Below are 111249 nucleotides of genomic sequence, written 5' to 3'. Positions count from 1 at the left end.
CTCACTCCGGCTCCATCTACGATCTGACAACTGCAATCAAAATTCACGTTGATCCGCTGGGCCCGTCAAGTACCGTCCCATCAGACTCGCGCAAACGATCTGATTTTTATCAGGTGATAAAGATTTGGTCGAATTCACCTCTCTCCGGCATCCACCTTTCGGACAAAGACTTGGGAAACTTGTCTGCGTTCCTCTCTTCTCTGGAGTTCGAGAGCGATGCTCCCGTGAAAGTCGATGATTGATATTACGCATTCTTCGCTTTTAGGTAGTCTCGATAAGACATTTTTTTACGTAGTTGCCCCATTGCCCGCCGGAACACGCAGCGCAATCACAAGCCATTCTTGAAAATGGCCCGCTGTCAGACGCAACAGGAGGATGCCATGGGGAAGAGATCCAGGCCGGAAGACGGAATCCGGTACGTCACCGATCATTTGAGAATTGCCCGTTTCGTCGCCGACCAGCAGGGCCTCGATTTCCTCGTCTATCTCATTGAGATGGCGATAATCGAAGGGAAATCGCACCTGCCGGAAGCCGCATTGGGCAACACACCGCCAGCCACTACAGCAGCCGCGCGGCTTGCCGCCAACCGCTCGTAGAAGTCTGTGCTTTGACGACGGCAGGCCGCGTTCCTAAACTCGGATCCCAGTTTCAAGAGTCGCATTTCAGGATTCGATATGAAGGCATTGTTTGCAGCAGTGTGTGCCGTGGCGGTGTCACCTCAGGCGCTTGCCGCCGATATCCGCGTGATCGATGGTGATACGATCGAGCTCAACGGCATCACCTATCGCCTTCACGGGATCGACGCGCCGGAGGTCGGCCAGTCCTGCAAGACGTCGCGCGGCAGCAACTGGGCTTGCGGCAAGGCGGCGGTCGAGGTGATGGAAGATCTCGTCCTTGGCGCATCGGTCATCTGCGAGCCCCGCGAGGAAGACGGTTATGGCCGAACCCTAGCGGTCTGCAATGCCGATGGTACGGACATCAATGCCGAGATGGTGCGGCGGGGCTATGCCTGGGCGTTCCGTCGCTATGTGATGGACTATGCCGCCCTGGAAGACCAGACCCGAGCCGCGCGGCTTGGCGTGTGGGAGGCGGAGAGCCAAACACCCTGGGACTACCGGGCCCAGAAGTGGAGCGTGGCCGAACAGCAGGCACCGGACGGCTGCCCGATCAAGGGCAACATCTCCAGCAATGGCAGGATCTATCACGCCCCCTGGTCGCCTTGGTACAGCCGCACCAAGATCACCGTCTCCAAAGGCGAGCGCTGGTTCTGCAACGAAGCGGAAGCTCTCCAAGCCGGATGGCGTGCTCCTTTTTGGGGACGCTGAGACCGCTTACGGAATACCGGAGATCTCGCGCAGGCGAATGCGACTTTCGCTTCTGTGACGCTCAGGCGAGATCAAAACAATTCAGATAATAAATGAAATAAATCAAAGCCATATAGCCGATGTAATTTGCGTGCATCCTCTAGTTATATTGCCATTTTTTATATAGTTTTGATTTACATCAGAAAATATTCTGATTAACGGAGGGGTGGATGGGACTATTAAATCTTACCGACAGCGAAAAGCGTGCCATCGCGGCGATCAACAGCGGCGAGCTTGATGAATTGATTGACAGCGCTATTCGTTTTGAGCGCTTTGGAGAACTCTCTCGCCTGCCGCTTCGCAACTGCGGAGAGTTCGTATCTGGAAGGCTCCGATACTTTGAAGAGGCCCTGGCAGCGTACCGAATTGCGAAGTCAGTCAAAAATAGAGAGGCCAAGCTGTACTCCGCGCGCAAGGCGGGTAGCGATCTCAGTTTCGCGGTTGATCAGATGAAGCAGAGGCTGGAAGTTGAAGAGCGCGAAAATCATCTATTTTATGTCTTTGATCCAGTATTCACTCCATTCAATCTGAGCGAAAACATGCATGTTCGTGTCAGTTATCGCTGGCGTCGACGGACCGAAGATGAATGGACATCCGGATCAATCCTCTTCAAATACAATGCTCGACCCCGTATCGACAATTATTGGCGCGATAAATCCAGACGAAAGCCAAGCGCGAAGAAGTTGGCGGACGACCGTGAGACTGATCTGCGTCACCAGTGGGAGCACCTTGTCCAGTTAGCCCATTGGTCGGTGCGCGACTATTTTCGTGAAGGTAAAGACGGCTTCGGTATCCCGGATATGTTCGAGATTAAAGTCAAAGAGGGCGGACATCTGAACAACTTTAGCGCGAATTTCTGGCAGCGTAAGCCTGACTTTTGAGTAAAATAAGGCTATATGAATTTTGGGTGAACCACGAAAAGCTGCGCACCAAAACCATGAAGTGCTTCATCATTGATTTCTCATAGTATTCGTTCTTCTGGTGAAGCCCTCGCAAGCTACCCAAATCACCAACGTTGGTGTGCCGGGAGGGATGCAACGGGAGGCGCGCAGCGGGCCTCCCTTGCCAAGATGCGTGTATGCCACGCACATCTTGCGTAACACGGAATAGGGGTTTCGCAGACCTGAGATCACCCGTGTAACGGATGTCGCCAGTGGGTCACGCAAGGCGCATATTCGGGTCGTCGTGCGTTAGTCGTCGAGGCTGGCTCGTTTTCATAAGTTTCCGGCATGGCGTTCATCGTGACGAAGCAGCTTGCAGGGACTGCTTGAGCCAAGCGCGTTCAGCGCCTTACCTGAAAAGGCTGAACTGCCCGACGCGTTCGATGTAGGGTGAGCATTCATTCAGCATCGCATCGATTTCCGATTCAAGGCTCTTTTGCCAGTCCGGATCGGTGAAATCACGCAGGAACCCAACTGCAGGATAGATCGTTTCAAAGAGAGTTAGAATTTGGCCGAGTGGGATCATAATAGCGTTCAAAAATTCCTCGCCTGTTCTCTCCTCATCCCAAATTCTCTTTGCACCTGTAATGGCTACCGAAAACCGCAACATCGGTGAAGGATAGCCGGGAGCTTTCACGTCTCGCAGGCGTGCTGCTTCTTCAAGTGCAAGGGTAAAGACTGTGAACCCGAAGAGGCCGAACAGCATGTTGTCTCGTCTGGAGCCGTTCGCCCAACGTGACAAAGGTGGGGCTGAACTCGTTGCAGCTTCTGCCAGAAGCTGGGAGCCGACATGATCTGCCTCATATTCGAAAAATAGCGGCGGGACGTCACCGCGCTGTGGCTGGCTGAGCGTCAGGATATGAAGCTCGTCAATTGACGCAACGTTATTCGAGATGGATTTGAGATAATTTATGTGACCAGAAACAATATGCGCTACCTCGTGCTGAAATACGGCGAGAAGCATCCCACCAAACACGTACTCGCAATATGCTTTCTGATTGTCTGGGAAAAGCTGCGCAGCCGCTTCGATGCGGTCTTCAATTTGCTTTCGGCTAAGATACTGATAATTACTGAAATCGAGGTTCAGTGCGGAACTTTCATCAGGGTCTCTGTCGACATGTGCAGCAACGATTGCCGCGACCTCAAAAGCCCAGACGCAAAGTCCCAGGGTCAAGATAATGTCGTAGCAACTGTCTTCAAAATTCCATCGCACAAAGGCAGTCGCTTCTGCAGTCTCATCTACCCGAACGCAAATTTGCGCATCGATGCCATATGCCGGATTACTCGACAAGCCGGCGGCATGGGTCTGAAGCTCTCGCTCTGCCGTCTTCAGAAAGGTTTCAAACAGTCGGGAGCGGGTCATTCGAAGACATGTTTGGCAGCAGCGCGCGGTGTGTCCCCCGAGTGGTCCACTATCTGGATATCGGCGAAAAACAGCCGCCGCTCGACGGTTTTCTGCGAGCAATAGAAATTTACTATGTCCTGAAGCACAAGCGTATCAAGGGCGGTATCCTGACGCGTTGCCCGAACGACAAACTCCGGCACGACCTGCCTGCACTGCATGACAACAAATCTATAGCTGTTCACCGCTTCATCTTCGCGCATGAACGATGGCCGGCCGCTCGGCTGGAGGCCGGGGACATGAATGGTCCCAGCGTCGCCGACGATGGTTGCGGGACATGGGAACCAGACGTTATCGAGGCGGTAGAAAGCGGCGATGTTTTCGCCGAGAAAGGCAGTCGCAAATTCGAGGCGAAAATCGCGACTACGTGGCACTTTGAAATGCGGTTTCGGTGAAGGCTGCTGATTGAAGCGGATAGCTCCAAGCGTTGCATCGTCTGCGACAATCAGCCGAGTGGCTTGCTCGTTGCCTTCCTCGTCGATCAGGTCATTCAGATTTTTCCATTTGCGAGTTTTAAGCGCCAGATCGAGCCGTTCGGTCGGTCCTAGGATCAAAGCGTGAAGCTGCGCCGAACCGTACACGTCGGGTAAGCTCTTTTCGAACAGCTCCTCAAATTTCTTCTGGTGTTTCAATGGGACGTGATTGCGTCTCTGCCTCCCGTTCTCGAATCCCCACCCAATTACGGTCTTGCCGCGCACGTTGCCGAAAAAAGAGCCAAGCGCGTTCCAGTCGGGAAAAAGCCCGTGTTTGATCAGTAGATTCAACTTCCCGTAGAGATCGGGAATTTCGCCAAACTCCCCCAACGGTCACTCCCTTGCCACCGGTTGCCTCGTGTACGGACGAGATCTGACTCTCATCCGTACCACTGTCGTTGAACTTCCTGCCATCTCCGAAGGCGGACTGCCGCACGCTCATACTCTTAGCAATTGACCCCGAGCGAGCAAGCGGCAGCCGGACATCGTAGCTTGAAATGGGGAGCTCCATGAACGAGGCACAACAGACGAACGATTGCATCCGCCGCGAGCCGGGAACTGGATTTTCCTTCGCCAATATGATGCTGCTCCTGGCGTGCATCCTTTCCGGCGGCATGGTCAGCCTGGCTCTGCCACACCTGATCACTGGGTCCGGCGTGATGGTCACCGTGAAGTCGGCACTGTTGGCGACGAGCGGTGTCATCATCTCCTATGCGGTCAACCGCTTCGCGGTGGAGCGGGGCGCTCCGCTCACGGACAAGGGCTATCGGTTGGCCGGCGTCGTGTCGGTTCTCTCGATTGCGACGGTGGGTCTTGGACTGTTCTCGGCGACCTATGCCGGGCTGGTGTTCAAGGATGTCGAGCAGCTCAGCATCGAAGCGCATGGCGAGGCGTTGAGCGGGTTCGTGAGCGACCGCTCGGCGGCGGCCGCGCGATCTGCCGGTGTCGTGCCGGCCATGAACACGATCGTCTCGGACCTTGCAGACAAGTACGAGTGCGAAGTCGCTGCCTCCTGCATTTCCGGGAGGGGGAGCGGGGGCAACGGGCCGGTTGCGCGGGTTCTCAGCGAAAAACTCGGCAAGGCGGAAGCGCTGGCGCAACAGGTCGAGCGCGGCGAGGCCCTGCGCCGGCAGCAGATCGAGCGGATTGCCGCGCTGCATGGCGAATACCAGAAGAGCGCGTCGGACGATCTGCCGATGGACGACAAGCGCCAGGCACTGCGGGGGATCGATCTCAATATCCGTCAGGCGCTGGCCGATCTTGATACGGCCATTCCCGTCGCCTTGCTCGCCGCCTATGCCGAAGAGCTGAAGGGCGGCGCCGAGATCAAGGGGCGCCCGGATGCCGCCCGCAAGGTCAGCGGTATTTTGCGCCAGCACGGGCAGGCGATCACGGACATCGTCCGCAAGCTCCCCGAACAGGGCTCCTCGGCACCTGCGTTCCCGAAGCAGACGGGCGTGTCCGATACCTTCGCCCATATGGGTCACTTCCTGCCCATCGTCCTGATCACTGCCGCCGTGGAACTGGTGCTGCCGATCAGCCTCTGGATCTACACGCTCATTGCGCTGCGGTGGGCGTCCTATCGCCAGGCACCACCCGTTCCGCGCCGGCCTCACCCCGAGGACGAGGCCCTGCGCCAGTTGCTCTGGGGATCGGCAGAAACGACGGACCGCAATCAGGCGCTGCCGCATTCCGACCAGCGGCTCGAAGAACGTGGCCATCAGCGCTCGCTGCCCTCGACCTTTGGGCATCGGCCGCGCGGCCGGCGCTAACGCGCAACTCCAGGATCACAGGAGGCAAGAATGTTCGGAGAAAACGGAAGTTTGCCGATCACCGGCGGCGCGTTGCTCGCGGTGCTGCTCTACGGGGCGACGAGCCTGTTCGTCACCGGCCCGCTTGTCGGCGAGCGCATGATGGAAAAGCTCGAGTGGGGTGCACAATGCGCCCGTCACCTGCGGGCCGAGGTCGGGGCGGCGGAGCCGCCCGCTCGTACCATGCCCCAGCTCGGTTGCAACGAGATGTTGGGCTTCATGTTTGGTGGAGAAGGCGCCCGGTTCTGTGCGCGCCACGGCAACATGTTCACCAACAACCCGATTAACCGGATGCTCGACGCCACCGACCGGACGGCGCGCGAAGCACAGCAAAAGCGGATGAACCATGCCGCGTCGAAGGCCGGCTCGCGCTGCGAGTGCGCCGTCACCACCACGCTCGAGGCCCGCAGGGTTCCGTTCGCGATCCATGCGGGCTCGGCGCGCCTGATTACCCCGTCTTCCGTCCGGCTGCTGGAGAGCGAGCTTGTCTCCTCTCTGAACACGCCGGCCTGCGCGATGAAGGGATGAGAGCGATGATGATCGGTTTCGTGCAGATCGACGAGGAGCACGGTGCGGTCAGCACGCACCGCGATTCCTATCTCCTCGACAACATCACCGTGGTTTCCGTGCGGCGGCCTTTTCTCGCCGGAGGTTTGATGGTGGGTACGGGCTTCGGCGGCTTCGCGCTGGGGTTCTCGGACCTTCTCTATCCGCACGAGATCGCGGTAACGCTGGCCCTTGCGGGAACGGCGCTCCTGGGCGGCCTGCAGGCCGGGCAGCTCAAGCTGCTCTCGCGCGACTTGCGTGGCTCGGAACTGGCCGACGTCATCTGGGGGCGCTACGCGCACCTGAACGCGGTGCGGCTGCGGATCGCGCGGGCGATGGCCGGCCGCCGGGCGGGAGGGCGCTGACCATGGTGCCCATTCCTTCGACCTTCGGCGCAACTGTCGCGATCAACGCCAAGCTCCTGATGGCTTGCGGGTTTGGCTATGCGGCCTGGAGCCTATGGCCCACCTCTCCCCAGTGGTGGGGACTTGGCGTGACCTCGATCCTGCTGGGGCTCGGCGCCTTCGGCCTTGTCCTCAACGCGGTCCAGTTGATGGCGCGCGTCTATGCCCGCGAACGGGCGCTTCGCGAGTATCTGAAGCTGGGTCCTCCGCCGAAGGACGCGAAAATGGCGTCCCCGGACCAGCTTGACCAGGCGGGGATGCGCTGATGGCCCAGATCGTCCACCGCATCCTCGGCATCGGGTTCGATGGCAAGCCCATCTATGCGCCCAAGCGTGCGCACTTGCTCCTGCTTGCCGCCGCCGGCGGCGGCAAAACGACCTGCGGAGCCGTCCCCACGACGACTGTCGCTCGGTTGCGTGCCGTTGTGCCCGACAACGGCGCGCAAGCCTTGATCGAAGAATTTCCGAACGGTCAACGCAACCTGTATTGGAGACTTGAGCCACGAGCGCTGATTGGATCTGCCCTCGCCAATATCGGGTGCAACCAGGGCACAACTCCCAATAGCTTCAAAAAAGCGGGGATGCGCTGATGGCCCAGATCGTCCGCCGCATCCTCGGCATCGGCTTCGATGGCAAGCCCATCTATGCGCCCAAGCATGCGCACTCGCTCCTGCTCGCCGCCGCTGGCGGCGGCAAGACCACTTGCGGAGCCGTCCCCTGGCTTCAGTCGATGATTGCGGACCATTCCCGCGCCATTGTTGTCACCGACTCCAAGGAGGGGGAGATTGCCGCGCAATGTGCCGCCATGTGCGCCCACTATGGGCGCAAGGTCGCGATTGTCGACGACTTCGGTGTCCTCGATCGCATCTTCGGCCCGAGCAATCCCTATAAGATCTCGCTCAATCGCCTGGGCGCGGTGGTGTCCTCCTACATCAAGGACAAGGGCGAGCTGATTTTTTCGGCTGAGAACGCCAATCACGCCCTGATCGAAGAGCCGCCGCGAGATCAACGCAACGCGTTCTGGCGCAACGAACCGCGCACGCTGATCGAGTTTGCCGGCTGCACGCTGCTGGTGCGCAATACCAAGCTGGCGACGCCCGGCGGCATCTGGTCGATCCTGTCCGACCCGAGCCTTTTGCGGAAAGTCGCGGAAGTCGAGGCCGAGGAAAGCGACGAATATCTGCGTTCGCTCGCCCTGCATGTGCTGGGAATGATGGAGAATGAGGAGCACTTCTCCCAGCACCGCGCGGCCGCGCTGACGGCATTGCGCATCTATGCCGCGAGCTCCGTCCTGCACCGTGCGGGCGTGAACGCCACCCACACCCATGCGGAGCTGATCCGCGACAAGTACGTGATCTTTCTTGTCGGTCCCGTGCGCCACATGGAGCGCCTCGGCGCGGACTATGCGCTGTTGCTGCAATCCTTCATGGAGGTCGTCCTGGGCGGCAACGCCGTTCCCGTGTCCTTCATCCTGGATGAATTTACAAACGCCCCGCTCAAGGCGCTGATCTCACAACTGACCACCATGCGTGGATATGGTGGCACCTGCCACATGATCGCGCAGTCGCGTTCCGAGATTCAGCGCAAGTACGGCGACAAGGAAACCGCGACCATCGAGGAGAACGCGGTCGTCAAACAGTGGTTCGGCTTTTCCTCGTTCGAGGAGGCCGAACGTGTGTCGCGCGCCATCGGCGAAGTGCGCAACGTCTCGCACGCTATCGGCCTGCAGGCCAATGAGTTCGGCATCTCGCGCAACCTCTCCAGCGGCAAGGACCGCCGCTTCACGGCGGACGAACTGATGCGGCTGCCGCCGGACGAACAGATCATCCACGTCAAGGATATCGGCTTCATCCATTGCCGGAAGGTCCGGCAAAACGAGATCGCTCCCTATTGCCATGATCTGGCGCCGAACCCCTTGGAGGGCGGCGTCCTTGCCCCCGATCCCAAGATCACGGTGCCGACAAACGCAAGGAGCACGCCATGAAGAAGGTTCGTTTCTTTCGTGCCGGCTATTTCGTCTGGGTGCTCGCACCGCTCGCCCTGTTTGCCTCCGGCGGGCTCGGCGACCCCCATGTGATCTGGTCGTATGAGTGGCGTGCGCTTGGGACGAATGCTCGCCAGGACTGGTCGCAGCGGTACTACACGCGCTGCACCTATATCGGACGCAGCGGCACCCTCACCGAGTACCCCGACAACGGCAAGTGCGGCTGGATCCGCTTTGCCCCGGCGCGCGGAGCGGCACGATGAGGGCGGCATCACTCCCGCGAGGACACCACGCGCAGCACCGGGCGAACCGTCACCGGACGCCGCTTGAGATTGTGGCGCCGTGCCAGTGCGTATTCGGCCAGTCCCTTGAGGAAATCCATAATCTCCGCGCGATCCTCGCCGGCGGCGATATCCGCATCGCACTGCGCGCGGGTGTAGGGCAGCACCAGGCACCATGGCTTTATCTCCCGCCAGAACTGCTCGTAGTTCATCGGGGCAAGCCATTCCTCCACATCGTCTCGTGTCTCGAACATCTGCATGCAGAAAGTGTCTCAAATTCCGGGCACGCAATGCAAATTCCAGATCCCGGAGGTCGCCATGACCGGTGACCTCGGCAAGGACATCCGGACGCTATTCGCCAAGAGCGTTCTGGAACACGAGGCGGCGCGGCATCTGAACGCCGACGAGCGCACGGCCTATCGCAAGATCAAGGACGATCACGCGGCGATGGTGCGTTTCGAAGAGCGCCAGTTCGAGCTGGAATTCCAGACCCGTTTCGAGGTCGCCCGCAAGGAGATCATCGACCAGCGGGCGGCCAAGGACCGGACCTTCGCGCCGCGCTGGTTCGGCAGGGACACGTTCGATCAGGGCGCCATCGACCGCCAGGCGGTTCGCCTCGTCCATCAGCAGCATGCCCAGCAGCTCGCGCGTCTTGGCGAGGAGCGGGATGAGCGTGTGAACGCCTTGTTGTCCGCCGTCGGCGAACGACAGGACGCGGGCACCGAACTCCGGCGGCAGTTCAAGCAATCAGCGGATCGTCGCTCCGGCCGGGAACGCAGGAGGTCAAGATGATCTGCATTACGCAAAATAAAACGAAAGAATATGTCCGCGCTTTTTCTTGCCGTTGATAGGAATTACATCCTATATATGTTCTCATTTTGTTCTATACACGAAAGGAGCACGTAGAACCATGAGCAACGAAAACACGACCAACAAAACCACGACCCGCAAGACCCAGGGCGAGGCAGCAGCTCGCGAGAGCTTTTCGGGCCGCCTGCTGACCGATCGCCAGTTCGATGACGTCTTGGCGATCACCGGCATTATCGAGCGGGAAATCAGGTCCTCCGGCGCGTTCAAGGACAAGCTGGGCGATTATTCCTATGCTTTTGCCCGCTCGGAAAAGTTCGATGCGATGAAGGCGGAGACCATCCTGCGCGATATCTTCAAGGAGCGCACGGGCCGGACGATGAACCAGTACCGCGAGGACCTGGCAAAGCGCGAAGAGACCCTCACCGATGATCATCGCGCGCTCGCCTATGCGCGGGCCTGCGATATCGGCGACATGATGGAGAAGGGCGTGAAGATGTCCTTCCACCGGGCATAGGCGCATCAGGCGCAGCAGCTCGCCGAGGAGATCGGCATCACCGATGCCTGCGCCAAGCGTCTGATGCGCGAGGAATTCTCCGCCGCCGAGAATGCCGACCTGACGGCCTGGGGCAAGGAGCTCGACGAGCAATATTACCGGCCTCAGATCGAGGCGGAGAAAGCGGAACGAAGCCGGGAGGAGCCTTCGCGCACGTCGTCCCGCAGCGCCGTGCAGCGTCCCCGCCAGCCGTTCCGCTCGCGCTCCGGCCCTCAGTAACGGGAGGTAGCAGTGGCTGTAACAGACGACTTCGAAAGCACCGCCACGCGGTCCGGCGATCTCGCCGGACCGGTTCCCTCGCGCGCCAGACCGCCGGTTCTGACGCTGGATGTGGCCTTGTACGAGGATTGCTTCGAGAACAGCGAGCTGACCGATGAGCAGAAGCGGGAGTTTCTTGAAGCGCTCTGGGTGATCATCGTCGGCTTTGTCGATCTCGGCTTCGACATCCATCCCGTCCAGCAGGCATGGCAGGCCGATGGCTGTGAGCAAATCGACGAAAACACCGGAATCCGGCTCTCGACCCTGTTATCATTCGAGGAAGAACAAGAAAAAGAGGGCGATAATCCCCTCGGAGAGGAGGAAGTATGAATGAGTTCTACAAGCGCAACCACGAAACCACGGACGGTGAGCCGTTAAAGGCGATAATTTACTGCCGCGTGTCCAGTGTTGCGCAAACCAAGAAGGGCGACGGCCTTCAAAGCCAGGAGACGCGCTGCCGCGAGTATGCCGGCTTCAAGGGCTACCCGGTGATCAAGGTCGTCTATGATCGGGCGGTGTCGGGCAAGCTGCTCGACCGTCCCGGCATCAAGGAAGTGCTGCAGTTCCTCAAGCGCGAGAAAAATGCCGACCAGTACGTCGTTGTGTTCGACGACATCAGCCGCCTCGCGCGCGATATCCGCACGCATATGGATCTGCGCGATGCGATCTATGCGACCGGTGCGCAGATGGATTGCCCGACCATGGAGTTCCGCCAGGATTCCGACGGGCTGTATTTCGAGGGCATGCAGGCGCTCAACGCGCAGCACTATCGCCTCAAGAATGCCGAACAGACCAAGGCCCGCATGCGCGCCCGTGCGATGGGCGGCTATTGGCCGTTTCGAAGGCCGCCCGGCTACAAGGTCGTCAAAGTTGCCGGACATGGCAACCTTCTCGTGCGCGACGAGCCGATGGCGTCGGTCATTCAGGAGGCACTGGAAGGCTTCGCCAACGGTTCTCTTGCATCTCAAGCCGAAGTGAAGCGGTTTCTGGAATCGCGTCCGGAGTTCATGGCCAAACGCAAGCGCCGCGAGCTGCGCTACGAAGACGTGATCCGCTTCCTGACGCGCCCGCACTATGCCGGCTATATCGAAGTCCCCGAATGGGGCGTGACGCTTCGCAAGGGGCATCACGAGGGGCTGATCACCCTCGAGCAATACGAGCGCATCCAGCAGCGCATCAACGGCAACGCGCGCGTGATGGCGCGCAAGAACAGCGGCACGGATTTCATCCTGCGCGGCGCTCTGGCCTGCGGCGAGTGCGGGAACGCGATGACTGCCTGCTGGTCGACCAGCAAATCCGGCAAGAAGCACCCGTATTATTTCTGCTTCAGCAAGGGCTGCGCGGCCTATCGCAAATCGATTCCCCGCGACAAGGTCGAAGCCGAGTTCGAGACGCTGCTCCGGCACATGACGCCCAGCGAAAACACCTTCGTGATCGCGCGCGCGATGTTCAAGCATGCCTGGGAAACAAGGTTGGCACAGGCCACGGAAATGATCGCCGCGCTGAAGTCCGAGGTCGTGCGTCTCGATCGCCAGATCGAACAGCTTCTCGACCTGGTGGTGAACTCATCCAGTGCGACGACCGTCAGTGCATATGAGCGCAGGATCGCGCGGCTGGAGAAGGAGAAGCTGATCGCCGCTGAGAGGCTCGCTCAAAAGCCCGGTCCGAAGCGCACCTTCGAGGAGATGTTCGAACACGCCTGCAATTTCCTCGCAAGCCCTTTGAATATCTGGAAAAATCCAAGCCCGGCCGCCCGAAAGCTTGTCCTGAAACTGGCCTTTGCGGAGCGTCTGCAATATCGCCGCGATACAGGATTTCGAACACCGAAAACCACCTTGCCGTTCAAGGTGTTAGGCGATTTTTTGTCCGATGAAAGAAGGATGGCGGAGAGAGAGGGATTCGAACCCTCGGAACGCTTGCGCGCTCAACGGTTTTCGAGACCGCCCCGTTCAACCACTCCGGCACCTCTCCGCATTGACGAGATGTCGTGGTCTCAAAGTGCGACGGTACATATCGAAGTGCGGCGCGCCGCACAAGGGGCGGTTTGCGATTTTCCTCGCCGATTTTGCAATGCCCGCCGGGCCTTGCACGGACCCGGACGCGACCAACGGGTGCGGCCTGCCCGCGAACCGTCCCGGACAGAGGCAGAAAAGCGCCGGGAACGGCGCGCGCAAGCGTTGACTTTGCCATCCCGATCCGTATATTCGCGCTGCTTCGCAAAGGGACTGAAAGTGTCCCTCCCCGTTGCCCGAGGCATTCCGCCGATCCCCGCAACCGCAACAGCCGTCCCGACAAGGGCACGCGTCCGGTTTCGAATTCGGCAGGCCGCCGGGTTTCCCGATCCAGGGATCCCGCCGGTTTCTCAAAGTTCCCATTGGGCCCGTTCAGGGCTCGCAAGGGACGCCACAGGGTGCGGCTGCAAGCCGTCCGAACCACGCCGGTCCGGGTCGTGTCAAAAACGAAAAGAAGGACGTGCGAGACATGTTCGCAGTGATCAAGACGGGCGGCAAGCAGTACCGCGTCGCCCAGGACGATCTGCTCAAGATCGAGAAGCTGACGGCCGAGCCGGGCGAGACCGTGACCTTTGACGAGGTTCTGATGGTCGGCGGCGAGACCGCGACCGCGATCGGGTCCCCGGTCGTCGACGGCGCCAGCGTCGTTGCCGAGGTCGTGGACCAGGGCCGCCACCGCAAGATCATCATTTTCAAGAAGCGCCGCCGGCAGAACTCGCGCCGTCGCAACGGCCACCGCCAGAGCTTCACCCTCGTCAAGATCACCGATATCCTGACGGGTGGCGCCAAGGCCGCGCCGAAGAAGAAGGCCGCCGCGCCGAAGGCCGAGAAGGCCGCTACGCCGAAGGCAGAGGAAGCTGGCGCCGAAGGCGAGCTGCCGGTGCTGTTCACCGCTCCGGAAGGACCGGCCGACGATCTGAAGAAGATCTCCGGCGTCGGCCCCGTGCTGGAGAAGAAGCTGAACGCGCTGGGCATCACGACCTACGCACAGGTCGCGGCCTTCACCGCGGAAGACATCGCCCGCGTCGACGACGCCCTTTCCTTCAAGGGCCGTATCGACCGCGACAACTGGGTTCAGCAGGCAAGCGAGCTGGCCGGCAACTAAGCCGCCGTTCAACGCTAGCGTTTCGACGAGGAGTTTCGTCATGGCACATAAAAAGGCAGGTGGCTCGTCCCGTAACGGCCGCGATTCCGCGGGCCGACGTCTGGGCATCAAGAAGTTCGGCGGCGAGGCAGTCGTTCCGGGCAATATCATCGCGCGCCAGCGCGGTACGAAGTGGCATCCGGGCACGGGTGTTGGCATGGGCAAGGATCACACGATCTTCGCCATGGTCGAGGGCACGGTGACCTTCGAGAACAAGGCCAACAAACGCACGTTTATTACCGTAACGCCACTCGTAGACGCAGCAGAGTAACGCCGACGTGTTTGGTTCCAACCGCCGGCGTCCCATCGACCCGGCGGTTTGAGAAAACCGGCATGATCGCGACAGATCAGGGGAGATGGGCCGCCATCTCCCCTTTTTCTTTGTCGCAACGCCGGAGGACACCATGGTTGCGGATCTGGAAGACAGCCTGGAAGAGGAAAGTCTGGGCGCGGCCGCCCGGCCGCAGGATAGCGAAAGGCTCAGGCTCGATGCCCTGCGCCAGGACGATCTCACCGATATCGTCTTTCTCGCCAACAACCGGCGCATCGCGACGATGGTCGCCTCGATGCCGCATCCCTTCACCGTCGCCGACGGGCGCAACCTGATCGCCGCGGCCGCGACGCGCACGGTGAACCGCGCCAAGTTCGCGATCCGCATGCGCTCCACCGGGCGTTTCATCGGCGAGATCGGCTACGGCACGCTCGACGAGGACGGCCCGATGCATCTGGGCTACTGGATCGGCGAGCCGTTCTGGGGTCAGGGATACGCCACCGAGGCGGCGCAGGCGATGATCGACCACGTCTTCTCCACGACGCGGATCGAGCGGCTGACGGGCGCGGCCCGCGTCACCAACCCGGCTTCGCGCCGGGTTCTGGTGAAGTGCGGCTTCCAGTTCGTCGACCAGGGCATGATCGTCTCGCGCGGCGCCGGCGGACCGGTCTCCGTCGACCGCTTCGCGCTCGAGCGCAGCACATGGTGCGCCCTCAAGCGCTGGGGGCAGATGTCATGTCTCGTCAGCGCCTGATCGACCGCCTCGCCACCCGGCGCCTGGTGCTGCGTCCGCTTCAGCGGGCGGACGCGGATGCGATCGAGACCCTGTGCGTCCGCGACTTCGAGGTCTTGCGGTGGATGACAAGCCTGCCCTGGCCGCCCGAGGACGGGGCAACGGAAGGCTTCATCGCGGCGGTGGCGGACCAGGACCCGGTGAGCGGTGAAGCGGCCTTCGCGGTGACGCTCGGCGGCATTGTGATCGGGCTTGTCAGCATCACGGCACCGGGGGACCTCGCCGAGCATCCGGACTGCCCGACGCTCGGTTACTGGATCGGCCGGCCCTTCCAGGGCTTCGGTTATGCCGGCGAGGCGGCGGCGGCCGCACTCGACTGGGCGTTCGCCGCACATGGCTGCCAGGCCGTGGCGGCGCGCGCCTTCGCCGACAATGCCGCCTCGCGCAAGGTGCTGGCGCGGCTCGGCTTTCGCGAGACCGGGCGGACGATGCGCCGGTCCAGGGCGCTTCAGCACGAGGTCGAGAATGTCGTCCTGCGGCTGGAGCGGGGCGAGCGCCAACAAACGGAGGCGGCACAATGACGCCGGTCCTGCGGACGCCGCGCCTGACCCTGCGCCGGCCCACCGGTTCCGATATCGACCGGCTGCTGCAGCTTGCAAGCGACTTCGAGGTCGCCCGCATGCTGGAGCGCATGCCGCACCCCTACACGTTGTCGGACGGCGAGGCGTGGCTTGCCGGGATCGGCAGCGATCCGCGGCGGACGGACTTCGCCATCGACGACGGCAGCGGACTGATCGGCGGCATCTCGCTTCGCGGATTGGACGAAACGCCGGTGATCGGCTATTGGCTTGGCCGGCCCTACTGGGGCCGGGGCTACATGCGCGAGGCGGCGGGTGCGGTGCTTGGCGGTCTGTTCGACAGCCGCGACGTGGCACAGGTCGAGGCGCGCGCCATGACGGAGAACACGGCTTCGCTGAAGGTTTTGGCGAAGCTCGGCTTTGAGGATGTCGGTCCGGCCGAATGCACATCGACCGCCTGCGGGCAGACCCGCCCGGCGCGGCGCTGCCTGCTTGACCGGGCGACGTTTCACCGCCTTATGACAGGGGCCTGACCGGCATTCCGGCAGGTCCAATGGAAAGACAGGACAGATGAAGTTTCTCGACCAGGCCAAGATCTATGTCCGTTCCGGCGACGGCGGTGCCGGCGCGGTTTCGTTCCGCCGCGAGAAATACATCGAGTTCGGCGGGCCGGACGGCGGCGACGGCGGGCGCGGCGGCGACGTCTATGTCGAATGCGTCGACGGCCTCAACACGCTGATCGACTTCCGTTTCCACCAGCATTTCAAGGCCAAGACCGGCATGCACGGCATGGGCCGCAACCGCACCGGCGCCAAGGGCGACGACGTGGTGCTGCGCGTGCCGGTGGGCACCGAGATCCTGGAAGACGACAACGACACGGTGCTTGCCGACATGACGACGGTCGGCGAGCGCCTGCTGCTCATGAAGGGCGGCAATGGCGGCTTCGGCAACGCCCATTTCAAGTCCTCCACCAACCAGGCACCGCGCCATGCCAATCCGGGTCTGCCCGGCGAGGAGAAATGGATCTGGCTGCGGCTGAAGTTGATCGCCGATGCCGGCCTTGTCGGCCTGCCCAATGCCGGCAAATCGACCTTCCTCGCCGCCGTTTCGGCCGCCCGGCCGAAGATCGCCGACTATCCCTTCACCACGCTGCATCCCAATCTCGGCGTGGTCGAGATCGACGGGCGCGGTTTCGTCATCGCCGACATTCCCGGCCTGATCGAGGGCGCCCATGACGGGGTCGGCCTCGGCGACCGCTTCCTCGGCCATGTGGAGCGCACCCGCACGTTGCTGCATCTGGTCGACGGAACCCAGGAAGATCCTGGCGAAGCGTACCGGGTGATCCGCGGCGAGCTTGCCGCCTATGGCAACGGGCTCGACGAGAAGCGCGAAGTGGTGGCGCTGTCCAAGGTCGACGCGCTCGATCCGGAGACGCGCGAGGCGCGCGCAGCCGAACTGGAAAAGGCCAGCGGCCAGAAGCCCGTGCTGCTGTCCTCGGCCAGCGGCGAGAATGTCGAGCGGACCCTGCGCATGATCCAGAGGGCGATCGACGGCGACCGCGAGGAAGAGGCGAACATGGTGCCGCATCTTCCCAGCGAACCCTGGCGACCATGACGGTGCCGCCGGGGTCAGACCCCATGCCGCCCCTTTCGTCATCGCGCCCGCACCGGGCAGGAAGCTCACGGACCCAGACGCACCATGTCCACCGGCAAAGAGACCGCCCGAACGGGTAAGGGCGGCTCGGGAACCTCCCTCACGAACACATTCCCCGCAGGCAAGCGCCTCACCGGCTACCGCCGCGTCGTCGTCAAGATCGGCTCGGCCCTTCTGGTCGAGGACGGCCGGCTGAAACGCGACTGGCTCGACGCGCTCGCCGACGACCTTGCCATGCTGGCCCGCGCCGGCTGCGAGCTGATCGTCGTCTCGTCGGGCGCCATCGCGCTCGGGCGCGGCGTGCTGAAACTGCCGCGCGGCCCCTTGAAGCTCGAACAGGCGCAGGCGGCCGCCTCCGTCGGCCAGGTGGCGCTGGCGCAGGCCTATGCGGAGGCGCTCGGCGCACGCCAGCTGACAGCCGGCCAGGTGCTTCTGACACTCGGCGACACCGAAGAGCGGCGGCGCTATCTCAACGCCCGCGAAACGCTCAACATGCTGCTGAAGCTCGGCGCCGTACCGATCGTCAACGAGAACGACACGGTGGCGACCTCCGAGATCCGCTATGGCGACAATGACCGCCTGGCGGCGCGTGTCGCGACGATGGCGAGCGCCGATTGCCTGGTGCTTCTGTCCGATGTCGACGGGCTCTATACCGCGCCGCCGGCGACCAATCCGGACGCGGTGTTCCTGCCGCAAGTGCCGGCGATCACGGCCGAGATCGAGGCAATGGCGGGCGCGGCCGGGTCGGAGCTCTCCCGCGGCGGCATGCGCACCAAGATCGACGCGGCGAAGATCGCCACCTCCGCGGGAACGACGATGGCGATCGCCAGCGGCAAGCGGCTCAACCCGCTGGCCTATCTGGAAGGCGGCGGACGGGCGACCTGGTTCCTTGCCCGCTCCACCCCGGCGAGCGCGCGCAAGGCGTGGATCGGCGGCCATCTGGAACCGCGCGGGGCGCTGGCGCTCGATGCCGGCGCGATCCAGGCAGTGATCGCCGGTCGCAGCCTGCTGCCGGCCGGCGTCCGCCAGGTGGACGGCACGTTCAGCCGGGGCGATGCGGTGCGCATCGTCGGGCCGGACGGGCGCGACATCGGCCGCGGCATCGTCGCCTACGATCACCCCGAGGCGCAGTTGATCATGGGGCGCAACAGCCGCGAGATCGAGGCGATCCTGGGATATGCCGGGCGGGCCGAGATGGTGCATCGCGACGATCTCGTGCTAAGCGGGCAAATGGACGAAACGGGACAGGCCGCGCACGACGGCACGGCAAGGGGAGTGCGGGACGATGCTTGAACGGGCAACGACCGGAAGCGGTGACATCGCAGCGCTGATGCTCGACATGGGCGCGAGGGCACGCAAGGCCGCACGCCGGCTGGCGACGCTCGACGCAGGCGCCAAGAACCGCGCGCTCGCCGCGATGGCAGCCAAGGTACGTGCGGCCAAGGCCGAAATCCTCGCCGCGAACGCCGAGGACATCGCGTCGATGACGGCGAACGGCCAGACAGCCGCCTATCTTGACCGCGGCACCTTGAACGAGGAGCGCATCGAGGCGATCGCCGCCGGCATCGAGGCCGTGGCGGTGCTCGACGATCCCGTCGGCAGCGTGATCGCCGCGTGGGAGCGGCCCAACGGGCTCAGGATCGAACGGGTGCGCACGCCGCTCGGCGTCATCGGCGTCATCTACGAAAGCCGCCCGAACGTGACCGCCGATGCCGGAGCGCTATGCCTCAAGGCCGGCAATGCGGTGATCCTGCGCGGCGGCTCGGACACGATCCGCTCCAACCGCGCAATCCATGCAGCGCTCGCCGCCGGTCTCACTGAAGCCGGCCTGCCGGAAGACGCCATCCAGGTGGTGCCGGTGACCGACCGGGCGGCCGTCGGCGAAATGCTGAAGGGCCTTGGCGGTGCGCTCGACGTGATCGTGCCGCGCGGCGGCAAGAGCCTGGTCGCACGCGTCCAGGACGAGGCGCGGGTGCCCGTCTTCGCCCATCTGGAAGGCCTCTGCCACATCGTCATCGACAGGAAGGCGGATCTCGACATGGCGGTCGCGATCGCCGCCAATGCCAAGATGCGGCGCACCGGCATCTGCGGCGCGATGGAGACACTGCTCGTCGACCGCGCGGTGAAGGACACCCATCTGGCGCCCATCTGCAAGGCGCTGGTCGCGGCCGGTTGCGAGCTGCGCGGCGATGCCGAGGTCTGCGCGGCCATCCCCGAGGCCGTTCCGGCCAGCGAGGAGGACTGGCGCACGGAATATCTCGACAGCATCCTCTCGGTGCGCGTGGTCGACGGTCTCGACGCGGCGATCGGGCATATCGAAACCTACGGCTCGCATCATACCGACGGCATCGTCACCGACGATCCGGAGGCGGCCGCGAAGTTCTTCGCCGAGGTGGATTCGGCCATTCTCACGCATAATGCCTCGACCCAGTTCGCCGATGGCGGCGAGTTCGGCATGGGCGGCGAGATCGGCATCGCGACGGGACGCATGCATGCGCGCGGACCGGTCGGCGTCGAGCAGCTGACGAGCTTCAAGTACCGCGTCCACGGTACGGGTCAGGTGCGCCCCTGAATGCGCGCCACCGCGACCGCTCCGCGCGACGATCCGCGGACGGCGATTCCGCATGCGGAACCCGGCAATGTCATCGGCCTGTTCGGCGGGTCGTTCAACCCGCCGCATTCGGGCCACCGGCTCGTCGCGGACGTCGCCCTGTCGCGGCTCGGGCTCGACCAGCTCTGGTGGCTGGTGACCCCGGGCAATCCGCTGAAGGATCACTCGCAGCTCGCCCCGCTGGGCGAGCGCCTCGATGCGGTGGCGGCCCTCGCCCGCCATCCGCGCATGCGGGTGACCGCGCTGGAGGCGCGGCTCGGCACCAGCTACAGTGCCCGCACGGTGGACCTGCTGCGGCAGAAGCGGCCGCGTTTGCGGTTCGTCTGGATCATGGGAGCCGACAATCTCGCCGGCTTCCACCGCTGGCAGGACTGGCGCGGGCTGATGGAAAGCGTCCCCGTCGCCGTGATCGACCGCCCGGGCGCCACGCTTTCGGCGCTCTGGTCGCCGGCCGCGCAGACATTTTCCGGACGGCGGGTCGACGAGCAGGACGCGGGCCTTGTGGCCAGGCAGCAGGCTCCGGCCTGGACCTTTCTGCACGGTCCCCGGGACCCGTCCTCCTCGACACGGATCCGGGCCGGGCAGGCCGGCGCGCGGATGTCTTGAAAACGCCACCAAGCAGGGCCACTCTATCCCCAGCGTCAGAAGAGTCGCTTTAGGCGAAGTTCTGGCGTAGAAGGCCGGGTACAGAACACCCGCCGGCCGGCAGGTCCTGTGCCCAATCGGCGCGATCCGCGGATCGACCGACGACGAGGCCCGCCCCGACAGGGCCGGAAACGTCGCGGCGAGGCGGTCGGCAGGACTGACCGGCAACTGCCCTCGCGGCAAGGCCGGGCGAACCGGATGAAAGGCTATCCGTCTGAGCATGATCTTTGAACCCGAGGCGACGGCGGCAGCCGCTCCTCATCCCGCAGCAGGCGGCACGCATGGGCGTGCGAGCCTGCTCGACACCGTCCTCGCCTCCCTTTCGGATTCCAAGGCCGAGGACATCGTCACCATCGACATCACCGGCAAATCGCCGATGGCCGACCAGGTCATCGTCGCATCGGGACGTTCGCACAGGCATGTCGGCGCCATCGCCGATCACCTGCAGAGCGACCTCAAGGATGCCGGTCATGGCAATGCCAAGATCGAGGGAGCACCCCAGTGCGACTGGGTGCTCATCGATGCAGGCGACGTGATCGTTCACGTGTTCCGCCCCGAGGTCCGCGACTTCTACAATATCGAGAAGCTGTGGTCGGCGGATGTGAGCGCACCGGTGCATTACGCCGGCTGAGCCGAGGCGGCAGCCGAGCACACCGAAAAGGGACCCGCCGCATACCCGGCGGCGGGGATGGAGTTTCTGCGCTCCTCCCCGGCAAGGCACGGATACCGGATGCGCCTGCATATCGCCTGTATCGGACGGCTGAAGTCGGGACCCGAACGCGAATTGTTCGACCGCTACGAAGGACGCGTGGCCAAGGCCGGACGTGCCGTTTCGCTGGGTCCGCTGGCGGTTACAGAACTTCCCGAATCACGCAGTCCCCGCGCGGAGGACCGCAAGAGCGAGGAGGCGCGCGCGCTGCTGGCAGCAATCCCGGCGGGAGCTGTGATTTTCGCCCTCGACGAGACCGGAAAGACGCTGACCAGCGAGGCATTCGCCGAACAGCTCGCGGACCTGCGCGATGCCGGCACCGGCGATCTCGCGCTCGCGATCGGCGGTCCGGACGGACATGGCGAGACCGTGCGGCAGGCGGCGCGCCTGACGCTGGCCTTCGGGCCGATGACCTGGCCGCATCAGATCGTGCGCGCGCTCGCGGCCGAGCAACTCTACCGCGCGGTGACGATCCTGTCGGGGCATCCCTATCACCGGAGCTGAAAAACCGGACTGTCGAGGGGCAATGCTGCCCGTATTCCGCCCTATTTCTCGTCTAGGGCTGTTAACGAAGGCAGGATTGAACGGTTTACCATTCGTTAGGGTTGACGTTTCGTTAACGTCCCTGGGGCAAGCTGATCACTCGATTTTCAGCCCGTCCCGCGGGCCTTGCGCATGACGGAGGACAATCCGCCGCGCGAGGTCGCCGCGACAGACGCGGGCGGAGTGGTGGATGCGCGACAAACTGCCTAGTGGAGCCATGCGGACAGCCCTGGTGCTGGTTTCCCTTGCCCTCGCTGCCGGTCCGGCGGCGCATGTCCTGCAGCTGGCGCCGGCCACGGCCATGGCCAGCGAGGAGATGGCAGGCGAGGAACAGGATACAGGCGAGGCGGCAAGCGGGACCGACGGGACCCGGGAGCCGCTTGCCGAACGCAAGGCCCGGCGCGAGGAAGAGCTGTCGTCGCTGACCCGCGACCTGTCACTGTCATCCGACAGGCAGGCGGCGCTGGCCCGGGAGATTCGGGCCATCGAGCGCGACCGGCAGGCCCTGAATGCCGATCTCCTGCGCACGGCGCAGCGGGTGACGCGCCTGGAGGAGCAACTGGCGGCGACCGAAGACCGGTTGCGCCGCCTGGGAGAGAACGAGGACGCAGTGCGCGCTTCCCTTGTCGAACGGCAGGACGTGCTGGCCGAGGTGCTCTCGGCCCTGCAGCGCATCGGCCGGCATCCGCCGCCGCCGCTTGCCGTGCGGCCGAAGGATGCACTCGGCGCGGTGCGCAGCGCGCTGCTGCTGAATGCGGTGATGCCCGAGCTGAGCCTCGAGGCCCAGGCGCTGGCAAGCGATTTGGCCTCACTGCGGCAGCTCAAGGTTTCCAGTGCCGCCGAACGCGACCGGCTCGTGGCCGATGCCCGCCGGCTGGCGGAAGAACGCACCCGGGTCGAGCTTCTGGTCTCGTCGAAAAAGCGCGAGCGCGAAACGAGCGAGGCGGAACTCGCGCAGGAAAAGGCGCGCTCCGAACAGCTCGCCCAGGACGCAAGCTCGCTGAAGGACCTGATCGCGACACTCGAGACAGACATCACCAGCGCCCGCGAGGCGGCAGAGGCCGCAAGGCGGGCAACCGAAGAGCGGAAGACGCGAACGGCCTCCGCCGATCCCTCCCGCGACCCGGGCCGGCTGGCACCGGCCTTCGCCTTCACCGAGGCGAAGGGACGGATCAACAACCCGGTCACCGGAGCGGTGCTGCGCGACTACGGCATGGATGACGGGTTCGGCGGCCGCACGCAGGGACGCTCGATCGCGGCGCGGACGGGGGCCCAGGTCGTGGCCCCGGCGGATGGCTGGGTCGTCTATGCCGGGCCGTTCCGCTCCTACGGGCAGGTCTTGATCCTGAACGCCGGCGACGGATATCATATTCTCCTGGCCGGCATGGACAGGACGAATGTGGAGCAGGGACAGTTCGTGCTGGCGGGAGAACCCGTCGCAACCATGGGCGAGACGCGCGTCGCCAGCGCCGCCACGCTCGACCTCGCGGCACCGCAACCGGTGCTCTATGTTGAATTTAGGAAAGACGGCGTTTCGATCGACCCCACCCCCTGGTGGGCTCGGCCCGAAGAAGAAAAGGCTCGCGGATGATTCGGAAAGCTTCCCTGTTGCTGGTCGGCGCGCTCATTGGCGGCGCGACCATCACCGCCCTCTCGCAGATGCCGGTGCGCGTCAGTGGCGTGGCCAATGCCGCGGCCTCCGACACCTATCGGCAGCTCAACCTGTTTGGCGACGTGTTCGAGCGGGTCCGGTCCGACTATGTCGAGGTGCCCGATGACGCGGCACTGATCGAATCCGCGATCAACGGCATGCTGAGTTCGCTCGACCCGCATTCGAGCTATCTCTCGCCGAAGCACTTCCGCGACATGCAGGTTCAGACCCGCGGCGAGTTTGGCGGCCTCGGCATCGAGGTCACCATGGAAGACGGTCTCGTCAAGGTGGTGACGCCGATCGACGACACGCCCGCCTACAAGGCCGGCGTGCTGGCCGGCGACCTGATCACCCATCTCGACGGCGAACAGATCCAGGGCCTGACCCTTTCCGAGGCCGTCGAGAAGATGCGCGGCCCGGTCAACACAGGGATCGACCTGACCATCCGCCGCGAGGGTGCCGCAGAGCCGATCAAGCTGACGATCACCCGCGACGTGATCCGCATCCGTTCCGTGCGCCACCGCGAGGAAGGCTCCGTCGGATACGTCCGCGTCACCCAGTTCAACGAGCAGACCTATGACGGCCTGAAGGACAGCATCGACGAGCTGGCCAAGACGATCGGCCCGGACAAGCTGAAGGGCTATGTGCTCGACCTGCGCAACAATCCCGGCGGCCTGCTCGACCAGGCGATCGCGGTTTCCGACGCGTTCCTGCAGCGGGGCGAGATCGTCTCGACGCGCGGGCGCAACAATGACGAGACGCAGCGCTACAATGCCCGGTCCGGCGACCTCACCGAGGGCCTGCCGGTCATCGTCCTGGTCAATGGCGGCTCGGCGTCGGCCTCGGAGATCGTCGCAGGGGCGCTGCAGGACCATCGCCGCGCGACGGTGCTGGGAACGCGCTCCTTCGGCAAGGGGTCGGTGCAGACCATCGTGCCGCTGGGCGCCAATGGCGCCATCCGCCTGACGACGGCACGCTATTACACGCCGTCCGGCGTCTCCATCCAGGCAAAGGGCATCACTCCGGACATCGAGGTGCTCCAGGAGCTTCCCGATGAGCTCAAGGGCAATGTCGAGACCAAGGGCGAGGCGGGCCTGCGCGGCCACCTGCAGGGCGAAGGCGAGGGCGAGGAAAGCTCCGGCAGCCAGGCCTACGTGCCGCCGGATCCCAAGGACGACGCCCAGCTCAAGCTGGCGCTCGACCTGCTCAACGGCGTTCAGGTGAACAGCGCCTTCCCGCCGGTCGGCGACCAGAAGGCCGGTATCCCGAACTGATCCCGCGAAACTGACCGGATGCGGCGGCCCAAGGGAGGGACCGCCGCATCCGCCCGTCACAACCAAGATGAGGCATCATGGCGGGGAATGACCTGTCGACCCCGCTGGGGCTCGGCAAGAAAAAATATCTGAACCTCCCTCTCGGCCTGATCGGCGCCGGCGTCATCACCGTGCTGCTGACCACGGCGATGGTCTGGGTCGGTGTCGTCAACGATCCGCTCGGAGGCGAACCGACCGCGTCGGTGCCGCTCGAACGCTCCCTCGACGGCCTCTCCGCCCGCGACTTTGGTGTCGTCGAGATCCGGCCCTCCCTGCCCGATCAGGGACAGGAGGCCGGCACGGGAGCCGGCCAGCGTGCCGAAACGCTTGGCCCGCGCTTTGAACCCAAACCCGTAAGCGAACAGAATTCCGGACCGCATCCGAGCGAGGCCGCGATGGTGTCGACGGCATCCCTGTCGGTGCGGCCGGATGCGCGCGTCATCGAGGCCGGGCCGCACGGAGCGATGCCCGTCGTCTCGGAAAGCGGCCTGCGACCGCTCGACGTCTATGCAAGGCCGGCAAGCCAATCGTTCTCCTCCGTTCCCAAGATCGCGATCATCGTTGGCGGACTGGGCCTGTCCCAGACGGGCACGCAGGCCGCGATCGACCGCCTGCCACCCGACATCACGCTCGCCTTTGCGCCCTACGGCGCCAGCATCGACCGCTGGATGCAGCAGGCGCGGCGCGACGGGCACGAGTTGCTGCTGCAACTGCCGATGGAGCCGTTCGACTATCCCGACAACGATCCGGGTCCGCATACGCTGCTGGTCAGCAACTCGACCGGCGAATTGCGCGACCGGCTTGCCTGGCTGCTCAGCCGGATGGGCAACTATGTCGGGGTGATGAACTACATGGGCGCGCGCTTCACCTCGGCGGAATCCTCGCTGGAAATGCTGCTTGGCGAGATCACCAAACGCGGGCTGATGTATGTGGATGACGGTTCTTCCTCGCGCAGCAAGGCAACCGCCACCGCAAGCGGCATGCGCACCCCCTTCTCCCATGCCGACCTCGTCATAGACGACGTGCCGCGGCCAAAGGAAATCACCGCCCGGCTGCTGCAGCTGGAAGGCACCGCACGGGCGCAGGGCATCGCCGTGGGCGTTGCCAGCGCCCTGCCCGTGACCATCGACGAGCTTGCGAAATGGTCGCGCGACCTGGAAGAACGCGGCCTGCAACTGGTGCCGATCTCCGCGTCGATCGACCGGGGAGGCCGCTAGCCGGAGACTGTCCGACAGGACCGCTCCGACAGCATCCGCTTTTCCGTTCCCGCAAAACCGGAAGGCAGTCCGGCTCAATCCGCTCTTGAGTTCCCGGTCCGTTTCGTCCGACATTCCCCCGGCCCGTCGACGACGCGCCGTGCGAAACACCATGTCCGGAGATCCGCCTTGCTCAGCCCCACCGCCCTGCCCCGGTACCGCCCCTGTGTCGGCATCGTGCTTCTCAACCGCGACGGGCTCGTGTGGACCGGAAAACGCGCTGCCGAGGGCGGTGCCGACCCGGACCATTGCTGGCAGATGCCGCAAGGCGGCATCGACGCCGGCGAGGACCCGCTGCCGGCGGCCAGGCGCGAGCTCTACGAGGAGACCTCGATCCGCAGCGTCACGTTGCTCGCCGAGGCGCCGCAATGGTTCTCGTACGACTATCCGCCGGAACTGGTCTCCACCAAGCAGACGGCCCGCTACAAGGGGCAGACGCAGAAATGGTATGCGTTCCGCTTCGAGGGCGAGGAGGCCGAGATCGACATCCTGACACCGCCGGGCGGCCACAAGGCGGAGTTCTGCGACTGGCGCTGGAGGCCTGCGGCCGAGCTTCCGGATCTCGTCATTCCGTTCAAGCGCGACGTCTACACGCAGGTGCTGCGCGCATTTTCCACGCTGACCCGGTAGCCGCCAGGCGAGGCGTTCCAAAAACAACGACAGGGGGACCCATGACCTTCAAAGCCGATCTTGCCGGCCGGAAGATACTGATCACCGGCGCATCGAGCGGACTGGGTGCCCATTTCGCCCGGGTTGCCGCCCGGAACGGGGGCTCGGTCGCGGTCGCCGCCCGCCGCACGGACCGTCTTGAGGAACTCGTCGCGGAGCTGGGCGAACTGGGAGCGCCGCAGGCGGTGGCCATCGGCCTGGATGTCGGCGACGGGGCTTCCATCCATGCCTGCGTCGCCGACGTGGTGGCGCAACTCGGCGGGCTCGACATTCTCGTCAATAATGCCGGCATCGCCCGCAGCGGCCTTGCCATAGACCAGACGGCCGAGGATTTCGACGCGGTGATGTCGGTGAACCTGCGCGGTGTCTGGCTGATGGCGATCGCCACCTCCCGCCACTGGCGCGACACGGGCACGCCCGGCAACATCATCAACATCGCCTCGATCCTGGGCGAACGGGTCAGTCTCGGCACCGCCTCCTACTGCGTTTCAAAGGCCGGCGTCGTGCAGATGACCAAGGCGCTGGCGCTGGAGTTCGCCCGCAACAACATTCGCGTCAACGCGATCGAACCGGGATATTTCGAAACGGAGATCAACGAGGGCTATTTCGAGACGGATGCGGGCAAGGCGACGATCCGCCAGATCCCCATGCGCCGCATCGGCCGGTTCGAGGACCTGGACGGTCCGTTCCTGCTCCTGGCGAGCGACGCCTCCCGCTTCATGACCGGGGCGGCCGTCCCGGTCGATGGCGGCCACCTGCTTGCATGAGGAATGAAGCCATGGATTTCAGCATCGATCCCCGTCACGCCGAGCTGCGCGATCGGGTGCGCACTTTCGTTGCCGAACATATCAGACCGCTGGAGGACGACCGGGCGAACTACAACGAATTCGAGAACCTGCGCATGGAGCTGCGCGACCAGGTGCGCGAGAAGGCGAAGGCGGCCGGGCTGTGGGCACCGCAGATGCCGGAGGCACGCGGCGGGCTCGGGCTTTCCATGGTCGGGCAAAGCATCTTCTACACCGAGGCCAACCGGTCGATCTTCGGCCCGGCCTGCTTCAACTGCGCGGCACCCGACGACGGCAACATGCGCGTCATCGAGGCGGTCGGCACGCCGGCGCAAAAGGACTGGTGGCTGCAGCCGGTGGTCGAGGGCAAGGTCAACTCGTCCTTCGCCATGACCGAGCCGCATCCCGGCGGCGGTTCGGATCCCGGCATGATCCGGACCCGCGCAGAACGCCATGGCGACACCTGGCGGATCCACGGCCGCAAGTGGTTCATCTCCGGCGCGGCGGTCGCGAAGCATTTCATCCTGATAGCCCGCACCGACCCGAGCCAGGACGAGAAGCGGCGTCACCTGACCGGCTTCCTCTTCCATGCCGACCAGCCCGGCTGGCGGATCGTCCGGCGCATCGGCAACATGGGACCGGACGAGCACGGCGGCGTCTGCGAGCTGGAATTCGACGGGCTGGAGATTGCCGACGAGAACCGGCTGATGGAGATCGGCGACGGCCTGCGACTGACCCAGATCCGTCTCGGCCCGGCACGCCTCACCCATTGCATGCGCTGGCTCGGCCTTGCCCAGCGCTGCATGGAAATCGCCCAGGACTATGTCGACGGGCGCGAGGGGTTCGGCTCGCGGCTTGGCGAGCGCGAATCGGTGCAGCTTGCGCTTGGCGAGCTCGCCCACAACATCCAGATCGGCCGGCTGCTTGTCTTCAACGCCGCCTGGCAGCTCGACCGGGGCGACAAGGCACGCGCCGAGGTCTCCTCGGCCAAGATCCATGTCGCCGACACGCTGCACCAGGCGGCCGATACCGCGATCCAGCTCAACGGCGCGCGCGGCTACTCGACCGACACGATCCTGGAATGGATCTACCGCTACGCCCGCGCCGCGCGCCTGGTGGACGGCGCCTCCGAAGTGCACAAGATGGTGCTGGCGCGGCTCTACAAGCAGGCCGGCAACGACTACTGGCGGTAGGGCGCCGCGACACGGCGGCGGGCCGCCGTCCACTCGGCCAGGACATCGTCATCCGGCTCTCCGGGCTCATGTGCCTCCGCAAGATGCTCGAAGGCCTGCCCTTCCAGCAGTCGCGACAGCGCCCACACGGCGGCCCCGCGCACCAGCGGGCTGCCGTCGGCCAGCAGCGGCCGGACGGTAGCGGCAAGGGCCGCGTCGGCCGCGTTTCCCGCGGCGATCAGCACGTTGCGCAGGAAGCGGTCGCGCCCGATGCGCTTGACCGGCGAACCCGAAAACAGCGCCCGGAAGGCGGCATCGTCCAGCTGCAAGAGGTCGGCGAGCGGCGGGGCGACAAGGTCGGCGCGCGCCGCCAGCTTCGCCTCGCGTGCCGTTTGCGCGAACTTGTTCCAGGGACAGGCGGCAAGGCAATCGTCGCAGCCATAGATGCGGTTGCCCATGGCGGCGCGGAACTCCTCCGGCACCGGCCCGGCATGCTCGATCGTCAGGTAGGAGATGCAACGCCTGGCATCGAGGCGGTAGGGCGCGGGAAAGGCATCCGTCGGGCAGGCATCGAGGCAGGCCCGGCAGGAGCCGCAATGATCGCGCTCGGGCACATCCACCGGCAGGTCGATATCGGTGAAGATCTCGCCGAGAAAGAACCAGGACCCGAGGTCGCGGGAGACGAGGTTCGTATGCTTGCCCTGCCAGCCGAGGCCGGCGGCTTCCGCCAGCGGCTTCTCCATCACCGGCGCGGTGTCGACGAAGACCTTGACCTCTCCCTCGATCCCCATGCGCCGGGCCTGGGCCAGCAGATGCTGCGCCAGCTCCTTCAGCCGTCCCTTGATGACATCGTGATAGTCGCGGTTGCGGGCGTAGACGGAAATGTTCGCGCGGTCGCCCCGCGACAGGGTGGCAAGGGGATCCCCGTCCGGCGCGTAGGACAGCGCCAGCGTGACGATGCGCCGCGCACCCGGCCATAGCGCCGAGGGGGCCGCACGGCGCTCCTCGGTGTCCGCCATCCACTGCATCGTGCCGTGATGACCGTCGGCGATGAATGCTCGCAACCGGGAGGGGGTTTGCGGAACGGCGCCCGCATCGGCAACGCGGGTCGCGTCGAAACCGAGTGCCGCGGCCTTTTCCAGCAAGCTCGTCTTGAGACGTCCGGCCTGGCTCGTGCTCAGAAGTCGAGATCCGCGTAGGCCGGCGCCGGGGGCATGCCCAGCATCTTTTCCGCCAGCAGCGGACGGAAGCTCGGGCGCGACTTGATGCGCGCGTACCAGGCCTTCACGTTCTCCTCCTCCGCCCATGGCACCTCACCCAGGTAGTCCGCGCAGGAAAGCTCGGCGGCGACGGCGAAGTCCGCGAAGGTCAGCCGCTCGCCGGCAAGCCAGTTGCGTGAGGCCGCAAGATATCCGAAATAGCGCAGATGGTGGCCGATATTGGACCGCGCCGCGCGCAAGACGGCCGAATCCGGCGAACCGCCGCCTTGCGATCCCCGCATTTCCTGCTTGTAGACACGCTCGCGCACGAAAGGACCGACCACATCGGCGTCCAGCTTGTTGACGGCCCAGTCGACCAGCCGGCGTGTCTCCGCGCGCGCGTCCGGATGATCCGGCATCAGCCGACGATCGCCGACGGCATAGCCGCGCGTCTCGTCGAGATATTCCATGATCGCGAAGGCGCCGCATACGGGGGGGCCGTCATTTTCCTGCAGCACCGGCACGGAACCCGCCGGATTGAGCATCAGGAAGCCCCGCCGCCGCTCCCACGGACGTTCGGTGACAAGCTCCACCTTGGCGCCGTATTCGGACAGCACAAGCTGGACGAACCGCGACACGGGCGAAAAAGGGTGGCGATACAATGTCAGCATAACAGGATCGTAACCGGTTACGGTTAATCAAACGGTGCAAAACAGGGCCGCACCGGCAGGCGACCCGTATACGCCGCGCGCTGCCATCGTACAACGCGGCAATCATCCAGCACGAGGCGCGCCGTGGTTTTCCCCCGGGTGCCACACAGGCGCGGCACACGCGAGAGAGAATACCGGAGACCTTTCCCATGCAAGCGGACACCTTGGTCGGAGCGCTCGTTCTCGGTCTCGTCGAGGGACTGACGGAATTCATCCCCGTCTCGTCCACCGGCCACATATTGCTGCTTGGACATTTCATCGGATTCGAGAGCACCGGCAAGACTTTCGAGGTGCTGATCCAGCTCGGCGCGATCCTTGCCATTCTCACGGTCTATTTCCAGCGTCTTCTCTCCATCGCCCTTGCCCTGCCGCATCAGGCCTCCGCACGGCGTTTCGTCGCCGGCATCCTGCTTGCTTTCCTGCCCGCCGCCGTCATCGGCGTCATGGCGCACGGTTTCATCAAGGCGGTGCTGTTCGAGTCGCCCGCGCTGATCTGCACCACGCTCATCCTGGGCGGCATAATCCTGCTTGTTGTCGACAAGATGACCCTGCGCGTGCGCCATACCAACGCGATGGACTATCCGCTGTGGCTGTGCCTTGCGATCGGCTTCTTCCAGACGCTCGCCATGGTGCCCGGCGTGTCGCGCTCCGGCGCGACCATTGCCGGTGCGTTGCTGCTGGGCACCGACAAGCGTTCGGCGGCCGAGTTCTCCTTCTTCCTGGCCATGCCGACCATGGCCGGCGCCTTCGCCTACGATCTCTACAAGAACCGCGACATCCTCTCCCTTGACGATGCGACCGTGATCGGCATCGGCTTCATCGCCGCCTTCATCACCGCCGTGTTCGTCGTTCGCCGCCTGCTCGACTTCGTCAGCCGGCACGGTTTCGCGCCGTTTGCCTGGTGGCGCATCGCCGTCGGGCTTGCGGGCTTTGCCGGCCTATATCTCGTCGGCTGAGGCATAGGCAGCGCGCATCCCGGCAAGCTCCTCGACAAGGCGCGCGCGCAGGCCCTGCGGTGCGACCAGCTCCGCGCCGGGGCCGAGCCAGCGGACGAGCGGCAGGATCACGGCCGGGTCGACATTGGGAATGCGGATCTCGACGCGATCGCCCTGCGGTGCGCGAAACAGCGCGTGGCGATAGTACCAGTCGCGCCGCAGCAGCCCCGCCTGCGTCGCACTGACCCGCAACACGCTGACCTCGCCTTCCTGCTCCCAGCGCCGCATGGCGCGCGACAGCCACGCCCGGCCGATCTGGCTCTGCACGGAAAGGGCCGCGCGCGGGCGGAACGCCATTCCGCTGACCTCGATCTCGCGCACCCGGTCGGCGCGCAGGAGCCTGTCGGAGCCAAGATCGACATCCTGGCCGAAGAGATACCAGCGGTCGCGGTCGAACAGGATGCCGTGCGGTTCGATGTCGTAATCCACGACGCGCGCGCGATAGGGATTTTCATGGGTGATACGCACCCGCCGGGAGGCCAGAACCCCATGCATGAAGCCGTCGACCGCGCGCTGCATGTCGCCAGGCCCGGCTGTCTCCGGCTCGGTGTGAAAGATGTCGGCGGGCGGGCGTTCGATCCCCACGATGCGCTCGCCTTGCGAGAAAAGCTCGCGGGCGGCGCGCGGCAGGGAGGCAAGCAGCTTCGCCTCGGCGCTGTCGAGTTCGGCCACCAGCGGCGTTGCCTTCAACCCGCGCACCAGGGCCTGGGCGACCAGCAGCGCCGCCGTCTCGCCGCGCGTCAGCGCCACCGGCGGCTGGATATAATCGCGTGCCAGCCGGTAGCCGCCTTCGGCGCCGCGTTCGGCCTCGACGGGAATGCCCAGCGCCAGCAGGCGGTCGACGTCACGGTAGATGGTGCGCACGGATACGTCGAAGCGACGGGCAAGGTCGACGGCGCTGCGCTGACCGCCGGTCAGGAGCAGCAGAATGCCAAGCGCACGCTCGATCGCGTTCATCGTTTTCCCCTCGCCGTCACAAAAAAATCGCCTGCCGCCATTTGAGCAAAACAATCCTGACGCGCTGGTGTCAGGTTTGATCCGCCATCCTGCGTTTCATAGCCGGTTTCCACAACGCAGATGCCTTGAGGACCGGCCGCAGCGACAGGAGAGAGCAATGACCGATATCCGGGTGAACCAGAATGGCGCGATCAGGACAGAGCCGGTGCGGGTGACGTTCCCGTACCCCGCCGTCCGCCGCCTCTCAGCGACCGCATGGCTGTCGCGGCATGCGAAGCGGCTGATCGTGGCCTGGCGCATGTGGCGGGCGGCCGCGCGAACCCGCCGGGCGCTCGAGGGCCTCGACGAGGCCGCGTTGCACGACATCGGCCTGTCGCGCGGCTATTTCGGCTATGAGCCCACGGGCAGCATGAACCGCAAGGCAAAGCGGGTCGGCTCGGACATCGGCCTGTGGCGCTGACGCCGGGACATGGCCGGCATCAAGCGCGCGCGCCAAGCCGGTGCGTGCGCTTCGCCATCCGGTCCGGCTTTCCGGTTCAGCTTTCGGGTGCGGCGCGGTTGGCGTCGTACTGGCCGTGCTCGCGGAACCGCTCGAGATAGGTCGGCAGGATCGTGGCCATGGTGCGGGCCTCGATGCCGAGCCCTTCCAGCGTGCGCCCCTCGGCGCGCGCCGCCTCTGACACCACATTGTCGCTCTTCAAGAGTTCGACCTGGTCAACGGTGAGCAGCGGCCTGGGCAGCAATTGCAGGACCCGCGCCTGGATCCGCGCCAGGCCGAAGGGGATCGGCGCCAGGATGCGGTTGCGGCGAATGACCTTCAGCATCAGCTCAAGGCAAGCCTTGAAGGAGCGCACTTCCGGTCCGCCGAGCTCGTAGACGGCGCCGGCCTTCAGTTCGCCGTCGACCGCGCGGGCCACGACCTCGGCGACATCGCCGACGAAGACGGGCTGGAACTTCGTCTCGCCGCCGCCGACCAGCGGCAGCACCGGGGACATGCGCGCCATGCCGGCGAAACGGTTGAAGAACCCGTCCTCGGGGCCGAAGACGATGGAGGGACGCAGGATCACCGCGCCCGGCACGGTTTCCAGGACGCCGGCCTCGCCGGCCGCCTTGGAGCGGGCATAGGCGGAAGCCGATGCCGGATCGGCGCCGATGGCGGAGACATGCACCACGCGCGAAATGCCGGCGGCGCGGGCCGCCTCGGCAACGGCACGTGCCCCGAAATCCTGCACCGCGTCGAAGGTCTGGGCGCCAGCCTCATAGAGCACGCCGACAAGGTTGACGACGGCATCGGAGCCTTCCACGGCGCGGTCGACCGACCAGCGATGACGCAGGTTCGCCTGCACCGGCATGATCTGGCCGACGGCGCCGAGCGGCTGCACGTGCTCGGCGAGATCGGGACGGCGGACGGCGACGCGCACCCTGTAGCCGCGCCGCGCCAGCGCCCGCACCACATGGCGGCCGAGAAAGCCGGATCCGCCGAAGACGGTGACGAGCTTGCCGTTCAAGGCCTTCGAACCAGATGCCGCGGACATGGCTGTCGCTCCCTGCCGGTGGCCCGGCGCCCTGCCCTGGCAGATGCGCCGTGTCGCCACGTTGATGTTGCCCGCGCGCAGCGGGCGTGATCCGATTGACGGCCGGGCACGCCGCCCGAAGGGCGGAGCACGGCCGATCTCCTCGCGTCTCTTAGCCCTTGCGCCGGCTCCTGTGAAGGGCGGTTGTGCATGATCGGCATTTGGTCGCAAAAGCCCCGTTGACAAGGCCGCGAGCGTTCCTTACAAGCGCCCCTCACGTGCCCAGGTGGCGGAATTGGTAGACGCACTAGCTTCAGGTGCTAGCGCTCGAAAGGGCGTGGAGGTTCGAGTCCTCTCCTGGGCACCAACATTTTCGGCAGACCGCCCAATTCGGTCGCGCCGCACGAAAAAAGGTCCGGATCGCCGGGCCTTTTTTCGTTTGCGGCGGACGCTTTGCCTGCCCTAGTCGTCCAGGCGGTCCTCGTGAGGCGCGCAGCCGGTCCTGCGCACGCGCAGCCACAGCTGGTCGTCGAAGGCGTGCCCCTCCAGATACGCGACCTCAAGCCCCCGCTGCCGGCAAGCCTTGTCGATCCATTCGGTGCTGTGACGCACGATGCCGGCCCGGGTCGACTCGTGGCTGGTCCCCACCCAGGTCTCCCCGAGATAGTCTTCCTCCGGATTTGCGGCGGGCAGGTAGGAGGCCAGGAACGTCCCGTCCCGTTCGGTGTTTTCCAGAAAACCGTCCAGCATGGTCTCGATATGAGCCTTGCTGGCATGGGTCCAGATCGAACCTGCAAGGAAGAAATCGAACTTGCCGGAAAACACGGAGGTATCGAAACGCGCGTTGTGGTCGAAGCGCGGCGCCTTCTCGCGCAGCATCTCGCCGGAAAACAGCGCCTCCTGCCCCCAGACGACGCGATCGCGGAACGGCTCGATCCCGCAATAGCGCTCCGGCTCCAGGAACCGGATGAGCCAATAGGCCGTGCGCAGGCATCCGCAACCGATCTCGCATATGCGCGATTCGGGCGCCAGCCCCTCGCGCAGCAGCGAAACGAACTGTCGCCGCCCGCCCTCGTCGAATGTCCGCGTCGGCACTCCGAGGAACCCGTGAGCATCGGCCATCCGCTCACCAAGCTCCTGTACTTTCGACATTCACGCTCTCCCGGTTTTCCGTAAGCTTGCGAAAGGCGCCGCTCCTTTGCGCCCGGCCTGCGAGCGGATCCGGGGGCTGCGCAGGCGCCGGTTTTGTCTTGCCCGGTCACTTTGCCACAAATATACCTGTGACTGACAACCCCGCCAGCGGCAGAAAGTGGCACTCTTCCGGTCTCAACGTTTGGCGACGGATACAAGATGACCAAATTGATGACGCGGCCATCAATTTTTCGGAAGAAAAACCGTATCCGGGCTTCATTTTGCCACGTATTAAACAGCCGAAAATGGGACAAAGGCATGTCGAAAAGTCTGACCGCTCGTTTTCCGGACGTTCTTTTCTACAATCAGAACCTGACAGAAGTGCAGGATAACGTTGTCATCGGGCACGGGTCACGCGTCGGGTCCATGACCCTTATTCACGCGGATGCCCGCATCGGCTCCGGCACGACAATCGGTTCCCACTGCAACATCTGCGCGTGCAGCATCGGCGACAATGTCTCCATCCAGACCGGTTGTCACATCACCCGCGGCGTCGTGATCGAGGACGACGTCTTCGTCGGCCCCGGCGTCGTGACGCTGAACGACAAGCTCAAGGGGAACCCGATGATCTTTCCCCATATCGAGAAGGGTGCGAAGATCGGCGGCGGCAGCCGAATCCTGCCGGGCGTGCGTGTCGGCGCCGGCGCGATCGTGGGTGCGGGCAGCGTGGTCACCAGGGACGTTCCGGCCGGGGCGGTCGTGATGGGGAACCCGGCCAGGGTCAGGAAAACCCCGGCAGACAAGGCGGACTGAGCACGCGCCATGACGGGACTGATCCTCAATCTCGCTCCGACGGGCATGATACCGACGCGGGACATGTCTCCCCATGTTCCCATCACCACAGACGAGATCATATCCGATTGCCGCAAATGCGCGGACCTGGGCGCAACCATCCTGCATCTTCACGCCCGCGATGACGAGGGCGCACCGACCTATCGCAAGGATGTCTACGCGCGCATCATTGCAGGCATCCGGGAAACCCATCCGCAGGTCGTCATCTGTGTTTCGCTGAGCGGCCGCAACTTTCCCGGCTTCGCGGAACGCAGCGATCCGCTTTTCCTGAGCGGCGACCTGAAGCCGGACATGGCCAGCCTGACGCTGTCCTCGATGAATTTCGCCAGGACGGAGAGCGTCAATTCGCCCGAGATGGTGCGCCGGCTCGCGGAGACGATGGCGGAGCGCGGCATACGTCCGGAGCTCGAAGTGTTCGACACGGGCATGATCAACTACGCGCATTATCTCGCCGACAAGGGCATCATCGCCGCGCCGCACTGTTTCAACATCCTGCTCGGCAATGTCGCGACCGCCCAGGCGACGCCGCTGCACCTGGGCGTCATGACCAGCGCATTGCCCGCCGGATCACTGTGGTGCGCCGGCGGCATCGGCGCCAGCCAGATGGCGGCGAACAGCCTGGGCCTGCTCTTTGGAAACGGCGTCCGGGTGGGGCTTGAGGATTACCTGTGGCTGGATGCGGCGCGCACCCGCCCCGCCACCAACAGCCAGATGGTCACGCGCGTCCGGGAGCTGGCCGGGATGCTCGACCGCTCTTTCGCCGACTGCTCAAAGGTCCGGAGCATGCTGGGACTGCGCCCGCATGGATAGCGCCCGTCGCCCGCTTCGGATCCTGATGACGAACAACACGCTGGCCAGCCGCGCCGGCTCCGAACTCTATCTGCGCGACCTGGCGGTGGCGCTGATGAGACGCGGGCATCTCCCGGTTGCCTACAGCCCGGTCCTTGGCGAGGTGGCCGACGAGTTGCGCGGGCTCACCGTTCCGGTGATCGACGATCTTCGCCACATGGAGACCGCGCCCGACGTCATCCACGGGCAGCACCACCATGAAACGATGACAGCGGTCCTTCGCTATCCCGGGACACCCGCCGTCTATACCTGTCACGGCTGGGCGCCCTGGGAGGAGTTCCCCCCGGTCTTTCCCGGCATCATGAAATATGTCGCGGTCGATGATTTGTGCCGCGAGCGTCTCCTGACGACGGCCGGCATCCCGCCGGGGCAGGTCTCCACGCTCTACAATTTCGCGGACCTTGAGCGCTTCCATCTTGTTCGGGATCTGCCGGAGGCGCCCAGGTCGGCGCTGGTTTTCAGCAATTACGCGGAACAGGTTTCGGACGCGATCCGGACCGCCTGCGCCAATTGCGGGATCGAACAGGTCGATATCGCCGGGATCCGCTCGGGAACGACGATCCCGCGGCCCGAGGACGTCCTGTCGAACTACGACATCGTGTTTGCGAAAGCCCGCGCCGCCATCGAGGCGATGGCGTCCGGCTGCGCCGTGGTCGTGACGGACTATGCCGGCCTCGCCGGCATGGTGACCCGCGACAAGGTGGAAACGCTGCGGGCGCTCAATTTCGGTGCCCGCTCCATGCAGGCGGCGAGGATGACCCGCGAAAACATCGAACGCGAGATCAGACGGTTCGATGCGCGGGACGCGCGCGCCGTCACGGACTGGATCCGCACCGATGCCGACATGGCCCCCGCGGTCGAGCGCTGGATCGCGCTCTATAACGATGCCATCGACGCCTGGAACCGGGAGGGCGTCAGGATTTCCGACGCGGCGAAACTGAAAGCCGCCTCGGAGTATCAGCGGTTTCTTTCGCCGCGGGTCAAGTTCGCGTTCCACAACGAGCACCTGCGACACAAGGCCGAGCATGAGCGCACGGCCCTTGCCGAGGAGCTGGAAGATCTTCGCGCAGGGCATGAAGGCGTTGCCGGGCAACTGGCTGCCAGCAGGGAACAGGTCAAGCGGCTGGAAATCGAAATCACGGAATGTCTTGCGGTGCGGGCGCAGCTGGCAACGGAACTCGCAGACTGCCGCAGCGAGCTTTCCCTGCTGAAATCCCCTCCCCCGGGCGGGGTCGGCCGTCTTTACCGAAGGTGCCGGCAGTGGTTCGCGAAGAAATGAGCGGCGTGCGTGCACCGCGCAGGAAGGCTGTTGTCGTTGGCTTTGGGAAAATGGGCCAGCTTCACCTGTCCACATTGACCGCCATGTCCTCGGTCGACGTCATCGGCATCGTCGACATCGATCCCGCGCGACGCCCCCTGGCGGAGCGCGCCGGGCTCGCTTTTGCCGCGCAGCCCCGGGACCTGCCGACATCGGCGGACATCGCGGTTGTCGCGACGCCCCCTGAAACCCATCGCGACGTGGTCGTCCCCCTGCTCGAGGCCGGCGTTCACTGCCTGGTCGAGAAACCCCTTGCGCTCAAGCTGGATGACATCGAGGCGATGAGTGCCGCGGCGACCGCGACCGGAGCCGTCCTTGCCATCGGCCAGACCGAGCGGTTCAACGTCAATATCGAGCATTGCGCCCGGATGCTGGAGAACGGCCCGGGAACGGTCACCGCCAGCCGGATCTCGCCATTGATGCCCGGTTCAACCAGGCCGGACGTGATCGCCGATCTCCTGATTCACGACCTCGACTGGATCGTCAGGGTCGAGGGACACGCAGATTGCCAGATACGGGTGCTCGAGGCGAAGGTGCGGGACGGGATGCTTGGGAGCCTTCGATGCCATCTCGACTACGGGCAGCGGCAATACGATCTGGAGGCCTGCCATTCCGGAGCCGGACGGAGCCGGACCGTTCATGTGGCGATACCCGGGCGGGAAACGAAACGCTTCGACCTCACCGCCCTGCCTCCGGCACCGGGCGCGGATCCGCTGTCGCGCCAAGCGCAGTCCTTCCTCGACCTGTGCGAGGGGAAAGCGGCCTTGATCGCGGTCGCAAGGGACGCGCGCCGTGTCTTCCGTCTGAGCGAGCGCATTCGCGGGCTCTGCGCCATTCCGGCCCCGGCGACGGAGGACTGACCGGAATGGAACCGATCCCCTTCGTCGACCTGACCTCGGAATGGGCGGCGCTCAAGCTCGAGACCCTTGCGCGCGTGGAAGCCGTTTTCGACCACGGCCGTTTCGTCATGGGACCGGAAATCGAGGAACTGGAAGGGCGCCTCGCCGAGATGGTCGGCGTGCGGCATGCAATCGCCTGCGCGTCGGGAACCACCGCCCTTCTGATGGCCATGATGGCGCTTGAGATCGGCCCCGGCGACGAGGTCGTCGTCCCGGCCTACACTTTCGCAGCGCCAGCCGAATGCGCCCTGCTCCTGGGGGCATCGCCCGTGTTCGTCGACGTGGCGACCCCTTCGGGTCTTGTCGATGTCGACAGGCTGAAAGAGGCGCTGACGCCGAGGACGCGGGCGATCGTGGCCGTCTCGCTTTACGGCGCGCCTCCCGATTTCAGCGCGATCAACGCCCTGGCGGACGCTCACGGGATCGCGGTCATCGAAGACGCCGCCCAGAGTTTCGGAGGCTGCCGGGAAGGCCGGCAAAGCGGGTCTCTGGCGCGTCTTGGATGCACCAGTTTCTTTCCCACAAAGGTCCTCGGGGGCGCGGGAGACGGCGGCGCCGTCTTCACGGATGACGACGCGCTGGCCGGCTTTCTGGCCGAGATCCGCGATCACGGGCAAAGCGGCAAGTATCGCCATGTCCGCACCGGAGTGAACGGCCGGATGAGTTCGATCGCCGCCGCCGCCCTTCTCGTTCGCTTGAAGACGTTGAAGGCGGCAATTGGCAACCGGCGCGCGGTCGCCGATACCTATGACGCCCTGCTGTCGGATGCACGACGCGCCGGACGACTGGATTTCGCCGTCCCCGACCCGTGCGTTGCAAGCGCGAGGTCGCAATACGCACTCCTCGTCGAGAACCGCGACCGTGTCGCCACCGATCTGCGGGAAGCCGGCATTCAAACAGCCGTCCACTATCCCGAACCACTGCACCTTCAGCCGGCCTTTTCACATGCCCGCAGGTCCGGACCGCTGAGCGGCGCGTCCAGAATGGCCGAAAAGGTTCTCTGCCTTCCGATCTATCCGGGCCTGGCCGCCAGCCAGGTCGCACGTGTGGCGGAGGCGGTGCTCCGCTCGCTCAAGTAGGCCCGCAACGCCGCCCCGCCAATATGGACGCAAGGCCCAAAGGCCGATATCAAGAGCGTCACGTTTCGACACAAGGACCCTCCATGACCATCCGCCTGCATCGTGGCGACCTGCCTGACCTTTCCTCTCCCGATCTTGCCGCCTATGCGGCGGCGGACGCGATCGCCATCGACACCGAAACACTCGGCCTCAAGCCGCATCGCGACCGGCTCTGCGTCGTGCAGCTTTCGCCGGGCGACGGCAGCGCGGACGTGGTGCAGATCGCCGCCGGGCAGACAAGTGCCCCCAACCTGGCCAGGCTCCTGGGCGACCGGTCGAAGACCAAGCTTTTTCACTTCGCCCGTTTCGACGTCGCGGTCCTCTCCAACGGCCTCGGCATCGACTGCGCGCCCGTCTGGTGCACCAAGATCGCCTCGCGGCTGGTGCGCACCTATACCGACCGGCACGGCTTGAAGGATCTCGCCCGGGAGATGATCGGCGTCGAGATCTCCAAGCAGCAGCAAAGCTCCGACTGGGCGGCGGAGACCCTGAGCGATGCACAACTGGCCTATGCCGCCTCGGACGTGCTCTATCTGCACGCGATACGAGAACAGCTGGCCGCGCGGCTTGCACGCGAGAACCGCACGGTGATCGCGCAGGCCTGTTTCGAGTTCCTGCCCACGCGCGCGCGGCTCGATCTCGCCGGCTGGGACGACACCGACATCTTCGCCCACAGCTGAGGCTCGCCGCGACAAGCGGGCAACGGCAACCTATATGTATTGCAGCATCGACGGATCGGCGGCGCGGCGGTCGAGCCGCGTGCCGCCGTGACCGGACTGGACGGACAAGAGTTGGACCAGGAGGCCCATCAGCTGCGCCCCGCGTTTGACGGGCATGACGGTGCACCGCGCGCCAGCGAGGACGCGCGGCAGGCGGCGACGCGTGCCCTCGCCCGGACCGCGGCCCAGCGCCACAGCAAGCGGGTGCGCCGTCTTCGGCTGGCGGTGCCCGGCATCGGCCTTGTGCTGATGCTCGGCATCTTCGCCATGATCGGCGTCAGCAGCTACCTGAGCAGCCTTGGCCTGGGCAACATCACGCTGACCACGGACGGGCTGGTGATGGACAGTCCGGAACTCTCCGGCCATGACGGCGAGCGCTCCTACAGGGTCTCGGCGCGGCGGGCGATCCAGCGCATCAGCGATCCGCGCATCATCGACCTGGAGGCGATCACCGCGGAGCTGCGGATGTCCGCCGACCAGCACGTGCGGATCGTGGCGACACGCGGCACCTACAACAGCGCCGAGGAGACACTGTCGCTCTCCGACGGCATCGACGTCACCACCAACGAGGGCCAGACGGCCCGCTTCGGCTCGCTCGACATCGCCCTGAAAACCGGCCGGCTTGCCAGCCAGGAGGAAACGGTCTTCACCTCGTCCTTCGGATCCCTGAAGGCGGGGCGGATGCGTTTCGACCAGGACGCGGCTACACTGACCTTCACCGACGGCATCTCCATGACGGTGATGCCGCCGAACGCGGAGAAAGCTCCATGACCCAGTTCCGGCGCCGTCTTGTCGGCTCCCTTGCCCTTGTCGCGATGGCCTTCGCGCCCGGCCTTGCGGGCGCCCAGACCTTTTCCGACGCTTTTGCCGGTTTCGGCTCGAACGAGCGCGAGCCGATCCAGATCGAGGCGAAGGAGCTGAAGGTCCAGGACAAGGACCAGAGCGCGGTCTTCAGCGGCGATGTCGTCGTCACCCAGGGCGACGCGGTGCTGAAGACGCAGCGGCTCATCGTGCGCTATGACGGATCCGCCGCCGGCGGCGTCAACCAGCGCATCTCGCGGCTGGAGGCGAGCGGCCGGGTCTATATCTCGTCCAAGGACCAGACGGCGACGGGCGAAAAGGCGACTTTCGACATGGGCCGCCAGCTGATGGTGATGACCGGGCGCGAGGTTGTGCTGTCGCAAGGACCCAACGTCGTTGTCGGCAACAAGCTGACGGTGAACCTGAAGACTGGGCAGGCCGATCTGGAGGCGCCGAAGAGCGGCCGGGTGAAGGTTCTCATCCAGCCGAACAGCCTGCAGAACAGCACGCCGCAGAACTGATGCCCGTATCTGCCATCGCCAACCGGCGACGGCAGGCAATTGAATGCCATACCAGTTTCATGCCATCAGGCGCTGACGCAATACGGCGCGCTGGCCGCACAAATCCGGACACGACGTGAAGATCCTCTCCTTCCTTTCTTCGGGCAAGCAAGGCCCAGCGGCGGATGCCCTGCCCTACGACCCGTCCGCGGAAGACGGGCTGCTGATCGTCGACGGCATCGGCAAGAGCTACAAGCGCCGGCAGGTGGTGCGTCATGTCAGCCTGATGGTCCAGCGCGGCGAGGCGGTCGGATTGCTGGGCCCCAACGGCGCCGGCAAGACCACATGTTTCTACATGATCACCGGCCTGATCCAGCCCGATCACGGCACCATCCGCCTCGACGGCTTCGACATCACCCGATTGCCGATGTATCGCCGCGCCAGGCTTGGTATCGGCTACCTGCCGCAGGAAGCCTCGATCTTTCGCGGCCTCTCGGTGCAGGACAATATCCGCGCCGTGCTGGAAGTGGTCGAACCGGACAGGAAACGGCGCGAGCACGACCTGGAATCGCTGCTGGAGGAGTTCGGCGTCACGCATCTGCGCGAATCGCCGGCGATCGCCCTTTCGGGCGGCGAACGGCGTCGCGTCGAGATCGCCCGGGCGCTGGCCAGCCGGCCGACCTTCATGCTGCTCGACGAGCCCTTCGCCGGCATCGATCCGATCGCCGTCGGCGATATCCAGCAACTTGTCCGGCATCTCACGCAGCGCGGCATCGGCGTCCTGATCACCGATCACAACGTGCGCGAGACGCTCGGCCTGATCGACCGCGCCTATATCATCGCGGCCGGCGAAGTGCTGACGGAAGGCTCCCCCTTCGAGATCGTCGCCAACCCGGATGTCCGCCGGCTCTATCTCGGCGAGCAGTTTACGCTTTGATGCGAAACTTTCCTTAGGGTACAAAGCAAGAAGCGGACCAACCGGAGCGGGGCAAGGGCTCCGGTCGCCAGCGCACGGGCGCGCCGACGGTGCGCCGCTTGCCGGCAACGGGTCCGGGCGACGGCGGACAGGGGCATGTCCGTCGCCTGCGCCTGTCCGGGCCGATGCCGGGCGGGCGTCTCCTCACGTGACGAGCCCTGAAATCTGGGAGCCTGCATGGCGCTGTCGCCAAAGCTTGAGATCCGCCAGGGCCAGACCCTGATCATGACGCCGCAGCTGATGCAGGCGATCAAGCTGCTGCAGATGTCGTCGCTTGACCTGACGAGCTATGTCGAAGCCGAAATGGAGCGCAACCCGCTGCTGGAGCGGGTCGACAGCGACACCGGTCCGGCCGAGGGCGGCGAGGCCGCCGATGCGGATACGGGCAGCACCCCGCGCGAGGCGGAAGGGGACGGAGAGTGGCTCAGCGCGGAGCTTTCCGACAGCTCTCGCGACATCGCCTCGCGGCTCGATACCGATCTCGGCAACATCTATCCCGACGATCCCGGCACCGGGCGCGAACAGCCTGCAGGCGGCGCCGAAACGCAGCAGCGCGACCAGTGGCAGACCGGGCTTGGCGGTCGGACGGGCGGCGGAGGCGCCAGCGAAGACTACAATCTGGAGGCCTTCGTCGCCTCCGACGTCTCGCTGCAGCAGCATTTGCGCGAGCAGATGGTGCTGGCGATCGCCGATCCCGTGGACCGGATGATCGCCCAGGTGATGATCGACAATCTCGACGATGCCGGCTATCTGCGCCTCGATCTCGACGAGACGGGGGAGCGCATGGGTGTCGAGCGGGCGCGCCTCGACCGGATCCTGTCCCTGCTGCAGACGCTCGAACCGACGGGCGTGTTCGCGACCTCGCTGGCCGAATGCCTGAAGCTGCAGTTGCAGGAAAAGAACCGCTACGACCCGGCGATGGCCGCCCTGATCGAGAATATCGACCTTCTGGCCCGCCATGACTATGCCGCCCTGAAGGCGGCCTGCGGCGTGGACGATGAAGACCTCAGGGAGATGATCGCGGAGCTGCGGGCGCTCGATCCCAAGCCCGGGAGCTTCTTCGGCGAGACCCTGATCCAGCCGGTCGTACCCGATGTCGTCGTGCGGGCGGCACGCGATGGCGGCTGGTCTGTGGAGCTGAACAGCGACACGCTTCCCAAGGTGCTGGTCAACCAGACCTATTACGCCCTGATCAGCAAGAAGGCGCGAGACGAGACGGAGAAGACCTTCCTTACCGATTGCCTGCAGACCGCCAACTGGCTGTCGAAAAGCCTCGACCAGCGCGCCCGGACGATCCTGAAGGTGGCGAGCGAGATCGTGCGTCAGCAGGATGCGTTCCTGGCCGAGGGCGTCCAGCACCTGCGACCGCTGAACCTGCGCACCATCGCGGAAGCGATCTCGATGCATGAATCCACAGTCAGCCGGGTGACCTCCAACAAGTATATCGCGACGCCGCGCGGCATCTTCGAGCTGAAATATTTCTTCTCCGCCTCGATCCCTTCGGCCGGCGGGGGCGATGCCCATTCGGCCGAAGCGGTGCGCCACCGCATCAGGGCGCTGATCGACGCCGAGAGCCCCTCCGACGTGCTGTCCGACGACACCCTCGTCAAAGTGTTGAAGGCGGAGGGGATCGACATTGCCCGCCGAACGGTTGCAAAATACCGGGAGTCCTTGCGCCTGCCTTCCTCCGTCCAGCGACGTCGGGAGAAACAGGCTCGCCGGGATTGACGCGAACTCCCCGGGGACGGTTTTCCCTTCGGGACGCGGCAACAAAAGGCACGGCATGTGGGGCGATGAAATCTTCGCATCTTCAAGCACTTGTACTGGCAGTTGCGAGCCCGGCGACCATCCGGCGCGCAACACCGGCCGGTAGTGCATTTGACTTCGTCGGGCCGGGCGCTTATAGAGCCGCGCTCGGACGTGCCGGAAACGGCACGCATGGTCTCAGGACGCCCGCACGGCAGGAAACCGCCGGCGGAGCGCATGAACCGGCCCGTGGACGGCGGACAGTGTGCCGCCGCAACGAAGGTGTAACCCAGGACCGGGACGCAATTAGGCGGGTTGCGGATATCAATCCGCCTCCCGGTCTGCAAGAGTGGGTTGGCTGGCGATGACATGTGCGGGAATCGCGTCATATTCATCGCCGGGTCGGATTGACCAGAACAAGAAGAGGTTCCCATGACACTGCGGATATCGGGAAAGAATGTCGATGTCGGTGAGGCCCTGCGGACGCATATCGAGGGTCGCGTCGCCGAAGGTATCTCGAAATATTTCGATGGAGGCTACACCGGCCACGTGACCATCGGACGCGAGGGTTCCGGCTTCCGTTCCGAATGCCTGCTGCATCTCGACACCGGTATCGACCTGCAGGTTTCCGCCGACAGTCAGGATCCGCGCCAGAGCTTCGATGCCGCCGCGGAGCGGATCGAGAAGCGCCTGCGCCGCTACAAGCGCAAGCTCAAGGACCACCACGGCAACGCGTCCAACGGACGCGACGTGTTCGACGCCACCTCCTATGTGCTCGCCTCCGTCGAGGACGAGGAGGAGGTTCCCGCCGATTTCACGCCGCTGATCGTGGCGGAGACATCCGCCAAGGTGAAGACCCTGACGGTCGGCATGGCGGTCATGCAACTCGATCTCGCGGAAGCGCCCGTCGTGGTGTTCCGCAATGCCGGAAGCGGGGCGGTGAACGTCGTCTATCGCCGTCCGGACGGAAATTACGGGTGGATCGACCCGGAAAACGCAACCAGGTAGTCAGGCATCAGCCGGCAACGCCGTACCTCCGATCGGGGGTGCGGCGGTTTGCCGATCGCCTCTCATTGCCCCAACGACGAGTCGCCTTATGGATCTCAACGATCTCCTCACGTCGAAAGCGATCGTTCCGAGCCTGAAAGCGAACAGCAAGAAGCAAGCGCTTCAGGAACTGGCCGCCAAGGCCGCCGCTGTCACGGGCCTGCCGGAACGCGACGTGTTCGACACGCTGCTGCAGCGCGAACGCCTCGGATCGACAGGTGTCGGCAACGGCATCGCAATTCCGCACGGAAAGCTTGTCCGCCTCGACAAGCTCGTCGGCCTTTTCGCCCGGCTGGAGCGGCCGATCGACTTCGATGCGCTCGACGACCAGCCGGTCGATCTCGTCTTCGTCCTGCTGGCGCCCGAAGGGGCCGGAGCGGATCACCTGAAGGCACTGGCCCGCATCGCCCGCCGGATGCGCGATCCCGGCACCGTCGCCAAGCTCCGGGCGAGCGGCGACGCCGATGCGCTCTACACCATCCTGACGCAACCGGCCGCCTCTAACGCGGCCTGAGGCTTCCCGGCGCGGTCCGGCCGCAGCCAGGCATCACGAAAACGCCCCGGTTCATGCGGATGAACCGGGGCGTCCTGGTTTTGCGTCGAAGCCGGCGGGGACCGCCCGCCGTCAGTGCAGGCCGACCGTGTACAGCTCATGCTCCGCCGCGTTGGCGAGCGCCGCCTCGCGGCTGTCGGTCAGCATGATGGGCGTCCCGTCCGCATTGAGCAGCACCCACAGGTTCAGGCCAGGCTCCATGTGCGGGGCTTGCGGGAAAAGCGTCGAGACATCGTCCGAAGTCATGCGCTTCACATAGGCGATCTGCCCGGCGCCGAGAGCCTTGAACTCGCCCGGCTGCATTTCGAAATGTTCTTCGTCACGCGTCATGGCACTACTCCTTTCCGGCGAGCGGACCTGCCGCGCCGCCCTTCCCGGATGACCGGACAACCGACATGCGGGATCAGTCCCGCGCGTCGATCTCGATCCGGCGCACGATGCGCTCGGGCTGCGGGCGGACAAGGTCGATTGAAAGCAGGCCGTCCTTCAGTTCGGCACCAAGGATCTCGATCCCTTCCGCCAGAACGAAGGCCCTTTGAAACTGCCGCGCCGCGATACCCCGATGCAGGAAGTGACGGGACTTGTCGTCCTCCTGCCGGCCGCGGATCACCAATTGGCTCTCCTCGACGCTGACATCGAGCTGATCGCGGGTAAACCCGGCAACCGCAAGCGTGATGCGGATGATCTCTCCATGCGTCTCGGTCTTGGGAAGGCGCTCGATATTGTACGGCGGATAGCCGTCGTTGGCGCCCTTGCTTACCCGGTCGAGCATCCGCTCGAGATCCTCGAAGCCGAGGAGCAACGGAGAGGAAAACGCTGACATGCGCGTCATATGCATCAAGCCCTTTTTCAAAGCGGCCCATTTTACAAACGACCGATCCGCGCCGCCGTGAACCCGAACGCGACCGGGACGTTCAAATCGCCGGACCCGATAGGCATCCGGCAGGGACAACGAGCCCCGTTGTTTTCTATATGGCGGCATGCGGCGCCGGATTCAAGAAACGCACGGGGCAGGATGCGCACCCATGCCACTGGCGGCGGCAAACCTGACTGACGCAGCGTCAGAATTTGCCCGAAAAATTGCACATCAAAAGAATGCTTGCAGAAAATACGAATCAGCACCCCCGCAGAAATGCGTAACTCCTGCGGTATATTCCAATAAGTTATTGATTTCATTCATGTGAATTTTTCTCATCGCATTTTAAAGGTGGCATTAACCAGCGTGGACGAAGTGTGAAGTGATTATTTTTCAGACAGGAGCCAGACATGCGACGCATCGCCGGTACTCTCATTCTGTCGATCCTCGCCCTGACCGGGCCGGCGGCGGCGGAGCCGCCCGCACCCGATGTCACCGCCCTGATCGACAATGCCTTCATCGCCCAGACGCGCGAGTGGCTGGCCAATCCGATCGTCCCGCTGTCGATCAAGGCGCAGAACAGCCTGCGCGGCGATCTCGACCAGGCCGCGATCGATGCCCTCGACCAGCAGTGGGTGGCGGAGCGCAAGAGTGACGACAAGCCGCTGATCGCCGCGACGCTGTCGGCGCCCCTGTCGATCTACCTGCTGCGAATCCAGGCCCAGACGCTCGGCCTCTACACCGAGATCTTCGTGATGGACGGGAACGGGCTGAACGTCGGCCAGAGCGCGATCACCGGCGACTACTGGCAAGGCGACGAGGCCAAGTTCCAGAAGACCTTCCCGGCCGGAGCCGACGCGGTCTTCATCGACGAGGCCGAATGGGACGAGGATCTGAAGATCTGGCGCGCCCAGCTGAACCTCACCCTGGCCGATCCCGAGACCGCCCAGCCGATCGGCGCCGCCACGGTCGAGGTCAACCTCACCGAGTTGCAGCGCCGCAATTCGCCCGCCAGCTAAATCAGGAACAACGTCATGTTCGCCAACATTTCGGTTTCCACCAAGGGCGCAATCGCCTTCTCGTGCCTCGCGCTGATCGGCGCCGTCGGCGGCGCCATCACCTATACGAAAACCGTCACCGCCTCCGATGCGGTACAGCAGGCGGAAACCGTCACCTCGATCTCGCGCGAGGCCGACCTGTTGCAGCGGGCCGTGCTTCAGCAGGGGCTGTGGGTCAAGAACTTCCTGCTGACCGGCAATCGCGACTGGGTGGGCAAGGTCGAGGACCAGTCGGTCGAGATCACGACCCGCATCGACGGGCTGGAGTCGCGGCTTTCCGGCCTGGACCAAAGCCTGGCGGGACGGGCCGAGACCGTCCGCACGGCGTGGCGGTCCTGGGTCGACAGTTTCGCCAATGAGCAGATCCGGTTGATGCGGGTTCCCGAGACGGTCGACCTGGCGCGGGCGATGGAACTGACGACGACCGGCGCGAACCTTCTCGCTTCGACCTTCGATGGTGTCGCGGAGCTGCAGAAAACGCTGCAGGAGCGCGAGAGCGCGCTGCTCGGGACCCAGAGAGCGGAACTTGCCGCCGCGCAGATGGTGGCACTCGGCAGCGGCCTGCTGATCACGCTCTTTGCCGGACTGCTCGGATACCTGAATTTCGCGATGGTGTCGCGCCCCCTCGGCCAGCTCGCCGGCGTGGTCCGCAAGCTCGCCGACGGCAACACCGACGAGGAAGTCGACTTCGGCAAACGCTCCGACGAGATCGGGCAGATGGGCGCGGCGCTCGGCGTCTTCCGGGCCAACCTGATCCGCACCCGCGAACTGGAAGCAGACACCGAACGCCAGCGGCTCGACGCGGCCGAGCGGCGCCGCACCGAAATGGAAGCGGTGGCAAGCAGCTTCGAGGAGACCGTCCTGACCATCACCCGCGAGATGATCAGCGGGCTGGAGGCGCTCAACGGGTCCGCCGGATCGCTTGCCGACATCGCCCACGGGACGACGGACCAGGCCCTGTCGGTTTCCTCCGCCTCGCAGCAGGCAACGGAGAACGTCAACACGGTGGCGAGCGCGACGGAGGAACTCTCCGCCTCGATCGCCGAGATCAACGAGCAGGTGCATGCCTCCTCGAAGGTGGTGACGGAAGCTTCCAGCGAGGTCGAGCGCTCCAACAATGCGGTCGGGAAGTTGCAGCAGGTGGTGGCCAAGATCGGCGACGTGACCCGGCTGATCACCGACATCGCCGAGCAGACCAACCTGTTGGCGCTGAATGCCACGATCGAGGCGGCCCGTGCCGGAGATGCCGGACGCGGCTTCGCGGTCGTCGCCTCCGAGGTCAAGGCACTGGCCGAACAGACGGCCAAGGCGACCGAGGAGATCGACACGCAGATCTCGGAAATGCGCCAGGCCGCGGACGATTCCATCGTGGCAACGGCCTCCGTCGCCGAGATGGTGAAGACCATCCACCAGCGGACCTCCGCCATGGCGGCGGCGACGGAAGAGCAGAACGCGGCGACCAACGAGATCGCCCGCAACGTGGCCGAGGCCGCACGCGGCACGCTGAGCGTCAGCAGTTCGATCGTCGAGGTGTCCAATCAGGCGAACCAGACCGGCGACCTGAGCGCGGAGATGCGGGAGTCAATCCGAGACCTGCACGACCGCTCGAACCGCATGCAGTCGGCAATGAACGAGTTCCTGTCGACGATCCGCGCCGCCTGAACCGGCGTCCGCCTCCCTGCTTCGTTTGCCTTGAAACGGCCCGCGGCCCCCGCCGCGGGCCGTTTTTTGTCCCCGCCCCGCCGCCACGGCGGATCACGGCGCCCGAAACCCCTCGGGCGAAGCCGGCCCGCGTCCCGTGGCCAGGGGCAAGGGCGAACGGGCGGAAGGGTGGGCGGAAGGGTCGACGTGCAGAACGCCCCGGGCCGACAACCGGATCAGGAGACGTCCACGGGTCCAGGCACAATTCCCTGCTCAGTCGTTCCGCTGCAGATGTTCACAACAACATGACGCTGTGCGTGTCCGCGGCGCTTGATCCTAGCCGAACTGCTGCCACTGACCCCAGATGACCTTTGTATAGGAATCGTCATCGGCCTCGTTGAGAATGCTCTTGACCATGTTCGTCAGGTCGCCGGCCTCGTGAACCGCCATAAGGCGGCCGTGAAGCTCTTCGTTCACACCCTCGATTTCGACTTCAAACTTGACCTTGACCGTCTTTCCAGAAGATTCACTCATCAGAATTTCCTTCTCAGATGTAAGGCTGTGGATCTCTCAAATAGGATAACGTCTCGCAGCCGAGTTTATACAACGCTTTACAGTGAGCACTTGGATGATCGTGGGAGTCGTCCGCATCATCGTATCGTGATCCGGGATGCCCGCCACCGCACAACGCAGCGACCTGGCAGTTCCGGCAGCCGCTCGGCAGCCGATCGCCGCCAACGTCCGATACGAATGCCTTGATCAACGTCTCGGCGCGATCGAACGTGAAATCGTCGTCGTTTACATTGAGACCGGTGCTGTAGCCCCCAGAGATCCGGAAGCGCTCCAACTGGCTGTATTCGGTATCCATGCAGAGGGAGCCGTCCGTTTCGACAACAGCCAGGGAACTCATGTCCGCACCGCCGGTTCCAAGGAACGTGGTGCGGCGACCGAGTGCTTGCAGGATCATCGAGGAAAAAAGCCGGATGCGCATCGACGGGTCATCGCCCCTCACCCATTCGCGAAAGGCGTCGACCAGAAAGTCGGGCAAGTCTTCCAGGTCGATTGCAGTGTCAGCGTTCTTCTGCCTTGCATTGTTCGTCATCGGCAAAAGAATGTCGGCGCTCGAAACACCGAGCGCCCGCAGCGACGAGATCGCATGCCGGCCGTCGGCCGCACCGGCGGCGACGCTCAGAACGCCCGTTCCGATCCCCGCCTGGCGGAGCCTCATCAGCGCAGCCACGGTCTCGGCGTAGGTTCCTTCGCCTTTGGGCGTCACCCTGTTGGCGTCATGGGACACCTGGTCCGTGTCGATGCTCACGCCGATGCCGATATCGTAGCGGCGCAGAAAATCGATCCAGGCATCATCGATCAACAGCGCGTTGGTTTGCAGCCTGTTGTGAATGAACGGAGCCAGACCGGTCTCTTGCTGCAAGTCCATGATCCTGGCGAAGCGCGCATGACCCAGCATGAGTGGCTCGCCGCCATGCCAGACGATCGCTCCCTGCCGACCCTGCGCCGAGAGGTAATCACGGTAACGTTCGTACAAGGCCGTGACCGTCTCGACAGACATCGACGATCCATAGTCACGAGTATCGTCGTTGATATAATAACAGTACTTGCAGCGGAGGTTGCACGCCCGAACGACTTTCACCACCAGAATATGGAGGTAGTCGGTTGAGTGCCCTGGACGCATTGAATTGCTCCTCTTGCAAGAAACAACTGTAGCGTGTCGTCGCGCTGCGTTCAAAGGCGAAAATATCCCTACGGAGCTGACGTCCTGATGCTCGTGGCAGCTGGACGATCGATGCTCGCAATCAGGAGACGATAACGGGAAACACACCCGGCGCGGTGGTCATGGCTCGTCAGCGACGATCGACGAACGTCGCGATGGCATCACGGATTGCGGTACGGCACTGATCGTTGACGGGGAGAGGTGCACGAACACAAGGCCGCGTTGAGCGAAAAGGCCGCGTCGACCGGAAAGCTGCAGGCGTGGTTCGCGGAAACGTATCGAACCGCCTTCGCCTTCATCGCAAACCCTTGCAATCTCCGGCATTCGCCCCGTCCGGAGGACCGCCGCGCCGTGCTGCGACTGGTCTTCGCGGGGCATCGCGCCTGCCAGCGCGGCAGCGGCTGACGAACCGCCCGGCCGCTTTGACATTCAAGTTTTCAGGAGACAAAACATGTGAGGAAGACTGGTGGAGCCAAGGGGAATCGAACCCCTGACCTCTTGAATGCCATTCAAGCGCTCTCCCAACTGAGCTATGGCCCCGTCTTCCAGGTCTTCTCCGAAAGCCCTTCAAGCACTCCTTGGAAGAGGCTGTCATGCTTTCAGAAAATCGCGGCGCAGCGTTTGGGACTGCCGTGCCGATGCGGGCGGAAAATACGTCTTCCGCCCTTCAAGTCAAGCGGAATAATCCGCCCGTTCAAACATCTCTCGCCGAAGGCGGCGAAGACTGTGGACAATCGCCGACGCAGCGACGCGCGGCGGCGGTACCTCAGCGATCCGTGTCCTCGTCGTCCCGCTCGACCACGATGCCGGGAACGTCGTCGTCTTCCTCGTCCTCATCGTCGATGAAGACGTCGTCGACCGAATCATCGTCTTCGAGTTCCTCCTCCTCGTCGTCGGTGTCGACCGAAACCGCGGCATCGCCTTCGGTTTCAGCGTCGGCTTCCTCGAGGCTGACCAGCTCCGCGCCGTCATCCTCGGGCTCGACGTCGTCGTCCTCGTCTTCCTCGATCGCAGCCGCCTTTGCAGCAGCCTTCACGCGCATCGCCTGGGACAGGACGAACACGGTGCCGCATTTCGGGCATGTGATCGGGTCGCGATTGAGGTCGTAGTATTTCGCGCCGCAGCCGCCGCACAGCCGCTTGGTGCCAAGTTCGGGTTTCGCCACGGTTCCAACCCTTGTCTTTTTCGATAATCGGCCGTTCGCATATAGGCTGCCCGACGTCATGTCAAAGCCTAATCCGGCCTGCTTCGTCAAACGCTTTGTTACCTTTTCCCAAAAGCTCGCCGGGAGCCGGTCCGACAGCGGCGTCCGGCCGGGAAACCGCCACGGTGACGTATCGGTTCCAGCATGATACGAGATGCAACGCAACACTGGCCTGCAAGACTTGGCCTGCAAGCTCCGGATCGCAACATGTCCCATCCCACTTCTGTCGCGCCGATGGTGGCGCGTTCAGGCAGCGCGCTGAAAGGCCGGGTTACCGTGCCCGGCGACAAGTCCATTTCGCACCGCTCGCTGATGCTGGGCGCCCTGGCGGTCGGCCGCACCACCGTGACCGGCCTGCTGGAATCGGAAGATGTCCTGAACACCGCGGCCGCTATGCGTGCATTCGGGGCGCGGATCGACCGGAACCCGCTCGGCGTGTGGACGGTCGATGGCGCCGGGCTCGGCAGTCTTGTCGAGCCCGAGACCGTGATCGACTACGGAAACGCCGGCACCGGCGTCCGGCTTGCGCTCGGCCTTGCCGGAACCCATCCGATCGCGACCACCTTCACGGGCGATGCATCGCTGTCGCGCCGGCCGATGGGCCGCGTCCTCGAACCGCTGCGCCAGATGGGCGCCCGCATCATCGCGCGGTCCGGCGACCGGCTGCCGCTGTCCGTGCGCGGTCCCGGCACCGCGGCGCCGATCACCTACCGGGTGCCGGTGCCCTCTGCCCAGGTAAAGTCGGCGGTCCTTCTGGCCGGCCTCAACGCGCCCGGACAGACGACGGTGATCGAGCCGATCCCCACGCGCGACCATACCGAACGCATGCTGCTGGGCTTCGGCGCGGCGATCAGCGTCGAGGCCGACGGCTCGGGCGGCCGCATCATCACCGTCACGGGACAGGGTGAATTGCAACCGCAGGACATCACGGTGCCGGCAGACCCCTCTTCCGCCGCGTTCCCGATCGTCGCCGCGCTGATCACACCGGGTTCCGACGTGACGGTCGCCGACGTGCTTCTCAACGAGCACCGGACCGGCCTGCTGACCACCCTGCAGGAAATGGGAGCCGACCTCGTCATCGACAACATCCGCGAGACGGGCGGGGAGAAACTCGGCGACATCCGCGTCCGCCATTCGGCGCTGAAGGGCATCACCGTGCCGGCGGAACGCGCGCCCTCGATGATCGACGAATATCCTGTCCTGGCCGTTGCCGCCGCCTTCGCGGAAGGGGCAACGACGATGCTCGGGCTGGAGGAACTGCGCGTGAAGGAGTCCGATCGCCTGGCCGCCGTCGCGGCCGGGCTGCGGGCCAACCGCATCGAATGCGAGGAAGGCGAGACGAGCCTCGTCGTGCACGGGCGGCGCGGCGCGATCGGCGGGGGCACGGTCGCCACCCATCTCGATCACCGCATCGCCATGAGTTTCCTTGTTCTCGGCCTCGCGGCCGACGCACCGGTGACCGTTGACGACGGCGCGGTGATCGCCACCAGCTTCCCGACCTTCCAGCAACTGATCCGCGAACTTGGCGGCGACCTCTCCCCGGCCGGGGAGAAGGCGGCATGATCATCGCCATCGACGGGCCGGCCGCGTCCGGCAAGGGGACCCTTGCCCGCCGGCTGGCGGCGCATTACGGGCTGCATCATCTCGACACCGGTCTGACCTACCGGGCGGTGGCCGCCGCCCTGCTGGCGCGCGGCCTGCCGCTTGGCGACGAGGCGGTGGCGGTGGCGACGGCCCGCAACCTGGATCTTTCCCGGCTCGATCGCGACGTGCTCTCGGCCCACGAGATCGGCGAGGCGGCCTCGCGCATCGCCGTCCTTCCGGGCCTTCGCGAGGAGCTCGTCCAGCTGCAGCGCCGCTTCGCGATGGAGCCCCCCGGCGCCGTTCTCGACGGCCGCGACATCGGCACCGTCGTGTGTCCCGATGCCGATGTGAAACTGTTCGCCACGGCGAGCGCCCGGGAACGCGCAAAACGTCGGACCACGGAGCTCGAGGCAAAAGGCAAGCCGGCCGATTTCGACAAGGTCCTTGCCGATCTGGAGCGCCGGGACCAGCGCGATGCCAACCGGACCGTCGCCCCGTTGAAGGCCGCCGACGATGCGCACTTGCTCGACACATCGGAAATGGATATAGAAACGGCGTTCAAGGCGGCTGTGGATATCGTCGATAGCGTGTACGCGGAGTAGCGGACACGATTTCGGCGTTTTTTTCCGTGGCCGATAACGGCTTCCCGCTTCCGAGCGGCGGCCGGGACGATCGCAGGCGCGGCCCGGTCCCTAACCGGACGCCCGACGACCTTGGCAACTATTTCGAGAGTGCGGTTTCACCGTTCGCCTCGCCGGCCCGCCGGACGCCTCGACTTTCCGCAAGATGCGGACACGGGGAGCCATGCGGATGCATCGTCCAGAGCGACGGTGCCGGAAGGGGAAATCGCCAGGAGCAACACAAACCCGCCGGCGACGAGCCATGTTTGGCTGCCAGGAGTTTCGATGAACAGTTTGAATCCCACACGCGACGAGTTCGCCGCCCTTCTCGAGCAGAGCTTCGAGGAGCAGGAGCACTATGAAGGCTCCGTGATCACCGGCACCGTCATCGCCATCGAGAAGGATCTCGCGGTGATCGACGTCGGCCTCAAGGTCGAAGGCCGCGTCGCGCTCAAGGAATTCGGCGTCAAGGGCCGCGACGGCGACGATGCCGGCGTGTCCGTCGGCGACAAGGTCGAGGTCTATCTGGAGCGCGTCGAGAACGCGCTCGGCGAGGCCGTGCTGTCGCGCGACAAGGCGCGCCGCGAAGAAAGCTGGATCCGTCTGGAAGTCGCCTTCGAGGCGAACGAGAAGGTCACGGGCCAGATCTTCAACCAGGTCAAGGGCGGCTTCACGGTCGATCTCGACGGCGCCGTGGCGTTCCTGCCGCGCTCGCAGGTCGACATCCGCCCGGTGCGCGATGTCGCCCCGCTGATGCACACCCCGCAGCCGTTCCAGATCCTGAAGATGGACAAGCGCCGCGGCAACATCGTCGTGTCGCGCCGTGTCGTGCTCGAGGAAACCCGCGCCGAACAGCGTTCGGAGCTGGTCCAGAGCCTCGAGGAAGGCCAGGTCATGGAAGGCGTGGTCAAGAACATCACCGACTACGGTGCGTTCGTCGACCTCGGCGGCATCGATGGCCTGCTGCACGTCACCGACATCGCGTGGCGCCGCATCAACCATCCGAGCGAGGTCCTGTCGATCGGCCAGACCGTCAAGGTGCAGATCATCCGGGTCAACCAGGACACGCACCGCATCTCGCTGGGCATGAAGCAGCTCGAAGCCGATCCGTGGGACGGCATCGAGGCCAAGTACCCGGTCGACGCCAAGTTCACCGGCCGCGTGACCAACATCACCGACTACGGCGCGTTCGTGGAACTGGAGCCGGGCATCGAAGGCCTGATCCACGTTTCCGAGATGTCCTGGACCAAGAAGAACGTCCATCCGGGCAAGATCGTCGCAACCTCGCAAGAGGTTGAGGTGATGATCCTGGAAGTCGATCCGGTCAAGCGCCGCATCTCGCTCGGCCTGAAGCAGACGCTTCAGAACCCGTGGGAGGCCTTCGCCGACAAGTTCCCGGTCAACACCGAGGTCGAGGGCGAGGTCAAGAACAAGACCGAGTTCGGCCTGTTCATCGGTCTCGACGGCGACGTCGACGGCATGGTCCACCTTTCCGACCTCGACTGGAACCGTCCGGGCGAGCAGGTCATCGAAGAGTACAAGAAGGGCGACATGGTTCGCGCCATCGTGCTCGACGTCGACATGGACAAGGAGCGGATTTCGCTCGGCATCAAGCAGCTCGGCGGCGATCCGTTCGACACTGCGGCCGCCGGCGAATTGCGCAAGGGTGCCATCATCACCTGCGAAGTGACCGAGGTGAAGGACGGTGGCCTGGAGGCGAAGATCATCGACTCCGACATCACCACCTTCGTCCGTCGTGCCGACCTGTCGCGCGATCGCGCCGAACAGCGCCCCGAGCGCTTCTCGGTCGGCGAGAAGTTCGACGCCCGCATCACGCAGTTCGACAAGAAGACCCGTCGCGTTTCGGTCTCCATCAAGGCGCTGGAAATCGCCGAGGAGAAGGAAGCTGTCGCGCAGTACGGTTCGTCGGACTCCGGCGCGTCGCTTGGCGACATTCTCGGCGCAGCCCTCAAGGCCCGCGACACCGACGACTGATCAGGCCATTTGCCGGTGCTGAAAACGAGACCCCGGCCGCAAGGCCGGGGTCTTTTCGTTTGACGGGTCGCCTTGGTGTCACGGCGGCTCTTTCCGCCTCTGCCCCCGCCCCGTGTCAGGCAGGGTCAAACGCGCGCCGGAACCGGTGTCATTCGATGTCGGCCCCGCGCTCGGCAAGCAGCGCCCGCAGGACCGAGCGATGACAGCGGTTCTCGTCCTCGCAATAGCAGCCCAGTGAAAAATTCGCCGAGCGGGACATGAGCGCCAGCATGTCCAGCAGGCGCGCCGGGGTCGCTGCCGTCATTTCCCTGCGGAACGCCTTGACGAAGGCCTGCCAGTCGGCGTCCGTGCCGGCGGCCCTGGCGGCAGCCACAAGGTCGGGGCTCGGGGACAGTTCCGGCAGCCAGCTGTCGTACCAGTCGCCTGTGGCATGGTCCTGCTTGCGAACCCCGCGCGGCGGGCGGCGCACCGTCCCGATACGCGGCCCCTCACCGGCCTTGCGGCCACTCCCCAGTTGCACGATCCTGACGCTCATCGTCCGACCTCCCTGACCCGCCGGCGAGCATGACACGACAAGGTCCGGCGTTGAAGGGACCGGCAACGGCGCGCGGGGGCGCGAAAGAACCAGCGTCAGGCGCCGTAGCAATGCTCCGGCGCCGGATAGACACCACTCCGCACCTCCTCGGCGAAGGCGCGGAAGGCATCCGCGATACAGCCGCGCCCGGCAAGATAGTCCTTCACGAAACGCGCCTTCCGGCCACTCGTGACGCCGAGCATGTCATGCATGACCAGGACCTGTGCATCGGTTGCCGGACCCGCGCCAATCCCGATCACGGGCACACGGGCGGCCTGCGTTACCGCTTCGCCAAGGCCGCTCGGCACGCATTCGAGCAGAAGAAGGCGGGCGCCGGCTTCTTCCAACAGCGCCGCGTCCGCGCGGATGCGCGCCGCCGCTGCCTCATCACGCCCCTGGAGCCTATATCCGCCGAGCATGTCCGCGCTCTGGGGCGTCAGCCCGAGATGGGCGCAAACCGGTATGCCACGCTCGCTCAGATGGCGCACGGTCTCCGCGAGCCACGCTCCGCCCTCGATCTTGATCGCGTTCGCCCCGGCCTGCATCAGCCGAGCGGCATTCGCGGCCGCATCGACAGGCGTATTGGCGGCCGCGAAGGGAAGGTCCGCGACCAGAAGGGGGTGTTGCTCACAGCTTTCGATGCCCCGTGCGACGCAGGCCGTATGGTAAACCATGTCGGCCATCGTCACGGGAAGCGTGGATCCGTGCCCCTGCGCAACCATGCCGAGGCTGTCGCCGACCAGAAGCGTCTCGATCCCCGACCGGGCCGCAACCTGGGCGAACGACGCATCATAGGCGGTCAGCATGGCAAAGCGGCGTCCCTCCGCCTTCGCCCCGTCGAGTGTGGAAAGCGTGAACTGCGACATCCTGGCGCCACCTCCGTCTTGCGTTTTCCCGTCCGCCCCCCGCGGTCGATGGAGAGTAAGTCGCAGATGCCGCTACGGCAGGCAACGCACACGGGGTTCACCCAAACGCATTTCGGTGGAAAGTCGGGCTTTTCATTCCTGTCCCGCCAATGTAGCGATAGGCACCCGAGCGACGAGACGGAAAGGCTTTGTCCATGTCCTTCGATGCGGATGCGATAGTTGACCGACGGCGACTGCGCCGAAAGGTCGTGTTCTGGCGCATCGCCGCCTTCCTTGTGGCCGCGATCGCGATCGTCGGCGGCATTGCCTGGGCTGGCGGTTTCGGACCCCTGTCGAAACGATCGGTGCACATCGCCCGGGTTGGCGTCAGCGGCGTCATCATCGACGACCGCGCCAGGCTGAAGATGATCCGGCAGTTGGCCAAGAACGACCGCGTCGCGGCGGTGATCGTCGACATCAACTCGCCCGGCGGCTCCACGGTCGGTGGCGAGGCGCTCTACCAGGCCTTGCGGGAGCTTGCCGAGAAGAAGCCCGTGGTTGCCCAGATCGGCACGCTCGGCGCCTCGGCCGGCTACATGACGGCCATTGCCGCCGACCATATCGTCGCGCGCCACACCTCGCTCACCGGTTCGATCGGCGTCTATATCCAGTACGGGAATATCGGCGGCCTTCTCGACACGATCGGCGTGAAGGTCGATGTCGTGCGCTCCGGCCCGCTGAAAGCCGAGCCGAACTTCCATTCCGAACCGCCCCAGGCCGTGCGCGACAACTTGCAGGCGGTGATCGACGACAGCTATGAATGGTTCGTCGCGCTTGTGGCGGAACGCCGCAAGATGGACGACCAGGCTGTTCGCGGCGTGGCCCAGGGCGGCATCTATTCGGGCGAGGCGGCCCGGCGGCTCGGACTTGTGGACGCGCTCGGCGGCGAGGAGGCAAGCATCGCCTGGCTCGAAAAGGAACGGGACATAAGCCCCGACCTGCCGGTCGTCAACTGGTCGAGCAACGGGGAGCTGGACGGCCTGCCCTTCCCCGCGCGGATCGCCAAATGGATCGGCAGCGGCCTCGCCGACGGTATCATCGATACCGTCAAGGGCGCCAATAGCTTTGTGCCCGAAGGGGTTGCGCTTGACGGTGCCGTATCCGTTTGGCACGCTCAAAACGCGACGGAAGGTCTCGACCGGACAGGGAGACACGAATGATCAAGTCGGAACTGGTGCAGCGGATTGCCGAACAAAATCCGCATCTCTACCAGCGTGACGTCGAAAACATCGTCAATGCCATTCTCGACGAGGTCACCGATGCCCTGAGAAGCGGCAACCGTGTCGAGTTGCGCGGCTTCGGCGCGTTTTCGGTCAAGAACCGTCCTGCACGAACCGGGCGCAATCCCCGGACCGGGCAGAAGGTCGATGTTGACGAGAAATACGTGCCCTTCTTCAAGACGGGGAAGGAGATGCGCGAGCGGCTCAACGACGGCGACGGATCCGAGGACTGACACAAGAAGCTCGGCGCGGACCTGCCGCGCCGGCACGGCGAGACCGTAACAACACCGGTTGACCGGCGGAAAGGTGGCGCGCGATGCCGGCTTCCTGACGCCCGGACGGGAGACTTCCTTTGACACGCTTTCTAAAGAACCTTGTCTTGTTGCCGATCGCACTGGTTCTGATCGCACTGGCGGTGGCCAACAGGCATGACGTGCGTCTGTCGCTCGATCCGTTCTCGTCCGCCGAGCCGGCCGTCAGCCTCCAGGCACCGATGTTCTGGTTCCTGTTCGCCGCCGTTGCCTTCGGCGTCTTTGTCGGAGGCGTCGCGTCCTGGGCAGCCCAGGGCAAGTGGCGCAAGGAAGCCCGGGTCAAGCGCCGCGAAGCCAATCGCTGGCACCAGGAAGCCGACAAGCTGAAGTCGCAGCAGCAACCCAGGAAGACCGGAACCGCGCTCGCCGCTCCCGGTCAACGGTCGGCCGCCTGACGACAGGCCGTACCGGGCTCCAGGCAAACCGGTGCATTCGCGGTCCCTGCCGGGCAGGACGTTGCAGGATCGGAAGACCGGCATCAATGTCGCCCGTGCCCCGGCTTCCCGGAACAGCGCCCTTCGGGTCACCGACCGGGCATCAGCCTTCCGACGGACGATAGGGCGGCAGGCACCACCCCCACATGATCGCTCCCCCGCGCAGCAGCAGGGCCGCACAGACCCCGCCCAGTGCCGCCGGCCATGCGGGCGTTCCCAGTGCCCAGAGGGCCACATAGACCCCGGCCCCGGCAAAGGCGGATGTCAGGTAGATTTCCGGCTTGAGCAGCGCCGACGGCTGCCCGGCGATGGTATCGCGTATGATACCGCCGAAGGTCGCCGTGGCGACGCCCATGAGAACCGCGACAATCGATGGATGACCAAGGCTCAACGTCTTGGCTGCCCCCATCACGGAATAGGCTGCAAGACCGAGGGCATCAGCCCAGCGCAGCGGCTTGCTCAGCTTTTCCACGAAAGGTGTCAGGAACCACATCGCCCCTCCGATGGCGATGCAGACGACCAGATAGACCTGGTTCTCGACCCAGAAGACCGGAGCATCCAGCAGGAGGTCGCGCAACGTTCCCCCGCCGACGCCGGTGAAAACGGAAAAGAACACGAAGGCCAGGATGTCGAGGCGAAGCCGGGAGGCGACGATCGCCCCTGTTATCGCGAAGACCGCCACGCCGAGAAAATCCAGAATCTGGAGCATCATGATCATAACCGGATGCCAATCCTAGCGGCGGTGTGACGGATGAGTTCCATGGGCGTTACGGACCTCGCGCACGACAAGCAGGCATGCGCAGGACCTTTCCTGCAAGCAAAAACGCCGGCCAGAGGCCGGCGCTTGCGTTCGGTTCCGACCAGAACCGTCGTCAGGCGGTCCGGTCGACGGTCGAGCCGGGTTCGGGCGCCGCACCTGGCGCGTCTTCCGCACGACGCTCCTTGGGGCCGCCCTTTGAAACACCAACCAGGGCCGGTCGCAGAACCCTTTCGCCGATCACGTAGCCGGCCTGCATGACCTGCACGACCGTGTTGTTCGGCACCTCGGTGTTCGGGACCTCGAACATCGCCTGGTGGAAGTTCGGGTCGAACTTCTCTCCAGCCGGATCGATCCGCTTGACGCCGTTCTTCTCGAGCTGGTTGAGCATCTCCCGCTCGGTCATCTCGACGCCCTCGATCAGAGACCGCATGGCATCGTCGGCGGCCGCCCGCGTCTCCTCGGATACGGCCTCAAGGGCGCGGCGCAGGTTGTCGCTGACCGCCAGCATGTCCCGCGCGAATCCCGATGCCGCATACTGGCGGGCGTCGCGAACGTCCTTTTCCGTGCGGCGTCGAAGGTTTTCCATCTCCGCCATGGTGCGAAGCACCCGATCCTTGAGATCCGCATTCTCGGCAAGCAGGGCTTCCGTCGGATCCCCGTCCCGCCGCTCATGCGCGGGCGCATCGGCCGCGCCCGCTTCCTGGGCAGCCGTCTCGGGATTGACGTCGGGTTCGTTGTTGGTTTCGTTCATCGTCTTTCCGGCGCTTTCAGTCTTTCCCGCAATCCGGTCCCAGGTCGGGACCGGAGCGCTGTTGTGCACGACCTGCCACACTCAAGCAAGGATCGCGCGAATCGCACACAGCCGAAATGGGCAGCACACAACTCACGCGATTCGCCAATGTCGTACTGTCGTCCGTGCGAGCAGGCTCAGGACGCGGTCTTGATCCAGTCCGCGAGCTTGTTCTTGGGAGCGGCACCGATCTGCGTGGCAATCGGCTCGCCATCCTTGAACATGATGAGGGTCGGAATCGACCGCACACCGTATTTCATGGCAATGTTCTGGTTCTCGTCGATGTTGAGCTTGGTGATCTTCACCTGATCGCCCATCTCTTCGGAGATTTCCTCGAGGGCGGGTGCGATCATCTTGCACGGGCCGCACCATTCGGCCCAGAAATCGACGACAACGGTGCCCGACGCCTTGAGGACGTCGCTCTCGAAGCTTTCATCAGTCACGACTGCGGTGGCCATTTCATGCCCTTTCCAGATCGAGGATGCGGTGCATCCTTGCGTTGACCCGAACGTAGGAAGGCGACCCCTCCGCGTCAAGCAAGCGTTGCGTCACTCCGGCGCGAGACCGGTTGCCACCGCATCGAGTTCTTCCGCCGGGATCTCGACCAGCCGTGGCCCGGCCGTATAAACCAACGCGGCCCGGATCTCGCGGCCGGGAAAAATCTGCCCCAGAAGCACCCGGTAGACGGCAAGCTGCACCAGATAGGCCTCCCCTATCGCGCCCGCGTTGTCCGGAACCCTCCGATCGGTCTTGAAGTCCACGATCAGCACGGTTTGGGCATCGACACAGAGCCGGTCGATCTGGCCCGACACGTCGATCTCGCTGCCGTCCGCAGCGCGAACCCGCCCGACGACGGGCACTTCGGCGCGCGCATCCGCGGAGAAGATGCGGGCGAAACGCGGGTCGTCGAGGACAGACAGGGCCTCATCGGCGATCGCCTCCGCCTGGCTCCCGAACTCCGGCGAAAGGGCCATCTCCAGATAGCGCGCGGCCGCCTGACGGCGGGCGCCCGGGTCGAGATCGGGCAGCGTCTGCAGCAGGCGGTGCAAGTGGCGTCCGCGTTCCAACGCAAAATCGGGCGCTGCGCGAACCTCCGCCAGCCGGTCGAGGGCGGGAACCTCCGCGGGTCCTTCCTTCGCCTCCATCTCGTCGAAGGCCGAGGAGGGTCGCAACCGGCGCGGACGGGGCAGCGGACGCACCGGCTGCGTAAGCCAGGCCGGCGCCTCCCCTGCATCCGCATCTTCCACGCCGGCACTTGCCTGCCCCAGCAGCGGCGGCGGCGTCTCCACGCCCGGGCGCTGCCAGATGCGGCAAGGCTCTCCGGTCGCCGTCTCGCCATCGCGCGCGCCAGGGTCGAGGCCGCGCGTGATCAGGGCCTGCCAGCATCCGTCATCCTGGCTGCCCTTCGCCGGCGTCCATCCACAGACCACCAGCCGGTCCCGGGCGCGGGTCATCGCGACATAAAGAAGCCGTCGGTACTCCTCCTCCGCGGAGGTTCGCAGGGAGGCCAATGCCGTGTCGTGCCACCCGGTCCGTTCAATCTTGACCGGGTTCCAGACAAGTGCCGAGGGGCGCGTGCCGTCCTTCGACAGGGGGCGCTCCAGGAAAACCGGATCGTGATGGGCGCTGACGGGGGCGTTGCCACCATCAACCAGGATGACAAGCGGAGCCTCCAGCCCCTTGGCGCCATGCACGGTCATGATCCGGACGACGCCACGGGCATTGTTCAGCTCCCGCTTTACCTGCGTCGGGGCCGCCGCAAACCATGCAAGGAACCCTTCGAGGCCGGGCGTTCCGGTCTGTTCGAAGGCAAGTGTCAGCGCCAGGAACTCGTCAAGAACATCATCCACTTCCGTGCCCAGCCGGCGACGGAACGCCCGCCGCCCGCCATCGGCCCCGAGAAGGCGCGAGAAGAATTCGAAAGGCGGCATGAAGTCCGCACGCGACCGCCACGTCTCGATCCGGGCGCGCACAGCCTCAAGGGCAGGTTCATGCCCGGCCAGCCGGCGCAGGGACTGCCACAAGGTGCCCGAGCGCAGAGCCTCCCCGTCCGGACGGGCAAGGTGGAACAACTCATCCTCGCCCAACCCGAAAAGCGGGCTCTTGAGGACACAGGCCAGCGACAGGTCATCCTCGGGCAAGAGCAGGAACCGGCCGAGCGCGATCAGGTCCTCGATGGCGATATGCTCGTTGAGCACAAGGCGGTCGCTGCCGGCAACCGGCACGCCCGCCTGCTTGAGGGCCCGGGTCAGGGCATCGACGAACGGGCCGCGCTTGCGCACCAGCACCAGAACGTCTTCGGGGCTCGCCTCGCCGCGCTGCCACCACGCCCGTATCGTCGAGGCGAGACGTTTCGCGAGCCTGGGCATCGGACTGTCGGCGGCAATGTGGTCGACGGGAGCTGTCCAGTCGTCCGGCATCTCGTTCGCAACCGGCGCTTCCGGCGCCCAGATCTCCACCATGCCGGGATCGTTGCGCCGCACCGCCTCGTGCACCGGCGCAACAAGCTCCTGCGACAGGCCCTGATGGACATCCGGATCGGCGAAGACCGTGTCGACCGCGGAAAGGACATCGGGCCGGGAGCGGAAGGAAAGTGTCAGTTCGACACGCGAGAAATCCCTTTGCGAGACCCGCGCACGATTTTCGAAATAATGGCGCATTTCGGCGAAGTAGGCCGGCACGGCACCCTGAAACGAGTAGATCGACTGCTTTTCGTCCCCGACCGCGAACAGCGTTCGCGTCTTGCTGCTGGCGGAGGCGCCTGCGAAAAACTCCTCGGCCAGCGCCCGCACCACCTGCCATTGATGAGGGCTCGTGTCCTGCGCCTCGTCGACCAGGATGTGGTCCAGCCCCTGGTCCAGCTTGTACTGGACCCAAAGCGCGGCATCGGCCCGCGACAGCAAATTGGCCGTGCGCACGATCAGGTCCTCGAAGTCCATCAGGCCGCGGCGGGTCTTTTCCGCTTCATAGGCATCGAGCATCGCATCGGCCAGCCGAAGGGCAGCCTCGGTTCCCGCGAGCGCATAGGCGGCGTGGCGGCGCTCCAGCAACGCGACAAGCCGCTCCTGCTCGGCCTGAAGCCGCTCGACCACGGCGGGAAACGCTTCAACCACGGCCTTTCCGGCGAGCGACTTGGCCGGCTCCAGCTTCTGGGTCAGGAACACCGCGATCCACGCCGCCCGCCAGTCCTCGAGATTTCTGGCGGCAGCAGCCTCCCGCAGACGGTCGGCCCGCTTGATATCGTTGGCCCCGCCGGTCGCCAGCGCCTCGGCGAAGGCGAGCATCTCGCCTGCATCGATCAGCGCACCATCGCGAAGCTGCCGGTCGAGGTCCTCGAGCGTCTCGTCGGCGTCAAGGCCGAACACCTCGCGCAAGCCGGCAAGGGCCGCGTCCACGGACCCCGCCTCGCGCAGCCAGCGCCGCAGCGCGTCGCGGCGCGACACGAGCTCCGAGAGCGCCGCCTCCACGGTCTTGTCCGGCATCTCGGCGACCAGAAAGACAAGCGCCCGGCCAAGGCCGCTGTCGAGCGCGCGTTCGGCGGTTGTCAGGACCCGGGCCCGTGCGCTTGCCAGAAGTTCCGCCGACTGGCGATCGTCGAGCACCTGGAAGTGGCCGGCGACATTGGCCTCCAGCGGGAACTGATGCAGCAGAGCCTCGCAGAACGCGTGGATCGTCTGGATCTTCAGCCCGCCCGGGGTTTCAAGCGCGGTGGCGAACAGGTGGCGCGCCCGCGCCAGACGGGCGGGGTCGGGGCGACGCCCCTCGACATCCTTGATTTCGGCGGACAGCGCCTCGTCGTCCAATCCCGTCCAGGCACCGAGCGTCTCGTACACACGGTTGGCCATTTCGGATGCAGCGGCCTTGGTGAAGGTCAGGCAGAGGATGCGGGACGGCGCGGTTCCCGAGAGCAGCAGGCGAATGACACGCCTGGCCAGCACGAATGTCTTGCCGGAACCGGCATTAGCGCTGACCCAGGCCGAACGCGCAGGATCGGCGGCAAGCGCCTGACGCTCCCTGGTGGCGAGCGGGATCTCGAAGCCGCTCATTCCTCGCCACTCCCGTCAAGCGACCATTCCCGCACCCGCGCGAGGTGATCGTAGCTGCCGCCGAGCTCGGACTCTTTCCGCACTCGCGCCCTCGAAAGATATCCCTTTTCCGGATTTTCATAGCCGGCAAATAGAATTCGCGTGCGCGCCAGCGCCTCGGTTGCAAGTTCCTCGACCGACTGCTCTTTCGGCGCGCGCGGCTTCCATTCGAGCGGCGGCCGACCGCCGGAAAGGCGCAGATAGGCAATGTCCGAAACCGGTGCCTGCCGGTCGATGCCGGTGAACGCACCGCCGGCGATCATGGCCGCTTCAAGCGGCAGCTGCGGCGCGAGAAGCGAGGCGACCTCCTTGTCGCTCGGGGCCTGGCCCGTCTTGTAGTCGATGACGACGAGCGTGCCGTCCTTCAAGAGGTCGATGCGGTCGGCCCGCGCCGAAAGCGTCACGACACCCCCTGGCGAGAGATCAAGGTCGAGCGCTCCGCCGATTTCCAGGTGGCGCCCTGCAATATTCGCGGACACTCCCTGCTCGTGGCGAATGAACGCTTCGGCGATGCGCTCGAACCGCAGCCACCACACCGCGCGTACCGCCGGAAAGGCGTCGAGCGAGGCAAAGCGCCCGCGGCCGATCTCGATGAGCCGCACCAGCGCCGTGTCGTCGAGAGGACCGCTCCAGCCGCCGAGAAACTCGGCAAGACAATCGTGGATCAGGGTTCCCTTTTCCGCAGCGCCCGGATCGCCGCCGACCGGCTCCACCGGATCGAGCACCAGGATCTTGCGGGCGTAGAGTGCATACGGATCACGGATCAGCGTCTCGACCTCGGTGACCGAGATCCGGCGCGGACGCGCGGCAACCGGCGGCGAGGGCTGCGGACGCGGCGCGGGCTCCGGTTCGCCGGCGACCCGGTCGATCTGGTTGGCAAGCGCCAACAGCGCGACACCGCGCGCGCGCATCCCGGCGGACACCTCGCGCCCGATGAGCGTGGTCAGGCGCAGCAGCCAGCGCGAGGCGACCGTTGGCGCGCCGCCCGAACGTTCGGCCCGCGAAAGCACCACGTGGCGCGCGCCCAGAGCCTGGGTGAAGTCATGCGCCGCCGCACCGATGCGCCGCTCGGGCGGGTCCAGTCCCAGCCCGCCTTTCATCGGCCGGTTGAGCCAGGGATCGTTGCGTGTCGATTGCGGCCAGCTGCCCTCGTTGAGTGCCCCCAGGATCACCGTGTCGAAGGCTTGCAGGCGGGCCTCCATCGGACCGAATATCGCGATCCGCGGATCGCCAGGCAGGCGCCGCCGGATATTGATCCCGGAAACAAGCGCGACGAAGACGGCAGGCCAGTCCACCGGAGGCACCTGAAGGCCGGCCGGCGTCGCAGCCAGCATTTCGCTAAACGCGGCGGCCAATCCCTCTCCTGCTTCCCCGGAATAGAGTTCGCTGCTGTCGCCCTCCTCGTCGCAGGCAAGACGGCGAAGCACCTCCTCGAGGTCGGCGACCAGAACAGAGACATCGACCAGGTCGCGCATGCCGGTGTGACGCTCCAGCGGAGCGAGCGCATCCGCCAGCCGGTCGACGAGATCGGCGATATCGTCCCAGTCGTCGTCATGCAGAGCTTGCCATCGAGGCATGCGTCGCGGCTCGCGGCCTTCGGCCAGCCCGCGCGCCGCGGCAACTGCCTCGCGCAGGCCCGCCGTTCCGGCCCGCCCCCTGGGTCCGCGCAGCACGGCACGTTCGAGTGCACGCGCTGCCGCGCGAATATTTTTTGCCGGCAAACCAAGTCGTGCGAGCGGATGTTTCAGCAAGGCCAGCAAGGCCACCGGCTCCAGGCCGTCGAGCGCCAGCGAAGAGGCCAGGCGCGCCAGAACGCCGGGGGCCGTCTGGTCAAGCGGCCGCCCCGCGCTGTCGTCGGCCTGAAGTCCCCACCTGGTGAGTTCAACCGCTACCCGTCGGGCAAGCGTCCGATCAGGCGTCACCAGAGCCGCCGTTCTTCCGTCCTCGACGGCCTTCCGCAGACAGGTTGCCACCGCCAGTGCCTCGTCCGCCTCGTTGCGCGCAACAACCAGATCCACACCGGCGAAAGCCGCCTCGACCGCCTCGCGGGAGACCGCCCCCGCCACGTCAGGCCATGCATCCGTCGTCTCGGCCGGGCGCAACGCTTCGGCGACAAGCCGGTCCCGCAGCACGTCCTCGGCTTTGTCGGGGCACGCCAGGGCGAGAACGGCACCCCGCTCGACCCCAAGCGTTCCGACAAGCCTGGCCATGCCGTATTGCGGATGACTGGGGCTGCCCCTTGCTTCTTCGGCACCAACCAGCGCCGCCCAGGACCGTTCGTCCATCTCCCGGTCGAAGCCGGGCAGCACGACCGCACCTTTTTCCAGTTGCGAGATCGTGGCCAGCAGTTCCGCCGTGGCGGGAATCGAGCCCGTCGCCCCTGCGGCAATCACCGGACCGCGTGGAGGCGCATCGCGCAGCCGGCCGGCTTCGCGGCGGATCAGCGCCGACCGCCGGGCCTTCGGGTCCATCGCACCACGTTCGCCGAGATAGGCCGGCCAGTGCTCCATCGCGATCTTGAGAAAGTCGAGGGTGATCTGCCAGTAGCGGGCGTGGTCTTCGGGAACAAGGGTGGCAAGCCCCTGCCAGGAGACTTCCTCCGTCTCCATCTCGTCCATCAGCGCGACAAGGTCGCCGGCAAGCCAGGCCGCATCGGCTGCGGACGCAGGAGCGCGCAAAACCGCTCCCTCCGGGAGGTCCAGCACTTCCCGGCGCATCGCTCCTTCCCAGGCGCCGACCAGGCGCGTCATGGCGAAAAGCCGCTCCATCCCGGAAATCGCCTGGGGCAGTCCTTCCAGAGACGGACCGCCGGCGAGAAGCTGCAGATCCTCCTCCACGTCGCCGAGAGGCCGGATCGAAGGCATCAGGCTCGCCACTCCGCCAAGACGGTCGCGGATCAACGGCACAACGGCACGGGCAGCACGCCGGGTCGGCAGATAGAGCGTCACGTCCGCAAGGGCCAGAGGGTCGGAAGCCGGGTCGAACCCTTCAACCAGCCGCCCGTCGAACAGCGCCTCGACAAGCGCGGGCAGGAAGGGAACCGACGGCGGGATCGTGTAAACGCCGTCGCGACGCCGAGCTGTCATATGCCTCCCCTTTGGCGTCCGGTGCGTCAGGCGGCGCTGTCGCGGATCGCCTGTTCGGCTGCCTCGATCGCCTGCGGCGTGCCGACATGCAGCCACACGCCGTCCATCTTCGCACCGTAGAGCGTGCCCCGCCCGATCGCCACATCGAAGAGAAGATTGAGGGAAAAGGCCCCCGCCGGCGCCTCTTCAAAAAGCCGCGGATGCAATATCGCTGCCCCGGCATAGGCGAAAGGTGCGACCACGCGCTCGCCGCGCCGCTCCAGCCGTCCCTCCGGATCCATCGTGAAGTCGCCTTTTCCGTCGTAGCCGACCGCGCCGACGAGTTCCGACAGAAGCAGCAGCGCATCCATGCGCCGAGGATCCCAGGTCCGGGCAAGATGCTCGAGATTGGGCGTCACCCCCTCGATCCAGGTGCTGTCCGAGTTGAGCAGGTAGAAGGGGTCCTCGCCGATCAGCGGCAATGCCCGGACAATCCCGCCACCGGTTTCAAGCAACCCGTCGCGCTCGTCGGACACCAGCACCTTCGTGGGAGCCGGCCAGGTCCGCACATGCGCGTCGACCATGTCGGCGAGATAATGCACGTTGACCACGATCGTCTCGACCCCGGCAGGAACCAGCTTGTCATAAGCCCGGTCGATCAGGGTCCGGCCGGCAACGGGGATGAGCGGCTTCGGCACCGTCGCGGTGAGCGGCCGCATGCGATTGCCCAAACCCGCCGCGAGCACCATGGCGCAACGGGGGCGATGCGCCCCGCCTTCCGACCCGATCCCGTCATTGCCCGTGGCGTTCATCACCCGATCCCTGTCCTTTTTCCGAGGCGGCGAGCCTTGCGTCATTGCCCGTCACTGCTCCCGATACCCGCCTGTGTCCAGAACCAGTCCGCCAGTTCATGCAGATCGGGATGCGCCAGGGCCCGGGCAAGATAGTCGCGTACGCGCGGAATATGGACGAGATATGCGGGCTTGCCGTCGCGCACGGCCAGGCGCGTGAACACGCCCAGGATCTTGGTGGCGCGCTGCGCCGCCATGATCGCGTATTGGCGGCGGAACTCCGCTTCGTCGAAAGCGCTGTCCGCCTGGCGGCGCAAACCGACATAGCACGCGACAATATCGCGCTCCAATGCCACCGGAATATCGACCCGTGCATCCATGGCGAGAGAGGCAACGTCATAGGCGGCCGGGCCGATCATCGCGTCCTGCGTGTCGACCACGCCGAGCCGGGCAAGCCCGTCCTCCTCCTTCCGCCAGATCAGGTTGGGCGAGTGAAAATCGCGAAGCACCCAGTTGCGCGGGCCCGACGCCGCCTGTGCGAGAAGCGGCTGCCATGCCCGCAAGAAGGATTCTCTCGAGCCCGGCACCGCCGATCCGGCGAGATACCAGTCGAGAAACAGTTCGGCCTCAACCGTCAGGGCGCGGACATCGAACTCCGGCAGGACATATCCGGGACCGCCCGTCGCCGGCAGAGGCAGCACCGGTTCCGGTGGAGCCTGATGCAGGTGGGCAAGCAGGCCGGCGGCGGCCAGATAGAGCTCTGGAACCGGGGCTCCGTTCTCGACGATCGCGCCGCGGCCGAGATCCTCCTGCAGAACCAGACCCGCGGTGACATCGACAGCAAGCGTCCGGGGGGCTGCAAGACCTCGCGCCCGCAACGCCTCGGCCACGGCGACGACCGCATCGACGCCGTCGGCCAGATGCACAAGCTGGCGATAGCTGAGGCCATCGCTCAGGACCGGTTGCGCCGGGGGCGGCGCCGCGTTCATGAGGATCGCGCGGCGCGCTCCCGAACGCACGGTCTCGTAGCGGCGCGGGGAGGCATCTCCCTGGAAATAACGCCGCTGCGCATCGCTGAACCCGGCGCGCCCGATCAGTTCGCGAATCGCAAGCGTCCGCTCCACACGCGCGCGCCAAACGGGGTCGGAGGCAAGCAGGCCGGCGCGGCGCGCGGTGGCGGTTTTTCCTTCCTCGAACCTCACGACCAGACGGGCAGCGGGCAGGCGTGACGCGGCGCGCTCGGGCCATTCCACCAGGGCAGCACCCGTTTGAAGCACATCGTCGAGGCCCAGTTCGTCGAGTTCCTCTTCGTCCTCGAGCCGATAGAGATCGAGATGCGCGACGGGAAACCTGGTGAGCTGGTAGGACTGGACAAGGGTGAATGTCGGGCTTGGCACCTCGAGTGCCTCGTCGTCGGCCAGGGCGCGCAGGAGCGCACGGGCGAAGGTCGACTTGCCCGCGCCCAGACCGCCGACAAGGCAGACACAGTCACCCGGCCCCAGCAACATCGCGATGTCCTCGGCGAAGCGCGCGGTTGCCGCCTCGTCCACGAGCTCGATCGTGATCGGCAGCTCCTGGGGATCGTGTTCCGGCCCGGCCGGGCCGCCCTGCTCTCGCATCGCGGGATCAGCTATTCGGCGGCGTGTTTGAGGGCATCGGGAGCGCTGGGAAATCGGCAGACGACATACGTGCCGACCCCCTCTTCCGACTCGATCGAGACAGTGCCGCCATGCAGTTCGACGAAGCTCTTGACGATCGAAAGGCCAAGGCCGGCACCGCGCCGGCGCGATCCGGAATCGCGCCCCACGAACCGCGCGAAGACCTGGTCCAGCATGTCTTCCGGTATGCCACAGCCGTGGTCGCGAACGTGAAACTCGATGGCCTCGCCGGTGCGCAGGCAGCCGACATCTATCGCTCCGCCGACATCGGAGAAGCGCAAGGCGTTGGAAATGAGGTTGAACAGAACCTGACGCAGTCGCCGCTCGTCCGCCTGGATGACGCCCACGTCGTCGGCGACCGTCAGCTGCAGGGCAATCCCTGAATCCGAAAGGCGGTCCTTCAGCCCTTCGACGGCTGCCTGCACGGTCTTGGCGACATCGACGGAAGAGACATCAAGTTCCATGATGCCGGCGTCGATCGTGGCAAGATCGAGAATGTCGTTGATGATGGCGAGCAAGGCGGAGGAGGAGGACAGGATATAGTCCACATACTCGCCCTGTTTTGCCGTCAACGGACCGAACTTGGGATCCGACAGAAGCTGGGCAAAGCCGATGATGTTGGTGAGCGGCGAGCGCAACTCGTAGGAGACATGCTGGATGAAGGCGTTCTTCAGCTGGTCGGCCTGCTCCAGCGCCTCGTTCTTGTCGAGAAGCGCGCGCTCGACATTCACCGAGTCCGTGACATTGACGAAGGTCACCAGGGTTCCGCCATCCGGCAGAGGGACCGTCGCGTAATCGATCGCCTCGCCGCTGTCGCGCTCCATGCGCCCGGCCACCGGCTCCCTGTTGTCGGCAAGGCTGGTGACGGCCGTGACAAGTTGCTGCCACGTGGCGGCCTCGTCCGGCTCCAGCATCTCGCGGTCGACGATGCGGGTGATATGCGGACTGTCCCCGAGACGGTCGTCCGTGAGATCCCACATGATCTCGAAGGCCGGATTCCACAGGCGCAACCGGCCATCCGAGCCGAACACAGCCACGGCCTCGGACAGGTTGTCGAGCGTTTCGCCCTGGACGCGGATCAGCGAATTGTAGCGGCTCTCAAGATCGAGCCGCTCGGTGACGTTCTCGTAGATATAGGTGACGCCGCCCTGCGGATGCGGGTTGGCGATGACGCGCAGGGTGCGGCCGTCGGGCAGGTGCCACCAGAACTCACGCGCGTCGAGCGAGGTATAGGTTTCCAGCAGCTTGTTGCGCCAGCCGCGATAATCGGCCTGCTCGGGCAGCTTGCGCGCCGCGCGCAAGGCGTCCAGAAGGGCTCCGTCGGTGGGATTGCCTTCCAGAAACCCGGTGTCGAGATCCCACAAGCCACGGAAGGCGGCATTGTAGAACTGCAGACGCCGGTCCGCGCTGAAAATGGCAACGGCAGTGGCAAGCTGATCCAGCGTGCGGGCATGGAAGTCGATGGTGCGACCGAGTTCCTGGCGAACGTTTTCCAGCTCGCTGACATCAATGGCGATGCCTCCCGACCCGCTGTCGGCGGCAATCTGCGTCACGTCGAAGATGCGCCGCGCGCCGGCCGCCACCGCCGGCAGGCGCGCCCGCGACTGGCCCGCCTCGTCGCGGCCCCGCTCCATCTGGCCGCGCCCCTTGGCATCGAGGAACTCGGCCCTTGCCGCGATCGCCGCATCGCCGCTTTCGCTCTCCACGGCACGCGCATAGGCCGCATTGACCCAGACAAGGTTTCCAGCCTCGTCGCGCAGCCAGGCGGGCGCCGGCAACCCGTCAAGCAGGGCGCGCATCGTCTCCAACTCACTGAGCAAGGCTTCCGTGCGAACGGCGAGAAGTGCCTGCGACTTCTGCTCTCCTGTCAGGTCGCGCAGCCGCAGCACGGGCGCGCTCGCGGCAACCCGTCCGCGAATCTCGATCATGCCGCCTGAAAGAGTGGGCAAGGTAACCTGAAAGGCCTCGCCCTGCTCGCGCAGGCGCTCCACGGCGTGTTCAAGCGTGGTTGCGGAGCGGGCCTCGAGCCAGGTTCCGAAGGCGAGAAGGCGAGAAGGCGAACGCGGCACACCGGATGCCTCTTCAAGCATTCCGGCGACGAAGGGCTCGTCCTCCCCCGGCTGCCAGACCACGATGCGCTGGTCGTCGGATGCGACAAGGCTCTCCAGACGGTCGAGCCTTGCGGCCAGACGGGCATTCTTTTCCCGCGCGCTGGTCAGCGTTCCCGAGCTGGCCCGCATGTTGCGGATGAGGGTGACGGCAGCCGTGACGGCAAAGGTGACGGCTCCGCCAACCGCGGCCATCCAGACGACCTTCTCGGCCGTGAAGGGATTTGTGGAGAGCACGGGGACGACGGCACCGGCCTCCTGGGCCAGAGCGATGCCCGTCAGGGACAGCCAGGCGAGCGGCGCGGTCGACACGCGCAACAGCGCCTTGTGACTCTTGTCTCGCCATGCGGCATTCATGCGCGCATGTTCCAGGCCGTCCGCCGGCATCCGTTCGATCCTTTACGCCGCTTGGGGTCCGACACGGGACCCGGTGCCGCGAACTGACGCTCCCGGCACCCGGGCTACCGGTACGGGCACGCAACATCGCCCCGGCCCGACGGCCCTCATCACAGTTCTGCCTCACGAACCGCATGATTCGCAAAGACCATAACCCAAACGCGAATCGCGAAGAAGCGTACGTTACCGAAAAGTAAACGGGGGCCGTGTCATCCACAGCCCCCGTTCGGCAGTCCTGGCATGCCATCGGACCATGCGCGCGGCGGTGCCGCACACATGGTTCGGGCATGATCAGTAGCGGTAGTGCTCGGGCTTGTAGGGGCCCGTCGTCTCGACGCCGATATAGGCTGCCTGCTCCGTGCTCAGCTCGGTCAGCTCAACGCCCAGCTTGGCCAGATGCAGACGGGCAACGCGCTCGTCGAGATGCTTCGGCAGGACGTAGACGTCCTTCTGGTAGTGGTCAGGACGCGTCCACAGCTCGATCTGGGCCAGCACCTGGTTGGTGAAGCTGGCCGACATCACGAAGCTCGGATGGCCGGTGGCATTGCCGAGGTTGAGCAGGCGACCTTCCGACAGCAGGATCATGCGATTGCCATTCGGGAACTCGATCATGTCCACCTGGGGCTTGATGTTCGTCCACTTGAAGTTGCGCAGGGCCTCGACCTGGATCTCGTTGTCGAAGTGACCGATATTGCCGACGATCGCCATGTCCTTGAGCGAGCGCATGTGGTCGACGGTCACCACATCCTTGTTGCCCGTGGTGGTGATGACGATGTCGGCGGTCGGTGCCGCCTTCTCCAGCGTCACGACCTCGAAACCGTCCATCGCCGCCTGCAGGGCGCAGATCGGATCGACCTCGGTGACCTTGACGCGGGCGCCGGCGCCGCGCAGCGAAGCCGCGGACCCCTTGCCCACATCGCCATAGCCGCAGACGACGGCGGTCTTGCCGGCCATCATCACGTCGGTGCCACGGCGGATGCCGTCGACGAGGCTTTCCTTGCAGCCGTACTTGTTGTCGAACTTCGACTTGGTGACGCTGTCGTTGACGTTGATCGCCGGGAAGGGAAGTAGCCCCTTGGCCTTGAGCTGATAGAGACGGTTGACGCCCGTCGTTGTCTCCTCGGAGACGCCGCGGATCTCATCGCGCTGCTTGGTGAACCAGCCGGGGCTTGCAGCCATGCGCTTGCGGATCTGGGCGAAGAGAACGGTCTCCTCCTCCGAACCCGGCTTGGACAGAACGTCCTCGCCGGCTTCGGCGCGGGCGCCGAGCAGGATGTACATGGTGGCGTCGCCGCCATCATCGAGGATCATGTTGGCCGTACCTTCCGGGAAAAAGAAGATGCGGTCGCAATAGTCCCAGTACTCTTCCAGGGTCTCGCCCTTCTCGGCGAAGACCGGAACGCCGGCCGCGGCGATCGCCGAAGCGGCATGGTCCTGGGTGGAGAAGATGTTGCAGGATGCCCAGCGCACGTCGGCACCGAGCGCGACCAGCGTCTCGATGAGCACGGCCGTCTGGATGGTCATGTGCAGGGAACCGGCGATACGCGCGCCCTTCAGCGGCTTCTTTTCACCGAACTCCTCGCGGCAGGCCATCAGGCCCGGCATCTCGGTTTCGGCGATATCGATCTCCTTGCGGCCATAGTCGGCCAGAGAGATATCCTTGACGTAGTAATCTGTTGCCGTGCTCATCGGTATGGTCCGCTCACTTCGGTTGGAATTCGTTACTCGGCTTGCAGGCGCGCGCCGCAATACCGCAGCGCGCCGCCATCTCGGCGCTCGACGCCAGACTTGAAAAGCCTCGACGCAGGCAATGTCGCGTGTCCGGCGCGATGCGCCAGCATTCGTGTCCGGGTTATAGGCCGAGCAGCGATACAAAGCAATAAGGATATAAAGATTTCTTTATGTCCGACCGGAAGCCGGTGCCGCCACATCGATCCGGTTGCCATCGGGGTCGGCGAAGACGAAGGCACGCAGGCCGTATTCGTGATCCCGCAAGCCCTTGACGATGCGCATGCCCGACCGCCGACACGTCTCGTGCATCGCATCGACGTCGCCGACGATCATATGCATTACGTTGAAGGGTGCCGGGCGGTGATCCGGCTGAAGGGTGAGATGCAGTTCGGCGTCATCGCGACGCAGGATGACGAAACCGAGGGGCTCGCCGTTCTCGAAGACGCGGCGAAAGCCAAGGGCACCTTCGTAAAAGGCCAGGGCGGCCGCCATGTCGCGAACCGGAAGCGTGGGCGCAAGCCGGCCGAAGCGGAACGGGAGGATCTGTGAGAATGTCATACGGGCGCACCTGATCGGCCGGGTCGAGAGAGCAGGAAACGGTGTTCCGGCAAACTTGCTTCCGGCGGCAGCGCGGGCCGCATGTTCCCGGCCGGCGCTTGTGGATCTTCGAGACGGTGCCCGCAGCGCACACTATCAAGCCGCGCGGGGTGCGCAACCCTTGTCGGGGAGATCGGCCGGGAAGGACGGGAGGGCGACGTCAGTCCGTTTCGCCGAAGCCGTTTTCAACGAGTTCGGCGATCGCGACGAGGGCCGCCTCCGCCTCGGCACCGGAAGTGCTGACGCGGATCGAACAGCCGGGACTTGCCGCAAGCATCATCAGGCCCATGATCGAGGTTCCCCCGACCGACTGCCCGTCCTTCATCACGACCACATCCGCATCGAAGGTCTCGACAAGCTTCACGAGCTTGGCGGAAGCGCGGGCGTGGAGGCCGCGGCGATTGACGATGCGCAGGTCACGGGTGAGGCCGGTTGCGTCGATCTGGCTCATCTTCATCCCTGGCCGGAGAGCACCTGGCTTGCAACGGAGATGTATTTCTGGCCAGCCTTGCGCGCCTCGTCGACGGCCTCGGCGATCGCGCTTTCACCGCGCACGCTCGCCAGCTTGATCAGCATGGGGAGGTTTACCCCGGCAATCACCTCGATATTGGCGCCGTCCATGACGGAAATCGCCAGGTTCGACGGCGTTCCGCCGAACATGTCCGTCAGCAGAACGACGCCCGACCCGTCATTGACATCCTCGACAGCGGCAAGGATGTCCTGCCGTCGCTGCTCCATGTCGTCGTCGGGGCCGATGCAGATCGTGCCGATCCGCTCCTGCGGCCCGACCACATGCTCCAGCGCCGATTTGAATTCTTCCGCCAACCGTCCGTGCGTGACGAGTACGAGACCTATCATGCCCTGTCCGTCATTTGTCCGTCCGTTCGAGCAATGCCCGGAAACCTGCACCCGCCGTCAGGCAGAGCGGCATCCTGTCGAGACCCAAGCGATCCGCGGGCCCTCGCACGGCGGTATGTACCCTGCCCGGGCAGGTTTCCCCCGCCGGGCGCCCAATGTCCGCAAGGCAGCGGCACAGCGCAAGAAAAATCGGCGGTGCATGCCGGGTTTTTCGTCACAAGTGGCCTTCCATCCCCAGACTTGCAGCAGCCAGCGCGCCGCAATCCGCATCCTGCAGCCGCTCAAGCGCGCGCAAAATCCGCAAGACCCCGCCTCCGTCAACGCCATACGGCAGCGCCAGCCTTGCAAGATCGACCCCGTGCAGACGGACGGTTCGCTCATTCACGTCCGGCAGCCGATCGATCTCAGCGTCCGGCAGAAGATCGATCACAAGGCGGATGACGGTGCGCGTCTCCCAGCTCACCTTCACGATACCCTCGCCGCGCAATTCCCACAGTCCGACGATCGGCGGCGGACATGATGCAATCAGTCGCCCGTTTCGCGGCCGAAGGTGAACACGGTCATCCGCCACATGCAGGCCGAGCCAGCCACGGGCCTGTGCTTCTTCGACAATGCGCCAGCCAAGCCTCGACTTGCCGGAACCCGACGCGCCGCGCAGCAGCACGCCGGCGGTGCCTGCAAGAACGCACGAGGCATGCGCCGCCTCATCGGTCATCCGCGCCGCTCCGCCGGCAGCCGCACGACGAAGCGGGCACCCTCGACACGGGTCTCGCCCGTACCCGGGACCTTCTTCTCGCGATTGACGACCGAGATGGTGCCGCGATGCGCCTCGACGATCTGCCTGGAGATGGAAAGGCCGAGGCCGGAATTGTTGCCGAACCCTTCAGCTTCGGGACGGTCGGTATAGAAGCGCTCGAAGATGCGGTCTTGCAGTTCGGGACGCACCCCCGGCCCTTCGTCGTCGACGGTGATCTCGACCATGTCGGCGGTGCGGCTCGCCTGAATGAGAACCTTGCTGTCCGGCGGAGAAAAGGAGCGGGCGTTGTCGATCAGGTTGTTGATCACCTGGCCGAGCCGGCTGTCATGGCCAAGCACCCGATAGGGATGGTCGCGGCGCGTGGGGTGCAACAGCACCTCGACCCGCGCGTCGCCCGCGCCGGCGCGCTCATTCGCCAGATCGGCGACACCGAGGAGCAGCGCCGAAACATCGACCGGTTCGGCGTCGATCCGGGCCAGTTCGGCATCGAGACGCGAGGCATCGGAGATATCGGTGATCAGGCGGTCGAGGCGGCGCACGTCATGCTGGATGACCTCCATCAACCGCTCCCGGGCCTCCGGCTGGCGAGCGAGAGGCAGGGTCTCGACGGCGCTGCGCAATGATGTCAGCGGATTTTTCAGTTCATGGGCGACATCGGCCGCGAATGTCTCGATCGCGTCCATGCGATTGTAGAGCGCGTTGGTCATGTCGCGCAGCGCTCGCGCAAGATGGCCGATCTCGTCCCGGCGCTCCGAGAACTGCGGAATTTCCTCGCGGGACTTGATGCCCCGACGCACCCGTTCGGCCGCCGCCGCAAGCCGGCGGACCGGGCCGGCGATCGTTCCGGCAAGCAGGATGGAGAGAACCATCGTCACAGTCGCCGCAACCAGGAACACCCTGACGATGCCAACCCGCTCCGCACGCACGATCGCGTCGATATCGCCGCCTTGCGTCGACAGCAGCAAGGAACCGAGCACCGCCCGGAACCGCTGTACCGGAACCGCGACGGAGACGATCAGTTCGCCGCGCGGCGATACCCGCACCACACTTGCCGGGGAACCCGCGAGCGCGGCCTCGACCTCCGGATAGGCGCGGCCGTTGCCGGCCCCGATCTCCTCGTAAAGCGGCAGGTCACCGCGCCGGAACCAGAGTTTGACGTCGGCCCAGAACTTGTCCCAGAGCCCCGGCTCCTCTGTCGTGGGTGGCGGCAGGTCGAAGCGCAGGATCTGGCCACGCGCATAAAGATGGCGCGAATCCAGGATGAGGATGCCTTCGGGGTCGTAGATCCGGGCCCGCGTGCGGGTCGGCGAGATCAGCCGGCGCAGGACGGGGGCGACACGCTCGGGATTGATGGGAAAGTCGATGAGCCGCGATCCGTCGGTCGGCGAGATGCTCTCGCCAGCCTGCAGCTGCAGCAACTGCTCCGGATCGACCATCAGCCCGTCGGTCTCGACCGTCGCGGAGGCGGCAATCGCCCCGGCGATGATCTCGCCCTGGGTCAGGAGGCTCTGGGTGCGCGCGTCGATCAGACCGGCGCGGAACTGGTTGAGATAGAGGATGCCGCCGACCAGGGCGCACAGGCCGGCAAGATTGAGAACGAGAATGCGACGCGTCAGCGAGGAGGTGAGATAGGGGCCGATGGCGCCGCCAATGCGCGAGCGCAGGCGCCGGCGCAAACGGCGCTGGCCGAGCGACCTCAGGCCGGGCACGCGCTCCGTCGCAGGCTGCGCATCAGGCCCGGCCTCGTGACGCGGCGCGTGGCCGGCCTGGTCGCCCGTCTCCACCTCTAGTGCCATTCACCTTCCCCGGTGCGGTCTCCTCCCGCCCGTGTGCGGTCAATCCGCCCCAAAATGCCAAAGGCAGGTCTTCCTGCCTACCCTTCCCGGAAACGGTATCCCACGCCGTAGAGCGTCTCGATCATGTCGAAACTGTCATCCACGAGCTTGAACTTCTTCCGCAGCCGCTTGATATGGCTATCGATGGTCCGGTCGTCCACATAGACCTGATCGTCATAGGCCGCATCCATCAGGGCATTGCGGCTCTTGACCACGCCGGGGCGGTGCGCAAGCGCGTAGAGGATGAGGAACTCCGTGACGGTCAGCGTCACCGGCTGCCCCTTCCAGGTCGACGTGTGCCGCTCCTGGTCCATGACAAGGTCGCCACGCTCCAGAAGCTTGTCGCTCTCCGACTTGGCCGTCGCCGGATCGCGCGGCTGGACCCGGCGCAGCACCGCCTTGACGCGCTCGACCAGAAGCCGCTGCGAGAAGGGTTTGCGGATGAAATCGTCGGCGCCCATCTTCAGCCCGAAGAGCTCGTCGATCTCGTCGTCCTTCGAGGTCAGGAAGATAACCGGCAGGTCCGACTTCTGCCGCAACCGGCGCAGGAGTTCCATGCCGTCCATGCGCGGCATCTTGATATCGAAAATGGCAAGATCGGGCGGATCGGTGATCAGCCGGTCAAGCGCGGAGGATCCATCCGTGTAGGTGTGGACACGATAGCCCTCGCTTTCCAGCGCGATCGACACGGAGGTCAGGATATTGCGGTCATCGTCTACAAGCGCGATCGTCGGCATGATGGCAGCCCTGATCCCATTCTTCTTGTTGCATCATCTTGGTTTACCAGCCTAGGCGGTCCAAATGCGCATAAATTATGGCGAGACGAAAGGCTACCGGGCAAGCGGCGCCCTCACCCAAGCGGCGCCGGCCTGGCGGCATGACGCGCGACCTGGTAGCGGAAACGCAGCGCCAGACCGGTGAAGGAAACGATGATCCCGGCCATCAGGCCGCCGATCAGCCCGCCTGCACCAAGCTTCAGGGCAATTGCCGTCACATAGGCACAGGGGATCGCCACGAGCCAGAAGGCACCGATCTGCAGCAGCGTCGGCCACCAGACGTCGCCAAGCCCGCGCAAGGCACCGATTGCGACCGCCATGGCCGCGTCGACGGAGAGCATGAAGCCCGCGATGAAAAGCGCCCTGCCGGCGGCCGCGACGGTTGCGGGATCGGATGTCACGGCGAGAGCCGCCGTCTCGGGTGCGCTGAAGAAGAAGAGCGCGACCGGAACCGGCCACAAGGCCCCGACCAGGATGCCGGCCCAGCCGGCGCGCCCGATGTTCCCGCAGTCGCGCTCGCCAAAGGCGCGGCCGACCCGGATCGCTGTCGCACCGGCCGTGCCGATCGCCATCATGAATGTCAACGTGACCAGGGTCATCGTGGTTTGATAGGCCGCAAGTTCCGCTGTCCCGAGCCGTCCGGCCATCATCACCACCGTTGCGAAAGCGGCACTTTCCACGCCCTGTGCAAGACCCATGGGAAGACCGAGACGGCGGAGCAGGCGCGCATCTGGATCGAACCACATTCCGGCGAATGCAGGCCCGAACTTCCGGCTCGGCAGGATCTGGAAGGCATCGTCGCGACGCGCCTGGTCGATCAGGATCGCCAGCACCGTCAGGCCGGCGAAAGAGCGGGCAAGGCTGCTTGCCAGCATCACCCCCTCCGCACCCATCGGCGCGACAAGGCCTCCCCAGCCGAAGCCGAAGATCATGTTGAGGGGGATATTGAGAAGGTTGGCGGCAAGCATGATGGCCATGCCGGTCTTCGGCCGGCCGGTCGCCTCCAGAAACAGGTTGCAGGCGACGAAAAGGAGAATGCCGGGCATGCCGTAGCCGAAGGCAAGCGACACCCGCGCGGCGCCCGCCGCCAGTTCGCGCGTCTGGCCCGTGCCGAGGAAGAAGGCCTCGGCAAAGGCCGAAAGCACCAGCACCGCAAACCCCATGGCCACGGCGTGGGCAAGGGCCGCCCGCAGGATCGCTCCCGCACGCCTGGCATCGCCCGCGCCCAGCGCTTGCGAGGCGAGGACCGCCGTTGCCTGCAATGCCCCGACGGCGATCAGCATCAGGGTCAGTTGAGGCGCAACACCAAGGCCGAAATAGGCAAGTTCGGCAGCTCCTGCCCGCCCGACCATGACCGTATCGACCGTGAACATGACGACCAGGGCGGCCCGGGCGATGATGATCGGCAGGGCGAGCGTGATCGTCCGGCGCAGATGAAACAAAAGGGACTGCGGCTCATGGCGCTGCAAGACGATCATCTCTTCCTGAACAGATCGGCGTGAACGAAGGGACCATGGCCGTGTCGGCTGGCGCACGTCATGGGCCTCAAATGCCGCAGGCAGGTGGATTTTCGAACGGACACTCCGCCCGCCCCGCCGAATGAAACGAGTATTCCATATATTATTCCAGAGCTTGTGGAATTAATTTACCTCAAAAAATAATTATAACCGCGAATACCGTGGATTAAATCGATTTAACATCCTGCCTGCGGCATTTGTTCCGCTTGTTGATCTTCGGTCCATCCACTAGTTTCGCCCTGCGAAAAACGAAGATGGCCGGACCGGCGCAACCCTGATCGGATTGCTGGCCGGCGGGCGCGTCGAGGATGGGTCGCCACGTCTCCAGGGTCGTCGCAACATGACCTGACACCAAGCAGACCGACGCGCATCATCTTGCGCAAACAGGACTTCGGCATCGGACGTAACGGCCAGCGGAAACGCGATCAAGAACGGCCGAACGACAAAGCAGCACAGGGATCTCGGAAACATGGCGGACCAGGGCGTAGGGCTTCCCTCGAAAAGCACGGACATGTGCGGCTTGACGGATCTTGGCGGACTTTACCGCAATCTCACGGCACCCGCGCTCTATGAGCACTCCCTGCGTCGCGGCGAGGCAAGCATTGCCGAAGGCGGCGCGCTCGTCGTCGAAACCGGCGTGCATACGGGGCGTTCCCCCAAGGACAAGTTCGTCGTCGTCGACGACACGACACGCGACACCGTCTGGTGGGACAACACCGCCGCAATGAGCGCCGAGCAGTTCGCCCTGCTTCACGCGGACATGGCCGCGCATGCGAAGGGCATGTCCCTCTACATGCAGGACCTTTACGGCGGCGCCGATCCCAGCCACCGCATCAACGTCCGCGTCTTCACCGAGTTCGCATGGCACTCACTCTTCATTCGCAACCTGCTGATCAGGCCGGAGCGCTCGGAGCTTGCCGATTTCGCTCCGGGAATGACGATCATCGACCTGCCGAGCTTCAAGGCCGATCCGAAGCGTCACGGGTGCCGGACAGAGACCGTCATCGCTTGCGACTTCACCAACAGGATCGTTCTCATCGGCGGGACCTCCTATGCCGGCGAGATGAAGAAGTCGGTTTTCTCGCTGCTCAATTTCCTCTTGCCGGAAAAGCGGGTGATGCCGATGCATTGCTCCGCCAATGTCGGGGACGAGGGCGATACCGCGGTGTTCTTCGGGCTTTCGGGCACCGGCAAGACAACGCTTTCCGCCGATCCCGGACGGACGCTGGTCGGCGATGACGAGCATGGCTGGGGTGGCGACGGCGTCTTCAATTTCGAAGGCGGCTGTTATGCCAAGACCATCAAGTTGTCGGCCGAGGCGGAACCGGAGATCCATGCCACGACCCAGCGCTTTGGGACCGTGCTGGAGAACGTCGCTTTCGACGAGGACACACGCATCGTCGACTTCGACGACGGATCGAAGACCGAAAACACGCGCTGCGCCTATCCGATCAGCTTCATCTCCAACGCCAGCGACACCGGACGCGCGCCGCATCCCAAGAACATCATCATGCTGACGGCCGACGCCTTCGGCGTGCTGCCGCCCATCGCGCGGCTGACGCCGGCGCAGGCGATGTACCATTTCCTGTCGGGTTACACCGCCAAGGTCGCCGGTACGGAGAAAGGCGTGACCGAGCCGCAGGCGACCTTCTCGACCTGTTTCGGCGCACCTTTCATGCCGCGGCACCCGTCCGAGTACGGCAATCTGCTGCGCTCGCTGATCGCCAGCCACAATGTCGACTGCTGGCTCGTCAATACCGGGTGGACCAGCGGCGCGCACGGAACCGGTTATCGCATGCCGATCCGGGCAACCCGCACCCTGCTCGCCGCTGCCCTGGACGGCTCCCTGCGCGATGTCGAGTATCGCCTGGACGCCAATTTCGGCTTCGCCGTGCCGGTCGAGGTTCCGGGCGTCGATCCGGCGATCCTGGACCCGCGCTCGACCTGGGCCGACAAGGATGCCTACGACGCGCAGGCTGCCAAGCTGGTGGAGATGTTCGTGACCAACTTCGCCAAGTTCGAAAGCCATGTCGACGGAACGGTCCTGGCGGCGGCGCCCTCGTTCCAGGCAGCGGCCGAGTAGTCAACTCCGGTCGGCGCGGTCCGAGCGACCAGACAAGAGGGCGTCCCGTTTCGGCGGGGCGCCCTTTTCGTTGGTGGCGATGCCATCCTTCCCCGGAAACCGCTTCCGACCAAAGGCCACGTGCCCGTACCCTGTGCAGGAGGGCGGCAGCTGCCTATATTCCCTCCAGAATGGAGAGGTCGACATGCAGGAAGACGTGATACCGGCCGGACCGGACCCGCTGACGCTCGCCGAGACCTGGGCGGCAGGCGGGCGCAGGGTCGCGATGGCAACCGTAATCGAGACGTGGGGATCCGCGCCGCGCCCGGTCGGCTCCCACCTTGTGATCGATTCGCAAGGCAACTTCGAAGGCTCCGTCTCCGGGGGATGCGTCGAGGGCGCCGTTGTGGCCGAAGCGGCGGACGTGATCGAGACCGGGCGGCCGACCGTGCTTGAGTTCGGTGTCGCCGACGAGACCGCATGGCAGGTCGGCCTGTCCTGCGGCGGACGCATCCGGATCTATGTGGAACCGGTCACGAAAGACTGAGACGCCGCCCCGCCAGACACCCTCCGGCAGCGACGAGCCAGGGCTCCCGCAAGCAGGATTTCCAGTACAATGGATCTAGATCTTCTTTCCAGGCTCAACGCCGCCCGCACCGGGCGCCGCGCCGCGATCCTCGTCACAGACATGGACACTGGCGCGCAACGCCTTGCCGCGCCTGAAGATCTTGCCGGGGACGACCCGCTTGCCGGCGAACTGGCCAGCCGGTTCCGCTCCGGAAAATCCGGCCTTGTGGAAACGCCGGAGGGTCGAAAGTTCTTCCTGACCGTCAGCGTGCCGCCCCCAAGGGTCGTTCTTGTCGGCGCGGTGCATATCAGTCAGGCGCTGCTGCCCATGGCGGAGCTTGCAGGCTTCGACGTGACGGTCGTCGATCCCCGCACGGCCTTTGCCACTCCGGAACGTTTCCCGGGGGGGCGGCTGCTTGCCGAATGGCCGGCGGACGTGCTTGCCGACATTGCCCTCGATCCCTACACCGCGGTTGCGGCGCTGACCCACGATCCGAAGATCGACGATCTGCCGATCGCCGCGGCGCTTCAGGCGGGGTGCTTCTATGTCGGCGCGCTCGGCAGCCGCAAAACCCACGGGAAAAGGAGGGAGCGCCTGCTTGCGAATGGCGTGAGCCCCGACGCGTTCGAAACCGTCGACGCGCCGATCGGCGCGGATATCGGCGCAGCCTCGCCGGCGGAAATTGCCGTCGCCGTTCTCTCCAATATCATCGCCGCCTTGCGAAAAGGGCCGGGAGATCGCTCGTGAAATTCGGCCCGGTCGCCACGCGGGACGCCGAAGGCAGCCTGATCGCGCATACGGTGCGGCTTGCCGACGGGGCCCTCAAGAAAGGCCACAGCCTTACCCGCGAGGATCTTGCCCGGCTTGCCGCGGCCGGTGTCGAGGAGGTCATCGTCGCGCGCCTGGATCCCGCCGACTGCCACGAGGACGAGGCCGCCGGCATTCTGGCCAACGCGGGCGATGGCGGCGGTGTGACGCTTGACCCCCCGTTTACCGGCCGGGTCAATTTCCATGCGGGCAGCGACGGGGTGCTTGTGGTCGACAGGCAGGCCATCGACGCGGTCAATCGCGTCGATCCTGCCATCACGCTTGCCACCCTGCCGGAGTTCGCCCGGGTCACCCGCGGCCGAATGGTCGCCACGGCAAAGATCATTCCCTTTGCCGTTTCGCGCAAACTCGTCGAGAAGGCGGCGGACCTTGCCCGGGGTGCCGTGCGCGTCGCGCCGTTCAGGCCAAGGCCGGTGGGCCTTGTCGCGACCACGCTGCCGCACCTCAAGGCATCGGTTCTCGACAAGACGCGGCGCATTACCGAGGCCCGGCTGTCGGTCTCCGGATCGTGCCTGCGCGGAGAGTTGCGGGTCGCGCACGAAGCAACACCAACCGCCAGGGCAATTCAGTCAAGCATCGCGGACGGCGCGGAAATGGTGCTCGTCTTCGGCGCCTCGGCGATCGTCGACGGCAATGACGTGATCCCTTCCGCGATCGAGCAGGCCGGCGGGCGGATCATTCACTTCGGCATGCCGGTCGATCCTGGCAACCTCCTGCTGGTCGGTGAGGTCGACGGGATCCCGGTCATCGGCGCTCCGGGATGCGCCCGCAGCCCCAAGGAGAACGGCTTCGACTGGGTCCTGGACCGGCTGATGGCGGACTGCCCCGTGACCGCGTCCGACATTGCCGGCATGGGGGTCGGCGGCCTGCTGATGGAGATCGGCACCCGGCCGCAGCCGCGCGAGACATCGCCGGCGCCCGCACGCCCCCGGAAGATCGAGGGTATTCTGCTCGCGGCCGGCCAGTCCCGGCGCGCGGGAGACATCAACAAGCTGCTTGCAACCATGGACGGAAAGCCGCTGGTGCGCATTGCCGCGGAAGCGGCGCTGGCCAGCCGGCTCTCGCAACTGACGGTCGTGACCGGGCACATGCGCGCCGAGATCGAGGGTGCGCTGTCCGGGCTCCGTCTGCGCTTCGCCCACAATGCGGACTACATGGAAGGCATGGCGAGTTCCATTCGCTGCGGCGTCAATGCGCTCGACCCCGGCGTCGATGCGGCGATGATCCTTCTTGCGGACATGCCAGGCGTGGACGCCGGCGCCATCGATACGATCCTGACGGCGTTCAGCCCCGAGCAAGGCATCACGATCGCCCTTGCGAGCGTTGGCGGGAAACGCGGAAACCCCGTCGTCTGGGACCGAAGCTTCTTCGAGGCTCTCGCCCGGCTGGAAGGCGACACCGGGGCGCGGCACCTGATCGGGGAACACGGCGCATCGGCGCGTCCTGTCGAAATCGGGGAGATCGCACGTCTCGACCTCGACACTCCGGAAGCGCTTGCCGCCGCTGGCGCCGTTGCCGCCCCGACATCCTGAAACTGTGCAATCCTGCGGAGGATTGACCTTTCCGCCCTGATGAACCGTAATAGGCGGGGCTTGGGAGGAACATTGCGGACGCAGCGCGTTACGGGAGGCGCGGCCACCTTTTCCCCAAAGCCACATGCGCCGGCGGTGACACGATGCGTGTCGCCAGCATGGCAAATGCACGGATGACCGTCAGAGGAGGCGACGGCATGACGACATATATTACCCGGCGCGCCATGCTTGTCGGCGCAGGGGCGATCGTGGCCAACACGTCGTTTCCGCTGCCAGCCATCGCATCGTCGAAATGGTTCCAGGGCACGGCAAGCGACAACGGCTTTGCCTATCGGCGCACAAATTTCTCGGTGATCAAGCCGCATTGGCGACGGCAGATGGTCAAGTATCTTTCACCGGAATCGCCCGGCACCGTCGTCATCGACACCCGCAATCACTTCCTCTACTGGGTCTGGGAAAACAGCACGGCGTTGCGCTATGGCGTCGGCGTCGGACGGGAAGGGTTCAAGTGGTACGGGCGGGCGCAGATCCGGCGCAAGTCACTGTGGCCGCGCTGGGTCCCTCCCCCCGAAATGCGCAAGCGCCAGCCCGACCTGCCCAACATGGTCGAGGGAGGGGCGGCCAACAACCCGCTGGGACCTCGCGCACTCTATCTCCATTACGACAGCGGCCAGGATACCGGATATCGCCTCCATGGGACGCTTGAGCCGTGGAGCATCGGCAACGACGTTTCGTCCGGCTGTATCCGGATGTTCCCGGAAGACGTGATCGATCTCTATCAGCGCTGCCCGGTGGGAACCCGTGTTTCCGTTCTGGAGCATCTTGGCGCGGGCCAGCAGGGGTAAGAGGACAAGGTGACCAGCGTTCCGGCTTCCATCGGGGGAAGAACCCTCCGCCACATCCTTCGACGCAATGCTGCGGTCGCGTTCCTGACAATGGGCGCGAGCCTTCTCGGCGCATGCAATACCGCCGAGAACATCGCAACCCCCAACGTGACCAATGCGCCCGCCGTCGGCTTCGCCAACATGGAGCCCGGCAGCGAAGAGGCATTCATGCTCAATGTCGGACGCCGGACCTATTTCGCCACCGGTTCGGCCGAGATCGACGAAACGGCCCGAATGACCCTCGACAAACAGGCCGAATGGCTCATTCGCAACTCCAGTTGGTATGCGAAGATCCAGGGGTTCGCCGACGACCCCGGCAGCGCGGCGGACAATCGCGGCCTGTCCAACCGGCGCGCCAATGCGACAATGGCGTACCTGGTTTCCAAGGGCGTCCCCCCCGGCAGGCTCTGGGCCAAGGGATACGGAACCGAACGTAAGGTGCGCGACTGCGCCCAGGAGGAATGCAAGGCCCAGAACAGGCGTGTGGTGACCAACTTGCGCGAGGAGAAGGAACGCTGACGCCTGGCGTTCTCCCGTCGCCCGAGTTGCCGCGCGATTGCTGCACTGCAGTATCGGCATAGCTCCCATGCCCGTACCGCGCTTGGACTCCGCGATTGTGACAAGTATATTACGGGGCTGAATTCAATGCCGGGGCCTTGCAGGGATTGCCCGGCTTTTTTGGCGAACGCGTTCGCGCGACCGCCGTCCAGGTTGCAGGTGCTCCGGCGAAGACCCCGGAGGCCTTGCCACGGTCGGCAAACGCCTCAACCAAAGGACTGAACCAATGATCGATCTTCGTCTGCCACGCTCCGGCCAGTGCAAGTGGGCCGAGGGCACGGGCGGCAACTACACCTTTCCGTGCCGCAACCGGGTTGATGCCGGAACATCCTATTGCGACGAACACCATGCCCTTGTCTACATCTCCCCGGAAGAGCGCCGCCGCAACCGGGAGAACGCCCCGATCGCCTTCCGCGCCCAGCAGAAGCGCATCGCTGCCTGATACGGCGATCATCGGCACGAATGTTCCAGGGCTGCCCGCGACACCGCCGGCAGCCCTTTTTGTTGGATCCGGCAACTCCCCGACCGCGTATCGGACGGCAGGTATCCCGAGACAGGGATGCGACCTGTTCCCTTCAACGACGGGTTCCAATGCCGGACACCACGATTGTCCCCGTTTTTGCCGATCAGCTCAGTCTCGACCTGTCGGTTCTGGCGCGTGCCGACCGCCGGCGCGACCGGGTGCTGATGGTCGAGGTGGCGGAAGAAGCCAACCATGCCGCCCATCACAGAAAAAAGCTCGCGTTCCTCTTCTCCGCCATGCGTCATCATGCCGAGGCATTGCGGCAGAGCGGCTGGGACGTCGATTATGTTCGGCTTGACGACCCGGGCAATACCGGTTCCTTCACCGGTGAACTCGGCCGCGCCATAGTCCGCCACAACGCCACGCGTGTCGCCCTGACCGAGCCGGGCGAGTGGCGGGTTCTCGAGATGGCACGCCATTGGCGGGAGAGTTATCCCGTCCGCGTGGACATCGTCGACGACAGCCGGTTTCTTTGCTCCCGTTCCGAATTCTCGGAGTGGGCCAAGGATCGCCGGCAGCTCCGGATGGAATATTTCTACCGCGAGATGCGGAAGAAAACCCGGCTTCTGATGGATGGGGATGAACCGGCCGGAGGTCGCTGGAACCTCGACGCGGAGAACCGCAAGCCGGCCGATCGCGACCTGTTCATGCCGCAACCCCTTTGGGTGGAACCCGATGCCATGACGCAGGACGTCATCGGCATGGTCGGACGTCTCTTCCCTGAGCGGTTCGGGACGCTAGAACCTTTCGGATACGCGGTGACGCGGCCGGATGCGCAGCGCGCCCTCGACCGGTTCATCGCGACAGCCCTGCCAAGCTTCGGAACCTATCAGGACGCCATGCTGAGCGGAGAGCGCTTCCTCTATCACTCCGTGCTGTCCGCGTATCTGAATACCGGCCTGCTCGACCCGCTCGAGATCTGCCGACGGGCGGAGACGGCATGGCGCAACGGAGCGGCGCCGCTCAACTCCGCCGAGGGCTTCATCCGCCAGATCATCGGCTGGCGGGAATATGTGCGCGGCATCTACTGGATGGAGATGCCTGGCTACGCGGAGAAAAACTTCCTCGACGCCACGCGGCCGCTTCCCGCATTCTACTGGAGCGCCGACACCGGCATGGCCTGTGTCAGGGAGGTGGTGACGCAGACCCGAGAGACGGCCTATGCGCATCACATCCAGCGACTGATGGTGACGGGAAATTTCGCGCTTCTGGCCGGGGTGGAGCCACGCGAAGTCCACGAATGGTACCTCGCGGTCTATGCCGATGCGTTCGAATGGGTGGAGCTGCCGAACACGCTCGGCATGAGCCAGTTCGCCGACGGCGGGCTGCTGGGGTCCAAGCCCTATGCTGCAAGCGGCAACTATATCAACAAGATGTCGGACTATTGCGGTGGCTGCCGCTATGACGTCAAGGACCGCACGGGACCGGACGCCTGCCCGTTCAATTCGCTCTACTGGGACTTTCTCGCGCGCAACAGGGAAAGGCTTGGCAGCAATCCCCGCCTCGCCCAGGCCTATCGCGGCTGGGACAGGATGTCGGCGGAAACTCGCACCGCCTATCTCGGCAGGGCGAAAGACGTCCTCGTCCGGCTTGAGAAGGGACGTCTTTAGGAGACGCGGGAGAGTTCCGGCGCCGAAACGCGAAAACCTCCCGAAAAGGCTTCGGGAGGTCTCGAAAATTCTGGTCGCGCGGCGGGAGCCGTGCGGCCGGCGTCCGGATCTTACTTGGGACGCTTCGAACCGTAGAGCGAACGGCGCTTCTTACGATCCTTGACACCCTGGGTGTCAAGCACACCACGGATCACGCGGTAGCGCACACCGGGAAGATCGTTCGGGCCGCCACCGCGCACGAGCACCACCGAGTGCTCCTGCAGGTTGTGGCCTTCGCCCGGGATATAGGCCGTGACTTCATTGCCGTTCGTCATGCGCACGCGGGCAACCTTACGAAGCGCCGAGTTCGGCTTACGCGGCGTCGTCGTGTAGACACGCGTACAGACGGCGCGCTTCTGCGGGTTTCCGCCCAGCGCAGGGGTCTTGGACTTCTTGACGGTCGGCTTGCGGTTCTGACGAACCAACTGGTTGATTGTCGGCATAGGTGGTTTGCAGCTTGTTTTTGAGGAATGTCTTGGCCGCTTCCTATAGGGGGGGCAGCCGGCTTTGTCAAAGAAAGAATCCCCGTTCGCGGCGTTTTCCGCGACCGGGTCCGTCGGTCACACGTCGAGATTGGCGACGGCGAGAGCGTTCTCCTGGATGAAGGCCCGGCGCGGATCGACGTCGTCACCCATCAGCTTGGTGAAAATGTCATCGGCGGCATCGGCCTCGCGCACCTTCACCTGCAACAGGGAGCGCGCGTTCGGGTCGAGCGTCGTCTCCCAGAGCTGCTCGGCGTTCATTTCGCCCAGACCCTTGTAGCGCTGCAGGGATATGCCCTTGCGGCCTTGCGCGAACACCGAATCCAGAAGCGCCCGCGGCCCGCGGATCGCCGTCTCCGTGCCTTTTCTGTAAAGGGTCGCGGCCTTGCCATAGACCTCCTGCAGATGCTCGGCCCTGGCGTGCAGCTTGCGCGCGTCTGCTGCCCCCAGAAGCGCCGCATCGATGGTGGCAGCCTCCTTCACACCGCGAACGATGCGTTCGAAGACGAGGTCGCCGTTGTCACGCACCTGCCCTTCCCAGCCACGCTCGAACTCATCGGCCAGAATGTCGAGACGCCGGGCGATATAGGCCGCGGCCTCACCAGCCTTGTCCGCATCGTGGTGGACATCGGCATCGAGCGCTCCGGCAATGGTTGCCTGCTCGACCACGTCCCGGTCATAGCGCGAATGCAGACCGTCCAGGATATGGGCGACGGCGCGCGCCTTCTCGACGACATCGCGCAGGTCCTTGCCGGCACGAGCCTCGCCGTCGGCAAGCGTCAGCGAGCAATCCTCGAGCCCGGTGTCGATGAGATAATTCTCAAGCGCTTCCTGATCCTTCAGGTACTGCTCTGAATTGCCCCTCTTCACCTTGTAGAGCGGCGGCTGGGCGATATAGATGTGACCACGCTCGATCAGGTCCTGCATCTGCCGGAAGAAGAAGGTCAGCAGCAGCGTGCGGATATGGGCGCCGTCGACGTCGGCGTCCGTCATGATGATGATCTTGTGGTACCGGAGCTTGTCGAGGTTGAACTCCTCCTTTCCGATACCGGTGCCCAGAGCGGTGATAAGCGTGCCGATCTCGTTGGAAGACAGCATCTTGTCGAAACGGGCCCGCTCGACATTGAGGATCTTGCCGCGCAGCGGAAGGATTGCCTGGTTCTCGCGGCTGCGGCCCTGCTTGGCCGAGCCGCCGGCCGAGTCGCCCTCGACCAGGAAAAGTTCGGCCTTGGCCGGATCGCGTTCCTGGCAGTCGGCGAGCTTGCCGGGAAGGGAGGCGATGTCGAGGGCTCCCTTGCGCCGCGTCAATTCGCGCGCCTTGCGTGCCGCCTCGCGGGCGCTGGCCGCCTCCACCACCTTCGAAACCAGGGTGCGGGCCGGCCCCGGGTTTTCCTCAAGCCAGGTCGACAAGGTCGCGTTGATCACGTTCTCGACCACGGGGCGGACCTCGGAGGACACGAGCTTGTCCTTGGTCTGCGACGAGAATTTCGGGTCCGGGACCTTGACGGAAAGGACGCAGGTCAGCCCTTCGCGGCAATCGTCGCCGGTCAGCGAGACCTTTTCCCGCTTCATGAGCCCCGACTGCTCGGCATATCCCGTCATCTGACGGGTCAAGCCCGCGCGGAACCCGGCAAGATGGGTGCCTCCGTCGCGCTGGGGGATGTTGTTGGTAAAGCACAGCACCTGCTCGTGGTAGCTGTCGTTCCACCACATCGCCGCCTCGACGGTGATGCCGTCCCTCTCGGCTCGCATCATGATCGGCGCCTCGATCAACGGATGCTTGGCCCGGTCGAGATAGCGGACAAAGGCTTCGAGCCCTCCTTCGTAGAACAGCTCGACGGCGTTTTCCTCGACGCCGCGCCGGTCCGTCAGGAGGATACGAACGCCGGAATTCAGGAAGGCAAGCTCCCGCAGCCGGTGTTCCAGGGTCGCAAAATCGAACTCGATACGCGTGAAAGTGGCCGGTGACGGCATGAAGGTCACCTCGGTGCCCTTGCGTCCCTCGCCGGGACCGACCACAGCCAGCGGCGCCTCGGCGTCGCCGTCGCGGAACCGCATGCGGTGTTCGTTGCCGTTGCGCCAGATACGCAGATCAAGCCAGGTCGACAGCGCATTCACGACGGAAACGCCGACACCGTGCAGGCCGCCCGACACCTTGTACGAGTTCTGGTCGAACTTACCGCCGGCATGCAGCTGGGTCATGATGACCTCGGCGGCCGAGACGCCCTCTTCCGGATGCAGGTCCGTCGGAATGCCGCGTCCGTTGTCGGTCACGGTGACCGAGCCTTCCGCATTGAGGGTGACGGTCACCCGGTCGGCGTGGCCGGCGAGCGCCTCGTCGATGGCATTGTCGACCACCTCGTAGACCATGTGGTGAAGACCCGAGCCGTCATCGGTGTCGCCGATATACATGCCCGGGCGCTTGCGCACTGCATCGAGGCCCTTGAGGACCTTGATGGAGCCGGCTCCATACTCGTCGGCATCAGCCGGAACTTGCGGATCGGGTTCGCCGGTCGTCGGAGTGTCGGTCATTCGAATCAGTCGCTCACCTGGTCGTGTCTGTCAGACAGTTATACGGGGTTGAAGCACGGGTTCAACCAAGCCTCGGGCATCGTTTCGGCACATGAAACCACGGCAACGGCCGGATCCGTCCCGCTCTGTGGCAGCAGTCCCGCCAAGCGGCCAAGGTCTGCGAGTTTCCCCTGCAATATCAACGAACCAAAAGGCCCCGAGCAAGGTGCGATGGCTAGCGTGTAGCCACTGCAACAGCGGCACCGGCCATCATCGACCCGGCGACCCTGTTGAGAAGCCGCATCGAACTGGGGCTGGTGATCATCCGCCGTGCCCGTTCAGCAAGCAGACAATAGCCGCCAAGCACCACCGCCAGCACCACCAGTGTCACCACGGAGAGCTCGACATAGCCGAGAACAGTGACCGTTTCGAGGGCGATGATATTCGGCAGGAGCGCCAGGTAGAAGACCATGGTCTTCGGGTTTCCGAGCGTCAGCGTCAGCCCTGCAAGAGCAAGACGGAAGCGGCTCTCCTGCCGTGACACGCGGACGCTCGCCATGCCTGCATCGGCGGGAGCGGTCCACATCTTCCAGGCGAGATAGACGAGATAGGCCGCGCCCAGATATTTGAGTGACAAGAATACGATGCCGAACGTCTTTGCCAGAACAGCAAGGCCGGCAACCGCGAACCCGAGCCAGATGACATCTCCGAGCGCGATGCCGAAGCAGAAGGCGGCAGCGCCTTCGCGGCCGCGCGCCAGCACACGGGCAACAATCGCAGCAACACCAGGGCCGGGAATTGCCGCCGCCACGAACAGAGCGGCGGCGAACACGACAAGCGCGGAGACTTCCATTGAGAGACGTTTCCCGAACTGAACGGTGGGGAGCCTTCGGCTCACCCCTCTATATAGGGACTAATACCCGAACTTGCGACCTTCAGGATGAGGCTTTCTGGCGGAAGATCCGCGAAAAGCCGGGCGTCCGTTCCCGTCATCAGGACCTGCAGTCCGAGATCGGCAAGCCTGGCGAACAAGGCCTTGCGACGGCCGGGATCGAGATGCGCCGCCACCTCGTCGAGAAGCAGGACCGGTGTCATTCCGGCGGTCACCGCCGTCACCTCCGCATGGGCCAGGACAAGACCGATCAGGAGGGCCTTCTGCTCCCCCGTCGACGCCAGGGCGGCAGGCATGTCCTTGGCAAGATGCCGCACCTCCAGATCGCTGCGATGCGGGCCGGACAGCGTGCGTCCTGCCGCCCGGTCCCGGCCGCGCATCGCAACCAGCAGGTCGCGGTACCAGTCTTCCAGCTCCGAGGCAGATTGCCCGCCGGCCTCCGCCTCGAAGTCACCGGCAAGGGTGACGCCGGCGCGGGGAAACGGCAGGCCGAGGTTGTCCTGCGCCCGGATCCTCGCCTGCAGGAGGGCGACCGTTTCCTTGCGCGCGCAACTCACCGCAACCGCCAACGGGGCGAGTTGCGCCTCGACCGCATCCAGAAATGCCGGCGTACCGCCCTCGTCGAGCACCCGGTTGCGCGCCCGCAGTGTCTTTTCCAGGTCCGCGACACGGCGTCCGTGGCCCGGGTCGACGGCAAGCACCAATCGGTCCAGAAACCGCCTGCGATCGCCGGCAGGGCCGGTGAACAGCCCGTCCATGGCCGGCAACAGCCACAGGACCCGCATATGGTCCAGCAATTGCTCGGACGACCTGGCGTCGGCGCCGTCGATCCGGATCCGGCGGCCGGCCGCCCCCGGTGCATGCCCGACGCCGATCCGCGTCTCCCCGAACGGCCCGTCCAGCCGTGCAGCGACGGACCAGCCGGTATCCGTATCCTTGCGGCGAATGTCATCGAGCTGCGCCCGGCGCAGGCCGCGCCCTGCCGTCAGTTGGGAAACCGCCTCCAGCAGGTTCGTCTTGCCGGCCCCGTTGTCGCCGACCAGCGCGACAAGGCGCGCGCCGAGCGAGACGGAAACCTGCGTGTAGTTTCGGAAATCTGTCAGGCTGAGGCTGCGGAGAGCAACCTGGATCGGTTCGCCCATTCCGCATCCACCTTGAGCCGTTTTGTCCCTGCCGCGGGCATCCGTGGGGCGAGACCGCCTGCAAGGCGGTCCCGGAGGGTGTCTGATGCCTAGACGCGCATCGGCATCAGCACATAGAGCGCGTCTTCCACGCCCTTGTCCTGGATCAGCGTCGGCGCGCCGGCATCGGCGAACCGGAAGGAGGCCGTATCGCCGCGAAGCTGTCCGGTGATCTCCAGCAGGTAACGCGAATTGAACCCGATCTCGAGCGGATCGCTGTCATAGTCGATGGCCAGTTCCTCGGTGGCCGAGCCGCTGTCCGGATTGACGACCGTGAGGATCATCCGTCCTTCCGAGATGGCAAGTTTCACCGCCCGGCCGCGCTCCGAGGAGATCGTCGAGACACGATCGACCGCCGCCTTGAACTCGTCCCGCTCGACAAGCATTTCCTTGTCGTTGTTCTGCGGGATGACGCGGCCGTAGTCAGGGAAGGTGCCGTCGATCAGCTTCGACGTCAGCACGACATCCCCGGTGGTGATGCGGATCTTGGTCTCGGAAATCTCGATCAGCGCCTCGGCATCCGGCGCCTCCAGAAGCTTCTGGATCTCGCCGACCGTCTTGCGCGGCACGATGATACCCGGCATGCCGGTCGCACCGGCTGGCGCCGGGATCTCCGCCCGCGCCAGGCGATGCCCGTCGGTCGCGACACCGCGCAGCCGCTCGCCGGCCTCGGCCGCCACAGCGTGCACATAGATGCCGTTCAGGTAGTAGCGCGTCTCCTCGGTGGAGATGGCGAACTGGGTGGCATCGATGATCGTGCGCAGATCTCGGGAAGGGAGCGTGAAGGAGTGGCTGAATTCGCCCGCGGTGATATCCGGAAAGTCGGCTTCCGGCAGCATCTGCAGGGCAAAACGCGAGCGGCCCGCCCGAATTTCCAGCGTCGCGTTGTCGGGGGAGGTTTCAAGCGCCACCTGGGCACCCTCCGGCAGCTTGCGCACGATGTCGTAGATCATGTGCGCGGGCACCGTCGTCGCGCCCGGCTGCTCGACCAGCGCCGTGATGCGCTCCGAGATTTCCAGATCGAGATCCGTTGCCTTGAGGAGCAGTTGGCCGTCCTCACACCGCAACAGCACATTCGACAGGATCGGAATGGTGTTGCGGCGTTCGACGACACGATGAACATGGGTCAGGGACTTCAGAAGATCAGTCCGCTCGAGTGTCACTTTCATTGCGTCGTCCGTTGTCGAAAAGCGTGGGTGTCGAGAGGTCGTCCGCGCGGAAGCCGCAACGGTCAAATGGGCGTCGACACTGCCCCGTTGCGCTGCGAAATGCAAGCCTCTGGAGGTCGGTAGCAATCCGTGCAAGCGACACCGGCGGGCGGGGGACAAGCCGGCAAGGCAGTGGCGCGAACACGTGCTCGCGCCACTGCAAACCGGACGTCACCGAAACCGGGTCTCGTCAGGCGTCAAGCATCCGCCTCAGCAGATCCAGCTCCTGGGCAAGAGCCGTATCAGAGCGGGCCAGATCCTCGATCTTGCGCACCGCGTGAAGAACTGTGGTGTGGTCGCGATTGCCAAACCGGCGGCCGATCTCCGGCAGCGAGCGCGGCGTCATCATCTTGGCCAGATACATCGCGATCTGGCGCGGACGCACGATCGTGCGCGTGCGCCGGGCGGACAGCAGATCCGCCTTGGAGACATTGTAGTGCTTGGAGACGATGCGCTGGATCTCTTCGATCTTGACCCGCCGCGGCTCGGTGTTTCGAACCAGGTCCCGCAGGGTGGCTTCGGCCATTTCCTGCGTCACCGGATGGTTGGTCAGCTGATTGTGGGCGATCAGCCGGTTGAGCGCCCCTTCCAGGTCGCGACCGGAATTGCCGACATGCCGAGCGACATAGTCAAGCACGCCCTCGGGGATCGAGAAACTCGGATGGGCCCGGCGCACGGTTTCGATCCGGCCGCTCAGGATTGCCCGGCGCAGGCCGAAATCCGGCTCGGAGATGGCGACGACAAGCCCGCCGGCCAGGCGCGAGCGCATGCGGTCGTCGAGCGTCTCCAGATCCGCCGGCGGCCGGTCGGCAGCAACCACCACCTGCCGTGCGCCGTCGATCAGCGCATTGAGCGTGTGGCAGAACTCCTGCTGGACCTGCTTGCCGTGAAGGAACTGCATGTCGTCGATCAACAAAAGGTCGATGGTCCGGAGCGTGTCCTTGAAGGCAAGCGCCGACTGCGCCTTCAGCGCCGCCACGAAACGGTACATGAAATGCTCGGCCGTCAGGTACAGGACGCGCTTGCCGCTTGCCCGTGCGGCCGAAGCCACCGCCTGCATCAGGTGGGTCTTTCCAAGCCCGACGGAGGCGTGGATGTAGAGCGGGTTGAAAGTGACGGAGGCCGCCGTCGCGACCTGCCGGGCCGCGGCCAGTGCGAGCGCGTTGGACTCGCCCTCGACGAAGGAATCGAACGTGTATTTCGGATCGAGCGCCGCGCCTTCCAGGCTGTCGGTGCCCCCGCGCGATGCGGCCGGGGACGCCGAACCCACGCTTGCCGCCCCTCCGTTGCCGCCGCCGAACGTGTTGTCGACCACCTTGACCGGCTGGGCGGAACGCGGAGAGGAGGGAAGCGCGCGCGCTGCTGCGACTGCCGCCGGACGGGCCCGGACCGCGCCGCGCACGGTCAGCTCGATGCGATGGACATCCTCGCACTCGTGCTTCCAAAGCCCCATGAGGCGCTCGCGATAGTGCGACTGAATCCACTGCTTGAGGAAGCGCGTGGGGACCGACAGGCGAACCGTGCCGTCCGAATGATCCTCAAGATCCACCCGTGCGAACCAGCTTGAGAAGACGTCCTCGCCCAACTCGGCGCGCAGGCGCTTCTTCACGCGTGTCCAATGATCGATCCCTGCGGCTTCGGATGCCGGCAGTTCCTGCAAGTTCATGGTAACGCCTCCAATATTGCCAACGGGGTGCTCCGCCGCCGCAGAGCCCGTTGATCTTTGTCTGTCTTCGCCGCAGTCGGCTTGTTTTCGGTTGTCGCAAGCGCGACGTGTCCCTGCCGGAGAAAGCGATACTCGCCCCGGTGCCATGTTTCGCGCCAAGCTATCCAAGGCTGCGCCGCACGCCGGTTCCGGCACGGGCGCCCCTCTTATCTGGCAGGCGCGGATGTTACGCGTGATCCAAGGAAACCACCGGTCGGGAACGCTCGCCGGCGACACGCAGAAATCAGGTTACCGGCCCCCTGCAGGGCCGCTCCATCGGAGCGGCACAGAAAGTCGATTGAGCAGTCATCGTCAAGCCCCTCTTTCCAGTCTTTGCTGCGGTGCGACGTCCTGTCGTCAGGTTCCGCCACACGTGACTTCCGGTTGTCTCCGCAAGCCCCTTCCGGCATCAATTCTCACGCAGACTCCTGGCGGCGAACAAAAACAAAGCGCCCTGCCGAAAGTATCGGCAAGCCAGGACATTGCGATTTCGGGATTTTCTAACGCGGCAGTTGGTTTACTACAGACTAGAGGCCACACCAGAGCGAGCATCTTCGAACATTCGCAAGGAGAGACAATGCCATTCGCTCAATGTATATTTCAGGCACAAATATATCATTGCTCTCCTAGAGGCCCCTGTCGCGTTTCTTGTAAGATTTGACCGGGCGAGTGCCCGATAGACAAACCATACACAGCGCCCGTCAGGCCCGCAACAGCGTCTCGAGCCAATTCGGCAACGCACCGCGCGGGCCAGCACCGGCCAAACGAAGGTGACGCCGGGAAAGCAAAAAAGAACGCGTTTTGACTCAACGTGTTTTTGCCCTGGCGAGCAGTCCGAAGCCCATTTTGCTGTGCACTAAAAAAAAATTATCAGCTTCAATCTTGACAACCTGCAAAGCGACCGCGATCCGCAGAGCGGCCAGCAACATTACTTTAAGCCTTTGAAAAAGAAGATATATCTCTGCCAAGCCTTTTGCCCTTCGCAGCACTCGAATCGCACGGGTTGGTTAGGCGGTTGGCAATCTCACGGATGTGTGCCGGCAAAAGAAAAACCCGACCAAAAGGCCGGGTTTCAATTGTTCAGACGGGGTAGAAAACCTACGCGCCGAGCGACTTGATCCGCGCGCTCAGGCGAGAAATCTTCCGCGACGCCGTATTGCGATGAACAACGCCCTTGGTTACCGCCCGCATGAGTTCGGGCTGGGCCGCCTGGAGCGCCTGGTTCGCCGCTGCCTGATCGCCGGAAGCAATGGCTTCCTCGACCTTGCGCAGGTGCGACCGCACTCGGCTGCGGCGGGCCTTGTTGATGGCCGTGCGGCGCTCGATCTTTCGCGCCGCCTTCTTGGCCGAAGGGGTGTTGGCCATATTTTGTCCTGATGCGTTACGTGATCATTCTGGCTCGTCGCGATCGAGGCGCCAGATGTCACCCCGGTCAAACGAAAGCGGCGGCGGAACGAGCCGCCACCGGTCGGCTGGGTTATAGGCTGCCGGCCACGCCCCGTCAACGCGAAACTCGCAATCTTCGAGGCAAAGTGGCTCGGAATGGCCCCAGCCGCACGGAGCGGCGCGGAGCGGCGGATCAGAAACCCGTCGCACCGGCTGCAACAGGCATCCACCCGCCTCCGATCCGGAAACGGCGTTAGCTGTTCCTGAACTGCGGCGCACGCTTCTCGACAAAAGCGGCCATGCCTTCGGTCTGATCGTCGGTCGCGAACATGGAGTGGAACAGCCGACGCTCGAAGCGCACGCCTTCGGCGAGCGTCGTCTCGTAGGCGCGATTGACACTTTCCTTGGTCATCATGGCAATGGGCAGGGAGAAGCCGGCAATCTTCTCCGCGACCTTCAAGGCCTCGTCGACCAGATCGGAGAGCGGCACCACCCGGCTGGCAAGCCCGGAGCGCTCCGCCTCTTCGGCGTCCATCATGCGCCCGGTCAGGCACATTTCCATGGCCTTGGACTTGCCCACGAAGCGGGTCAGGCGCTGCGTCCCCCCCGCGCCCGGCATGACGCCGAGCGTAATTTCCGGCTGACCGAACTTGGCATTGTCGGCCGCGAGGATGAAATCGCACATCATCGCCAGTTCGCACCCGCCACCCAGCGCATATCCGGCAACCGCCGCGATGATCGGCTTGCGAAAGCGCGACACCTGATCCCAGGAGGTGATGAAATCGGTCTTGTAGGCCTCGACGAAGGAAAGAGAACTCATCTCCTTGATGTCGGCACCCGCGGCGAAGGCCTTTTCCGACCCGGTGAGCACCACGCATCCAACCTTGTCGTCGCTTTCGAACAGTGCCAGGGCGGCATTGAGCTCGGCGATCAGTTCGGAATTCAGGGCGTTCAGCGCCTTCGGCCGGTTGAGCGTGACAAGCGCTACGCGCCCGCGCTTCTCGACCCGAATATTCTCGTATCCCATGGGACCTCCCGGAGATGGAGCAGCGCCGGAGGGTGGCGCCGTCTTCGCGGCTCAAGGGGTAGCCGAAGCGGCCATCGGCCGCAACCGGGCAAACCCCGCAGCGCACCGGTCCTCGGCCGGCATGCCGCGGCGCAGTCTAGCGCTGGCACTGCGGGCAGAAGAAGGTCGAACGTCCCGACTGGGTGATACGCGCGACCGTTCCCCGGCAGCCCGACCGCGGGCAGGCCTCGCCCTCGCGCCCATACACCAGGAAGGAGTGCTGGAAATAGCCGAGTTCGCCATCCGCCTGGCGATGGTCCCTCAGGGTCGAGCCGCCGGCGGCAATGGCCGCATCGATCACCTCCCTGATCGACGTGGCCAGCCGGACCGCGCCCGCGCCGGGGCGCCCCTGCCGGGTCACCAGCGTGCCGGACGCGCGACGCGGCGACAGACCGGCCCGGTGCAACGCCTCGCAGACATAGATGTTGCCGAGACCGGCAATGTTGCGCTGATCGAGAAGTGCAGCCTTCAGAGGAGCAACCTTGCCCTTGAGCACCGAGGCGAGATGCGCCGCATCAAGTGCATTGCCCGTCGGCTCCAGTCCCAGATTGACGAAATAGGGATGCTGGTCGAGCGCATCACGCGGGACAAGCGTCATGAATCCGAAGCGGCGCGGGTCGTTGTAGACGATCCGCATGTTGGTGCCCGCGGCCTCGTCGAGGCTGAACACGACATGGTCATGCGTGCGGTTCTCGGACCGCGGATAGCGGAACATCTCGCCGGCAATCGTCGCTGAGGACAGGTTGTCTCCGCTCTCCACGACCCGTTCGACCCGAAAGGCGCCGGACATGCCCAGATGCATCACCACGACCATGCCGTCCTCCAGATCGGCCAGCAGATACTTCGCCCTCCGCCCCATCGCGACAACCCTGCGGCCGGAGATTCGCGAGCTGAAATCCTCAGGAAAGGGAAAACGGAGATCGGGGCGACGCAGCATGACGTCGCGAATGACCGCTCCCTCCATGACCGGCGCAAGGCCGCGCCGAACGGTTTCTACCTCGGGAAGTTCCGGCATCTCTGGCTCCAGTTCACCTGTCCGAACCCTGCTTGCAGACAACGGCAGGCGGCGTCAATCGACATGCTGCCGCCGTCCCGCAATTCGGAGGGTGGCTATCGTTGTCAGCGACCTTTTCGAACCTGCGACCACACGGACGGGACCTGCGCCGATCCGCGCCCGTGACCTCTCTTCGGAAATGCTGTAAGCCAAGCCTCAGCAAGCGAAAACGAACCGCACGGAGAGGCAGATGTCGGGACGCATGGACAGCGACCGGGCGCGTACCCACGGCCCGGAAATGGCGACAAGCTTCGGCTTCCGCACGGTCGGGAACGGTGAAAAGCAACCGCTCGTAAATGACGTGTTTCATCAGGTCGCCAGCCGCTACGACCTGATGAACGACCTCATGTCGGGAGGGCTGCACCGCCTGTGGAAGGACGCGATGATCTCCAGCCTTGCGCCGCCACGCTCGAACGCGCGCGCCTTTCGCGTGCTGGACGTCGCCGGCGGCACCGGTGACGTCGCGACCCGCATCGTCACCCGCGGAGGGGCGCAGACGAATGCCGTCGTCTGCGACATCAACGGATCGATGCTCCAGGTCGGGCAGACGCGCGCCGACAAGGCGGGCCTTTCGGATCGCCTGCGCTTCGTGGAGGGCAATGCCGAGGACCTTCCGTTTCCCGACCGTTCCTTCGATGCCTACACGATCGCCTTCGGCATCCGCAACGTGCCCCGCATCGACAAGGCGCTGGCCGAGGCGCGTCGCGTGCTCAAGCGCGGCGGCCGCTTCCTGTGCCTGGAGTTCAGCCAGGTCGACGTCGCCGGCCTGGACCGGATCTATGACGCCTTCTCCTTCAACGCCATTCCCGCCATGGGCCGGCTCGTCACCGGCGATGGAGAACCCTATCGCTATCTGGTGGAATCGATCCGCAAGTTTCCCAATCAGGAGCGTTTTGCCGACATGATACGCGAAGCCGGTTTCTCGCGCGTCGACCACCGGAACTATTCCGGCGGCATTGCCTGCCTGCATTCCGGCTGGGCGATCTGAGGCGCCGATGCCCGTCGGATCCCTTATCCGCCTTGCCCGCGCCGGTTTCGTCATGGCCCGCGAAGGTGTCTTCGGCATTGTCGATCTGCCCGACCTCCCGCCGGCGCAGAGAATCGCTCTGCGGGTCGTGCGCGTGCTGGAGCGCCGCTCCGTCCGCCACAAGGCCGCGGACAAGCGGCTGTCCGACGCCCTGGTCCGGCTTGGCCCGTCCTATGTGAAACTCGGACAGTTCCTTGCCACCCGCCCGGATGTTGTCGGCCGCGACATCGCCTCGGACCTGACGGCTCTGCAGGACCAGATTCCGCCCTTCGGCATGGACGAGGCCCGCCGTGTGGTGCGCGAGCAGCTCGGTCGCCCGGTCGAGGAGATCTATGCAAGCTTCGAACCGCCGGTTGCCGCAGCCTCGATCGCGCAGGTTCACCCGGCCGAGATCGAGGCCGCGGACGGAACCCGCCGCAAGGTCGCGGTCAAGGTGCTGCGCCCGGGTGTCGCCGAGCGGTTCCGGCGGGACCTGAAGAGCTACTACCTGATCGCGCGACTGATCGAACGGCTGCATCCGCCCTCTCGGCGCCTTCGCCCCGTCGCCGTCGTCGATACGCTGGCGCGGTCCGTCGAGCTGGAAATGGATTTCCGTCTCGAGGCCGCAGCGCTTTCGGAAATGGGCGAGAACACGCAGGACGATCCGGGCTTCCGTGTGCCGGCTGTCGATTGGCCCCGCACCGCCAAGGCCGTGTTGACGATGGAATGGATTTCCGGCCGCAAGCTTTCCGACGTGGCCGGGATTGCTGCCGATGGCCACGACCTGCCGGCGATCGGCGCCAACATCATCCAGTCGTTTCTGCGTCACGCGGTGCGGGACGGTTTTTTCCACGCCGACATGCACCAGGGAAACCTGTTCCTGGAGCCCGACGGAACGTTGGTTGCCGTCGATTTCGGCATCACCGGCCGTCTTGGCCGGGCCGAGCGCCGCTTCCTGGCGGAGATTCTGTTCGGCTTCATCACACGCGACTACCGGCGTGTGGCCGAGGTTCACTTCGAGGCCGGCTACGTTCCCGCCGACCAGGACGTGGATGTGTTCGCCCAGGCGATCCGCGCCATCGGCGAGCCGATCCACGGCCATGACGCCTCAGAAATTTCCATGGCACGCCTTCTGACGCAGCTGCTGGAGGTCACGGAACTCTTCAACATGCGGACGCAGACGCAGCTGATCATGCTGCAAAAGACCATGGTCGTCGTCGAGGGCGTGGCACGCACGCTCAACCCGCATCTCGACATGTGGCACACGGCCGAGCCGGTCGTGCGCGGCTGGATCGAGAGGAACCTGGGTCCTGCCGGCCGCCTGCAGGATGCTGCAACCGGCCTTGCCGCCCTCGGACGGCTGGCAGCCGACTTGCCGCTGCTCGCCGACCGGGCCACCCGCCTGTCCGCCGAGCTCGAAGCCATGACCGAAAAGGGCCTGCGCTTTGATGCGGCCACCGCCCAGGCAATCGGGCGGGCGGAGGCGCGATACACGCGTTCGGGCAGATTGGCTCTGTGGGTGATCGCGGCACTGCTCGCCATCGCGATCCTGGGATAGGCCGTGCGCGAGCCTACGGGCCAGAAAACTGAAGGGGCCTGACCCGGCCTTACCCTGAAAGCCCGGGACTCGAACGTTCCAACGGGCCGCCCCGATCTGTCGTGAGATTTTCGATCTCTTCCGTTTCGAAGTAAACGACCATGCGCAGATGCCGGTACTCGTCGACGATCAGCACTTCCTGGTCGAACCGTCGTTCGCGGCCATTGTCGAGGATGGTCGCCGGCCCACGACCGGCTGGACAATCCTGCGCCTGGGCCCACCATTTTCGAAAATCGGGCGAGACCCTGACCAGATCGTCCACGAACTCACGCATGCCGGCGTCATCGGCCACCAGGGCAAAGTCGCGCCGCAGCGCTTCGACAAGGCCCCGGGCCTCGTCCCGCCATGACGGAAGACGGCGGCGGAATTCGGGATCCGCAAACATCATCCGAAGCATGTTGCGGCCCGACATATCCCTTTGTGTCAGGCCGAACAGCCGGTCAGCCCCATCATTCCAGGCAATGACGTCCCAGCGCAGGTTGAGAACACAGGACGGCCGATCCGCCATCTCGTCCATCAGTTGCTGCACACGCGGACGAACAGCCGGCCAGCGATAAGGTTCGGCGCGCGGCGGGCGACCATGCGCCAGCATGAACAGATGACCACATTCGGCATCGTCCAGTTTCAAAACCTTGGCCAGTCTCAGGAGAAAGTCCTCGGACACGCCGATGTCCCGTCCCTGCTCAAGCCATGTGTACCAGGTGAGGCCGACGCCAGCCAGGACGGCAACCTCCTCGCGGCGCAAGCCCGGCGTTCGCCGGCGTTTGCCCGGCGGCAGGCCGAGATCGGCGGGTAGCAGCCGTTCCCGGCGCCGGCGCAGGAAATCGGCAAGATCCGTGCGACTGCGTTCAAGGGATCGAGGGGGCATGCCATGTTACCTTTAGTAATAGAATAAACTGCTAAATTGTACCCCTATCAAATTGGCTCATATGTGCTGCCAACACAAGGAGGCAGCATGTCAACCGACACCGATCAGGCCCGTCCTGGACCGTCAAATCAACCTGCCACGAACCGCCACGTCCCCAGACGGGCCGGAGCCAGGGAATGGGGCGGCCTTGCAGTGCTCGCCCTGCCGACCGCGCTGCTCGGGCTGGATGTCACGTTGCTCTATCTCGCCCTGCCGGCGCTGGCCGAGGATCTTCAACCCAGCACCACCCAGGCCCTGTGGATCATGGATGCCTACGGCTTCATGATCGCGGGGCTGCTGATCACAATGGGCACGCTGGGCGATCGTATCGGACGGCGACGGCTGCTGATGATCGGTGCCCTCGCCTTTGGCCTTGTCTCCGTTCTGGCCGCATTCTCGCCGTCAGCCAACGTTCTGATTGCCGCCCGTGCGGCGCTCGGCGTGGCCGGCGCAACCCTGATGCCATCAACGCTCGCGCTGATCAGCAACATGTTTCGCGACGCAGGGCAGCGAGGTCTGGCATTCGGGATTTGGGCCACCATGTTCGGCCTTGGCATGGCCGTTGGCCCGCTCGTCGGCGGAGCGCTTCTGCAACAATTCTGGTGGGGGGCGGCGTTTCTCGTCGCCGTGCCGGTCGTCGCGATCGTGCTGGTTGCCGCGCCCTTCCTGTTGCCCGAGTACCGGGCACCGACGCGCGAGCGGCTCGATCCGGCCAGCGTGGCGCTGTCCCTGGCTGCAATTCTTCCGGTCGTGTTCTTCGTCAAGAAAAGCGCCGAAACGGGCTTGTCGTCGTTTTCTCTTTTGATCTTGGCGGTCGGGCTCGGGTTTGGCCTGATCTTCGCCAGGCGTCAGCGCAACCTGGCCGACCCCCTGCTTGATGTCCGCCTGTTCGGCAATCGAAGCTTCACCGCCGCGCTGGCCGTCCTGCTGTTCGGATTGGTCGGCGTTGGCGGAGCGATGCTGCTGGTCACACAATACCTGCAACTGGTCCTCGGCCTCACTCCGATCGCCGCTGGACTGTGGATGGGGCCCCCTGCCCTGATGATGATCGCCGCCGGGATTGGCGCACCGCTTCTTGCGCGTCATATGCGCCCCGGTTACGTGATGGCAGGATCACTGGCGTTCTCGGCTCTCGGGTATCTGCTTGTCGCTTTCGTCGCCTGGCTCCCGGGTCTTACCCTGGTCCTGAGCGGCTACGCCCTGATCTATCTCGGACTGGGCACCATCGCCGCGCTTGGCACCGATCTGGTGGTCAGCGCCGCCCCGCCGGAGAAAGCCGGATCGGCCTCGGCCATGACCGAGACCGTGCAGGAGCTCGGCATTGCCGTCGGCGTGGCGCTTTTCGGCAGCTTGACAACCGCGGTCTACCGCCACGGGATCCTCACGCGCATCCCCGACACCCTTCCGCTGGACCTCTCTACCGCCTTGACGGAAAGCTTGTGGGCGGCAACAGCGGCGACACCCGCGATGCCGGCAGATCTCGTCGATGAGGCAAGAACCGCGTTCACCTCCGGAATGAGCGTCTCCGCCGCGGGGGCGGCCGTCGGTGCCACGATACTCGTCCTCGTCTGTGCAAGGGTGCTGGGAGGTTCTCCTGATCGGCGATGAATGGCAATGCCTGTCGTCAAGGCGCCGGCAGCGGGGTCACCCGGCGCAGCGTCAGGTTGATGCGGCCGTCATCGCGCAGCAGCGTCGAGGTCCCCGGCAGGATCCGGTCGATGCCGTGATAGGCCAGCCGGGCCGGACCGGCGAGCACGACAACATCGCCAGATGCAAGACGCAGCGAGCGCGTGGGATCGCGCCGCGCCAGGCCGCCGATGCGAAACAGGCCCGTCGCTCCGAGCGAGACCGAGACGACCGGCGCGTCGAACGTTTCCTCGTCCCGGTCCTGGTGCAGGCCAAGCCGGGCGCCCGGCGCATAGAGATTCACGAGGCAGGCCTCGGGATCCGGCGCTTCGGGTGCAAGCCCGCGCCACAGTGCCAGCAGGCTTTGCGGCATGGCCGGCCAGGGCGTGCCCTTTACCGGGTGTGTCGCCTGATAGCGGTAGCCGCCGCGATCGGACACCCAGCCCAGCGGCCCGCAATTCGTCATGCGGACGGAGAAGGGTTTGCCGCTGCGCGGCATTTCCGGCGTGAACAGCGGAGCCTCGGCGACGACCGCGCGAACCTCCTCAAGGAGGCTTTCCTGCGCCGCACGGTCAAGCCGGCCGGGAAGCACGCGAAAACCCTCCGGCGCTGCGGAGCGACCGGTCGTCGAAGAGGCAGATGCGGATGATGCGGTGTCGCCCATTGATTGAACGATGCGGGATGCATGCGAGCCATGTCCACCCGTTTTCGCATCCGCTTTCAACCGGGACCGCGCGGGTCCGGCCGGCCGGACCGGGACAAAAAAGGGGCGCCCGGTAGGGCGCCCCTGATATCCGCCAGCCGAAGACTGGCCGGTCGCGAGGATCAGACTGCCGCGAGTGCCGCCTGAACATCGCGGAGCTGGGCCAGATGCACTGCCGCCTTCTCGCGCGTGGCATCATCACCGGCATCCGTCACGTCCTCTTCGGCATCCTTGATCTGGCGAGCCAGATCATCGGCCTTGAGGTCATTGAGCGCGATCGCGTGCTCGGCAAGAACCGTCAGCCCCTTGGGACCGGCTTCGGCGAACCCGCCACGCACATAATAAACCTGATCGCCACCGGCTGTACCGGACACCCTGAGAACGCCCGGTCGCAGCGTGGACATCATCGGAGCATGGCCGGCCATGATACCGAATTCGCCCTCGGCCCCCGGCACCACGACCATCGTCGCCTCTTCGGACAGAAGAAGTCGCTCCGGAGAGACGAGCTCGAACTGGAATGCTCCTGCCATGTCGTGCCTCTGATCCCTGTCTCGTTACGCGGCTTCGGCGGCCAGACGCTGCGCCTTCTCGATCGCCTCATCGATGGAACCGACCATGTAGAAGGCCGCCTCCGGGAGGTGATCGTATTCGCCGTCGACCAGGCCCTTGAAGCCCTTGATCGTGTCTTCGAGCGCAACGAGCTTGCCCGGCGAGCCGGTGAAGATCTCGGCGACAAAGAACGGCTGCGACAGGAAGCGCTCGATCTTGCGGGCGCGGGCCACCGTGAGCTTGTCCTCTTCCGAGAGCTCGTCCATGCCGAGGATGGCGATGATGTCCTGAAGCGCCTTGTAGCGCTGCAGCGTCGCCTGCACGGCACGGGCCGTCTCGTAGTGCTCGTCGCCGATGATCCGCGGATCAAGGATGCGCGAGGTCGAATCGAGCGGGTCCACGGCCGGATAGATGCCCTTCTCGGCGATCGACCGGTTCAGAACCGTCGTCGCGTCGAGGTGAGCGAAGGTCGAGGCCGGCGCCGGATCGGTCAGATCGTCGGCCGGCACGTACACGGCCTGCACCGAGGTGATCGACCCCTTGGTCGTGGTGGTGATGCGCTCCTGCATCGCACCCATGTCGGTGCCCAGCGTCGGCTGATAGCCCACAGCCGAGGGAATGCGGCCGAGAAGCGCCGACACTTCCGAACCCGCCTGGGTAAAGCGGAAGATGTTGTCGACGAAGAACAACACATCCTGGCCTTCGTCGCGGAAATGCTCGGCGACAGTGAGGCCGGTCAGCGCCACGCGGGCACGCGCTCCGGGAGGCTCGTTCATCTGGCCGTAGACCAGCGCGCACTTGGAACCTTCGGTCGAGCCGTCATGCTCTTTCGGATCGCGGTTCACGTTGGACTCGATCATCTCCCAGTAGAGATCGTTGCCCTCGCGGGTCCGCTCGCCGACGCCGGCGAAGACGGAGTAGCCGCCATGTGCCTTGGCGATGTTGTTGATCAGCTCCATGATGAGCACGGTCTTGCCGACACCGGCGCCGCCGAACAGGCCGATCTTGCCGCCCTTGGCGTACGGTGCGAGCAGGTCGACGACCTTGATGCCCGTCACCAGGATTTCCGCGTCGGTGGACTGCTCGGTAAAGCTCGGGGCTTCCTGGTGGATACCGCGCCTGGTCTCATGAACGATCGGGCCGGCCTCGTCGACCGGCTCGCCGATGACGTTCATGATGCGGCCGAGCGTGCCTGCACCGACCGGAACCGAAATCGGCTCGCTGGTGTCGACCACTTTCTGGCCGCGAACGAGACCCTCGGTCGCGTCCATGGCGATGGTGCGAACCGTGTGCTCGCCAAGATGCTGGGCCACCTCGAGCACGAGGCGGTTGCCGTTGTTGTCGGTCTCAAGGGCGTTGAGAATCGGCGGCAGGTGGTCGTCGAACTTGACGTCGACCACGGCGCCGATGACCTGAGTGATCCGCCCGACTGCATTGTCAGCCATATTGCTATCCTCGTCTCGATCCGGTCAGAGCGCCTCGGCGCCCGAGATGATTTCGATCAGCTCCTTGGTGATCTGAGCCTGCCGCTGACGGTTGTAGTTGAGCGTCAGCTTGTTGATCATGTCACCAGCGTTGCGCGTGGCGTTGTCCATCGCGCTCATACGCGCGCCCTGCTCGGAAGCCGCATTCTCGAGAAGACCCCTGAAGATCTGCACCGAGATGTTGCGCGGGAGAAGATCCGCGAGGATCTCCGCCTCGTCGGGCTCGTACTCATAGACCGCGTCAAGCTCTGCCGCCTCGCCGAAGGTTGCCGGGATGAGCTGTTGTGCCGTAGGCACCTGGCTGATCACCGACTGGAACCGGGCGTAAAAGAGCGTGCAGACGTCGAACTCGCCTTCCTCGAACATCTGCCGGACGAAATCACCGATCTCGTCCGCGTTCTCGAAGGCGACCCGCTTAACGTGGCGAAGCTCGATCGTCTTGACGATATGAGCGCCCATGTCACGCTTCAGGGAATCGAAGCCCTTCTTGCCGACACAGACGATCTTGACCGTCTTGCCCTGCGCGATCAGCGACTTTGCCCGCTCGCGCGCCAGCTTGGCGATCGAGGAGTTGAAGCCGCCGCACAGGCCGCGCTCGGCAGTGGCGACGAGGAGCAGATGCACATCATCCTTGCCGGTGCCGGCGAGGAGCTGCGGTGCGTCGTCACGCCCCTCGAAAGCATTGGCCAGATTGGCCAGCACCGCCTCCATGCGTTCCGCATAGGGCCGCGCGGCCTCGGCCGCCTCCTGCGCGCGACGCAGTTTCGCCGCGGCCACCATCTGCATGGCCTTGGTGATTTTCTGCGTCGCCTTCACGGAGGCGATCCGGTTTCGTAAGTCCTTCAGGCTCGGCATGGCCGCCCCTTGTCCCGGTTGCCGTCAGTCACACGTCAGGCGAAATTCTTCAGGAACGTCTCGATAACCGCCTTCAGGCGCCCTTCGAGCACGTCGTCCAGCGCCTTCTTCTCCCAGATT

The 111249-nt window shown here is 64.9% G+C and carries 112 protein-coding genes, 3 tRNA genes and 1 pseudogene (2 of these 116 only partly in view); 67 read left to right on the top strand and 49 right to left on the bottom strand.

Annotated features, from left to right (window positions below):
* The 4 genes from ACQY46_RS05920 to ACQY46_RS05905 form a co-directional block, all read left to right on the top strand.
* Window positions 1-242 carry the 3' end of a His-Xaa-Ser system-associated MauG-like protein gene (locus tag ACQY46_RS05920; protein WP_428699349.1) on the top strand. The gene continues 1006 nt to the left of window position 1, outside the view, so 242 of the gene's 1248 nt are visible here — the last part of the coding sequence; the start codon falls outside the window, past its left edge; the stop codon is at window positions 240-242.
* 138 nt (window positions 243-380) lie between these two features.
* Window positions 381-596, top strand: a complete 216-nt coding sequence (locus tag ACQY46_RS05915) for a hypothetical protein (RefSeq protein ID WP_428699348.1) — start codon at window positions 381-383, stop codon at window positions 594-596.
* A 78-nt stretch (window positions 597-674) separates the two neighbouring features.
* Complete coding sequence (locus ACQY46_RS05910; RefSeq protein WP_428699347.1) at window positions 675-1325, top strand: thermonuclease family protein; 651 nt, start codon at window positions 675-677, stop codon at window positions 1323-1325.
* A 209-nt stretch (window positions 1326-1534) separates the two neighbouring features.
* Window positions 1535-2245: a hypothetical protein gene (locus ACQY46_RS05905; RefSeq protein WP_428699346.1), complete on the top strand. Its 711-nt coding sequence runs from the start codon at window positions 1535-1537 to the stop codon at window positions 2243-2245.
* A 409-nt stretch (window positions 2246-2654) separates the two neighbouring features.
* Here ACQY46_RS05905 and ACQY46_RS05900 read toward each other — a convergent pair whose 3' ends face one another.
* Window positions 2655-3668 carry a hypothetical protein gene (locus ACQY46_RS05900; RefSeq protein WP_428699345.1) on the bottom strand — a complete coding sequence of 338 codons (1014 nt, stop codon included), beginning with the start codon at window positions 3666-3668 and terminating at the stop codon, window positions 2655-2657.
* Window positions 3665-4510: a hypothetical protein gene (locus tag ACQY46_RS05895; protein WP_428699344.1), complete on the bottom strand. Its 846-nt coding sequence runs from the start codon at window positions 4508-4510 to the stop codon at window positions 3665-3667. The genes ACQY46_RS05900 and ACQY46_RS05895 overlap by 4 nt, the downstream gene beginning before the upstream one ends.
* A 179-nt stretch (window positions 4511-4689) precedes the next feature.
* Here ACQY46_RS05895 and ACQY46_RS05890 point away from each other — a divergent pair, with 179 nt between their 5' ends.
* The 7 genes from ACQY46_RS05890 to ACQY46_RS05860 are packed head-to-tail and all read left to right on the top strand — an operon-like array spanning window position 4690 to window position 9187.
* Entirely contained in the window at window positions 4690-5952 is a 1263-nt protein-coding gene (locus ACQY46_RS05890; RefSeq protein ID WP_428699343.1) for a hypothetical protein, read from the top strand.
* 30 nt (window positions 5953-5982) lie between these two features.
* Entirely contained in the window at window positions 5983-6519 is a 537-nt protein-coding gene (locus ACQY46_RS05885) for a hypothetical protein (protein ID WP_428699342.1), read from the top strand.
* 5 nt (window positions 6520-6524) lie between these two features.
* A complete protein-coding gene (locus tag ACQY46_RS05880) occupies window positions 6525-6902 on the top strand; it encodes a hypothetical protein (protein ID WP_428699341.1) in 378 nt (125 codons plus the stop codon).
* Between the two features lie 2 nt (window positions 6903-6904).
* Window positions 6905-7207, top strand: coding sequence for a hypothetical protein (locus tag ACQY46_RS05875; protein ID WP_428699340.1), 303 nt, complete (start codon window positions 6905-6907; stop codon window positions 7205-7207).
* Window positions 7207-7530 carry a hypothetical protein gene (locus ACQY46_RS05870; protein ID WP_428699339.1) on the top strand — a complete coding sequence of 108 codons (324 nt, stop codon included), beginning with the start codon at window positions 7207-7209 and terminating at the stop codon, window positions 7528-7530. Before ACQY46_RS05875 ends, ACQY46_RS05870 begins: the two co-directional genes overlap by 1 nt.
* On the top strand, window positions 7530-8924 hold the full coding sequence (locus ACQY46_RS05865) for a type IV secretory system conjugative DNA transfer family protein (RefSeq protein ID WP_428699338.1): 1395 nt from the start codon (window positions 7530-7532) through the stop codon (window positions 8922-8924). The genes ACQY46_RS05870 and ACQY46_RS05865 overlap by 1 nt, the downstream gene beginning before the upstream one ends.
* Window positions 8921-9187 carry a hypothetical protein gene (locus ACQY46_RS05860; protein ID WP_428699337.1) on the top strand — a complete coding sequence of 89 codons (267 nt, stop codon included), beginning with the start codon at window positions 8921-8923 and terminating at the stop codon, window positions 9185-9187. The genes ACQY46_RS05865 and ACQY46_RS05860 overlap by 4 nt, the downstream gene beginning before the upstream one ends.
* Window positions 9188-9195: 8 nt before the next feature.
* Here the strand turns inward: ACQY46_RS05860 and ACQY46_RS05855 are convergent, their stop codons facing one another.
* A complete protein-coding gene (locus ACQY46_RS05855) occupies window positions 9196-9465 on the bottom strand; it encodes a hypothetical protein (RefSeq protein ID WP_428699336.1) in 270 nt (89 codons plus the stop codon).
* A gap of 58 nt (window positions 9466-9523) precedes the next feature.
* On the opposite strand from ACQY46_RS05855, the gene ACQY46_RS05850 reads away from it, so the two are divergent.
* The 5 genes and pseudogenes from ACQY46_RS05850 to ACQY46_RS05830 form a co-directional block, all read left to right on the top strand.
* On the top strand, window positions 9524-9997 hold the full coding sequence (locus ACQY46_RS05850) for a hypothetical protein (RefSeq protein ID WP_428699335.1): 474 nt from the start codon (window positions 9524-9526) through the stop codon (window positions 9995-9997).
* Window positions 9998-10115: 118 nt separating this feature from the next.
* Window positions 10116-10529: a hypothetical protein gene (locus ACQY46_RS05845; RefSeq protein WP_428699334.1), complete on the top strand. Its 414-nt coding sequence runs from the start codon at window positions 10116-10118 to the stop codon at window positions 10527-10529.
* 63 nt (window positions 10530-10592) lie between these two features.
* Complete coding sequence (locus ACQY46_RS05840) at window positions 10593-10787, top strand: hypothetical protein (protein WP_428699333.1); 195 nt, start codon at window positions 10593-10595, stop codon at window positions 10785-10787.
* A 12-nt stretch (window positions 10788-10799) separates the two neighbouring features.
* The gene (locus ACQY46_RS05835; RefSeq protein WP_428699332.1) at window positions 10800-11156 is read left to right on the top strand and encodes a hypothetical protein; all 357 of its coding nucleotides are present in this window, start codon (window positions 10800-10802) and stop codon (window positions 11154-11156) included.
* A pseudogene (locus tag ACQY46_RS05830) lies at window positions 11153-12166 on the top strand (recombinase family protein); the annotation flags it as partial. The gene ACQY46_RS05835 and the pseudogene ACQY46_RS05830, both read left to right, overlap by 4 nt.
* 541 nt (window positions 12167-12707) lie before the next feature.
* On the opposite strand, the gene ACQY46_RS05825 reads toward ACQY46_RS05830, so the two are convergent.
* Window positions 12708-12797 (bottom strand) — tRNA-Ser (locus tag ACQY46_RS05825).
* Between the two features lie 510 nt (window positions 12798-13307).
* Here ACQY46_RS05825 and ACQY46_RS05820 point away from each other — a divergent pair.
* From ACQY46_RS05820 to ACQY46_RS05740, 17 genes are all read left to right on the top strand, one after another.
* On the top strand, window positions 13308-13943 hold the full coding sequence (locus tag ACQY46_RS05820; RefSeq protein ID WP_428699331.1) for a 50S ribosomal protein L21: 636 nt from the start codon (window positions 13308-13310) through the stop codon (window positions 13941-13943).
* Window positions 13944-13983: 40 nt separating this feature from the next.
* Window positions 13984-14253: a 50S ribosomal protein L27 gene (gene rpmA / locus ACQY46_RS05815; protein ID WP_306029127.1), complete on the top strand. Its 270-nt coding sequence runs from the start codon at window positions 13984-13986 to the stop codon at window positions 14251-14253.
* A 133-nt stretch (window positions 14254-14386) separates the two neighbouring features.
* Complete coding sequence (locus tag ACQY46_RS05810; RefSeq protein ID WP_428699330.1) at window positions 14387-15007, top strand: GNAT family N-acetyltransferase; 621 nt, start codon at window positions 14387-14389, stop codon at window positions 15005-15007.
* Window positions 14989-15567, top strand: coding sequence for a GNAT family N-acetyltransferase (locus tag ACQY46_RS05805; RefSeq protein WP_428699329.1), 579 nt, complete (start codon window positions 14989-14991; stop codon window positions 15565-15567). Before ACQY46_RS05810 ends, ACQY46_RS05805 begins: the two co-directional genes overlap by 19 nt.
* The gene (locus tag ACQY46_RS05800; protein ID WP_428699328.1) at window positions 15564-16097 is read left to right on the top strand and encodes a GNAT family N-acetyltransferase; all 534 of its coding nucleotides are present in this window, start codon (window positions 15564-15566) and stop codon (window positions 16095-16097) included. Before ACQY46_RS05805 ends, ACQY46_RS05800 begins: the two co-directional genes overlap by 4 nt.
* Window positions 16098-16134: 37 nt before the next feature.
* Window positions 16135-17178 (top strand): GTPase ObgE, encoded by a 1044-nt coding sequence (gene obgE, locus ACQY46_RS05795; protein WP_306029123.1) that lies wholly within the window; start codon window positions 16135-16137, stop codon window positions 17176-17178.
* A gap of 84 nt (window positions 17179-17262) precedes the next feature.
* A complete protein-coding gene (gene proB / locus ACQY46_RS05790) occupies window positions 17263-18510 on the top strand; it encodes a glutamate 5-kinase (RefSeq protein WP_428699327.1) in 1248 nt (415 codons plus the stop codon).
* Window positions 18503-19789 (top strand): glutamate-5-semialdehyde dehydrogenase, encoded by a 1287-nt coding sequence (locus tag ACQY46_RS05785; RefSeq protein ID WP_428699326.1) that lies wholly within the window; start codon window positions 18503-18505, stop codon window positions 19787-19789. Before proB ends, ACQY46_RS05785 begins: the two co-directional genes overlap by 8 nt.
* Window positions 19790-20434 carry a nicotinate-nucleotide adenylyltransferase gene (locus ACQY46_RS05780; protein ID WP_428699325.1) on the top strand — a complete coding sequence of 215 codons (645 nt, stop codon included), beginning with the start codon at window positions 19790-19792 and terminating at the stop codon, window positions 20432-20434.
* Between the two features lie 259 nt (window positions 20435-20693).
* Window positions 20694-21104: a ribosome silencing factor gene (rsfS, locus tag ACQY46_RS05775; RefSeq protein ID WP_428699324.1), complete on the top strand. Its 411-nt coding sequence runs from the start codon at window positions 20694-20696 to the stop codon at window positions 21102-21104.
* A gap of 99 nt (window positions 21105-21203) precedes the next feature.
* Entirely contained in the window at window positions 21204-21686 is a 483-nt protein-coding gene (gene rlmH / locus ACQY46_RS05770; RefSeq protein ID WP_428699323.1) for a 23S rRNA (pseudouridine(1915)-N(3))-methyltransferase RlmH, read from the top strand.
* Between the two features lie 271 nt (window positions 21687-21957).
* Complete coding sequence (locus ACQY46_RS05765; RefSeq protein WP_428699322.1) at window positions 21958-23316, top strand: murein hydrolase activator EnvC family protein; 1359 nt, start codon at window positions 21958-21960, stop codon at window positions 23314-23316.
* Entirely contained in the window at window positions 23313-24650 is a 1338-nt protein-coding gene (locus ACQY46_RS05760; protein ID WP_428699321.1) for a S41 family peptidase, read from the top strand. The genes ACQY46_RS05765 and ACQY46_RS05760 overlap by 4 nt, the downstream gene beginning before the upstream one ends.
* Before the next feature lie 77 nt (window positions 24651-24727).
* On the top strand, window positions 24728-25906 hold the full coding sequence (locus tag ACQY46_RS05755; protein ID WP_428699320.1) for a divergent polysaccharide deacetylase family protein: 1179 nt from the start codon (window positions 24728-24730) through the stop codon (window positions 25904-25906).
* Between the two features lie 168 nt (window positions 25907-26074).
* Window positions 26075-26575 carry an RNA pyrophosphohydrolase gene (locus ACQY46_RS05750; RefSeq protein WP_428699319.1) on the top strand — a complete coding sequence of 167 codons (501 nt, stop codon included), beginning with the start codon at window positions 26075-26077 and terminating at the stop codon, window positions 26573-26575.
* A gap of 41 nt (window positions 26576-26616) precedes the next feature.
* Window positions 26617-27381 carry an SDR family NAD(P)-dependent oxidoreductase gene (locus tag ACQY46_RS05745; protein WP_428699318.1) on the top strand — a complete coding sequence of 255 codons (765 nt, stop codon included), beginning with the start codon at window positions 26617-26619 and terminating at the stop codon, window positions 27379-27381.
* A gap of 11 nt (window positions 27382-27392) precedes the next feature.
* Window positions 27393-28592 carry an acyl-CoA dehydrogenase family protein gene (locus ACQY46_RS05740; RefSeq protein WP_428699317.1) on the top strand — a complete coding sequence of 400 codons (1200 nt, stop codon included), beginning with the start codon at window positions 27393-27395 and terminating at the stop codon, window positions 28590-28592.
* Here the strand turns inward: ACQY46_RS05740 and queG are convergent.
* On the bottom strand, window positions 28580-29716 hold the full coding sequence (queG, locus tag ACQY46_RS05735; protein ID WP_428699316.1) for a tRNA epoxyqueuosine(34) reductase QueG: 1137 nt from the start codon (window positions 29714-29716) through the stop codon (window positions 28580-28582). The two genes, ACQY46_RS05740 and queG, sit on opposite strands and share 13 nt — an antisense overlap.
* 32 nt (window positions 29717-29748) lie before the next feature.
* Window positions 29749-30441, bottom strand: a complete 693-nt coding sequence (locus tag ACQY46_RS05730) for a glutathione S-transferase family protein (protein WP_428699315.1) — start codon at window positions 30439-30441, stop codon at window positions 29749-29751.
* Between the two features lie 188 nt (window positions 30442-30629).
* On the opposite strand from ACQY46_RS05730, the gene ACQY46_RS05725 reads away from it, so the two are divergent.
* On the top strand, window positions 30630-31436 hold the full coding sequence (locus tag ACQY46_RS05725) for an undecaprenyl-diphosphate phosphatase (protein ID WP_428699314.1): 807 nt from the start codon (window positions 30630-30632) through the stop codon (window positions 31434-31436).
* Here ACQY46_RS05725 and ACQY46_RS05720 read toward each other — a convergent pair.
* Entirely contained in the window at window positions 31419-32432 is a 1014-nt protein-coding gene (locus ACQY46_RS05720; RefSeq protein WP_428699313.1) for a helix-turn-helix transcriptional regulator, read from the bottom strand. The two genes, ACQY46_RS05725 and ACQY46_RS05720, sit on opposite strands and share 18 nt — an antisense overlap.
* 157 nt (window positions 32433-32589) lie before the next feature.
* Between ACQY46_RS05720 and ACQY46_RS05715 the strand changes: the two genes are divergently transcribed.
* Window positions 32590-32892 carry a DUF1127 domain-containing protein gene (locus ACQY46_RS05715; protein ID WP_428699312.1) on the top strand — a complete coding sequence of 101 codons (303 nt, stop codon included), beginning with the start codon at window positions 32590-32592 and terminating at the stop codon, window positions 32890-32892.
* 76 nt (window positions 32893-32968) lie between these two features.
* Here ACQY46_RS05715 and ACQY46_RS05710 read toward each other — a convergent pair whose 3' ends face one another.
* A complete protein-coding gene (locus ACQY46_RS05710) occupies window positions 32969-33967 on the bottom strand; it encodes a complex I NDUFA9 subunit family protein (protein WP_428699311.1) in 999 nt (332 codons plus the stop codon).
* A gap of 259 nt (window positions 33968-34226) precedes the next feature.
* Here ACQY46_RS05710 and ACQY46_RS05705 point away from each other — a divergent pair.
* Window positions 34227-34313, top strand: a tRNA-Leu gene (locus ACQY46_RS05705).
* A gap of 95 nt (window positions 34314-34408) precedes the next feature.
* Here the strand turns inward: ACQY46_RS05705 and ACQY46_RS05700 are convergent.
* Window positions 34409-35098: a hypothetical protein gene (locus ACQY46_RS05700; RefSeq protein WP_428699310.1), complete on the bottom strand. Its 690-nt coding sequence runs from the start codon at window positions 35096-35098 to the stop codon at window positions 34409-34411.
* A gap of 198 nt (window positions 35099-35296) precedes the next feature.
* On the opposite strand from ACQY46_RS05700, the gene ACQY46_RS05695 reads away from it, so the two are divergent.
* The 12 genes from ACQY46_RS05695 to ptsN all read left to right on the top strand — a co-directional run bounded on the left by ACQY46_RS05695 (window position 35297) and on the right by ptsN (window position 46416).
* Window positions 35297-35890: an acyltransferase gene (locus ACQY46_RS05695; protein WP_428699309.1), complete on the top strand. Its 594-nt coding sequence runs from the start codon at window positions 35297-35299 to the stop codon at window positions 35888-35890.
* A 9-nt stretch (window positions 35891-35899) separates the two neighbouring features.
* On the top strand, window positions 35900-36739 hold the full coding sequence (locus tag ACQY46_RS05690) for a 3-keto-5-aminohexanoate cleavage protein (protein ID WP_428699308.1): 840 nt from the start codon (window positions 35900-35902) through the stop codon (window positions 36737-36739).
* A gap of 25 nt (window positions 36740-36764) precedes the next feature.
* Window positions 36765-38057 (top strand): glycosyltransferase, encoded by a 1293-nt coding sequence (locus tag ACQY46_RS05685; RefSeq protein ID WP_428699307.1) that lies wholly within the window; start codon window positions 36765-36767, stop codon window positions 38055-38057.
* Window positions 38054-38956: a Gfo/Idh/MocA family protein gene (locus ACQY46_RS05680; protein WP_428700422.1), complete on the top strand. Its 903-nt coding sequence runs from the start codon at window positions 38054-38056 to the stop codon at window positions 38954-38956. The genes ACQY46_RS05685 and ACQY46_RS05680 overlap by 4 nt, the downstream gene beginning before the upstream one ends.
* 5 nt (window positions 38957-38961) lie before the next feature.
* Window positions 38962-40074 carry a DegT/DnrJ/EryC1/StrS family aminotransferase gene (locus ACQY46_RS05675; RefSeq protein ID WP_428699306.1) on the top strand — a complete coding sequence of 371 codons (1113 nt, stop codon included), beginning with the start codon at window positions 38962-38964 and terminating at the stop codon, window positions 40072-40074.
* 83 nt (window positions 40075-40157) lie between these two features.
* Entirely contained in the window at window positions 40158-40793 is a 636-nt protein-coding gene (locus ACQY46_RS05670) for a ribonuclease D (protein ID WP_428699305.1), read from the top strand.
* A 39-nt stretch (window positions 40794-40832) separates the two neighbouring features.
* Window positions 40833-41603 (top strand): LPS export ABC transporter periplasmic protein LptC, encoded by a 771-nt coding sequence (gene lptC, locus ACQY46_RS05665; RefSeq protein ID WP_428699304.1) that lies wholly within the window; start codon window positions 40833-40835, stop codon window positions 41601-41603.
* Window positions 41600-42154, top strand: coding sequence for a lipopolysaccharide transport periplasmic protein LptA (gene lptA, locus ACQY46_RS05660; protein WP_428699303.1), 555 nt, complete (start codon window positions 41600-41602; stop codon window positions 42152-42154). The genes lptC and lptA overlap by 4 nt, the downstream gene beginning before the upstream one ends.
* A 169-nt stretch (window positions 42155-42323) precedes the next feature.
* A complete protein-coding gene (lptB, locus tag ACQY46_RS05655) occupies window positions 42324-43070 on the top strand; it encodes an LPS export ABC transporter ATP-binding protein (protein WP_428700421.1) in 747 nt (248 codons plus the stop codon).
* Window positions 43071-43286: 216 nt separating this feature from the next.
* Window positions 43287-44837 carry an RNA polymerase factor sigma-54 gene (gene rpoN, locus ACQY46_RS05650; RefSeq protein WP_428699302.1) on the top strand — a complete coding sequence of 517 codons (1551 nt, stop codon included), beginning with the start codon at window positions 43287-43289 and terminating at the stop codon, window positions 44835-44837.
* Between the two features lie 450 nt (window positions 44838-45287).
* Entirely contained in the window at window positions 45288-45863 is a 576-nt protein-coding gene (hpf, locus tag ACQY46_RS05645; protein WP_428699301.1) for a ribosome hibernation-promoting factor, HPF/YfiA family, read from the top strand.
* Window positions 45864-45951: 88 nt separating this feature from the next.
* Window positions 45952-46416, top strand: a complete 465-nt coding sequence (ptsN, locus tag ACQY46_RS05640) for a PTS IIA-like nitrogen regulatory protein PtsN (protein ID WP_428699300.1) — start codon at window positions 45952-45954, stop codon at window positions 46414-46416.
* Between the two features lie 111 nt (window positions 46417-46527).
* Here the strand turns inward: ptsN and ACQY46_RS05635 are convergent, their stop codons facing one another.
* The 3 genes from ACQY46_RS05635 to ACQY46_RS05625 all read right to left on the bottom strand — a co-directional run bounded on the left by ACQY46_RS05635 (window position 46528) and on the right by ACQY46_RS05625 (window position 47631).
* A complete protein-coding gene (locus tag ACQY46_RS05635) occupies window positions 46528-46785 on the bottom strand; it encodes a DUF1150 family protein (RefSeq protein WP_428699299.1) in 258 nt (85 codons plus the stop codon).
* 73 nt (window positions 46786-46858) lie between these two features.
* Window positions 46859-47287 (bottom strand): Hsp20 family protein, encoded by a 429-nt coding sequence (locus ACQY46_RS05630; RefSeq protein WP_306028199.1) that lies wholly within the window; start codon window positions 47285-47287, stop codon window positions 46859-46861.
* Between the two features lie 32 nt (window positions 47288-47319).
* The gene (locus tag ACQY46_RS05625; protein WP_428699298.1) at window positions 47320-47631 is read right to left on the bottom strand and encodes a hypothetical protein; all 312 of its coding nucleotides are present in this window, start codon (window positions 47629-47631) and stop codon (window positions 47320-47322) included.
* Between the two features lie 90 nt (window positions 47632-47721).
* On the opposite strand from ACQY46_RS05625, the gene ACQY46_RS05620 reads away from it, so the two are divergent.
* On the top strand, window positions 47722-48330 hold the full coding sequence (locus ACQY46_RS05620; protein WP_428699297.1) for a hypothetical protein: 609 nt from the start codon (window positions 47722-47724) through the stop codon (window positions 48328-48330).
* 15 nt (window positions 48331-48345) lie between these two features.
* Window positions 48346-50031, top strand: a complete 1686-nt coding sequence (locus tag ACQY46_RS05615) for a methyl-accepting chemotaxis protein (protein ID WP_428699296.1) — start codon at window positions 48346-48348, stop codon at window positions 50029-50031.
* 315 nt (window positions 50032-50346) lie between these two features.
* Here the strand turns inward: ACQY46_RS05615 and ACQY46_RS05610 are convergent, their stop codons facing one another.
* The 4 genes from ACQY46_RS05610 to ACQY46_RS05595 all read right to left on the bottom strand — a co-directional run bounded on the left by ACQY46_RS05610 (window position 50347) and on the right by ACQY46_RS05595 (window position 52907).
* On the bottom strand, window positions 50347-50544 hold the full coding sequence (locus ACQY46_RS05610; protein WP_428699295.1) for a hypothetical protein: 198 nt from the start codon (window positions 50542-50544) through the stop codon (window positions 50347-50349).
* Window positions 50545-50557: 13 nt separating this feature from the next.
* Window positions 50558-51703 carry a radical SAM protein gene (locus tag ACQY46_RS05605; protein ID WP_428699294.1) on the bottom strand — a complete coding sequence of 382 codons (1146 nt, stop codon included), beginning with the start codon at window positions 51701-51703 and terminating at the stop codon, window positions 50558-50560.
* A 503-nt stretch (window positions 51704-52206) separates the two neighbouring features.
* Window positions 52207-52282: transfer RNA gene (locus ACQY46_RS05600), tRNA-Ala, on the bottom strand.
* A 226-nt stretch (window positions 52283-52508) separates the two neighbouring features.
* On the bottom strand, window positions 52509-52907 hold the full coding sequence (locus tag ACQY46_RS05595) for a TIGR02300 family protein (RefSeq protein ID WP_428699293.1): 399 nt from the start codon (window positions 52905-52907) through the stop codon (window positions 52509-52511).
* A 246-nt stretch (window positions 52908-53153) separates the two neighbouring features.
* Between ACQY46_RS05595 and aroA the strand changes: the two genes are divergently transcribed.
* The 3 genes from aroA (at window position 53154) to rpsA (ending at window position 57145) form a co-directional block, all read left to right on the top strand.
* A complete protein-coding gene (aroA, locus tag ACQY46_RS05590; RefSeq protein ID WP_428699292.1) occupies window positions 53154-54509 on the top strand; it encodes a 3-phosphoshikimate 1-carboxyvinyltransferase in 1356 nt (451 codons plus the stop codon).
* A complete protein-coding gene (cmk, locus tag ACQY46_RS05585) occupies window positions 54506-55132 on the top strand; it encodes a (d)CMP kinase (protein ID WP_428699291.1) in 627 nt (208 codons plus the stop codon). The genes aroA and cmk overlap by 4 nt, the downstream gene beginning before the upstream one ends.
* Window positions 55133-55435: 303 nt before the next feature.
* Window positions 55436-57145 carry a 30S ribosomal protein S1 gene (rpsA, locus tag ACQY46_RS05580; protein WP_428699290.1) on the top strand — a complete coding sequence of 570 codons (1710 nt, stop codon included), beginning with the start codon at window positions 55436-55438 and terminating at the stop codon, window positions 57143-57145.
* Window positions 57146-57293: 148 nt separating this feature from the next.
* Here the strand turns inward: rpsA and ACQY46_RS05575 are convergent, their stop codons facing one another.
* Window positions 57294-57680: a DUF488 domain-containing protein gene (locus ACQY46_RS05575; RefSeq protein WP_428699289.1), complete on the bottom strand. Its 387-nt coding sequence runs from the start codon at window positions 57678-57680 to the stop codon at window positions 57294-57296.
* Window positions 57681-57775: 95 nt separating this feature from the next.
* A complete protein-coding gene (panB, locus tag ACQY46_RS05570) occupies window positions 57776-58585 on the bottom strand; it encodes a 3-methyl-2-oxobutanoate hydroxymethyltransferase (protein ID WP_428699288.1) in 810 nt (269 codons plus the stop codon).
* Between the two features lie 194 nt (window positions 58586-58779).
* On the opposite strand from panB, the gene sppA reads away from it, so the two are divergent.
* From sppA to ACQY46_RS05555, 3 genes are all read left to right on the top strand, one after another.
* Complete coding sequence (gene sppA, locus ACQY46_RS05565; protein ID WP_428699287.1) at window positions 58780-59784, top strand: signal peptide peptidase SppA; 1005 nt, start codon at window positions 58780-58782, stop codon at window positions 59782-59784.
* On the top strand, window positions 59781-60077 hold the full coding sequence (locus ACQY46_RS05560; protein ID WP_428699286.1) for an integration host factor subunit beta: 297 nt from the start codon (window positions 59781-59783) through the stop codon (window positions 60075-60077). Before sppA ends, ACQY46_RS05560 begins: the two co-directional genes overlap by 4 nt.
* Before the next feature lie 119 nt (window positions 60078-60196).
* Window positions 60197-60550 (top strand): LapA family protein, encoded by a 354-nt coding sequence (locus ACQY46_RS05555; RefSeq protein WP_428699285.1) that lies wholly within the window; start codon window positions 60197-60199, stop codon window positions 60548-60550.
* A 142-nt stretch (window positions 60551-60692) separates the two neighbouring features.
* On the opposite strand, the gene ACQY46_RS05550 is transcribed toward ACQY46_RS05555, so the two are convergent.
* The 16 genes from ACQY46_RS05550 to ACQY46_RS05475 form a co-directional block, all read right to left on the bottom strand.
* A complete protein-coding gene (locus ACQY46_RS05550; protein WP_428699284.1) occupies window positions 60693-61301 on the bottom strand; it encodes a trimeric intracellular cation channel family protein in 609 nt (202 codons plus the stop codon).
* 160 nt (window positions 61302-61461) lie between these two features.
* Window positions 61462-62100, bottom strand: coding sequence for a nucleotide exchange factor GrpE (gene grpE / locus ACQY46_RS05545; RefSeq protein ID WP_428699283.1), 639 nt, complete (start codon window positions 62098-62100; stop codon window positions 61462-61464).
* 176 nt (window positions 62101-62276) lie between these two features.
* On the bottom strand, window positions 62277-62597 hold the full coding sequence (trxA, locus tag ACQY46_RS05540; protein WP_428699282.1) for a thioredoxin: 321 nt from the start codon (window positions 62595-62597) through the stop codon (window positions 62277-62279).
* A gap of 90 nt (window positions 62598-62687) precedes the next feature.
* Window positions 62688-66185, bottom strand: coding sequence for a double-strand break repair helicase AddA (gene addA, locus ACQY46_RS05535; protein ID WP_428699281.1), 3498 nt, complete (start codon window positions 66183-66185; stop codon window positions 62688-62690).
* Window positions 66182-69310 carry a double-strand break repair protein AddB gene (addB, locus tag ACQY46_RS05530; RefSeq protein WP_428699280.1) on the bottom strand — a complete coding sequence of 1043 codons (3129 nt, stop codon included), beginning with the start codon at window positions 69308-69310 and terminating at the stop codon, window positions 66182-66184. The genes addA and addB overlap by 4 nt, the downstream gene beginning before the upstream one ends.
* Window positions 69311-69336: 26 nt before the next feature.
* On the bottom strand, window positions 69337-70101 hold the full coding sequence (locus ACQY46_RS05525; protein ID WP_428699279.1) for a nucleotidyltransferase family protein: 765 nt from the start codon (window positions 70099-70101) through the stop codon (window positions 69337-69339).
* A gap of 41 nt (window positions 70102-70142) precedes the next feature.
* A complete protein-coding gene (gene tsaE / locus ACQY46_RS05520; RefSeq protein ID WP_428699278.1) occupies window positions 70143-71699 on the bottom strand; it encodes a tRNA (adenosine(37)-N6)-threonylcarbamoyltransferase complex ATPase subunit type 1 TsaE in 1557 nt (518 codons plus the stop codon).
* An 11-nt stretch (window positions 71700-71710) separates the two neighbouring features.
* A complete protein-coding gene (locus ACQY46_RS05515) occupies window positions 71711-74233 on the bottom strand; it encodes an ATP-binding protein (protein ID WP_428699277.1) in 2523 nt (840 codons plus the stop codon).
* A gap of 300 nt (window positions 74234-74533) precedes the next feature.
* Window positions 74534-75931, bottom strand: a complete 1398-nt coding sequence (ahcY, locus tag ACQY46_RS05510) for an adenosylhomocysteinase (RefSeq protein WP_428699276.1) — start codon at window positions 75929-75931, stop codon at window positions 74534-74536.
* A gap of 210 nt (window positions 75932-76141) precedes the next feature.
* A complete protein-coding gene (locus tag ACQY46_RS05505) occupies window positions 76142-76531 on the bottom strand; it encodes a VOC family protein (protein WP_428699275.1) in 390 nt (129 codons plus the stop codon).
* Between the two features lie 199 nt (window positions 76532-76730).
* Entirely contained in the window at window positions 76731-77021 is a 291-nt protein-coding gene (locus ACQY46_RS05500) for an HPr family phosphocarrier protein (protein WP_428699274.1), read from the bottom strand.
* 2 nt (window positions 77022-77023) lie between these two features.
* Complete coding sequence (locus tag ACQY46_RS05495) at window positions 77024-77428, bottom strand: PTS sugar transporter subunit IIA (RefSeq protein ID WP_428699273.1); 405 nt, start codon at window positions 77426-77428, stop codon at window positions 77024-77026.
* Window positions 77429-77642: 214 nt separating this feature from the next.
* Window positions 77643-78143, bottom strand: coding sequence for an HPr kinase/phosphorylase (locus ACQY46_RS05490; RefSeq protein ID WP_428699272.1), 501 nt, complete (start codon window positions 78141-78143; stop codon window positions 77643-77645).
* On the bottom strand, window positions 78140-79981 hold the full coding sequence (locus ACQY46_RS05485; RefSeq protein ID WP_428699271.1) for a stimulus-sensing domain-containing protein: 1842 nt from the start codon (window positions 79979-79981) through the stop codon (window positions 78140-78142). The genes ACQY46_RS05490 and ACQY46_RS05485 overlap by 4 nt, the downstream gene beginning before the upstream one ends.
* Before the next feature lie 77 nt (window positions 79982-80058).
* Entirely contained in the window at window positions 80059-80757 is a 699-nt protein-coding gene (locus ACQY46_RS05480) for a response regulator transcription factor (protein ID WP_417769605.1), read from the bottom strand.
* Window positions 80758-80870: 113 nt separating this feature from the next.
* The gene (locus ACQY46_RS05475) at window positions 80871-82274 is read right to left on the bottom strand and encodes an MATE family efflux transporter (RefSeq protein WP_428699270.1); all 1404 of its coding nucleotides are present in this window, start codon (window positions 82272-82274) and stop codon (window positions 80871-80873) included.
* A 550-nt stretch (window positions 82275-82824) separates the two neighbouring features.
* Between ACQY46_RS05475 and ACQY46_RS05470 the strand changes: the two genes are divergently transcribed.
* From ACQY46_RS05470 to ACQY46_RS05435, 8 genes are all read left to right on the top strand, one after another.
* Window positions 82825-84396, top strand: coding sequence for a phosphoenolpyruvate carboxykinase (locus ACQY46_RS05470; RefSeq protein ID WP_428699269.1), 1572 nt, complete (start codon window positions 82825-82827; stop codon window positions 84394-84396).
* A 184-nt stretch (window positions 84397-84580) separates the two neighbouring features.
* A complete protein-coding gene (locus ACQY46_RS05465; protein WP_428699268.1) occupies window positions 84581-84922 on the top strand; it encodes an XdhC family protein in 342 nt (113 codons plus the stop codon).
* 69 nt (window positions 84923-84991) lie between these two features.
* On the top strand, window positions 84992-85690 hold the full coding sequence (locus ACQY46_RS05460; protein WP_428699267.1) for an XdhC family protein: 699 nt from the start codon (window positions 84992-84994) through the stop codon (window positions 85688-85690).
* Window positions 85687-87303 (top strand): NTP transferase domain-containing protein, encoded by a 1617-nt coding sequence (locus tag ACQY46_RS05455; protein WP_428699266.1) that lies wholly within the window; start codon window positions 85687-85689, stop codon window positions 87301-87303. The genes ACQY46_RS05460 and ACQY46_RS05455 overlap by 4 nt, the downstream gene beginning before the upstream one ends.
* A 197-nt stretch (window positions 87304-87500) precedes the next feature.
* Window positions 87501-88148, top strand: a complete 648-nt coding sequence (locus ACQY46_RS05450) for a L,D-transpeptidase (protein WP_428699265.1) — start codon at window positions 87501-87503, stop codon at window positions 88146-88148.
* Window positions 88149-88238: 90 nt separating this feature from the next.
* The gene (locus tag ACQY46_RS05445) at window positions 88239-88706 is read left to right on the top strand and encodes an OmpA family protein (protein WP_428700420.1); all 468 of its coding nucleotides are present in this window, start codon (window positions 88239-88241) and stop codon (window positions 88704-88706) included.
* Window positions 88707-88971: 265 nt separating this feature from the next.
* Window positions 88972-89187, top strand: coding sequence for a hypothetical protein (locus ACQY46_RS05440; RefSeq protein WP_306028165.1), 216 nt, complete (start codon window positions 88972-88974; stop codon window positions 89185-89187).
* Between the two features lie 149 nt (window positions 89188-89336).
* Window positions 89337-90878 (top strand): cryptochrome/photolyase family protein, encoded by a 1542-nt coding sequence (locus ACQY46_RS05435; RefSeq protein ID WP_428699264.1) that lies wholly within the window; start codon window positions 89337-89339, stop codon window positions 90876-90878.
* A 110-nt stretch (window positions 90879-90988) separates the two neighbouring features.
* Here the strand turns inward: ACQY46_RS05435 and rpsL are convergent, their stop codons facing one another.
* The 9 genes from rpsL to mutM form a co-directional block, all read right to left on the bottom strand.
* Window positions 90989-91360: a 30S ribosomal protein S12 gene (gene rpsL / locus ACQY46_RS05430; RefSeq protein WP_306028163.1), complete on the bottom strand. Its 372-nt coding sequence runs from the start codon at window positions 91358-91360 to the stop codon at window positions 90989-90991.
* Between the two features lie 117 nt (window positions 91361-91477).
* The gene (gene gyrB / locus ACQY46_RS05425) at window positions 91478-93931 is read right to left on the bottom strand and encodes a DNA topoisomerase (ATP-hydrolyzing) subunit B (RefSeq protein WP_428699263.1); all 2454 of its coding nucleotides are present in this window, start codon (window positions 93929-93931) and stop codon (window positions 91478-91480) included.
* A gap of 214 nt (window positions 93932-94145) precedes the next feature.
* The gene (locus ACQY46_RS05420; RefSeq protein WP_428699262.1) at window positions 94146-94763 is read right to left on the bottom strand and encodes a LysE family translocator; all 618 of its coding nucleotides are present in this window, start codon (window positions 94761-94763) and stop codon (window positions 94146-94148) included.
* Between the two features lie 41 nt (window positions 94764-94804).
* Entirely contained in the window at window positions 94805-95944 is a 1140-nt protein-coding gene (gene recF, locus ACQY46_RS05415; protein ID WP_428699261.1) for a DNA replication/repair protein RecF, read from the bottom strand.
* Window positions 95945-96033: 89 nt separating this feature from the next.
* Window positions 96034-97152, bottom strand: coding sequence for a DNA polymerase III subunit beta (gene dnaN / locus ACQY46_RS05410; protein ID WP_428699260.1), 1119 nt, complete (start codon window positions 97150-97152; stop codon window positions 96034-96036).
* Window positions 97153-97381: 229 nt separating this feature from the next.
* Window positions 97382-98857, bottom strand: coding sequence for a chromosomal replication initiator protein DnaA (gene dnaA, locus ACQY46_RS05405; protein WP_306028158.1), 1476 nt, complete (start codon window positions 98855-98857; stop codon window positions 97382-97384).
* A gap of 1137 nt (window positions 98858-99994) precedes the next feature.
* Window positions 99995-100261 (bottom strand): 30S ribosomal protein S20, encoded by a 267-nt coding sequence (gene rpsT, locus ACQY46_RS05400; protein ID WP_306028157.1) that lies wholly within the window; start codon window positions 100259-100261, stop codon window positions 99995-99997.
* A 274-nt stretch (window positions 100262-100535) separates the two neighbouring features.
* The gene (locus ACQY46_RS05395; RefSeq protein ID WP_428699259.1) at window positions 100536-101309 is read right to left on the bottom strand and encodes an enoyl-CoA hydratase; all 774 of its coding nucleotides are present in this window, start codon (window positions 101307-101309) and stop codon (window positions 100536-100538) included.
* A 136-nt stretch (window positions 101310-101445) separates the two neighbouring features.
* On the bottom strand, window positions 101446-102363 hold the full coding sequence (mutM, locus tag ACQY46_RS05390) for a bifunctional DNA-formamidopyrimidine glycosylase/DNA-(apurinic or apyrimidinic site) lyase (RefSeq protein ID WP_428699258.1): 918 nt from the start codon (window positions 102361-102363) through the stop codon (window positions 101446-101448).
* Window positions 102364-102592: 229 nt separating this feature from the next.
* On the opposite strand from mutM, the gene ubiE reads away from it, so the two are divergent.
* A complete protein-coding gene (ubiE, locus tag ACQY46_RS05385) occupies window positions 102593-103390 on the top strand; it encodes a bifunctional demethylmenaquinone methyltransferase/2-methoxy-6-polyprenyl-1,4-benzoquinol methylase UbiE (protein WP_428699257.1) in 798 nt (265 codons plus the stop codon).
* Between the two features lie 7 nt (window positions 103391-103397).
* On the top strand, window positions 103398-104966 hold the full coding sequence (ubiB, locus tag ACQY46_RS05380) for a 2-polyprenylphenol 6-hydroxylase (RefSeq protein WP_428699256.1): 1569 nt from the start codon (window positions 103398-103400) through the stop codon (window positions 104964-104966).
* A 49-nt stretch (window positions 104967-105015) separates the two neighbouring features.
* Here the strand turns inward: ubiB and ACQY46_RS05375 are convergent, their stop codons facing one another.
* Window positions 105016-105873 carry a helix-turn-helix transcriptional regulator gene (locus ACQY46_RS05375; RefSeq protein WP_428699255.1) on the bottom strand — a complete coding sequence of 286 codons (858 nt, stop codon included), beginning with the start codon at window positions 105871-105873 and terminating at the stop codon, window positions 105016-105018.
* Between the two features lie 87 nt (window positions 105874-105960).
* On the opposite strand from ACQY46_RS05375, the gene ACQY46_RS05370 reads away from it, so the two are divergent.
* On the top strand, window positions 105961-107520 hold the full coding sequence (locus tag ACQY46_RS05370; protein ID WP_428699254.1) for an MFS transporter: 1560 nt from the start codon (window positions 105961-105963) through the stop codon (window positions 107518-107520).
* A gap of 16 nt (window positions 107521-107536) precedes the next feature.
* On the opposite strand, the gene ACQY46_RS05365 is transcribed toward ACQY46_RS05370, so the two are convergent.
* From ACQY46_RS05365 to atpA, 5 genes are all read right to left on the bottom strand, one after another.
* Entirely contained in the window at window positions 107537-108202 is a 666-nt protein-coding gene (locus ACQY46_RS05365) for an alpha-ketoglutarate-dependent dioxygenase AlkB family protein (protein ID WP_428699253.1), read from the bottom strand.
* Between the two features lie 161 nt (window positions 108203-108363).
* Window positions 108364-108771 carry a F0F1 ATP synthase subunit epsilon gene (locus tag ACQY46_RS05360; protein ID WP_428699252.1) on the bottom strand — a complete coding sequence of 136 codons (408 nt, stop codon included), beginning with the start codon at window positions 108769-108771 and terminating at the stop codon, window positions 108364-108366.
* Window positions 108772-108795: 24 nt separating this feature from the next.
* Entirely contained in the window at window positions 108796-110235 is a 1440-nt protein-coding gene (gene atpD / locus ACQY46_RS05355) for a F0F1 ATP synthase subunit beta (protein ID WP_428699251.1), read from the bottom strand.
* A gap of 24 nt (window positions 110236-110259) precedes the next feature.
* Complete coding sequence (locus tag ACQY46_RS05350; RefSeq protein ID WP_428699250.1) at window positions 110260-111129, bottom strand: F0F1 ATP synthase subunit gamma; 870 nt, start codon at window positions 111127-111129, stop codon at window positions 110260-110262.
* A gap of 35 nt (window positions 111130-111164) precedes the next feature.
* Window positions 111165-111249, bottom strand: partial view of a F0F1 ATP synthase subunit alpha gene (gene atpA / locus ACQY46_RS05345; protein WP_428699249.1) — the final stretch only. The gene runs 1445 nt beyond the window's last position; the window shows 85 of its 1530 coding nt (coding positions 1446-1530); the start codon falls outside the window, past its right edge; the stop codon is at window positions 111165-111167.

It is taken from the genome of Stappia sp., from assembly GCF_965276915.1.
Classification (GTDB): Bacteria; Pseudomonadota; Alphaproteobacteria; order Rhizobiales; family Stappiaceae; genus Stappia.
Note: the sequence above shows the minus strand (reverse complement) of the source record. Positions and strands in the feature narration are given on the sequence as shown.

What these genes read in the sequence shown, in the direction of transcription:
- ACQY46_RS05915 (WP_428699348.1), top strand. Translation starts at nt 381, where the DNA reads ATGGGGAAGAGATCCAGGCCGGAAGACGGAATCCGGTACGTCACCGAT.
- ACQY46_RS05910 (WP_428699347.1), top strand. Translation starts at nt 675, where the DNA reads ATGAAGGCATTGTTTGCAGCAGTGTGTGCCGTGGCGGTGTCACCTCAG.
- ACQY46_RS05905 (WP_428699346.1), top strand. Translation starts at nt 1,535, where the DNA reads ATGGGACTATTAAATCTTACCGACAGCGAAAAGCGTGCCATCGCGGCG.
- ACQY46_RS05900 (WP_428699345.1), bottom strand. Translation starts at nt 3,668, where the DNA reads ATGACCCGCTCCCGACTGTTTGAAACCTTTCTGAAGACGGCAGAGCGA.
- ACQY46_RS05890 (WP_428699343.1), top strand. Translation starts at nt 4,690, where the DNA reads ATGAACGAGGCACAACAGACGAACGATTGCATCCGCCGCGAGCCGGGA.
- ACQY46_RS05885 (WP_428699342.1), top strand. Translation starts at nt 5,983, where the DNA reads ATGTTCGGAGAAAACGGAAGTTTGCCGATCACCGGCGGCGCGTTGCTC.
- ACQY46_RS05880 (WP_428699341.1), top strand. Translation starts at nt 6,525, where the DNA reads ATGATGATCGGTTTCGTGCAGATCGACGAGGAGCACGGTGCGGTCAGC.
- ACQY46_RS05875 (WP_428699340.1), top strand. Translation starts at nt 6,905, where the DNA reads ATGGTGCCCATTCCTTCGACCTTCGGCGCAACTGTCGCGATCAACGCC.
- ACQY46_RS05870 (WP_428699339.1), top strand. Translation starts at nt 7,207, where the DNA reads ATGGCCCAGATCGTCCACCGCATCCTCGGCATCGGGTTCGATGGCAAG.
- ACQY46_RS05865 (WP_428699338.1), top strand. Translation starts at nt 7,530, where the DNA reads ATGGCCCAGATCGTCCGCCGCATCCTCGGCATCGGCTTCGATGGCAAG.
- ACQY46_RS05860 (WP_428699337.1), top strand. Translation starts at nt 8,921, where the DNA reads ATGAAGAAGGTTCGTTTCTTTCGTGCCGGCTATTTCGTCTGGGTGCTC.
- ACQY46_RS05855 (WP_428699336.1), bottom strand. Translation starts at nt 9,465, where the DNA reads ATGCAGATGTTCGAGACACGAGACGATGTGGAGGAATGGCTTGCCCCG.
- ACQY46_RS05850 (WP_428699335.1), top strand. Translation starts at nt 9,524, where the DNA reads ATGACCGGTGACCTCGGCAAGGACATCCGGACGCTATTCGCCAAGAGC.
- ACQY46_RS05845 (WP_428699334.1), top strand. Translation starts at nt 10,116, where the DNA reads ATGAGCAACGAAAACACGACCAACAAAACCACGACCCGCAAGACCCAG.
- ACQY46_RS05840 (WP_428699333.1), top strand. Translation starts at nt 10,593, where the DNA reads ATGCGCGAGGAATTCTCCGCCGCCGAGAATGCCGACCTGACGGCCTGG.
- ACQY46_RS05820 (WP_428699331.1), top strand. Translation starts at nt 13,308, where the DNA reads ATGTTCGCAGTGATCAAGACGGGCGGCAAGCAGTACCGCGTCGCCCAG.
- rpmA (WP_306029127.1), top strand. Translation starts at nt 13,984, where the DNA reads ATGGCACATAAAAAGGCAGGTGGCTCGTCCCGTAACGGCCGCGATTCC.
- ACQY46_RS05810 (WP_428699330.1), top strand. Translation starts at nt 14,387, where the DNA reads ATGGTTGCGGATCTGGAAGACAGCCTGGAAGAGGAAAGTCTGGGCGCG.
- ACQY46_RS05805 (WP_428699329.1), top strand. Translation starts at nt 14,989, where the DNA reads ATGTCTCGTCAGCGCCTGATCGACCGCCTCGCCACCCGGCGCCTGGTG.
- ACQY46_RS05800 (WP_428699328.1), top strand. Translation starts at nt 15,564, where the DNA reads ATGACGCCGGTCCTGCGGACGCCGCGCCTGACCCTGCGCCGGCCCACC.
- obgE (WP_306029123.1), top strand. Translation starts at nt 16,135, where the DNA reads ATGAAGTTTCTCGACCAGGCCAAGATCTATGTCCGTTCCGGCGACGGC.
- proB (WP_428699327.1), top strand. Translation starts at nt 17,263, where the DNA reads ATGTCCACCGGCAAAGAGACCGCCCGAACGGGTAAGGGCGGCTCGGGA.
- ACQY46_RS05785 (WP_428699326.1), top strand. Translation starts at nt 18,503, where the DNA reads ATGCTTGAACGGGCAACGACCGGAAGCGGTGACATCGCAGCGCTGATG.
- ACQY46_RS05780 (WP_428699325.1), top strand. Translation starts at nt 19,790, where the DNA reads ATGCGCGCCACCGCGACCGCTCCGCGCGACGATCCGCGGACGGCGATT.
- rsfS (WP_428699324.1), top strand. Translation starts at nt 20,694, where the DNA reads ATGATCTTTGAACCCGAGGCGACGGCGGCAGCCGCTCCTCATCCCGCA.
- rlmH (WP_428699323.1), top strand. Translation starts at nt 21,204, where the DNA reads ATGCGCCTGCATATCGCCTGTATCGGACGGCTGAAGTCGGGACCCGAA.
- ACQY46_RS05760 (WP_428699321.1), top strand. Translation starts at nt 23,313, where the DNA reads ATGATTCGGAAAGCTTCCCTGTTGCTGGTCGGCGCGCTCATTGGCGGC.
- ACQY46_RS05755 (WP_428699320.1), top strand. Translation starts at nt 24,728, where the DNA reads ATGGCGGGGAATGACCTGTCGACCCCGCTGGGGCTCGGCAAGAAAAAA.
- ACQY46_RS05745 (WP_428699318.1), top strand. Translation starts at nt 26,617, where the DNA reads ATGACCTTCAAAGCCGATCTTGCCGGCCGGAAGATACTGATCACCGGC.
- ACQY46_RS05740 (WP_428699317.1), top strand. Translation starts at nt 27,393, where the DNA reads ATGGATTTCAGCATCGATCCCCGTCACGCCGAGCTGCGCGATCGGGTG.
- ACQY46_RS05730 (WP_428699315.1), bottom strand. Translation starts at nt 30,441, where the DNA reads ATGCTGACATTGTATCGCCACCCTTTTTCGCCCGTGTCGCGGTTCGTC.
- ACQY46_RS05725 (WP_428699314.1), top strand. Translation starts at nt 30,630, where the DNA reads ATGCAAGCGGACACCTTGGTCGGAGCGCTCGTTCTCGGTCTCGTCGAG.
- ACQY46_RS05720 (WP_428699313.1), bottom strand. Translation starts at nt 32,432, where the DNA reads ATGAACGCGATCGAGCGTGCGCTTGGCATTCTGCTGCTCCTGACCGGC.
- ACQY46_RS05715 (WP_428699312.1), top strand. Translation starts at nt 32,590, where the DNA reads ATGACCGATATCCGGGTGAACCAGAATGGCGCGATCAGGACAGAGCCG.
- ACQY46_RS05710 (WP_428699311.1), bottom strand. Translation starts at nt 33,967, where the DNA reads ATGTCCGCGGCATCTGGTTCGAAGGCCTTGAACGGCAAGCTCGTCACC.
- ACQY46_RS05700 (WP_428699310.1), bottom strand. Translation starts at nt 35,098, where the DNA reads ATGTCGAAAGTACAGGAGCTTGGTGAGCGGATGGCCGATGCTCACGGG.
- ACQY46_RS05695 (WP_428699309.1), top strand. Translation starts at nt 35,297, where the DNA reads ATGACCAAATTGATGACGCGGCCATCAATTTTTCGGAAGAAAAACCGT.
- ACQY46_RS05690 (WP_428699308.1), top strand. Translation starts at nt 35,900, where the DNA reads ATGACGGGACTGATCCTCAATCTCGCTCCGACGGGCATGATACCGACG.
- ACQY46_RS05685 (WP_428699307.1), top strand. Translation starts at nt 36,765, where the DNA reads ATGACGAACAACACGCTGGCCAGCCGCGCCGGCTCCGAACTCTATCTG.
- ACQY46_RS05680 (WP_428700422.1), top strand. Translation starts at nt 38,054, where the DNA reads ATGAGCGGCGTGCGTGCACCGCGCAGGAAGGCTGTTGTCGTTGGCTTT.
- ACQY46_RS05675 (WP_428699306.1), top strand. Translation starts at nt 38,962, where the DNA reads ATGGAACCGATCCCCTTCGTCGACCTGACCTCGGAATGGGCGGCGCTC.
- ACQY46_RS05670 (WP_428699305.1), top strand. Translation starts at nt 40,158, where the DNA reads ATGACCATCCGCCTGCATCGTGGCGACCTGCCTGACCTTTCCTCTCCC.
- lptA (WP_428699303.1), top strand. Translation starts at nt 41,600, where the DNA reads ATGACCCAGTTCCGGCGCCGTCTTGTCGGCTCCCTTGCCCTTGTCGCG.
- rpoN (WP_428699302.1), top strand. Translation starts at nt 43,287, where the DNA reads ATGGCGCTGTCGCCAAAGCTTGAGATCCGCCAGGGCCAGACCCTGATC.
- hpf (WP_428699301.1), top strand. Translation starts at nt 45,288, where the DNA reads ATGACACTGCGGATATCGGGAAAGAATGTCGATGTCGGTGAGGCCCTG.
- ptsN (WP_428699300.1), top strand. Translation starts at nt 45,952, where the DNA reads ATGGATCTCAACGATCTCCTCACGTCGAAAGCGATCGTTCCGAGCCTG.
- ACQY46_RS05635 (WP_428699299.1), bottom strand. Translation starts at nt 46,785, where the DNA reads ATGACGCGTGACGAAGAACATTTCGAAATGCAGCCGGGCGAGTTCAAG.
- ACQY46_RS05630 (WP_306028199.1), bottom strand. Translation starts at nt 47,287, where the DNA reads ATGACGCGCATGTCAGCGTTTTCCTCTCCGTTGCTCCTCGGCTTCGAG.
- ACQY46_RS05625 (WP_428699298.1), bottom strand. Translation starts at nt 47,631, where the DNA reads ATGAAATCAATAACTTATTGGAATATACCGCAGGAGTTACGCATTTCT.
- ACQY46_RS05620 (WP_428699297.1), top strand. Translation starts at nt 47,722, where the DNA reads ATGCGACGCATCGCCGGTACTCTCATTCTGTCGATCCTCGCCCTGACC.
- ACQY46_RS05615 (WP_428699296.1), top strand. Translation starts at nt 48,346, where the DNA reads ATGTTCGCCAACATTTCGGTTTCCACCAAGGGCGCAATCGCCTTCTCG.
- ACQY46_RS05610 (WP_428699295.1), bottom strand. Translation starts at nt 50,544, where the DNA reads ATGAGTGAATCTTCTGGAAAGACGGTCAAGGTCAAGTTTGAAGTCGAA.
- ACQY46_RS05605 (WP_428699294.1), bottom strand. Translation starts at nt 51,703, where the DNA reads ATGCGTCCAGGGCACTCAACCGACTACCTCCATATTCTGGTGGTGAAA.
- aroA (WP_428699292.1), top strand. Translation starts at nt 53,154, where the DNA reads ATGTCCCATCCCACTTCTGTCGCGCCGATGGTGGCGCGTTCAGGCAGC.
- cmk (WP_428699291.1), top strand. Translation starts at nt 54,506, where the DNA reads ATGATCATCGCCATCGACGGGCCGGCCGCGTCCGGCAAGGGGACCCTT.
- rpsA (WP_428699290.1), top strand. Translation starts at nt 55,436, where the DNA reads ATGAACAGTTTGAATCCCACACGCGACGAGTTCGCCGCCCTTCTCGAG.
- ACQY46_RS05575 (WP_428699289.1), bottom strand. Translation starts at nt 57,680, where the DNA reads ATGAGCGTCAGGATCGTGCAACTGGGGAGTGGCCGCAAGGCCGGTGAG.
- panB (WP_428699288.1), bottom strand. Translation starts at nt 58,585, where the DNA reads ATGTCGCAGTTCACGCTTTCCACACTCGACGGGGCGAAGGCGGAGGGA.
- sppA (WP_428699287.1), top strand. Translation starts at nt 58,780, where the DNA reads ATGTCCTTCGATGCGGATGCGATAGTTGACCGACGGCGACTGCGCCGA.
- ACQY46_RS05560 (WP_428699286.1), top strand. Translation starts at nt 59,781, where the DNA reads ATGATCAAGTCGGAACTGGTGCAGCGGATTGCCGAACAAAATCCGCAT.
- ACQY46_RS05550 (WP_428699284.1), bottom strand. Translation starts at nt 61,301, where the DNA reads ATGATGCTCCAGATTCTGGATTTTCTCGGCGTGGCGGTCTTCGCGATA.
- grpE (WP_428699283.1), bottom strand. Translation starts at nt 62,100, where the DNA reads ATGAACGAAACCAACAACGAACCCGACGTCAATCCCGAGACGGCTGCC.
- trxA (WP_428699282.1), bottom strand. Translation starts at nt 62,597, where the DNA reads ATGGCCACCGCAGTCGTGACTGATGAAAGCTTCGAGAGCGACGTCCTC.
- addA (WP_428699281.1), bottom strand. Translation starts at nt 66,185, where the DNA reads ATGAGCGGCTTCGAGATCCCGCTCGCCACCAGGGAGCGTCAGGCGCTT.
- addB (WP_428699280.1), bottom strand. Translation starts at nt 69,310, where the DNA reads ATGACAGCTCGGCGTCGCGACGGCGTTTACACGATCCCGCCGTCGGTT.
- ACQY46_RS05525 (WP_428699279.1), bottom strand. Translation starts at nt 70,101, where the DNA reads ATGAACGCCACGGGCAATGACGGGATCGGGTCGGAAGGCGGGGCGCAT.
- tsaE (WP_428699278.1), bottom strand. Translation starts at nt 71,699, where the DNA reads ATGCGAGAGCAGGGCGGCCCGGCCGGGCCGGAACACGATCCCCAGGAG.
- ACQY46_RS05515 (WP_428699277.1), bottom strand. Translation starts at nt 74,233, where the DNA reads ATGCCGGCGGACGGCCTGGAACATGCGCGCATGAATGCCGCATGGCGA.
- ahcY (WP_428699276.1), bottom strand. Translation starts at nt 75,931, where the DNA reads ATGAGCACGGCAACAGATTACTACGTCAAGGATATCTCTCTGGCCGAC.
- ACQY46_RS05505 (WP_428699275.1), bottom strand. Translation starts at nt 76,531, where the DNA reads ATGACATTCTCACAGATCCTCCCGTTCCGCTTCGGCCGGCTTGCGCCC.
- ACQY46_RS05500 (WP_428699274.1), bottom strand. Translation starts at nt 77,021, where the DNA reads ATGAGCCAGATCGACGCAACCGGCCTCACCCGTGACCTGCGCATCGTC.
- ACQY46_RS05495 (WP_428699273.1), bottom strand. Translation starts at nt 77,428, where the DNA reads ATGATAGGTCTCGTACTCGTCACGCACGGACGGTTGGCGGAAGAATTC.
- ACQY46_RS05490 (WP_428699272.1), bottom strand. Translation starts at nt 78,143, where the DNA reads ATGACCGATGAGGCGGCGCATGCCTCGTGCGTTCTTGCAGGCACCGCC.
- ACQY46_RS05485 (WP_428699271.1), bottom strand. Translation starts at nt 79,981, where the DNA reads ATGGCACTAGAGGTGGAGACGGGCGACCAGGCCGGCCACGCGCCGCGT.
- ACQY46_RS05480 (WP_417769605.1), bottom strand. Translation starts at nt 80,757, where the DNA reads ATGCCGACGATCGCGCTTGTAGACGATGACCGCAATATCCTGACCTCC.
- ACQY46_RS05475 (WP_428699270.1), bottom strand. Translation starts at nt 82,274, where the DNA reads ATGATCGTCTTGCAGCGCCATGAGCCGCAGTCCCTTTTGTTTCATCTG.
- ACQY46_RS05470 (WP_428699269.1), top strand. Translation starts at nt 82,825, where the DNA reads ATGTGCGGCTTGACGGATCTTGGCGGACTTTACCGCAATCTCACGGCA.
- ACQY46_RS05465 (WP_428699268.1), top strand. Translation starts at nt 84,581, where the DNA reads ATGCAGGAAGACGTGATACCGGCCGGACCGGACCCGCTGACGCTCGCC.
- ACQY46_RS05460 (WP_428699267.1), top strand. Translation starts at nt 84,992, where the DNA reads ATGGATCTAGATCTTCTTTCCAGGCTCAACGCCGCCCGCACCGGGCGC.
- ACQY46_RS05450 (WP_428699265.1), top strand. Translation starts at nt 87,501, where the DNA reads ATGACGACATATATTACCCGGCGCGCCATGCTTGTCGGCGCAGGGGCG.
- ACQY46_RS05445 (WP_428700420.1), top strand. Translation starts at nt 88,239, where the DNA reads ATGGGCGCGAGCCTTCTCGGCGCATGCAATACCGCCGAGAACATCGCA.
- ACQY46_RS05440 (WP_306028165.1), top strand. Translation starts at nt 88,972, where the DNA reads ATGATCGATCTTCGTCTGCCACGCTCCGGCCAGTGCAAGTGGGCCGAG.
- ACQY46_RS05435 (WP_428699264.1), top strand. Translation starts at nt 89,337, where the DNA reads ATGCCGGACACCACGATTGTCCCCGTTTTTGCCGATCAGCTCAGTCTC.
- rpsL (WP_306028163.1), bottom strand. Translation starts at nt 91,360, where the DNA reads ATGCCGACAATCAACCAGTTGGTTCGTCAGAACCGCAAGCCGACCGTC.
- gyrB (WP_428699263.1), bottom strand. Translation starts at nt 93,931, where the DNA reads ATGACCGACACTCCGACGACCGGCGAACCCGATCCGCAAGTTCCGGCT.
- ACQY46_RS05420 (WP_428699262.1), bottom strand. Translation starts at nt 94,763, where the DNA reads ATGGAAGTCTCCGCGCTTGTCGTGTTCGCCGCCGCTCTGTTCGTGGCG.
- recF (WP_428699261.1), bottom strand. Translation starts at nt 95,944, where the DNA reads ATGGGCGAACCGATCCAGGTTGCTCTCCGCAGCCTCAGCCTGACAGAT.
- dnaN (WP_428699260.1), bottom strand. Translation starts at nt 97,152, where the DNA reads ATGAAAGTGACACTCGAGCGGACTGATCTTCTGAAGTCCCTGACCCAT.
- dnaA (WP_306028158.1), bottom strand. Translation starts at nt 98,857, where the DNA reads ATGAACTTGCAGGAACTGCCGGCATCCGAAGCCGCAGGGATCGATCAT.
- rpsT (WP_306028157.1), bottom strand. Translation starts at nt 100,261, where the DNA reads ATGGCCAACACCCCTTCGGCCAAGAAGGCGGCGCGAAAGATCGAGCGC.
- ACQY46_RS05395 (WP_428699259.1), bottom strand. Translation starts at nt 101,309, where the DNA reads ATGGGATACGAGAATATTCGGGTCGAGAAGCGCGGGCGCGTAGCGCTT.
- mutM (WP_428699258.1), bottom strand. Translation starts at nt 102,363, where the DNA reads ATGCCGGAACTTCCCGAGGTAGAAACCGTTCGGCGCGGCCTTGCGCCG.
- ubiE (WP_428699257.1), top strand. Translation starts at nt 102,593, where the DNA reads ATGTCGGGACGCATGGACAGCGACCGGGCGCGTACCCACGGCCCGGAA.
- ubiB (WP_428699256.1), top strand. Translation starts at nt 103,398, where the DNA reads ATGCCCGTCGGATCCCTTATCCGCCTTGCCCGCGCCGGTTTCGTCATG.
- ACQY46_RS05375 (WP_428699255.1), bottom strand. Translation starts at nt 105,873, where the DNA reads ATGCCCCCTCGATCCCTTGAACGCAGTCGCACGGATCTTGCCGATTTC.
- ACQY46_RS05370 (WP_428699254.1), top strand. Translation starts at nt 105,961, where the DNA reads ATGTCAACCGACACCGATCAGGCCCGTCCTGGACCGTCAAATCAACCT.
- ACQY46_RS05365 (WP_428699253.1), bottom strand. Translation starts at nt 108,202, where the DNA reads ATGGGCGACACCGCATCATCCGCATCTGCCTCTTCGACGACCGGTCGC.
- ACQY46_RS05360 (WP_428699252.1), bottom strand. Translation starts at nt 108,771, where the DNA reads ATGGCAGGAGCATTCCAGTTCGAGCTCGTCTCTCCGGAGCGACTTCTT.
- atpD (WP_428699251.1), bottom strand. Translation starts at nt 110,235, where the DNA reads ATGGCTGACAATGCAGTCGGGCGGATCACTCAGGTCATCGGCGCCGTG.
- ACQY46_RS05350 (WP_428699250.1), bottom strand. Translation starts at nt 111,129, where the DNA reads ATGCCGAGCCTGAAGGACTTACGAAACCGGATCGCCTCCGTGAAGGCG.